Here is a 113757-nt window from a genome sequence, read left to right on the forward strand (position 1 = left end):
GGTACGTCGAGGCCCAGTGCCTGCAATGCGGCGTCCGCCTGTTGCAGGCCGAAGCGGGCCCAGGCGGCGCTTTCATCGGTGAGCAGCGCCTTGGAGAACACGGCGTACTTTTTCAGGTCGGCCAGTTGCAGGTCGAGCAGCTCGCTGGCCATCGCCAACAGGAAACCCGTGCCTTCGGGCAGGATGCGGAAGCTCGACTGCATGCGGCCCTTGACCATGCAGCGGGCGCCGAGGCTGGCCTGTGCGTCGTCGAGGTAGTTGAGATTGCAGGTCAGTTGCCCCTGAAGGAATTTGCCCGCATCAGAGCCGCGGACGGCAAGGACGCCCTCGTGGCTCAGCGGGCAGTAGAAAGCAGAATCGGCCATGGGTCATCGCGGTCGCTGTAAAGACTGGCGGCCATCATAGAACGGCGCTGGCGAAATAGGTAGGCGGGTGCTCATGTGCCGTCACAGGGTACGACCAATGCCCCTGTGCCGCGCTGCGTGGCAGGCTGTATACTGCGCGGCCATTCGAGGAGGGCCCCATGGTCGAACAAACTGAACTCAACCGCCTGTTCTGGCACAGCCGACGCGGCATGCTGGAGCTGGACGTGCTGCTGGTGCCCTTCAGCCAGGAGGTCTACGCCACCCTCAGCGAAGCCGATCGGCAACTGTACACGCGCCTGCTCGAATGCGAAGACCAAGACATGTTCGGCTGGTTCATGGAGCGCTGCGAGTCCGAAGACCCCGAGCTGCAACGCATGGTTCGCATGATTCTGGACCGTGTCCAGCCCAAGTGAAGCCTTCGAGTGTCGTTGGCAAGGCTCGCGCCTGCTGCTGACGGCCTACCTGGCGTGCCTGGCTCTGGCGCTATGCGCTGCGTGGCTCAGCGCCGCGCCAGCGTGGCTGGCCTGCCTGATCAGCCTGGCCTGTGCCACGCACGCCGGCTGGACGATCCCCCGCCATATCCTGCTCACCCATCCCGGTGCCATCACGGGTCTGCGGCGCAGCGCGCAAGGCTGGGCGGTGTTCACGGTGAGCCAGGGTTGGCAGCCGGCGCGATTGTGCCGTGACAGCCTCGCGCTGCCGCAGTTGGTGGTGGTGCGCGTGGTCCGCCGCGGGCGCTGGCTGAGTGAAAGCCAGTGCGTTGCCGCCGACGGTTTGCCTGCGGATCAGCATCGACGCTTGCGGGTCCGGCTCAGATTCGGCCGCCAACGCTGGCAGGCGGCGTGAGGGGCTAGTGTCGGCTCAGGGTCGGATCAAGCACCGTATCGCGCGCTTCGGCAAGCATCTGGGGGTAGTCGAGCGTGTAGTGCAGCCCGCGCGATTCCTTGCGCTGCATGGCTGAGCGGATCATCAGCTCGGCTACCTGAGCCAGGTTGCGCAGCTCGATGAGGTCACGGCTGACCTTGTAGTTGCTGTAGAACTCGTCGATTTCATCGAGCAGCATGCGCACCCGGTGCGCAGCCCGTTGCAAGCGCTTGCTGGTGCGCACGATGCCGACGTAATCCCACATGAAACGCCGCAGCTCGTCCCAGTTGTGGGCGATGATCACGTCTTCGTCCGAGTCGGTGACCTGGCTGGCGTCCCAGCAGGGCAGGGCGCGCGGGGTCGGAATGTGCTCAAGCTGGGCGATGATGTCCGCGGCCGCCGCGCGGCCATAGACGAAGCATTCGAGCAACGAATTGCTGGCCATGCGGTTGGCGCCATGCAGGCCGGTGAAGCTGGTTTCGCCAATGGCGTACAAACCCGGCACGTCGGTGTGGCCATGCTCGTCGACCATCACGCCGCCGCAGGTGTAGTGCGCGGCAGGCACCACCGGAATGGGCTGGCGGGTGATGTCGATGCCAAAGCCCAGGCAACGCTCGTAGACCGTGGGGAAGTGGCTCTTGATGAAGGCTGCGGGCATGTGGGTGATGTCGAGGTACACACAGTCGACGCCCAGGCGCTTCATCTCATGGTCGATGGCGCGCGCGACGATGTCTCGTGGCGCCAGCTCTTCCCGGGCATCGAAGCGCGGCATGAAGCGTTCGCCATTGGGTAGGCGCAGCAGCGCGCCTTCGCCGCGCAGCGCTTCGGTGATGAGAAAGCTCTTGGCCTGCGGGTGGTACAGGCAGGTGGGGTGGAACTGGTTGAATTCCAGGTTGGCCACCCGGCAGCCGGCGCGCCAGGCCATGGCGATGCCATCGCCGCAGGCGCCGTCGGGGTTGCTGGTGTACAGGTAGACCTTGGCCGCACCCCCCGTGGCCAGCACGGTGAAGCGCGCGCCGAAGGTGTCGACCTCGCCCGTGCTGCGGTCCAGCACGTACGCGCCCAGGCAGCGCTGGCCATTGAGGCCCAGGCGCCGCTCGGTGATCAGGTCGATGGCCACGCGCTCTTCGAGCAGTTCGATGTTCGGCCGCTGGCGCGCCTGCTCGAGGAGCGAGGTGAAAATCGCCGCACCGGTGGCATCGGCCGCATGGATGATGCGCCGGTGGCTATGACCGCCTTCGCGGGTCAGGTGGAATTCGTAGCCCCGTTCGTCGGAGCTGGCGTGCTCCTCGCGGGTGAAGGGTACGCCTTGCTCGATCAGCCACTCGATGGCCTCGCGGCTGTGCTCGACGGTGAAGCGCACGGCGTCTTCATGGCACAGGCCGCCGCCGGCATTGAGCGTGTCCTCTACGTGGGACTGAACCGTGTCGGTGTCGTCCAGTACAGCGGCCACACCGCCCTGCGCCCAGAACGTCGAACCATTGGCCAGCTCGCCCTTGCTCAACACGGCGATACGCAGTTCGCGCGGCAGATTCAGCGCCAGGCTGAGACCGGCCGCACCGCTGCCGATCACCAGGACATCATGTTGGAATTGTTGGCTCATGTCGGGACACTAGTATCTGGATGAGGTGAACGGCACAATAGTCGCGCGTAGGTGGCATTGTGAAACTATCGTGACCGAAGCCGGAGCGCCTTTATAGCAGTCCCAGGTGACTGATTTCCAACGGCGTTTGCACGCTTCGGAGGATTTCGGCGGGAACTTTCGGTGGTCGTCGGAAATCCTATGAAGGCTGCCCGCACGTCACAATTGCTGCGGCGACGCAGGGCAGCTGCTCTAACCGGGCGAAATCCTGCGTATTCGAGATTCTTAAGTCGAAGTGGTCCGTCATGCGGGCCACCTCGCTCATGCGAGCCGATAAAAGGCCGCAGGAAACTTGCTTGGAGGGGAGAACTTTTGCCTAAAGCCCGAGTCTATGTTTGCAAGCCTGAACGATGGCTTTTGCAACGCTCCTTCGAGACTACTGAGGAGTGTTCATGCTAACCCAGGAAGAGGATCAGCAGCTTGTCGAGCGCGTACAGCGCGGTGACAGGCGAGCGTTCGATCTGTTGGTGCTGAAGTATCAGCACAAGATTCTCGGGTTGATCGTGCGGTTCGTCCACGACACCCACGAAGCCCAGGACGTTGCGCAGGAAGCCTTCATCAAGGCGTACCGGGCGCTTGGAAATTTCCGCGGTGACAGCGCCTTTTATACTTGGCTGTACCGCATCGCCATCAACACGGCGAAGAACTACCTGGTGTCCCGCGGAAGGCGGCCACCCGATAGCGATGTGAGTTCCGAGGATGCGGAATTTTACGACGGCGATCATGGCCTCAAGGATCTTGAGTCTCCAGAGCGCTCACTGTTGCGGGATGAGATCGAAGGTACCGTCCATCGGACCATCCAGCAATTGCCCGAAGATTTGCGTACGGCACTGACTTTACGCGAATTCGATGGTCTGAGTTACGAAGACATTGCGAGCGTCATGCAATGTCCTGTGGGCACCGTGCGTTCGCGAATATTCCGCGCTCGGGAGGCCATCGATAAAGCCCTGCAACCGCTGTTGCAGGACTCCTGAGACAGCGGCGACAGCCAAGAGAGGAACCGCCATGAGTCGTGAAGCTTTGCAGGAATCGCTGTCCGCAGTATTGGACAACGAAGCGGATGAACTGGAACTGCGTCGGGTGCTGAGCGCCGCTGACGAGTCCGAGACCCGCGCTACCTGGGCCCGTTACCAGGTCGCTCGTGCGGCTATGCATAAAGAGTTGCTGATGCCCAAGCTGGACATCGCCTCGGCGGTTTCTGCAGCATTGGCTGAAGAAGCGGCGCCAGCGCCGGTCAAGCAAAACGCATGGCGCAGTGTTGGCCGTCTGGCGGTTGCCGCCTCGGTCACGGTCGCGGTGCTGGCAGGCGTACGCCTGTACAACCAGGACGAGATCACTGGCGCCGAGCTGGCTTCCCAGCAGCCAGTGCAGCAAAACCTGAGCGCACCGCAAGTCCAAGGCCCGGCAGTACTGGCCGGCTACAGCGAAAGTAGCGAACAGCCGACCGGCCCAATGGCCAACGGCGTTCTGCAAAATCAGGCCGGTTGGGACAAGCGTATGCCAGGTTACCTGCGCCAGCACGCCCAGGAATCGGCGTTGAAGGGCGGTGAAACCGCGCTGCCTTACGCTCGCGCTGCCAGCATGGACGACGCCAAGTAGGGAGAAGCATGCGCGCGCTAGCCTTCCTGCCGCTTTTGGTCGGCAGCTGCGTCGCGGTGCCAGTCCTGGCGGCCAACTCCTCGCCCCAGGCGAGCGAATGGTTGGCCAGGCTGGCGCAGGCCGAACGGCAACAGAGTTATCACGGATCGTTCATCTACGAACGAAACGGCAGCTTTTCTTCCCACGATATCTGGCACCGTGTGGCCGACGGCTCAGTCACTGAGCGCTTGTCGCGTCTGGACGGTGATGTGCAGGAAATCGTGCGTGTCAACGGCAAGGTGCAGTGTGCGACCGGCGACCTCAGTTCGGAGGTGGACGGCTCGGGCAGCACCGCGCCGCGCGTGCTCGACCCCCTCAAGCTGATGAGCTGGTACGACCTGAGCGTTGCCGGCAAATCCCGCGTGGCCGGCCGTGAGGCGGTGTCGGTGAGCCTTTCCCCGCGCGACCAGCATCGGTATGGCTTCGATCTGGATCTCGACAAGGAAACAGGGTTGCCACTGCGCTCCTTGATGATCAACGACAAAGGCCAGTTGCTCGAACGCTTTCAGGTCATTCGCCTGGATACGCATCGGCCGCTGGGCGTGGGAGATCTGAAAGGAGGCGCCGCCTGCAAGCCGTTCAAGTCCGCGCCTGTCTCAGCACCTGCGGCTGTGGTGGGGTGGCGGTCAGACTGGCTGCCGGCCGGGTTCGAGCTGGTCAGCAGTGCCATCCATCGTGATGGCCAAGGTGGTCAGTCGCTGAGCACCTTGATGTATGACGACGGGCTGGCGCGGTTCTCGGTTTTTCTTGAGCCCACTGCGTCAGTCGATGGCAATGACATCCGCACGCAGCTCGGGCCTACCGCCGCCGTGTCGCGCCACCTGGTGACCGCCAACGGGCCGATCATGGTCACCGTGGTGGGTGAGATTCCGCTGGGCACGGCCGAGCGCGTGGCGTTGTCGATGCGCCTTCACGAGGCTCAGGCCCGTCAGTGAGCGCCTGTTTTACACCCCCCGCGGCACATAATTGAAATGAAATTAACGCATTGTCATTTGCATTCCCCGGGTAAATTTTCTATAGGTCTGTCTTCTTGAAGTCTGGCTTGCCCTGCGTCTGCGGGAGCCCTACTGCTAATTACGCTCGTTGTGACGGGAGTCGTATGTCGATACCACGCTTGAAACCCTATTTGTCGATGTTTGCCGCCGTGCTGATGCTCGGGCAGGTGCTCGTGGCCCAGGCCCAGGAAGCACTGCCGGACTTCACCACGCTGGTCGAGCAGGCTTCGCCCGCTGTCGTGAACATCAGTACCAAGCAAAAGCTGCCAGACCGCCGTGTGGCTGCTGGGCAAATGCCCGACCTGGAAGGCTTGCCGCCGATGTTCCGCGAGTTTTTCGAGCGTAGCTTGCCGCAGCAGCCGCGCTCGCCCCGTGGCGATCGGCAGCGTGAAGCGCAGTCGCTGGGCTCGGGCTTCATCATTTCGCCTGATGGCTACGTGCTGACCAACAACCATGTGGTAGCCGATGCCGACGAGATCATCGTGCGCCTGTCCGATCGCAGCGAGCTGCAAGCCAAGCTGGTGGGCACCGATCCCCGCACCGACGTGGCACTGCTGAAAGTCGAAGGCAAGGACTTGCCCATCGTCAAACTGGGTGATTCCGAGAAGCTCAAGGTCGGTGAGTGGGTGTTGGCCATCGGTTCTCCGTTCGGCTTCGACCATTCGGTCACCAAAGGTATCGTCAGCGCCAAGGGTCGCACCTTGCCCAACGACAGCTACGTGCCGTTCATCCAGACCGATGTGGCCATCAACCCGGGCAACTCCGGCGGCCCGCTGTTCAACATGAACGGCGAAGTGGTGGGTATCAACTCACAGATCTTCACCCGCTCCGGTGGCTTCATGGGCTTGTCGTTCGCCATTCCGATCGATGTGGCACTGGATGTGTCCAATCAGCTGAAGAAAGACGGCAAGGTCACTCGCGGTTGGTTGGGTGTGGTGATCCAGGAGGTCAACAAGGACCTGGCTGAATCGTTCGGCCTCGACAAGCCTGCAGGTGCCTTGGTGGCTCAGGTGCTCGATGACGGTCCGGCGGCCAAAGGTGGCTTGCAGGTCGGTGACGTGATCCTGAGCATGAACGGCCAGCCCATCATCATGTCCGCAGACCTGCCGCACCTGATCGGCGGCATGAAAGACGGCGACAAGGCCAAGCTGGAGATCATTCGCAACGGCAAGCGGCAGACGCTCGACATCGCGGTTGGCGCACTGCCGGACGAAGACGCCGACATCGGCGCTGGCGGCAAGAAAGAGGGCGCCGAGCGCAGCAGCAACCGTCTGGGCGTTTCGGTGGCCGAGCTGACTGCCGAGCAGAAGAAGACGCTTGAGCTCAAGGGCGGCGTGATGATCAAGGAAGTGCAGGAAGGTCCGGCCTCGTTGATCGGCCTGCGTCCAGGTGACGTCATCAGCCACCTGAACAACCAGGCGATTCTGTCGACCAAGCAGTTCACTGACATCGCCAAGGACCTGCCGAAGAATCGTTCGGTGTCCATGCGCGTGCTGCGTCAGGGCCGTGCCAGCTTCATTACCTTCAAACTGGATCAGTGATCCAGCCGTGACCGGAAAGGGGCAGCGCAAGCTGCCCTTTTCTTATCGCCACAAGGGCCGCGACGCTGCGCTGTGCGGTCCCCGCGGCCACCGTGCGGCCGGGGGGCTGTACAGATCGGGTTACCGGTTAACTGATCGGGAATCTCCCATAACCCTGCGGCTTGGGGTACAATTCCCGGCTATTTTTGGCGGGCGTCCGGCTCGCAGCCTTTTCGAGTGTTGACCTGTGAGTGATTTGAGTCATATCCGCAATTTCTCCATCATCGCCCACATCGACCATGGCAAGTCGACGCTGGCCGACCGTTTCATCCAGCTCTGCGGTGGTCTCACCGCACGCGAAATGGAAGCCCAGGTGCTTGATTCCATGGACCTCGAGCGCGAGCGCGGGATCACCATCAAAGCCCACAGCGTCACGCTTCACTACAAGGCGCAAGACGGCAAGACCTACCAGCTGAATTTCATCGACACCCCCGGCCATGTTGACTTCACCTATGAAGTCAGCCGCTCGTTGGCGGCCTGCGAAGGCGCCTTGCTGGTGGTCGATGCCGGGCAGGGCGTCGAAGCCCAGTCCGTGGCCAACTGCTATACCGCCATCGAGCAGGGCTTGGAAGTCATGCCCGTGCTGAACAAGATGGACCTGCCCCAGGCCGACCCCGATCGTGTGAAGGACGAGATCGAAAAGATCATCGGCATTGATGCGACCGACGCCGTGGCCTGCAGTGCCAAGAGCGGTATGGGCGTTGACGAGGTGCTCGAGCGTCTGGTCCAGATCATCCCGCCACCGGTGGGTGAAATCGACGCACCGCTGCAGGCGCTGATCATCGACTCGTGGTTCGACAACTACCTGGGCGTGGTGTCGCTGGTCCGTGTTCGTCAGGGCCGGGTCAAGAAGGGCGACAAGATTCTGGTCAAATCCACCGGCAAGGTGCACCTGGTCGACAGCGTCGGTGTGTTTTCCCCAAAACACACCCAGACCGCTGACCTCAAGGCCGGTGAGGTGGGCTTCATCATCGGCAGCATCAAGGACATTCATGGCGCGCCGGTCGGTGACACCCTGACCCTGTCCACCACGCCCGATGTCGAAGTGCTTTCAGGCTTCAAGAAGATCCAGCCGCAGGTGTACGCGGGCCTGTTCCCGGTCAGCTCCGATGACTTCGAAGACTTCCGCGACGCGCTGCAGAAGCTCACCCTGAACGACTCATCCTTGCAGTACATGCCGGAAAGCTCCGACGCCCTGGGCTTCGGCTTCCGTTGCGGCTTCCTGGGCATGCTGCACATGGAAATCATCCAGGAGCGCCTTGAGCGCGAGTATGACCTGGACCTGATCACCACCGCGCCGAGCGTGATCTACGAGCTGGAATTGAAGACCGGTGAAACCATCATCGTCGACAACCCGTCCAAGCTTCCGGACGTATCGTCCATCGTCGACTTCCGCGAACCGATCGTCACGGCCACCATCCTCGTGCCGCAAGAACACCTGGGTAACGTCATTACCCTGTGCATCGAGAAGCGTGGCGTGCAGCGTGACATGCAGTTCCTCGGCAGCCAGGTGCAGGTGCGCTATGAACTGCCAATGAACGAAGTGGTGCTCGACTTCTTCGACCGTCTGAAGTCGACCAGCCGCGGCTATGCCTCGCTGGACTACCATTTCGATCGTTACCAGTCGGCCAACCTGGTTCGCCTGGACGTGTTGATCAACGGTGACAAGGTCGATGCCCTGGCATTGATCGTCCACCGCGACAACGCGGCCTACAAAGGCCGTGCGTTGACCGAAAAAATGAAGGAGCTGATCCCGCGACAGATGTTCGATGTGGCGATCCAGGCAGCCATCGGCGGCCAGATCATCGCGCGGACGACCGTCAAGGCGCTCAGAAAGAACGTGCTGGCCAAGTGTTACGGCGGCGACGTCAGCCGTAAGAAAAAGCTGCTCGAAAAGCAGAAGGCCGGTAAAAAACGCATGAAACAGGTCGGCAACGTGGAAATTCCACAAGAAGCCTTCCTCGCCGTGCTCAGGTTGGATAGCTAGGTCCTATGTCGCTAAATTTCCCGCTGTTGCTCGTTCTTGCCGTAGCCGTGTGTGGTCTGCTCGGGCTTATCGACCTGCTGTTCCTGGCGCCACGCCGGCGTGCGGCGATTGCTACCTATCGGGGCAGCGTCAGCCAGCCCGAGCCGGCGGTGGTCGAGCGCCTGGATAAGGAACCGCTGCTGGTCGAGTACGGCAAGTCGTTCTTCCCGGTGCTGTTCATCGTGCTGGTGCTGCGCTCGTTTCTGGTCGAGCCGTTCCAGATTCCGTCAGGTTCGATGAAGCCAACGCTGGAAGTGGGTGACTTCATTCTGGTGAACAAGTTTTCCTACGGCATTCGCCTGCCGGTGATCGACAAGAAGGTCATCGAAGTGGGCGATCCGAAGCGCGGCGATGTGATGGTGTTCCGTTATCCGAGCGATCCGAACGTCAACTACATCAAGCGTGTCGTGGGCTTGCCGGGCGATCAGATCCGTTACACCAACGACAAGCGCCTGTTCGTCAATGGCCAGGCCATTGCCGAACAACTGGTCGGTACCGAGCCCGGAAGCCTGGGCAGTGGCGAGCTGTACAAGGAAAAACTCGGCGAAGCCGAGCACCTGATCCGCAAGCAGATGAGCCGCTACCGCATGCCGCCCGACCAGCAATGGACGGTGCCTGCCGGGCACTACTTCATGATGGGCGATAACCGCGACAACTCGAACGACAGCCGCTTCTGGGATGACCCGAACATTCCCCAAGAGCTGCACGGCATGGTTCCGGACCGCAACATCGTCGGCAAGGCGTTCGCGGTCTGGATGAGCTGGCCCGAGCCCAAGCTCAGCCACTTCCCCAACCTGTCTCGGGTTGGCCTGATTCACTGATTCACGTAGCTATCGATCCACTGCGGCGCTGTCGATCCGACAGCGCCGAATGCATTTCTGACATAGGCTGTGTTCTCCAGGATCAGAGAAATGCCATCGCATTCAGGCGGTGGCCACAGCACGACAGTCTTCAGGACCTTGATTTGAACAACGCGTTGAACAACCTTCCGGTGGCGCCATGAGCGCGCCCCTCGACCGCCTGGAGCGCAAGCTCGGCTACACGTTCCGTGACCAGGAACAGATGCTCCTGGCCCTGTCTCACCGCAGTTACGCCGGGCGCAACAATGAACGCCTGGAATTTCTCGGTGACTCCATCCTCAATTTTGTTGCCGCCGAAGCCCTGTTCGAGCGCTTCCCGCAAGCGCGCGAAGGCCAGTTGTCGCGGCTGCGCGCGCGCTTGGTCAAGGGTGAGACGCTCGCGCGCCTGGCGCGTGGCTTTGACCTGGGCGACTACTTGCGCCTGGGGTCGGGCGAGCTGAAAAGCGGTGGTTTTCGCCGTGAATCGATCCTCGCCGATGCGCTTGAAGCACTGATCGGCGCCATCTACCTCGACTCCGACATGCAGACCGTGCGCGAGCGCATTCTGGCCTGGCTGGCCGGTGAGTTCGAGAGCCTGACCCTGGTCGATACCAACAAAGACCCCAAGACACGCCTACAGGAATTCCTGCAGTCGCGCGCCTGTGATCTGCCGCGTTACGAAGTGGTCGACATCCAGGGCGAACCTCACTGCCGCACCTTCTTCGTCGAATGCGAAGTGGCGCTGCTGAACAACAAGAGCCGTGGTCAGGGCGTGAGCCGGCGTATCGCCGAGCAGGTCGCGGCAGCCTCGGCGCTGATCGCCTTGGGCGTGGAGAATGGCAATGACTGAGAACACCCCAACCCGTTGCGGCTATGTCGCCATCGTTGGCCGGCCGAACGTGGGCAAGTCGACCTTGCTCAACCACATCCTCGGCCAGAAGCTTGCGATCACGTCGCGCAAGCCGCAGACCACTCGGCACAACATGCTTGGCATCAAGACCGAGGGTGACGTGCAAGCGGTCTACGTCGACACCCCCGGCATGCACAAAGCCAACGACAAGGCGCTCAACCGCTACATGAATCGCACGGCGTCGGCAGCGTTGAAAGACGTCGATGTGGTGATCTTCGTGGTCGACCGCACCCGCTGGACCGACGAGGACCAACTGGTGCTCGAGCGTGTGCAATACGTCACAGGCCCCCTGATCCTGGCGGTGAACAAGACCGACCGGATGGACGAGAAGGGTGACCTGATTCCGCACCTGCAATGGCTGCAGACGCAACTGCCCAATGCCGAGATCGTGCCGATCTCGGCCCAGCAGGGGCACAATCTAGCGTCGCTGGAAGCCTTGATCGCCAAGCATCTGCCAGAAGGCGATCACTTCTTCCCCGAAGACCAGATCACTGACCGCAGCAGCCGCTTCCTCGCCGCCGAACTGGTGCGCGAGAAGATCATGCGCCAGCTCGGTGCCGAACTGCCTTACCAGATCACCGTCGAGATCGAGGAGTTCAAGCAGCAGGGCCATGTGCTGCACATTCATGCGCTGATCCTGGTGGAGCGTGATGGCCAGAAGAAGATCATCATCGGCGACAAGGGCGAGCGCATCAAACGCATCGGCTCCGACGCGCGCAAGGACATGGAACAGCTGTTCGATGCCAAGGTGATGCTCAACCTCTGGGTCAAGGTCAAAGGTGGTTGGTCCGACGATGAGCGCGCCCTGCGCTCGCTGGGCTACGGCGACTTGTAATCTTCCCTGAAACGGCCCGGACCTCCCGGGCCGTTCGCTTTGCAGGCCCTTTCCATGGACCATCCCGTCGGCCAGCCGGCCTATGTGTTGCACAGCCGTGCCTACAAGGAAACCAGCGCCCTGGTGGACCTGTTTACCCCGCAGGGCCTGGTGCGAGCGGTGCTACGCCGCGCGCGCGGCAAGGGCGGCAGCGCAATGCGCTCGTTCGTGCTGCTGGAGGTCGAATTGCGTGGGCGGGGCGAGCTGAAGAACGTCAACCGCCTGGAAACCGTAGGCGTGGCGGCCTGGTTGCACGGCGATGCGCTGTTCAGCGGCCTGTACCTCAATGAACTGCTCATGCGCCTGCTACCTGCCGAGGCGCCGCACCCAGCCCTGTTCGAGCACTACCGCCTGACCTTGCAGGCGCTGGCGCAAGGTCGCCCTCTGGAGCCGCTGTTGCGCGCGTTCGAATGGCGCCTGCTCGACGAGCTGGGCTATGCCTTTTCCCTGACCCACGACCTCAACGAGCAACCCATCATCGCCGAGGGCCAGTACCGCTTGCGCGTCGACGCCGGTCTTGAGCGTGTCGAATTGCCCCAACCCGGCCTGTTCAGTGGCGTGCAGTTGCACGCGCTGGCCGAGGCTGACTGGGAGGCGCCGGGCGCGCCGCTTGCCGCCAAGCGCCTGATGCGCCAGGCCTTGGCCGTACACCTGGGCAGCAAGCCTCTGGTCAGTCGGGAATTGTTTCGCAAGCGCTGATCCCATCGTATGCTGTGCGGCTCAACCTTCAGGAGAGCCTTCCGTGACTCACAGCAACCGCATGCTTCTGGGCGTCAACATCGATCACGTGGCTACCCTGCGCCAGGCGCGCGGCACCCGTTACCCCGACCCGGTCAAGGCAGCGCTGGATGCCGAAGAGGCGGGCGCCGATGGCATCACCGTGCACCTGCGTGAAGACCGTCGGCACATCCAAGAGCGCGACGTGTTGCTGCTCAAGGACGTCCTGCAGACCCGCATGAACTTCGAGATGGGCGTCACTGAAGAGATGATGGCGTTCGCCGAGCGTATTCGTCCGGCGCACATCTGCCTGGTACCGGAGACCCGTCAGGAGCTCACCACCGAAGGTGGCCTCGACGTGGCGGGGCAAGAGGTGCGGATCAAGGCCGCGGTCGAGCGTCTGGCCAGCACCGGCGCCGAGGTGTCGCTGTTCATCGACGCTGACCTGCGCCAGATCGAAGCGGCCCACCGCGTCGGCGCCCCGGCCATCGAGCTGCACACCGGTCGCTACGCCGATGCGCAAACACCCGCCGAGATGGCTGAAGAGCTCCAGCGCATTGCCGATGGCGTCGCCCTTGGGGTGGGCCTGGGGTTGGTCGTCAACGCCGGGCACGGCCTGCATTATCACAATGTCGAAGCCATCGCCGCCATCAAGGGTATCAACGAGTTGAACATCGGCCATGCCTTGGTCGCCCATGCTCTGTTCGTCGGCTTCAAGCAGGCCGTTGCCGAAATGAAGGCATTGATCCTCGCGGCATCGCGCTAAGCGACACGCCCCCTGCGCTCAGGGCTCGGCGGCTACACCGGGCCGGCAGGTCGAGCGCACCCAGCAAGTGTGCTTGGCACGCGCCGCACCTCTGGCCCATGGGCGCGCTTGAGCAGTGCACCTCAGGCGCGAAATGCGCGGATGAACACGCCCACTGCACTGCGCACGTGGGCCTCGGCCTCATCCCCGCCCAACGGCGGTGCGCAGCCCAGTAGCAGTCGGTAGTCCGGCGCGCCTTTGACCAGGCAGAAAAAGTGCTCGGCGGCACGCGGTGCATCCTCCACCTTCAGCCAGCCCCGCGCATCGAGCTTGTCGAGCAGCAAGGCCATGCCCGCCAGCACGTGCTGCGGCCCTGCCTCGTAGAAGTACTCGGCAAATCCCGGGTCCTGCGTGCCGACGGCCATGATCAGGCGGGTGAGTTGCACCGATTCGGGGTCCGTGATCAGGGCGTGGAATCTGCGCGCGATGTCCAGCAGAACGTCTTCGAGCTCGGCCCCTTCAGGTAACTCAAACACCAGATCGGGCAATTGCGCATGACACGTGGCCATCACCGCCGCGCCAAACAACGTCTGCTTGTCGGTGAAGTGGCTGTAGACCGTAAGCTTTGAAACACCTGCCGCCGCAGCGACCGCATCCATGCTGGTGTTGGCGTAACCGAGGCTGAGAAACAGCTGCTTGGCGGCTTGCAGAATCGCCTCGCGCTTGATCAGGTCCTTGGGCCGTCCCGGGCCGATGGGGGAGTCGTTATGCATGGGGTTCCGTGTCAGAAGGGGTGGGCCATTCGCTTGAGTGGGCGTGCATCTTATCGGGTTGGGGGCGGTAAGACTGCAGGCACCGTGCACTAATCAGAATGATTTCTGTGTGACGCAGACTTCCCGCTCAGGGTTCCCTGATTTACTATACCGACCAGTATAAATATTCGATTCACTGCGCAGAAGGTCCCCTCTCCATGACAATGCGTCACGCATTGCGGCTCGTGTTGCCCTTGGCCGCCCCCCTGCTTCTGATCGGCTGTGGCGAGGACGCGGCCGTCGTGTCGGCGCCGCGTCCGGCGCTGGTGGTCCAGCCGCAGGCGACAGGCGCCAGCGCTGCCAGTTATCCGGGTGAGGTGCGGGCACGCCTGGAGCCGCAGCTGGCGTTTCGCATGCCTGGCAAGGTCAGCAAGCGCCTGGTCGAAGAGGGCGAGCGGGTCAAGGCCAACCAGCCACTGGCCGAGCTCGATCCGCAGGATGTGCGCCTGCAGGTGCAGGCCAGCCGCGCCCAACTGGCCGCAGCCCAGGCCAACCTGGCGCTGGTCACCGCCGAACGGGAACGTGCGCAGAAGCTCCTCGATCGGCAGATGGTCAGCCACTCGCTGTACGACAACGCGCAAAACCTCTACCACGCGGGTCAGGCCCGCTTGAACCAGGCCAGGGCCGAGCTCGAAGTGGCCGGTAACCAGGTCGAATACGCGGTGTTGCGTGCCCCGCAAGACGGCGTGGTGGCCAAGCGTCTGGTTGAAGTGGGGCAGGTGGTTGCCGCTGGCCAGACCGTGTTCAGCCTGGCGGTAGACGGCGAGCGTGAGGTGCAGATCGGGTTGCCGGAGCAGCAGTTCGCCCAGGTCGCTGTCGGCCAGCCGGTGACGGTCGAGCTGTGGTCCCATCCAGGCCAGCGCTATGAGGGGCGCATCCGCGAGCTGTCACCTTCGGCCGACCCTCATTCCAGAACCTTCGCGGCGCGCATCGCCTTTACCGGCCGTGACACGCCGGCGCAGCTTGGCCAAAGTGCGCAGGTGTTCCTGGCGCCGGCCACGCAGACCACGCTGTCCCTTCCGCTGTCGGCGCTGAACGCCGAGGCCGGGCAGCGTTACGTGTGGCGGGTGAACAGCGACAGCCGTCTGCAGCGTGTCGATGTCCGCGTAGGCCCTTATGGCAGTGATCGTGTGCCGGTGCTCGAAGGAATAGCGGCCACAGACTGGATCGTTGCAGCAGGTGGCCATGTGCTGCGTGACGGCCAGCAGGTGCGCCCGGTCGATCGCAGCAATCGCACCGTCAAACTGGCGACCAAGGAGTAGGTCTGCATGTCGTTCAATCTGTCTGCCTGGGCGCTGCGCAATCGCCAGATCGTGTTGTTTCTGATGTTGTTGCTGGCGCTGGTCGGGGCGTTGTCCTACACCAAGCTGGGGCAAAGCGAAGACCCGCCGTTCACCTTCAAGGCCATGGTCATCCGCACGTTGTGGCCGGGGGCCACCGCTGAAGAGGTGTCGCGCCAGGTCACCGAGCGCATCGAGAAGAAACTCATGGAGACCGGCGAATACGAGAAGCTGGTGTCCTACTCGCGCCCAGGCGAGTCGATGGTCACCTTCATTGCCCGCGACTCGCTGCACTCCGAAGACATCCCCGAGCTGTGGTATCAGATCCGCAAGAAGATCGCCGATATCCGCCACACCCTGCCGCCCGAGGCGCAGGGCCCGTTCTTCAACGACGAATTCGGCACCACCTTCGGCAATATCTACGCGCTCACCGGCCAAGGCTTCGACTATGCCGTGCTCAAGGACTACGCCGACCGCATTCAGGTGCAACTGCAGCGGGTCAAGGACGTCGGCAAGGTCGAGCTGCTCGGCGTGCAGGATGAGAAAATCTGGATCGAGCTGTCCAACGTCAAACTGGCCACCCTTGGCGTGCCGCTGGCCGCGGTGCAGCAAGCCTTGCAAGAGCAGAACGCGCTGAGCGCCGCCGGTTTCTTCGAGACGGCCAGCGAGCGTCTGCAGCTGCGCGTCAGCGGGCGCTTCGACAGCGTCGAGCAGATTCGCCAGCTCCCGATCCGCGTCGCTGACCGCACCCTGCGCATCGAAGACATCGCCGAGGTTCGGCGCGGCTTCAACGACCCGCCGGAGCCGCGCATGCGCTTCATGGGCGAAGACGCCATCGGCCTGGCGGTGTCCATGAAGGACGGCGGCGATATTCTGGTGCTGGGCAAGGCACTGGAGGCTGAGTTCGCACGCCTGAGCCAAGCGCTGCCGGCCGGCATGCAGCTGCGCAAGGTGTCCGACCAGCCGGCCGCGGTCAAGGCCGGTGTGGGGGAGTTCATCACGGTGCTGGCCGAGGCCTTGGTCATCGTGCTGCTGGTGAGCTTTTTCTCGCTTGGCCTGCGCACGGGGCTGGTGGTGGCCTTGACCATTCCGCTGGTACTGGCGATGACCTTTGCCAGCATGCATTGGCTCGGCATCGGCCTGCACAAGATTTCCCTCGGTGCGCTGGTGCTGGCGCTGGGGCTGCTGGTGGACGACGCGATCATTGCCGTGGAAATGATGGCGATCAAGATGGAGCAGGGCCTGGACCGGGTCAAAGCCGCCAGCTTCGCCTGGACCAGCACGGCCTTCCCGATGCTCACCGGCACGTTGATCACGGCCGCGGGCTTTCTGCCGATTGCCACCGCCGCCTCCAGTACCGGCGAATACACCCGCTCGATCTTCCAGGTAGTGACGCTGGCGCTGCTGGCCTCCTGGGTTGCGGCGGTGCTGTTCGTGCCCTACCTGGGTGACCGGCTGCTGCCGGACCTTGCCAAGCGCCATGCCGCGGGCCTGCACGAGGGCCGCGCCGACCCCTACGCCACGCCGTTTTATCAGCGGGTGCGCCGCGTGGTGGCCTGGTGCATGCACCGGCGCAAAACGGTAATCGTGCTGACCGCCGCCGCGTTCGTCGGCAGCATCGTATTGTTCCGCTTCGTGCCGCAGCAGTTCTTCCCGGCCTCGGCACGGCCGGAGCTGATGGTCGATATCAAGCTGGCCGAAGGCGCTTCGCTGCGCAATACCACCGAGCAGGTCGAGCGCCTGGAAGCGTTGCTCAAACACCAACCGGGCATCGACAACTACGTGGCCTATGTGGGCACCGGTTCGCCGCGCTTCTACCTGCCGCTCGACCAGCAGTTGCCCGCCAACAGTTTTGCGCAGTTCGTGGTGTTGGCCCACTCGCTGGAGGACCGTGAGGTGTTGCGCAGCTGGTTGATCGAGACCCTTACCGAGCAGTTCCCGGACCTGCGCTCGCGGGTCACGCGTTTGGAGAACGGCCCGCCCGTGGGTTATCCGGTGCAGTTCCGCGTCACCGGTGAGCACATCGAGCAGGTCCGTGCGCTGGCTCGGCAGGTGGCGGCCAAGGTCCGCCAGAACCCGCATCTGGTCAATGTACACCTGGACTGGGAGGAGCCGAGCAAGGCGGTGTTCCTGCAGATCGATCAGGACCGCGCCCGCGCGTTGGGCGTGAGCACTGCGCAGCTCTCGCGCTTTCTGCACAACACCCTGGCCGGCGGCACCGTCAGCCAGTACCGCGAAGACAACGAGCTGATCGAAATCCAATGGCGCGGCACGTCCCAGGAGCGTGCAGACCTCAGCCATCTGGGCAGCCTGGCGATACCCACCGAGCACGGCGCCAGCGTTGCCCTGGCCCAGGTGGCGACCCTGGAGTACGGCTTTGAAGAGGGCATCATCTGGCACCGCGAGCGCTTGCCCACGGTAACCGTGCGCGCCGACATCTACGACAAGGAGCAGCCGGCGACCCTGGTGCATCAGATTCTGCCGGGGTTGGAATCGATCCGCGCGCAGTTGCCCGACGGTTACCTGCTGGAGGTCGGCGGCACGCTGGAGGATTCCGAGCGTGGCCAGGCCTCGGTGAATGCCGGTATGCCGCTGTTCATCGTGGTGGTGCTGACCTTGCTGATGCTGCAACTGCGCAGCTTCTCGCGCACCGTGATGGTGTTCCTCACGGCCCCCTTGGGGCTGATCGGCGTCACCCTGTTCCTGCTGATCTTCGGCCAGCCATTCGGCTTCGTGGCGATGCTCGGCACCATTGCCTTGGCGGGGATGATCATGCGCAACTCGGTGATTCTGGTCGACCAGATCGAGCAGGACATCGCCGCCGGGCTGGACCGCTGGCAGGCGATCATCGAAGCCACGGTGCGGCGCTTGCGGCCCATCGTGCTGACAGCGCTGGCGGCCGTACTGGCGATGATTCCGCTGTCACGCAGCGTGTTCTACGGGCCGATGGCGGTGGCCATCATGGGCGGGCTGATCGTGGCGACGGCGCTGACCCTGCTGTTTCTGCCGGCGCTGTATGCGGCATGGTTCCGGGTCAGGAAAAGTTAGAACAACAGGCGGGGGCGCCAGGTGCGGCCCCCGCGGTCGGCGTCAGAGCGCGCCGAAGACTTTCTTGGCCAGGCTGGTGGCGGCCTGGGCCGGGTTCTGGCGGAGGCTCTGCTCTTGCTTGGCGATCATCTCGAACAGGCCATCCAGGGCCTTTTCGGTCACATAGTTCTCGATGCTGGCGCTCTTGGCGTCGACCACGCCGAGCGCCATGGCTTGCCCTGCGAAGTTGTTGTACTGCTTGGCCAGGCCGACCTGGTCGGTGGCTTGCTTGACGATGGGCATGAACTTGGCGCGAATCTGCTCGCGGCTGGTCTTGTCGAGGTAGTGCGTGGCCGATTCCTGACCGCCGCTGAGAATGCCTTTGGCGTCGGCCACGGTCATCTTCTTCACCGCATCGACCAGAATCGCCTGGGCCTGCGGCACGGCGGCTTCAGCAGCCTTGTTCATGCTGGCTTCCAGGGCGTCGACCTGCTCGCCTTTACCGAACATCTTCATGGCCTTGGCCGCCTTGCCCAGCTTGCCCGGCAGCTCGATGCGCACATCTGGGTTGTTGTTGAAGCCGCCCGGGGTGCCGAGTTGCTTCACGGCGATCTGCGCACCTTGGGTCAGGGCATCTTTGAGGCCGCCGGAGGCATCACTCTGGCTCAGGTCGCCGAGTGACAGGGCCAGCGCGCTGGCCGAGAGCAGCAGGCCGGCGCACAGGGTGGTCAAGCGCAGGGAGGAACGGATCATGAAAGCGTCCTTGTAGAGCGAAATGGAAAGCCTCAGCGGGCTGGGTCGAGCTTGATGCGCAGCGGCTGCGCGTCATGGCCATCGAGGTTCACGGCCTGCTGAGTGGTGTTTATGAACAGCAATTGACCGTCCAGTTCGATGCGCGCCCTGACCGCGTAGCGGTGGCCTGGTTGGATCTGGGTCGGGTCGTAGCTGAGCTGGAACGGCAGTGGCACATTGCCCTTGACCGGCCCGGCCTGTCGGGCAAGGGTGATGGCCGGTGCGTCCGCGCGCGAGATGTCCTGCAGCTCGACGTTCAACGTCGCCGCAGGCGGCAGGGCGATACGTTGCAGGTAGAAGACTTCGCCAGCCAGGCTGGCGCGATCGGGCGGGGTGGGGGTGGAGCAGGCTGCGAGCAGCAGGGCTGAGCACAGCGCGAGGGTCTTTTTCATGTCGTCTCCGAGCGTCCTGGGGCTGGCTTGAGGCCAACCCAGGGACTGTAACGGATCACGACAGGGGTGGCATCACTTCAGTGCATTACCACCGTGGATGCCATCGACCGGGCCATCGGACCCATTACCGCCGTGGAGACCCTCGGCAGGTGCGTGGGACAGGTCGATGCAGTGGGTAGGGGGTTGCGGCAGGTTACCGCCGTGGAGACCCTCGGCAGGTACGTGGGACAGGTCGATGCAGGGGGTAGGGGGTTGCGGCAGGTTACCGCCATGAAGGCCCTCGACAGTTTCGCGCTGAATGGGATCGACCTCGATGGCCACGCGCTGCCCGGCAGCGGGTTGGACGAAGGGGGGCATTTGCGAGTTGACGGCCAGCAGTTGGCCTGCGAGCTCGATGCGTGCAAGCAATGCATAGGTGTTGCGTTCGTTCAAGTGGCCAGCGTCGTAGGTCAGCGTCAGCGCCAGCGCGTGTGGTGCTGTGGCGCAGAGGACACGCGATTGTGCCAGCGTCACGGCCTGGGTATCGAGCCGGCTGACGTCCTGCAGGGCGACGCTCACCGTGATGCCAGCGGGCAGGCTCAATGCCTGGCTCGAAACGATATCGACGACGAGTGTGTTCAGTCGTTGCAACGAGCAGGTGTAGATTTCAGCGTTGGGGGTGTCGTGGGTCATGGGACGTCCTCGCTCGAAAGCCCAAAGAGGGGCAACAGTGCCGGGCTTTCGGAGTCCGGAATCTAGCGGCAGCGCAGATTGACTCACAGCAGGAAGCCCTTACCCAAGACGCCAGGAGGCCGAGGGTGCGGGCCTCTCTGCGCCCACGTGCGTCCGATGCGCCTACCGGCGCCGGAGCGGCAGGCGGGCGGCCTCGACCATCAGGTGATCACCGCTGTGCTCAAGGTTTCCCGGTGCAGTGCCACCTGCCGAATCGACAGGCGCAGCTCCGCAGACAACACACGCTTGGCCACCGCCTCGCTGAGCTCGCTCAGGCGCTCGTGGTAGCTGAGCTTGCCACCCGCATCGGCGTACAGCACACCCTGCTCGACCAGGGTCTGGATGAAATGCCGGAACAGCGTCTTGTCGAAGAACTCGGGTGCGTTCAGGCCGTGCAGAATCGACAGCCGCTGCGCCATCATCACGCACAGCGATTCCAGCTCCTCGGCACTCAACGCGTGCTGGCCACTGTTGAGCAGCAGGGAAGTGGCCATGTAGAAGCGCTGCAAGGTCTGGGTGATGGCGCGCGCCAGCAAGGTCAGCAGGACAAAGGGCTGCGAGCTGGGTGCCGGGCGAATGTACATGCCGTCTTCGCAGCGCAACAGGCCTTGCTCCACCAGCGCCGCCAGCCATTGATCGATGACCTCGGGCAGCTGCTCCGGCGTCCAGCGCAGGAACAGCTCGGTTTGCAGATACGGATAGAGCGCCCGGACGAACTGGCCAATCTGTGCGCGGCTGATGCGTGAACTGCTGAGGAAGAAACTGGCCAGCAGGGCAGGCAAGGCGAAAATGTGCAGCACATTGTTGCGGTAGTAGGTCATCAGTACCGCATTGGCTTCATCCAGGTAGAGGATGCGGCCCATGGCGTCGCTTTGTTCGGCCAGCAGCTGCATGTCCTTGACGTGGCTGATCAGCGCCAGGGCGTCACCCTCGGGCAGCGTCGAGTGGTCGGAGTAGGGCACTTGGCGCAGCAGCGACAGGTACAGGTCGAGCACACGGGTCAAGGCGTCTTGGTCCAGCGCGTGACGGCTGCTGGAGAGCAGGGCCAATGCGACCAGGTTGACCGGGTTGACCGCCGCGGCTTCGTTGAGGTGGCGCGCCACGGTGTTGCCCAGCTGACGCGTGGCCGCGCTGAGCCAGCTGGGGCGAAACTCAGGGGCGTACGGCTGATCGCGCCAGCCCGGCTGCTGCTGATCGAGAAAGCTGCCGAGGTGGATCGGCTCGCCAAAGTTGACATAGACCTTGCCGAAGCGCTGCCGCAGGGCGCCGAACACTTTGAAAATATCGAAAACAGACTCTTTCTTCTTGCTCGCGCCGCGCAGTTCGCCGAGGTAGGTACGGCCTTCGAGCACCCGCTCGTAGCCGATATACACCGGTACGAACGCGATGGGTGTGCGCGATGAGCGCAGGAAACTGCGCAGCGTGATGGCCAGCATGCCAGTGCGCGGTCGCAGCATGCGCCCGGTGCGCGAACGTCCGCCTTCGACGAAGTATTCGACGGGAAACCCCTTGCTGAACAGGGTGTGCATGTATTCGTCGAATACGGCGGTGTACAGCGGGTTGTCCTTGAACGTGCGACGCATGAAAAACGCCCCGCCCCGGCGCAGCAGGCCACCGACTACGGGCATGTTGAGGTTGATGCCAGCGGCGACATGCGGCGGCGTCAGGCCATTGCGGAACAGCAGATAGGACAGCAGCAGGTAGTCGATGTGGCTGCGGTGGCACGGCACGTACACCACTTCATGGTCGGGCGCGATGGCCTGGACCTGTTCGATGTGATTGACCTTGATGCCGTCGTAGATCTTGTGCCAGAACCAGCTCAGCACCACTTCGAGAAAACGGATCACGGTATAGGTGTAGTCCGAGGCGATCTCGTTGCCATAACGCAACGCCAGGGCTTCGGCCTTTTCGTAGGCGATGTGCTGGCGCTCGGCCTCGTCGCGGATCGCCTGACGCACCATCGGACCATGCACCAGGCCCTTGACCAAGGTGCGCCGGTGCGAAACGTCCGGGCCGATGACCGCACTCTTCAGATTGCGAAAATGCACGCGCATCAAGCGCTGGGCCATGCGCACCGTGCGCTCGTGCCCCTTGTTGTGCTGGACCAGCTCGCGCAGATGAATCGGCGCCGAGAACTGCACGCGGGTCTTGCGCCCCAGGATCAGCACGGTCAGCAACCGGCGCAGCCTGCCAGTGACGGCCCAGCTGTCGGCGAACAGCAGCTTCCACGGGCTCGATTCGCTCTCTGGCGACTGCCCCCAGAACACGCTCACCGGAATGATCTGCGCGTCTTCTTCGGCATGCTTGCCGAGCACCGTGACCAGACGCTCGAGGGTCGGCGGTGCGCCGCGTTTGTCGTGGCGGCCGAGCCAGTCGGGGTCGGGCGTGAGGTAGAAGAAGGCGGCCGGTTCCTGCAACGGACCGACCGTGACCGGCAGCACCGGTCGCGGCAGCCCGGCCTTGGTGCATTCGTGGTCGAGCACTGCCAGGTCGGTCAGCGCCGGCGAGGGCAGGGCGTAGAACACCGGCCGGCTGCGGTCCAGGTTCAGGGTGGTCGAGGATTGATTGATGGTTTCGGAACGCACCCACAGGTACAGGACGCGGCGCAGGGCGCTGAAGATCAAGCGGCGCAGGGGGGAACGTGTCATTGGCGGCAGGCCCTGGGGTAAAGAGTTCGGGTCAAGGTGCAAGCCATTAGTCTGCTGCCTGGGCATAAGTTCAGCCAAGTCGATGCTGGGCGGTTTTTGCGCATCAAATTTTCTTCTTTGACTATCAGAGATCCGGCCTGCCACTTGCAGGTATTTTCTTCACGCTTGGCGGTACAGACGATTGCGGCTGTAGGCCAACGCGCTATTCACAATAAAAAGCGGAGTAGTTCAGATGTCGTCTCGTGAGACTGGGAATGTCAAATGGTTCAACGATGCCAAAGGCTTTGGCTTCATTCAGCGCGAAGGCAGTGCCGACGTGTTCGTCCACTACCGCGCGATCCGCGGTGAAGGACACCGTTCGCTGAGCGAAGGGCAACGGGTGGAATACGCCTTGGTGGAAGGTCAAAAAGGCTTTCAGGCCGAGGACGTGGTGGGCCTCTAAGCGCCTTGCTTGACGTGCCGGGCTGAAGACCTGCGCAGTCTTCGGCCCGAGCCCGCTGCGCCGGCCTTCAGGCCGTACGCCAGGTGATTTCCTCTTCGCCGTCCGTGCTCACGCGGATCCAGCGGTCGGCATCTTCCTCACCATCTTCCTCGGCCCAGCTGCCCGGTGCGCAGCGCACTTCGACGCCCAGCGCGGCAAATGCAGCCCGCGCGCAGGCGATGTCATCTTCCCACGGGGTCTGATCACTTTCTAACAGCAGGCTGTTCCATTTTCCTACAGCCTTGGGTATCCAAGTGACTGGGATGTTACCCGCCTGGCATTTCCAGGTCTGGCCGCGTTGCTGCCACGGGCTGCAGGCCCCGATGGCCTGTTGCAGCCAGTCAGTGATCTGTGGGTGGCCGACGTCGGCGTCCTTGAGGTAGATCTCGATATCAGGTTGGCGCATGGGAGGGGCTCCGGGTGTGCTCAGGCTTGGCGCACGAAATAGTCATAGCGCATGGAAACCGTGACCTCGAATGGCGCGGTCTGTTCGATCACACGTGTACGGCGTTTGGCGCTGGCGCGCCAGCCGTGCGGGGTCATGGCCAGCAGGTCGGCGCGGGCCTTGGGCTCGGCCAGGCTCAGGCGCCATTGCAGAATTTCACTGTGGGCGTGGGTCATGCCTTCAGGCACCAGCGCCAGGTGTTTGTCGTCGGCGTAGGGCCGTACCTCGTCGTACAGCGCCTGGCGCAGTTCCATCAGGTGGCCCTCGGTCGGGCCGACGCGCATCAGGCCGCCGCCCGGGCTGAGCAGGCGCTTGGCTTCGCTCCAGTCCAGCGGGCTGAACACGCTGGCGATGAACTGGCAGCTGGCGTCGCTCAGCGGCACACGCGCCATGCTGGCGACCATCCAGGTCAGGCGCGGGTCACGCCGGCAGGCGCGTTTGACCGCCTCGCGGGAAATATCCAGCGCAAAACCCTGGGCTGTCGGCAGTGCCTGACCGATGCGGGCGGTGTAATAACCCTCGCCGCAGCCGATGTCGAGCCAGGTGCCTGGCGCGCGTTCGGCGGCCAGTTGCGCCAGGCGCTCGGCCACCGGGGCGTAATGCCCGGCGTCGAGGAAATCGCGGCGCGCCTGGACCATGGCCTGGTTGTCGCCGGGGTCGCGGCTGTTCTTGTGCTGTACCGGCAGCAGGTTCAGGTAACCCTGGCGGGCGCGGTCGAAACGGTGCCCGGCGGGGCACACGACGCCGTTGTCGAGCTGGCTCAGCGAGCCTTGGCAGAGCGGGCAGGTGAGCATCAGGCGAGCAACCGCACCAGCGTCTGGTAGTAGATCTCGGTCAGCAGGTCGAGGTCGCTGGCCAGGATGCGTTCATCCACCTGGTGGATGGTGGCGTTGACCGGGCCGAGCTCTACCACCTGGGTGCCCATGGTGGCGATGAAACGCCCGTCGGAGGTGCCACCGCTGGTCGAAGGCTGGGTTTGGCGGTCGGTGACCTGCTTGATGCTGGCGGCCACTGCATCGAGCAGTTCGCCAGGTTCGGTGAGGAACGGCATACCCGACAGCGCCCAGTCGATCGACCAGTCCAGTTGATGGCGGTCAAGGATTTCCGCGACGCGCTTTTGCAGGCCTTCAACCGTCGATTCGGTCGAGAAACGGAAGTTGAACAGCGCCGTCAGGTCGCCTGGGATGACGTTGGTAGCGCCAGTGCCGGCAGTGAGGTTGGAGATCTGGAAGCTGGTCGGCGGGAAGAACGCGTTGCCCTCGTCCCAATGCTCGGCAGCGAGTTCAGCCAGAGCCGGGGCCGCCAGGTGGATCGGGTTGCGCGCCAGGTGCGGATAGGCCACATGGCCTTGTTTGCCGCGCACCGTGAGCTGGGCGCCCAGTGAGCCGCGACGACCATTCTTGACGACGTCGCCCAGCAGGTGGGTGCTCGACGGCTCGCCGACGATGCACCAGTCCAGCCGTTCATTACGGGCTTTCAGGCGTTCGACCACCGCTTTGGTGCCGTGGTGGGCCGGGCCTTCTTCGTCGCTGGTGATGAGAAATGCCACCTTGCCGCGGTGGTTGGGGTAGTCGTGCACGAAGCGCTCGCTGGCCACCACCATCGAGGCCAGGCTGCCCTTCATGTCCGCAGCGCCACGGCCGCAGAGCATGCCGTCGGCATCGATCAGCGCGTTGAACGGCTCGTGCTGCCACTGCTGCACCGGGCCGGTCGGGACCACGTCGGTGTGGCCGGCGAAGCACAGCACCGGACCGTCCTGGGTGCCGTGGGTGGCCCAGAAATTGTCGACGTCTTCGATGCGCATCGGCTCGAGGGCAAAGCCCACTGCGCCCAGACGGTTCATCATCTGCGCCTGGCAATCGGCGTCGACCGGGGTGACCGAAGGGCGGCGGATCAGGTCGCACGCCAGTTGAAGGGTAGGTGAGCGCTCGGCTGAGGCCGTCATGAAGAACTCCGGGCAGGGCAAGGGCGAAATCGAGGGGGCGTTATCTTATAGCAATATGTAACGCCTTGCCGGCCCTTTGCAGGGCCGGCTCGCCCTTTCACTGGGCGGGCGCCTCGACAGAAACCTCGCCCGGCTTGGGCAGCGACGACAGCAGCGCCATGATCAGCGCGGCCAGGTAGGGCAGCGATTGCACCAGCAGCATCGCCACCCAGAAGCGCATGTCAGAGCTCGGCAGGCCCTGCACCAGGTAGATACCGCCGGCTGCGCCCCACAACAGCAGCATGATGAACACCTCTTCCCGCGCTTCGGACAAGGCCTTGAACACGCCATGGCTGTCGGCGTGCTTGGGCGTGCGGATGAACGGCATGCTACTGGTGAAGAAGCCGTACAGCACCGCCTTGGCGATGGTGTGTGACAACGCCAGCCCCGCCAACGCAGCGGCGCAGGCATCACGCAGATCGACGCCCACCGTGCGGCGGTAGAGGAACACGATCTTGCCAACCTTGAAGAAGAACAGCGCCAGGGGTGGGATGGCGAAGATCATCAGCGGTGGGTCGACCCGGTGCGGGACGATGATCATCGCCGCCGACCAGAGCAATGCACCCACGGTGAAGAAGATGTTCATGCCATCGGCCACCCAGGGCAGCCAGCCTGCGAGGAAGTGGTAGCGCTGGCCGCGGGTCAACTCGCTGCCCTTGCCGCGCAGCAAGGCGCTGGCGTGGTGCTTGATGATCTGGATGGCGCCATAGGCCCAGCGGAAGCGCTGTTTCTTGAAGTCGATGAAGGTGTCGGGCATCAGGCCCTTGCCATAGCTGTTGTGCGCGTAGGCGGCTGACAGACCTTTCTCGAACACCCGCAGGCCCAGTTCGGCGTCTTCACAAATGCACCAGTCGGCCCAGCCCAGTTCGTCGAGCACCGCGCGGCGGGTCATGGTCATGGTGCCGTGCTGGATGATCGCGTCACGGTCGTTGCGGGTCACCATGCCAATGTGGAAGAAGCCTTTGTATTCGCTGTAGCAGAGCTTTTTGAAGGCGCTTTCATGCTGGTCGCGGTAGTCCTGCGGCGACTGCACCACGGCAATCTTCGGGTCGGCAAAATGCGGCACCATGTGCTTGAGCCAGTTGCGATCGACGCAGTAGTCCGAGTCGATCACCGCAATCACCTCGGCGTCCGGGGCGGTGAGCGGCAGCAGGTAGTTCAGTGCCCCGCCCTTGAAGCCCGCCAGGGGCGCGACGTGGAAGAAGCGAAAGCGCTCGCCCAAGGCCTCGCAATGGGCCTTGAGCGGCTCCCACACGGCCGGGTCCTTGGTGTTGTTGTCGATCACCAGTACTTCAAAATCGGGGTAGTCCAGCGCGGCGAGGGCGTCGAGGGTCTGCTTGACCATTTCCGGCGGCTCGTTGTAGCAGGGCACGTGCACCGAGACCTTGGGCCGGTAGTGCGAATCGCCTTCGACCGGCATGAATTCACGTCGCCGCTTGTGCGTCCACACCGCTTCAGCCAGTTCATGGGCTTCGGTGAGCAACACGATGAACACGCCCAGCGCGCCGAGCGCCAGCAGCACCCCCACCGACAGGCTGAACCAGGTGCTGTACTGCTGGCTGTAATCGTAGGCGATCCACACCAGCACCGAGCCGCACAGGAAGGTGATGAAGGTCAGGAAAGTTCGCCCGCGCTGGCGCAGCGAGGAGCCGTCGATCAGCAGCACCGCCAGGGCGATCATCGCCAGCACCACCGAGGCCACCGCCAGCGCCCGCCACTGTGGAATCGCCACCACCGGCCCTTCGAAATTGAATTTCTGCTGGCGCGCGGCGTTGAATACGCCCCAGTAAGCGCCCACCGAACCTTCGTCGCTGGCCTTCCACGGCTGGTCGTAGGCCTCGATGACGAAGTAGTTGTAGCCTTGGCGATTGAGGGTATTGACCAGCGTACGCAGGTAGATCGCCTGGTCGGCCTGTGTGGCATCGGCGCCACCGCGCATGCGGCCATTGCTCGGCCAGCCCACCTCCGACAACAGCAAGGGTTTGCGCGGGAACTGCAGCTTCAAGTCACGGGCCCGGTCGAGGACGAAGGTGGTCGAGTCCTGCATCGGGATGAATTCCCAGTACGGCAGGATGTGCGCGGCGATCAGATCGACGTGCTTGGCCAGCTCCGGGTGGGCTTTCCAGATGTGCCACTGCTCGCTGGTGGTGACCGGCACCTTGACCGCTGCACGCACGCGATCAAGGTACTGGATCAACGCCTCGGGCGTGACTTCCTCACGGAACAGCGCTTCGTTGCCGACCACCACGCGCACCACGCTGCGCGTGGTGTTGGCCAGTTCGATGGCGGTGGCGATTTCGCGCTCGTTGCGCTCCAGGTCCGTGCTGATCCAGATGCCTACGGTCACCCGCAAGCCCAGGTCTTCGGCCAGGCGCGGGATGTCGGCCTGCGTGCCCTCGACGGTGTAGATGCGGATGCTGTCGGTGAGCTTGCTCATCTGCTCCAGGTCCTGGCGCATCTCCTCGTCGGTCGGGTATTGCCCGCGCTGCGGGCTTTCCCCAAGGCGAAACGGCGAATAGGAGAAGCCAGAGATCTGTTCAGGCCAGGCAGGGGCCGACACCGGGCGATTGATCAGTGCCCAGAAACCAGTGAACAGCGCGGCGATAGCCAGGACCACCACCAGGTTGAGGCCAAATTTGCGTGAAGACATAGGGATGCGTCGGTTCCATTGAAGCGGGGCCGGGTGAACGGCTGTTTGGGCAAAGGGGCTGACAGTCGCAGGGCTCGTGTTGAAGACGAGCCGTAATCCCGCTTCGTTGTCGTCCATTTCTGATTGTTCAGAAAGCATTAAAGCAGGGTTCTGTCCGTCTTTCCTAACCGGATAGGCCAGACGGTGCACGCAGCGGGTGCCGGCCAGCCCCCGTGTGGCCTATACTGCGCGCCGTTTTTTCGGAGGTGAGCCATGAGCACAGAAGATCCACGCTTCGCCGGCGTTGCCCGCCTGTACGGCGACGAGGGGCTGCAGCGCCTGCGCCAGGCCCATGTCGGCGTGGTCGGTATCGGCGGCGTAGGGTCGTGGGTGGCCGAAGCCCTGGCGCGCAGTGGCGTCGGCGAAATCAGTCTGTTCGATCTGGACGATGTCTGTGTGAGCAACACCAACCGCCAGGCTCACGCGCTGCAAGGGCAGATCGGTCGTGCAAAGGTCGACGTCACCGCCGAACGGCTGCGCGCGATCAATCCGGCCTGCCAGGTGCACGCGGTGGCGGACTTCGTCACCCGCGACAGCATGGCCGAGTACATCACCGAGCAGCTCGATTGCGTGGTCGACTGCATTGACAGCGTGATGGCCAAGGCGGCGCTGATCGCCTGGTGCCGTCGGCGCAAGATCGCAGTGGTCACCACAGGCGGGGCGGGCGGGCAGATCGATCCGACGCAGATCCAGATCGCCGACCTTAACAAGACCTTCAATGACCCCTTGGCCTCGCGGGTGCGCTCCACCTTGCGCCGCGACTACAACTTCTCGCGCAATGTCAGCCGCAACTACGGTGTGCCGTGCGTGTTTTCCAGCGAGCAACTGCGCTACCCCAAAGGGGACGGCAGCATCTGTCTGCAGAAGAGCTTCGTTGGCGAGGGGGTGCGCCTGGACTGCTCCGGTGGGTTTGGCGCGGTGATGATGGTCACGGCCACCTTTGGCATGGTGGCGGCGAGCAAGGCGGTGGAGAAACTGGTGGCTGGCGCGCGGCGGCCGGCCGAGCGAGTGGCGCAGGTTGCAGACGTATAGGCGTCTAGGCGCAGCCGTTTCGGCGGACCGATCAGCCGCGATGGTCGGCGCAGCCGGCCCAATGGCCCTACCGCGAACCACCCAGGGCCAATGCGCTTGCTGGAGACCGAGGCGGTGCTTGGATGAGGGCCGCGTTGCGGCCCATCGCGACTGAAGTCGCTCCCGTTTTTTTGTAGGACGGCTGCTTGCACGAGCTTGAAATGACCGCTGGTCGACAGCAAAGCCTAAGCCCCTAGGCTCCAACATTCACTCCCACAGATGGGGCGCAGCTCAACGGCAGGCAGCGCTGCGCCACGGGCTGCGCCGTCAGCCCTCGCTCAGCAACTGCGCCATTCGCAGCAGTACCGCATGCAACCCGTTGCTGCGCGACGGCGACAGCTGTCGCTCCAGGCCCAGCCGCGTGAACCAGTCCCGCAGATCCAGCGCAGCCAATGCGCTGCCGTCCAGGCCTTGCACCCGCACCAGCAACAATGCCAGCAAGCCGCGCAACAGGCGGGCATCGCTGCTGGCCTGGAACTGCCACTGCGCACCGTTGCGCTGCACCACCAACCAGACCTGGCTTTCACAGCCATGCACGCGGTTGGCCTCGGTTTTCTCGGCCTGCGCCAGGGGCACCAGGCGATCGCCCCATTGCATCAACAGGCGCGCCCGCTGTTCCCAGCCTTGTGCAGCGGCGAAGCTGTCCAGCGCTGCTTGCGCATCGGTCGGCAAGCTCATCGCAACAGCTCCAGCCCTTGATCCAGCGCGTCGAAGAAACGCTGCAGGTCGTCGCTGTCGTTGTACAGCGCCAGCGACACACGGATCGCACCGTTCAGCCCCAGGCTGTTCATCAATGGCATGGCGCAGTGGTGCCCGGCGCGCACGGCGATGCCTTGCTCGGTCAGGACATGGGCGATGTCGGCATTGTGCACGCCCTCGACCACGAAGCTGGCAAGTGCAGCTTGCGGGGCACCCAGCACACGAATGCCCCGACGCTCGTTCAGGCCCTGCAGCAAGCGCTCGTGCAGACGCGCTTCGTGCAGCGCCACGGCGGCGCTGTCCAGCCCGACCAGGTAATCCAGCGTGGCGCCCAGGCCGATCACCCCGGCAATCGGCGGCGTGCCGGCCTCCAGCCCCAGCGGTGCATGACGAAAACTGGCCTGCTGGTACTCGGCCAGGTGCACCATCTCGCCGCCAAATTGCCAGTGCCGCACATGCGCCAGCGCCTGGGCGCGGCCGTACAGCACGCCGACGCCATCGGGGCCATACAGCTTGTGGCTCGACAGTACATAGAAGTCGCAACCCAGTTGCTGCAGGTCCGGCCGGCCATGCACCACGCCCTGGGCCCCGTCGACCACCGTCAGCGCGCCCTGTGCGCGGGCATGGGCCAGCAATGGTCCCAAGGGCTGCCAGGTGCCGAGCACGTTGGACAACTGGCTGACTGCGACCAGTCGCGTGCGCGGGCCGATCAACTGCAGGGCGGCATCGACATCGATCTGGCCCTGTTCAGTGATCGGCAGGATCACCAGTGTCAGGCCTCGGCGTTTGGCCAGTTGCTGCCAGGGCAAGAGATTGGCGTGGTGTTCCAAGGCGCTGACGGCGATCTCGTCGCCCGCCTGAAAGCCATGCTCCAGCCCATAGGCCAGCAGGTTCAAGGCCGAGGTGGCGCCATGGGTGAAGACGATCTGCTGCGCGCTGGCGGCGTTGAGCCAGGCCGCCAGCGCGTCGCGCGTACGCTCGAACGCTTCGGTGGCCAAGGCCCCTGGCAGGTGCTGGGCACGGTGTACGTTAGCCGCACCCTGGCTGTAATAGCTCAGCAGCGCGTCGAGCAGGGCCTGGGGTTTCTGGCTGGTGGCGGCGCTGTCCAGGTAGGTCTGGCGCTGGCCTTGAAGGGTGGCGAGGGCCGGAAAATCGGCGCGCCAGGGGGAGGGTTGCAACATGATCGCGAGGCCTGAAAAGAAAACGGGTCTGGCATTACGCCAGACCCGAGCTTATCACTTCAAACCCGCGGGTTCTCAGTTGTGCGCGTGCAGCGCCTCGTTCAGCTCGATGGCCGACTTGTGGCTCTTGCACTCGACCGCGCCGGTGACCGAGTTGCGACGGAACAGCAGATCAGCCTGGCCGGCCAGGTCACGGGCCTTGACCTCCTTGACCAGCTGGTTCTGCTCATCGAGCAACTGCACCTTGGTGCCGGCGGTGATGTACAGGCCCGCTTCGACGATGCTGCGATCGCCCAGCGGGATGCCGATGCCGGCGTTGGCGCCGATCAGGCAGCCTTCACCCACGGTGATGATGATGTTGCCGCCGCCCGACAACGTGCCCATGGTCGAGCAACCGCCGCCCAGGTCCGAGCCCTTGCCGACGAACACGCCGGCCGAAACGCGGCCTTCGATCATGCCTGGGCCTTCGGTGCCGGCGTTAAAGTTGACGAAGCCCTCGTGCATGATCGTGGTGCCTTCGCCGATGTAAGCGCCCAGGCGCACACGGGCGGTGTCGGCGATACGCACACCGCTCGGCACCACGTAGTCGGTCATTTTCGGGAATTTATCGACCGAGAACACCTCCAGCAGCTCGCCCTTCAGGCGCGCTTCGAGCTGACGCTCGGCCAGCTCGCCCAGGTCGATCACGCCCTGGCTGGTCCAGGCCACGTTCGGCAGCAGCGGGAAGATGCCGGCCAGCGAAACGCCGTGCGGCTTGACCAGGCGGTGCGAGAGCAGGTGCAGCTTCAGGTAGGCCTCAGGGGTGGAGCTCAGCGCGCCGTCTTCGGCCAGCAGGGTCGCGACCAGCGGCTTGTGGCTTTCTGCCAGACGGGTGAGCAGGGCGCCTTGCACGGCGTCGAGCGGCTTGACCGCTTCGGCCAGTTGCGCGGCCTGGCCGGTGCTGAACGTGATCGCCTGGTTACCACCTTGGTAACCGAGGATCGGCGCGATGGCGGCGATCAGCTCGGCGCTGGGGTTGACCAGGGGTTGCGCGTAGAAGACTTCCAGCCAGTTTTCCTGACGGTTCTGGGTGCCGACACCAAAGGCCAGGCTGAACAGGGTAGTGGACATGCAGTTACCTCATGCGAAAAAGGGGTGGAGGGCGGCGGTCAGGCCAGCGCGGCGGCGTAGGTATCAGGCTTGAAACCCACCAGGGTGCGGTCACCCAGGTCAAGCACCGGACGCTTGATCATCGAGGGTTGCGCAAGCATCAGGTCGACGGCCTTGGCCTGATCCAGGTCGGCCTTGCTGGCCTCGTCGAGCTTGCGGAAGGTGGTACCGGCGCGATTGAGCAGCACCTGCCAGCCGTGCTCGTCGCACCAGCGGGTCAGGCGTTCGCGGTCGATGCCTTGGGTTTTGTAGTCGTGGAACTGGTAGTCGAGCGACTGTTGTTCCAGCCAGCTGCGCGCCTTTTTCATGGTGTCGCAAGCTTTGATGCCGTAAAGGGTGTACGCCATTGAATGCTGAGGGCAGTGCCGGCTGGGCCAGCGCCTTCCCACGATCTCCGGGAAAAAAATAGATGGGCGATTATGCGGCAACGGGTCGTTTAGCGCCACGGCTGCGGCGTTTCTGCCAAGGCCGCAGGGTGATCCAGAGGCGCGCTGTGCGGCCGACGCCCAAAGCGCCGTGGCGTAGCGACCGTCGCGCGCAAACAAGCCAGGTTGACGCGCTTGTCGGTGGCTCGGGCCAACGACGGTCAAGGTTTCCTCGGGCCTGCACCGCCGGTGCCGCGCACGGCCAGCAACACGTGACGCCCAAAGCCTTCGCTCGATTGCGCCGCCCGACACCGGCAGACGCAACGAACGGAACTCTGCCCCCGCCGCTGGCCTCCATGTCGCAGACCCGCGCTACGACCTTGGTGCAGCGTGCAAGCCGTTGCGCTGCCCGTACACCGATGGTTTGGCCACCCTTCAACACCCAGCGAACCCGTCCACCCCCCAGCCCAAGGAACCCCGCCCCATGCAGTCCGCCTACACCGTCCTCATCCTGCTGACGCTGGTGAGCCTGTCGAAACTGCTCGGACGCATGATCCCGCTGCCGGTCCCGCTGCCTTTGCTGCAGATCGCAGCGGGCGCGTTGCTGGCCTGGCCCACCCTGGGGCTGCATGTGGCGCTGGACCCCGAGCTGTTTCTGTTCCTGTTCCTGCCGCCGTTGCTGTTCGCCGATGGCTGGCGCATGCCCAAGCGCGAGCTGTGGCGCTTGCGCGGGCCGGTGGTGGGCCTGGCGGTAGGCCTGGTGCTGTTCACCGTGGTCGGCGCCGGCTACTTCATCCACTGGCTGTTGCCGAGCATTGCGCTGCCCGTGGCCTTCGCCCTGGCGGCGGTGCTGTCGCCGACCGACGCCGTGGCGGTCTCGGCCATCACCCAGGACCGCCTGCCCCGGCCCCTGATGCACATGCTCCAGGGCGAGGCGCTGATGAATGACGCCTCGGGCCTGGTCACGTTCAAGTTCGCCCTTGCCGCCGCCATCACCGGGGTCTTCTCGCTGGCCGAGGCCAGCGTCACCTTCGTGCTGGTCGCGCTCGGCGGCTTGGCCGTGGGCGTGGCGTTGAGCTGGCTGGTGGGACGGCTGCGGGCCTGGATGATCGCCCAGGGCTGGGATGATCCGGCCACCCACGTGGTGTTCATGCTGCTGCTGCCCTTCGCTGCTTACGTGCTGGCGGAGCGCCTGGGCGCGTCTGGCATTCTCTCGGCAGTGGCCGCCGGCATGATGCAGAGCTGGCTTGACCTGCTGCCGCGCCAGACCAGCACCCGGTTGCTCAATCGCAGCGTCTGGTCGTTGCTCGAATTTGCCTTCAACGGCCTGATCTTCCTCCTGCTGGGCCTGCAGTTGCCCGACATCGTCAAGGCGGTTGCCAGCCATGAGACGTCGCTGTGGCCGACCCTGGCCTACCGCTGTCTGGACGTACTGGCGATCTTCGTGGTGCTGGTGGTACTGCGGTTCATCTGGGTGCAGAGCGTCTGGCGGGCGATTGGCGCATGGCGGCGCTGGCGTGGCAAGTCGGCGTTGGTGATGGTGCCCAGCGCACGTTCGTGCTGGCTGCTGACATTGGGCGGAGTGCGCGGCGCGGTGACCCTGGCGGGCGTGATGTCGGTGCCGTTGCTGATCGGTGTCGGCCAGGCATTTCCAGAACGCGACCTGCTGATCTTCATCGCCGCCGGAGTGATCTTGCTGTCACTGGTCTGCGCCTGCGTGACCTTGCCCCTGTTGCTGCGCGGTGTCGACAAAAGCCCGGATGAGCGCCTGCATCAGGAAGTCCAGGACGCCTGGCGGCGCACCGCAGAAGCGGCCATTCACGCGCTGGAAGGAGAGGAAGTGGTCGACGCTGCCGCCCCGCAGGACGCCACCCAGGCGACCCTGGCCACCGAACTCAAGGCGCGCTTGATGGCCGAGTACCGCGCCGAGCTGGACCGTTACGAGGACACTGCTGAAGCCCGCGCGGTCGCGCAGCAGATGGACGCTCTGGAGCGCCGTTTGCGCCTGCACGCCCTGCGTGCCCAGCGCCTGGAGCTGTACCGGCTGCTGCGCCAGCGCGAGATCGGCGACGAGGTGGTGCGTCAGGTGCTGGGTGAGCTGGATATGAGCGAGGCCAACCTCGGCCCGATCAAGTAAGGCTGCAGTGTGGATTCGGTACTTCGCGGCAACCGGCTGCAGTCATCAGGCCGCCTGCACGCCCCGCGACAGTGTGGGATCTGTCAGGCGACTCGGGCCTGACAGACGATGCGTTGCGGGCGGCGGTCGGTTCAGCGCTGGGATCGACCCGCAAGGGCTGCACGCCAGCCCAATCGATCAACGGTCTGCTGCACGGCAGCCCAATCAATCGACGGTCTGCTGCACGGCGATCCAATCAATCAGCGGCCCGCTTGGCGGTGCTGTTCCAGAAAGCGGCGAATGCGCTCGGCCGCTTCGATGCACTCGGGAAGCGGCGCAACCAGCGCCATGCGCACCCGGCCGGCACCCGGATTGATGCCGTCTACCTCGCGTGACAGGTACGAGCCCGGCACCACGGTGACGTGCTCGGTGACGAACAGGTCGCGGGTGAAGTCGGCATCGCAACCCGGCACCTTGGCCCACAGGTAGAAGCTGCCATCGGGGCGCTGCACGTCCATCACCGGCTGAAGAATCGCCAGCACCGCATCGTATTTGGCGCGGTACTGATCCCGGTTGGCACGCACGTGCGCCTCGTCCTGCCAGGCGGCGATGCTGGCCAGTTGGGTCTGCACGGGCATGGCGCAGCCGTGGTAGGTGCGGTACAGCAGAAACGGCTTGATGATCTCGGCATCGCCCGCCACGAACCCCGAGCGCAGCCCCGGCAGGTTGGAACGCTTGGACAGGCTGTGGAACACCACGCAGCGCTTGAAATCGCGACGGCCGAGTTCCGCGCAGGCGGTGAGCAGGCCCGGTGGAGGCGCGTCTTCGTCGAAGTAGAGTTCGCTGTAGCACTCGTCCGAGGCAATCACGAAGTCATGCTCGTCCGCCAGGGCGATCAGCTTTTTCAGGGTGTCGAGCGGCACCAGGGCGCCGGTGGGGTTGCCGGGTGAGCAAAGGAAGAGGATCTGGCAGCGCTGCCAGGTCTCGGCCGGCACCGCGTCGAAGTCCGGGTTGAAGCCGTTGTCTTCCAGGCACGGCAGGTAGTGCGGGGTGGCCCCGGCCAGCAAGGCGGCGCCTTCGTAGATCTGGTAGAACGGATTCGGGCTGACCACCAGGCCGTCGGTGTGACGGTCCACCACCGCCTGGGTGAAGGCGAACAGCGCTTCACGGGTGCCATTGACCGGCAGGATGTGCTGATCGGCCTTCAACCAGCCCGCTGGCACCTTGAAGCGACGCTCGCACCACTGGCCGATGGCCTCACGCAGGGCCGGCAGGCCGAGGGTGCTGGGGTACACCGCCAGCTTGTCGAGGTTGTCGGTCAGGGCCTGGGCGACGAACGCCGGCGAGGTGTGCTTGGGCTCGCCGATCGACAGGGCGATGGCGCGCCGGTCAGCAGCCGGCGTGACGCTGCCCAGCAGGGCGCGCAGTTTCTCGAAGGGGTAGGGCTGCAATTGGGTCAAGGCAGGATTCATCGGCGCAAGGTCTCGGCAAAGGTCTCGGCAATCGTTAGATGTTCAGGCGTGTCGGGCTGGCATCGGCAGCCTGACCGACCTGCAACTGTTCGATGATGGCTTCCTGCAAGCGCAGGCACAGTTGCGGGTCGGACAGCGGCTGGTTGTTAGCGTCGGTGACGAAGAACACGTCCTCGACGCGCTCGCCCAGGGTGGCAATCTTGGCGTTCTGCAGCGACAGGTCGAACTTGAGAAAAATCCGCCCCAACCGGGCCAGCAGGCCAGGGCGGTCAGGGGCGGTGATCTCGAGAATCGTCACCGGGCGCTGGGCGTCATTGTGGATGGTCACCTGCGGGGCAAAGGTGAAGTGCTTGAGCTGGCGCGGTACCCGGCGCTGAATGATGGTCGGGTAGTCTTCCGGGTGGCGCAGCGCGTCGGTCAGGCCGTCACGAATCTGCCGCACGCGCTCGGGATTGTCGCCAATCGAGCCGCCGTCGTTGTCCAGTACGATGTAGGTGTCGAGGGTGAACTGGCTGCTCGAGGTGATGATCCGCGCATCATGGATGTTCAGGTTGAGCTGGGCCATGGCCGCCACGGTCACGGCGAAGAAGTCGTGCTGGTCGGGGGCATAGATGAAGATCTGCGTGCCGCCCTCGAATTCGCGCTGCGTGGTTTCCTTGATCAGCACCAGTGGGCCGCCGTCGGCCGGTTGCTGAAGAATGGCGTCGGTGTGCCAGGCGACGTCTGCTGCGGTATGGCGCAGGAAATAGTCATCGCCCAGCTGCGACCACAACTGCTCGACGTCGTCGGAATCGGTGCCCTCGCGGATCAGCGTGTCCAGGGCCGAGACTTGCGTTTGGCGAATCAGCTCTTCGCGGTCCAGCGGGTTTTCCAGGCCGCGGCGCAAGGCCCGTTTGGTTTCGCTGTAGAGCTGGCGCAGCAAGCTTGCCCGCCAGGAGTTCCACAAGCTGGGATTGGTCGCGTTGATATCGGCCACGGTCAGCACGTACAGGTAATCCAGGCGGGTTTCGTCACCCACCAGCAAGGCGAAATCGTGAATGACCTGCGGGTCGGAGAGGTCCTTGCGCTGCGCGGTGGTGGACATCATCAGGTGGTTCTGCACCAGCCAGACGATCAGCCGGGTGTCCCAGGTCGGCAGGTGGTGGCGCTCGCCAAAGGCCTGCGCGTCGATTGCGCCCAGATCGGAATGGTCGCCCTGCCGGCCCTTGCCGATGTCGTGGTACAACCCGGCCAGGTAGATCAGCTCAGGCTTGGGCAGGCGGCCCATGAGCTTGCTGGCCAGCGGGAATTTTTCCGACACCGGCGTGTAGCGCAGCTTGCGCAGGTGCTTGATGAGGTTGAGCGTGTGCGCATCGACGGTATAGATGTGGAACAGGTCATGCTGCATCTGCCCCACGATGAAACCGAACTCGGGCAGGTAGCGGCCGAGAATGCCATAGCGGTTCATGCGCCGCAGGTTGCGGTGGATGCCGACCTCGCACTTGAACAGCTCGATGAACAGGCTGGTGTTGCGTAGATCGCTGCGGAAACTGTCGTCGATCAGGTGGCGGTGCTCGCGCAGCAGGCGCACGGTGTCGGCGCGCACGCCCTTGATCTCCGGGTGCTGGGCCATGAGCACGAAGATCTCCAGCATGGCGAACGGCGTGCGCTTGAAGATGTCGGCGTGGACCGCCTCGATATACCCGTCGTGCAGACGAAAGCGCGAGTTGAGCGGTTGCGTGGTGCCGCTGTCCTCGTCGGCGAGAATCACTTCCTCGAAGTGCTGGATGATCAGGTCGCAGAGCTGGCTGATGCTCATCACCACCCGATAGTACTGCTGCATGAACTGCTCGATGGCACGCTTGGGGTTCTCGTCGGTGTAGCCGAGCAGGGCCGCAACGCTGCGCTGATGATCGAACAGCAAGCGGTCTTCGGCACGCCCGGCAAGCATGTGCAGGGCGTAGCGCACTTTCCACAGGAACGCCTGGGACGAGGCCAGTACAGCGTTCTCGCTTTCCAGCAGGAAGCCTTCGCCTGCCAGGGCGTGAAGGTTGAGCGTTCCGTACTGGCGGCGGGCGACCCACAGCACGGTCTGGATGTCGCGCAGCCCACCCGGCGACCCCTTGACGTTGGGCTCGAGGTTGTATTCGGTGTCGTTGTACTTGTGATGGCGTGCCTGCAGCTCGCCACGCTTGGCCAGGAAGAACGCCTTGCTGGGCCACAGGTGCTCGGTGCTGGTGGCCTCGAGCATGCGCCGGCGCAGCGCCTCGGGGCCGGCAATGGTGCGGCTTTCCATGAGGTTGGTGATGATCGTCAGGTCAGCGCGGGCCTGTTCGGCACACTCCTCGACGCTGCGCACGCTTTGCCCGACTTCCAGGCCGATGTCCCAGAGCAGAGTGAGCAAGCGCTCGATCGATTCACGGTACTGCTCGTGCAGGGCGCCGCCGAGCAGGATCAGCAGGTCGATGTCCGAGTGCGGGTGCAGTTCGCCACGCCCGTAGCCGCCGACGGCGACCAGGGCGATGTTGGCGTCGTCGCCCCACTCGAACTGGTTCCAGGCCTGTTGCAGGATGTTATCGACCAGCCAGGCGCGATCCTCGATCAGCCGGCGGATGTCACGGCCTTCGCGAAAACGCTTGTCCAGCACCTCGCTGGCCTGGCGGATGGCTTTCTTGAAGGCGGCGATGGGGCTCGCCTTGAGCGCCAGTTCCGCCTGGAACTGGCCGCGGTCGAACAGCTCTGGGTCCACCTGGGGCATCGGGTCGCTTTCCTGTGCTATTGAAGGCCTGGCGGTGCTCAGGCGGAGGTGCGGGCGATGGTGTCGTCCTTGCGCAAGGTGAAGATCTCGTAGCCGGTCGCGGTCACCACCAGGGTGTGTTCCCACTGCGCCGAGAGCTTGCGGTCCTTGGTGATCGCCGTCCAGCCGTCGCCCAGTACCTTGGTGTCGGCCTTGCCCTGGTTGATCATCGGCTCGATGGTGAAGGTCATGCCTTCCTTGAGTTCCATGCCGGTGCCCGCCTTGCCGTAGTGGACGATCTGCGGCTCTTCATGGAATACCTTGCCGATGCCATGGCCACAGAAGTCGCGGACCACCGAGAAGCCATTTTTCTCGGCATGCTTCTGGATCACTTCGCCGATGTCGCCTAGGCGGCAGCCCGGCTTGACCAGCTCGATGGCCTTGTACAGGCACTCCTGGGTGACCTGTGACAGGCGTTCGGCCCATGTCGGGACGGTGCCGACGTGGAACATGCGGCTGGTGTCGCCGTGGTAGCCGTTCTTGATCACGGTGACGTCGATGTTCAGCGTGTCACCGTTCTTCAGTGGCTTGTCATTGGGGATGCCATGGCACACCACGTGGTTGATCGACGTGCAGATCGACTTGGGGAAGCCTTTGTAATTGAGCGGTGCCGGGATCGCCTGTTGCTCATTGACGATGTAATCGTGGCAAAGGCGGTTCAGCTCTTCGGTGGAGACACCGGGCTTGACGTGCGGCTCGATCATTTCCAGGACGTCGGCGGCCAGGCGGCCGGCGATGCGCATCATCTCGATGTCTTCTGCGGTCTTGATGGTTACGGTCATTACAGGCTCTCTACGGCGCAGGCTAGGCGCGGGAAACGGAAAACGCGAAATTCTACCAGAGCCTCGGCGCGGTGGCCGGGCAATCGGTGAAACGACGGGTCGGCAGGCGTCATTCTGGGCTCAATGCACAGGCGCTGCAAAAAAGCCTGACGGACGCGTCAGGTCGCAGTTCCGTTTCAGGCGGCTCTGTGGTATAACATGCGCCGCTTTCGGGGACCCCCGGAAGTACTAACCCACACACGTGTCGACACGATGGCCTGGGTGCCCCGAATCCACTGGATTCGCGGGTTGGTCATTGGGATGCGTGGAGGCCCAACCCGACTTACCAAGGAACTATCATGTCCCAAGTCAACATGCGCGATATGCTGAAGGCCGGTGTGCACTTCGGTCACCAGACCCGTTACTGGAACCCGAAAATGGGCAAGTACATTTTCGGTGCGCGCAACAAGATCCACATCATCAACCTGGAAAAAACCCTGCCGATGTTCAACGACGCCCTGGCGTTCGTCGAGCGCCTGTCCCAGGGCAAGAACAAGATCATGTTCGTCGGCACCAAGCGTTCCGCCGGCAAGCTGGTCGCCGAGCAAGCAGCTCGTTGCGGTTCGCCCTACGTTGATCACCGCTGGTTGGGCGGCATGCTGACCAACTACAAAACCATCCGCGCCTCGATCAAGCGCCTGCGCGACCTGGAAACTCAGGCCGAAGACGGCACGTTCACCAAGCTGACCAAGAAAGAAGCGCTGATGCGTTCGCGCGATCTTGAAAAGCTGGACCGCAGCCTGGGTGGTATCAAGGACATGGGCGGTCTGCCTGACGCACTGTTCGTCATCGACGTTGATCACGAGCGCATCGCGATCACCGAAGCCAACAAGCTGGGTATCCCAGTTATCGGCATCGTCGATACCAACAGCAGCCCTGAAGGTGTTGACTACATCATTCCAGGTAACGATGACGCCATCCGCGCCATCGAGCTGTACATGACTTCGATGGCCGACGCTGTCATCCGTGGCCGCAACCATGTTGCTGGCGGCACCGAAGTCTTTGCTGAAGAATCGGCTGCACCTGCTGCTGAGTAAGTGACGCCTGGCGTCTGACTTGGCACGCAAAAAGGGGGCTCTGCCCCCTTTTTGCCACCTTGAAATCCTGCTGTCAGCAACAGCCTCCCATCATGGGAATGCCGAGCCGGCAGAGGATTAGCAGAATTGAACGCCCGTGACGAACGGGTGGAATGGTTGAAAAACTTTCCAAGAGGATTTTGAAATGGCAGCAATTACTGCAGCGTTGGTCAAAGAACTGCGCGAGCGTACCGGCGAAGGCATGATGGATTGCAAGAAAGCCCTGGAAAAGGCTGACGGCGACATCGAAAAAGCCATTGATGACATGCGTGCTTCCGGCGCTATCAAGGCCGCCAAGAAAGCCGGCAACGTCGCTGCCGAAGGCGCTATCGCCGTGAAGACCGACGGCAAGGTCGCGGTCCTGCTGGAAGTCAACTCGCAGACCGACTTCCTCGCGCTGCAAGACGACTTCAAGAACTTTGTCGCTGAGAGCCTCGAAGAAGCCTTCGCTAAAGAGCTGACCGACGCCGCGCCGCTGATCGCTTCGCGCGAAGCAGCCCGTGAAGCGCTGGTTGCCAAGGTTGGCGAAAACGTCAACATCCGTCGCCTGGTGCGCGTTGAAGGTGACGTTGTTGGCGCCTACCTGCACGGCAACAAGATCGGCGTTGCCGTCGTTCTGAAAGGCGGTGACGCGGAGCTGGCGAAGAACATCGCCATGCACGTTGCGGCGTCGAACCCCGAGTTCCTGGATTCGTCGGAAATCTCCGCCGAGGCCATCGAGCGCGAAAAAGCGGTCTTCCTGCAGCTCAATGCCGACAAGATCGCCGGCAAGCCGGAGAACATCGTCGAGAACATGATCAACGGCCGTATCACCAAGTTCAAAGCCGAAGCCACGCTCAAAGAGCAGGCGTTCGTCATGAACCCGGAAATCAAGGTCGGCGAGCTGGCCAAGAAAGCCGGTGCTGAAATCGTTTCCTTCACCTACTTCAAGGTTGGCGAAGGCATCGAGAAGCCAGTCGACAACTTCGCTGAAGAAGTTGCCGCACAGCTGGCTGCTGCCAAGCAGTAAGACAGACTCGTCTGTCGCCCCAAAGAGGCTGCCCGCTCACGCGCGCAGCCTCTTTGTCAAAGCGGGCAGGGGTTTATCCAACTCCGCCACGCTGGCGCCGAAACGGTGCCACGCTACAGTAAGCAGGCTGGCAACAGCCCGCACGAATTCTATAGAACGCCGCAGGAGAGACACGCAATGGCTCAGCAGGTGAGTGGTCGCCAACCTCGCTATAAACGCATTTTGCTCAAACTTAGCGGCGAGGCCCTGATGGGCTCCGAAGACTTCGGCATCGACCCGAAGGTGCTTGATCGCATGGCGCTGGAAGTCGGCCAGCTGGTGGGTATCGGTGTTCAGGTCGGCCTGGTGATTGGCGGCGGCAACCTGTTCCGCGGTGCGGCCCTGAGCGCCGCCGGCATGGACCGGGTTACCGGTGACCACATGGGCATGCTCGCCACGGTCATGAATGCCCTGGCCATGCGCGATGCCCTGGAGCGCTCCAACATCACCGCGCTGGTCATGTCGGCCATTTCCATGACCGGTGTCACTGATCACTACGACCGCCGAAAAGCAATTCGTCACCTGCAATCCGGGGATGTGGTAATTTTCTCCGCCGGTACCGGCAACCCGTTCTTCACCACCGATTCCGCAGCCTGCCTGCGTGGCATCGAAGTCGATGCAGATGTGGTGCTGAAGGCGACCAAGGTCGACGGTGTGTACACCGCTGACCCGTTCAAGGATCCGCATGCCGAGAAGTTCGATTACCTCACTTACGACGAAGTGCTGGATCGCAAGCTCGGGGTGATGGACCTGACCGCAATCTGTCTGTGCCGCGACCACAAGATGCCATTGCGCGTATTCAACATGAACAAGCCTGGCTCCCTGCTCAACATCGTAGTAGGTGGCGCTGAAGGCACCTTGATCGAGGAAGGCCAAGCATGATCAACGAAATCAAGAAAGATACCCAAGAGCGCATGACCAAGTCCCTGGAGTCTCTCCAGCATGCGTTCAGCCGCATCCGTACCGGCCAGGCGCACCCCAGCGTCCTGGAAGGCGTGATGGTGCCGTACTACGGCGCTGACACCCCGATCAAGCAAGTGGCCAACATCACCGTGAAGGATTCGCGCACCCTGCAGGTCGTTGCCTTCGAGCGCAACATGCTCGGCGCGGTGGACAAGGCCATCGGCAGTGCCGGTCTGAACCTGAATCCGACCAACCTGGGCGAGCTGCTGCTGATCACCATGCCTGCCCTGACCGAAGAAACCCGCAAGGGCTTCACCAAGCAGGCGCGTGATGCCGCGGAAGATGGCCGAGTGGCCGTGCGCAACATCCGTCGTGATGCCATGAGTCAGTTGAAAGACCTGGTCAAAGAGAAGGAAATCAGCGAAGACGAAGAGCGTCGCGCTGCTGACGAGATCCAGAAACTGACCGACAAGTTCGTCGCCGAGATCGAAGTTGCTGTGAAGGCCAAGGAAAAGGACCTGATGGCTGTTTAAGGCCGAGGCTCTTCATGGAAAAGACCAAGCTGGCGGCACCGGGAACGGTGCCGCGTCACGTTGCGATCATCATGGACGGCAATAATCGCTGGGCCAAGAAGCGCCTGCTGCCTGGCGTTGCCGGGCACAAGGCGGGCGTCGATGCGGTACGTGCAGTGATCGAAGTCTGCGCCAAGGCCGGGGTCGAAGTGTTGACCCTGTTCGCCTTCTCCAGTGAAAACTGGCAGCGCCCGGCTGATGAAGTCGGTGCCTTGATGGAGCTGTTCTTCTCGGCGTTGCGTCGCGAAGCCCGGCGACTCAACGAGAACAAGATCAGCCTGCGCATCATCGGCGATCGCTCGCGCTTTCATCCCGAATTACAGGCCGCCATGCGCGAAGCCGAAGCGCTGACCGCAGGCAATACCCAGTTCATTCTGCAAGTGGCTGCCAATTATGGCGGCCAGTGGGACATCGCCCAGGCGGCCCAGCGCCTGGCGCGGGAAGTCCAGGCGGGGCACTTGCGGCCCGACGATATCACCCCTGGGTTGCTGCAAACCTGTCTCTCTACCGGCGACCAGCCATTGCCCGACCTGTGCATTCGCACCGGCGGCGAGCACCGCATCAGCAATTTCCTGCTGTGGCAGCTGGCGTACGCCGAGTTGTACTTCTCCGACCTCTTCTGGCCGGACTTCAAACACGAGGCCATGCGCACTGCGCTGGCCGATTTCGCCTCGCGCCAGCGCCGCTTCGGGAAGACCAGCGAGCAGGTAGAGGCTGGAGCCCGTGCTTAATGCTTAAACAACGCATCATGACTGCATTGATACTGCTGCCTGTGGCCCTGTGCGGCTTTTTCCTGCTGGAGGGCGCGGCTTTCGCGTTGTTCATCGGCCTGGTGGTGACGGTGGGCGCCTGGGAGTGGGCGCGTCTGGCCGGTCTGCTGGCTCAGCCATTGCGCCTGGCCTATGCGGCGGTCGTGGCGGGGGCATTGATGGTGCTCTACCTCATGCAGGACCTTGCGCCCTGGGTGCTGGGCGCGTCGGTCATCTGGTGGGCGCTGGCGACCTGGTTGGTGCTGACCTATCCGCGCAGCAGCGAATTGTGGGCCAGTGCGGCCTGCCGCTTGCTGATCGGTCTGCTGGTGCTGTTGCCTGCCTGGCAGGGCCTGCTGCTGCTCAAGCACTGGCCAGAGGGCAATGGCTTGATTCTGGTGGTGATGGTGCTGGTCTGGGCCGCTGACATCGGTGCGTACTTCTCGGGTCGAGCCTTCGGCAAGCGCAAGCTGGCCCCGCACGTCAGCCCGGGCAAGAGCTGGGAAGGTGTCTATGGCGGCCTGGTGGTCAGCCTGCTGATCACCCTGGCAGTGGCGCTGTACCGTGACTGGAGCATCGCCAGCCTGCTGCTCGGTCTGCTTGGCGCTGCGGTCGTGGTGATGGCCTCGGTGATAGGTGATCTCACCGAAAGCATGTTCAAGCGCCGCGAAGGGATCAAGGACAGCAGCAACTTGCTGCCTGGACACGGTGGTGTGCTCGATCGCATCGACAGCCTGACGGCTGCCATCCCGGTGTTTGCCGTCCTGCTCTGGGTGGCTGAATGGGGTGTGATGTGAGTCGCCCACAGCAGATTACCGTGCTGGGTGCGACGGGCTCGATCGGCCTCAGCACGCTGGATGTGATCGCTCGCCATCCCGAGCAGTACCAGGTGTTCGGCCTCAGCGGTCATTCGCGGCTCGATGAGCTACTGGCGCTGTGCCTGCGTCACCGTCCGGCCTATGCCGCGGCGCCCAGCGCGCAAGCGGCGGCCCAGTTGCGCGCTGGCCTGCAGGCGGCCGGTTGCGCGACCGAGGTGCTCGAAGGCGAAGCGGGCCTGGCGCAGATCGCCAGTGCGCCTGAAGTGCACGCGGTGATGGCGGCGATCGTTGGCGCGGCGGGTCTCAAACCGACCCTGGCGGCCGTGGAGGCGGGCAAGAAGGTCTTGCTGGCCAACAAGGAAGCACTGGTGATGTCCGGTGCCTTGTTCATGGACGCCGTGCGCCGCAGTGGTGCAGTGCTGCTACCGATCGACAGCGAGCACAATGCGATTTTTCAGTGCCTGCCCAGTGACTATGCCCGCGGTCTCGGGGCGGTCGGTGTGCGGCGCATTCTGTTGACCGCCTCGGGCGGGCCGTTTCGCGAAACGCCGATCGAACAGTTGGCCGAGGTGACCCCGGCCCAGGCCTGCGCTCATCCCAACTGGTCGATGGGGCGCAAGATTTCTGTCGACTCGGCCAGCATGATGAACAAGGGTCTTGAGCTGATCGAGGCGTGCTGGTTGTTCGATGCCGCGCCGGCCAAGGTCGAGGTTGTGGTGCACCCGCAGAGCGTGATTCATTCCCTGGTGGATTACATCGACGGGTCGGTGCTTGCTCAGCTGGGCAATCCCGACATGCGCACGCCGATTGCCCATGCATTGGCTTGGCCGCAGCGGATCGACTCCGGGGTGGCGCCGTTGGACCTGTTTGCCATCGCCCGTCTGGACTTCCAGGCCCCTGACGAGCAACGCTTCCCGTGCCTGCGTATTGCGCGCGCCGCGGCTGAAGCAGGACGAAGCGCCCCGGCGGTGCTCAATGCCGCCAATGAAGTGGCCGTCGATGCCTTCCTGGCCGGCCGTATTCGCTTCCCCGATATCGCGCGTATGATCGAACAGGTGCTGGATCAGGAGCCTGTGGTGGCGCTCGCATCGCTCGACGCGGTGTTCGCCGTGGATCAGCGTGCCCGGGCACTGGCCCAGCAATGGTTGGCTCGCCATGCCCACTAATCCGATCGCTCTGCCCTGAACCTCTCTCGGAGACGACTATGTCTGCGCTTTACATGATTGTCGGCACGTTGGTGGCGCTCGGTGTGCTGGTCACCTTCCACGAGTTTGGCCATTTCTGGGTGGCGCGCCGCTGCGGCGTGAAAGTGTTGCGGTTTTCGGTAGGTTTCGGCACGCCACTGCTGCGCTGGCATGACCGCCAGGGTACCGAGTTCGTGGTGGCGGCGATTCCGCTGGGCGGCTACGTGAAGATGCTCGATGAGCGCGAAGGCGATGTGCCCGCGAGCATGGCCGAGCAATCCTTCAACCGCAAACCGGTGCTCAAGCGCATTGCGATCGTGGCAGCGGGCCCGATTGCCAACTTCCTGCTCGCGATTGTGTTCTTCTGGTGCGTGGCCATGCTCGGCAGCCAGCAGATCAGACCGGTCATCGGCACTGTCGAGCCCGGCAGCCTGGCAGCCCATGCAGGGCTGAACGTTGGCGAGGAAATCGTCTCCATCGATGGCAAACCGACCAACGGTTGGTCGGCCGTCAATCTGCAGCTGGTCAGGCGCTTGGGCGAAAGCGGCACGCTGCGTGTCGGGGTGCGCAACGAAGGCGCGAGCGTCGAGCAAACCCGCGAGATCAAGCTGGAGCAATGGCTCAAGGGCGCCGAAGAGCCAGACCCCATCCAGTCGCTTGGCTTGCGGCCGTGGCGTCCGGCCCTGGTGCCAGTGCTGGCCGAGCTCGACCCCAAGGGTCCGGCAGCTGCCGCAGGCTTGAAGACCGGCGATCGGTTGGTCGCGCTCGATGGCGTCTCCCTCAACGATTGGCAACAGGTCGTGGAGGCCGTGCGTAGCCGGGCCGACACCCGCGTCCAACTGCGTGTCGAACGCGACGGCGCACTCATCGAACTGCCGGTTGCCTTGGCGCACAAGGGCGAGGGTGCTGCCGCCGGCGGCTATCTGGGCGCCGGGGTGAAGGGTGGCGAATGGCCGGCGAGCATGCTGCGCGAGGTGCGCTACGGCCCGCTGGAGGGGCTGTCCGAAGGGCTTGCTCGCACCTGGAACATGAGCGTGCTGACCCTCGAATCGTTGAAGAAAATGTTGTTCGGGGAGCTCTCGGTAAAAAACTTGAGCGGACCGATAACCATTGCTAAAGTGGCGGGCGCTTCGGCCCAGTCCGGTTTGGGAGACTTCCTTAACTTCCTCGCCTACCTGAGCATAAGCCTAGGGGTTCTGAACCTGCTGCCCATCCCGGTACTGGATGGGGGGCATTTGCTGTTCTACCTGATCGAATGGGTGCGCGGTCGCCCACTGCCGGATCGGGTGCAAGGTTGGGGGGTCCAGATCGGTATCAGTTTGGTCATTGGCGTCATGCTGCTCGCCTTGATCAACGATCTGGGTCGACTTTAACGCTCAAGCTCAATTGCGAACCTGCCGCCTCGTTGTGGCGGGTTGTTTATTGCCAGTTGGAATAAAAGGACTTCATGAAACGTCTGCTGCTAACCACGGTGCTCACTGCACTGATGATCACTGAAGTTCACGCCGAGTCCTTCACCATCTCCGATATCCGTGTCAACGGCCTGCAGCGGGTTTCCGCCGGCAGCGTGTTTGGCGCGTTGCCACTCAATGTCGGAGATCAGGCTGATGACCGGCGTCTGGTCGATTCCACGCGCTCGCTGTTCAAGACGGGCTTCTTCCAGGACATCGAACTGAATCGCGACGGCAATGTCCTGATCATCAACGTGGTCGAGCGCCCGTCGGTCTCGAGCATCGAGATCGAAGGCAACAAGGCCATCAGCACCGAAGACCTGATGAAAGGCCTGAAGCAATCGGGCCTGGCCGAGGGCGAGATCTTCCAGCGCGCCACGCTGGAAGGTGTGCGTAACGAGCTGCAACGCCAGTACGTTGCCCAGGGCCGCTATTCGGCCGTGGTCGATGCCGAGGTGGTGCCCGAGCCGCGCAACCGTGTCGGCCTGAAGATCAAGATCAACGAAGGCACCGTTGCCGCCATTCAGCACATCAACGTGGTGGGCAACACCGTCTTCGACGATGACGAGCTGAACGGCCTGTTCGAGCTCAAGACCAGCAACTGGCTGTCGTTCTTCAAGAACGACGACAAGTACGCCCGCGAAAAACTCTCCGGTGACCTCGAGCGTCTGCGCTCTTACTACCTGGACCGCGGCTACATCAACATGGACATCGCCTCGACCCAGGTGTCCATCACGCCAGACAAGAAACACGTCTATATCACCGTCAACATCAACGAAGGCGAGAAGTACACCGTTCGTGATGTGAAGCTTTCCGGCGATTTGAAAGTCCCTGAAGACCAGATCAAGTCGCTGCTGCTGGTGCAGCCTGGCCAGGTGTTCTCGCGCAAGGTCATGACCGGCACCTCCGAGCTGATCACCCGTCGCCTGGGCAACGAAGGCTACACCTTCGCCAACGTCAACGGCGTGCCGCAGCCGCACGACGAAGACCACACCGTCGACATCATGTTCGTCGTCGACCCGGGCAAGCGTGCCTATGTCAACCGCATCAACTACCGCGGCAACACCAAGACCGAAGACGACGTGCTGCGCCGTGAAATGCGCCAGATGGAAGGTGGCTGGGCGTCGACCTACCTGATTGACCAGTCCAAGACCCGTCTTGAGCGTCTGGGCTTCTTCAAGGACGTCAATGTCGAGACCCCGCCAGTGCCAGGCACTGACGACCAGGTCGATGTCAACTACGCGGTCGAAGAGCAAGCCTCCGGTTCGATCACCGCCAGCGTCGGTTTCGCTCAAAGCGCCGGCCTGATCCTGGGCGGTGCCATCAGCCAGACCAACTTCCTCGGTACCGGTAACAAGGTCTCGGTCGGTCTGACCCGCTCGGAATACCAGACCCGCTACAACTTCGGCTTCGTGAACCCCTACTTCACGCCCGACGGCGTGAGCCTGGGCTACAACGCGTTCTACCGCAGCACCAACTACGATGACCTCGATGTCGACGTGGCAAGCTATGCGGTCGACAGCCTGGGTGCCGGCATCAGCCTGGGTTACCCGATCAGCGAGACCTCGCGCCTGACCTACGGTTTGACCGTGCAGCAGGATGAAATCAAGACGGGTCGTTACACCGTTGATGAGATCTTCGATTTCCTGGACAAGGAAGGTAAGGATTTCACTAACTTCAAGGCTTCGGTGGGCTGGTCTGAATCGACCTTGAACAAAGGCGTACTGGCCACCCGTGGTCACTCGCAGAGCCTGACCCTGGAAAGCACCATTCCGGGCAGCGACCTGTCGTTCTACAAGATCGACTACCGTGGCCAGTTGTTCAAACCTCTGACGCCTGACTACACCTTGCGCCTGCACACCGAACTGGGTTATGGCGACGGTTTCGGCGGGACCTCCGGTCTGCCGTTCTACGAGAACTACTACGCCGGTGGCTTCAACTCGGTGCGTGGCTTCAAAGACAGCAGCCTTGGGCCGCGTAGTACGCCAAGCAGGGACCCAAATGATGGCGGCAGGCCTGGCACTATCAGAGACCCAGACCAAGATCCGTTGCCGTTCGGCGGCAACCTCCTGGTGCAAGGCGGCGTAGAGCTGATGTTCCCGCTGCCCTTCGTCAAGGATCAGCGCTCGCTGCGCACATCGGTCTTCTGGGACGTGGGTAACGTCTTCAACACCGACTGCAAGTCGAAAAGGACTGAGGAAGGCAAGAAAGTCGATTGCGCCGAACTCGGCTTCTCCGACATGGCCAGCTCCGTCGGCCTGGGCGTCACCTGGGTCACCGCGCTCGGTCCGCTGAGCTTCAGCCTGGCGATGCCGATCAAGAAACCTGACGATGCCGACACCCAAGTGTTCCAATTCTCTCTGGGCCAGACCTTCTAAGGTCGGCCCCTGCTCAACGACAACGGTTTATTCAGGAGTGCATCGTGCGTAAGTTGACCCAACTGGCCTTCGTGGCTGCGGCGCTGGTCGCCACCCCGGCTTTCGCCGAAATGAAGATCGCCGTTCTGAACTACCAGATGGCACTGCTCGAATCCGACGCCGCCAAGAAGTATGCCGTTGACACCGAGAAGAAATTTGGCCCGCAGTTCAACAAGCTCAAGAGCCTGGAAAGCAGCGCCAAAGGCATTCAGGACCGCCTGATCAAAGGTGGCGACAAGATGGCTGCCCCTGAGCGCGAGCGCCTGGAGCTCGAGTTCAAGCAAAAGGCCCGTGACTTCCAGTTCCAGTCCAAGGAACTGAACGAAGCCAAAGCCGTCGCCGACCGCGATCTGCTCAAGGTCCTGCGGCCGAAGATGGAAAATGCCATGCAGGAAGTCATCAAGAAAGGTGGCTTTGATCTGGTGCTCGAGCGTGGCGCGGTCATCGATGTCAAACCGCAGTACGACATCACCCGCCAAGTCATCGAGCGCATGAACCAAGCGCGTTGATATGACCCAGACCCTCACGCTCGGCCAGCTGGCCGAAGCGCTGGGAGCCACCTTGAAGGGCTCCGATGCGCTGCCAATCACCGGGCTTGCCACCTTGCAGGAGGCAGGCCCGGAGCAGTTGAGCTTCCTGGCCAACCCGCAGTACCGCAAGTACCTGGACACTACCCAGGCGGGCGCGGTATTGCTCAAGGCTGCGGATGCGCAAGCGTTTTCCGGCAACGCGCTGATCGTTCCTGATCCGTACCTGGCCTACGCGCGCATTTCCCACTTCTTCGATCCAAAGCCCAAGGCTGTGGCGGGTATCCATCCCAGCGCCGTGGTAGCTGACGATGCCCAAGTGGATGCGGCGGCGAGCGTGGGACCGTTTGCGGTGATCGAAAGCGGCGCGCGTATCGCAGCAGGCGTGACCATCGGTGCGCATTGCTTCATCGGTGCGCGTTGCGTGATCGGTGAAGACGGCTGGCTGGCGCCACGGGTGACCCTCTACCACGATGTCACCATTGGCAAGCGTGTGGTCATTCAGTCCGGTGCCGTGATTGGCGGCGAAGGCTTTGGCTTTGCGAACGAGAAGGGCGTTTGGCGCAAAATTGCGCAGATTGGCGGCGTTACCCTGGGCGATGATGTGGAAATCGGCGTCAATACCGCGATCGATCGCGGTGCGTTGTCCGATACCCGTATCGACGAGGGTGCCAAGCTCGACAACCAGATCCAGATCGCCCACAACGTTCATGTCGGTGCACACACCGCCATGGCCGCCTGTGTCGGCATTTCCGGCAGTACTCGCATCGGCAAACATTGCACCATTGCCGGTGGCGTGGGGATGGTCGGGCACATCGATGTCTGCGACAACGTGTTCGTCTCGGGCATGACCATGGTCACCCGTTCGATCACCGAGCCAGGCGGCTATTCGTCGGGTACGGCCATGCAGCCTTTGGCCGATTGGCGCAAGAGTGCCGCGCGAATTCGTCAGCTCGATGACATGGCCAAGCGCTTGCAACAGCTGGAAAAACGTGTCGATACCGTGACCTCAGAGAGTCAGCCGGCATCAGAGGGCTGACAGCAATTTCCTGGCAAGCGTGATTCGTCGCGAGCTGGCTCCTCTTTGGATGGCAAAAGGAGCGTGTGGTCAGCGCCTACGCTCCCTATTCTTATTACAGGCTTCCCCCCGAAATGATGGACATCAACGAGATTCGCGAATACCTGCCTCACCGCTACCCGTTCCTGCTGGTGGATCGGGTGACGGATCTGGACTACGAGGCCCAGAGCATTCGTGCCTACAAGAATGTCAGCATCAACGAGCCGTTCTTCAATGGCCATTTCCCGGCGCACCCCATCATGCCGGGCGTGCTGATCATCGAAGCCATGGCCCAGGCCGCAGGCATCCTCGGATTCAAGATGCTCGACGCCAAACCGGCTGACGGCACCCTGTATTATTTCGTGGGCTCCGACAAGCTGCGTTTCCGTCAGCCGGTCCTGCCGGGTGACCAGCTTGTCCTGGAAGCAACCTTCCTCAGCCGCAAGAGCATGATCTGGAAGTTCGAGTGCCGCGCGCTGGTGGACGGCAAGCCGGTATGCTCGGCGCAAATTACCTGCGCGGAACGCTCCCTGTGAATTCAATCGATCCTCGGGCCATCATCGATCCGTCGGCCAGGTTGGCCGACGGTGTCGAAGTGGGCCCGTGGTCGATCGTTGGCCCCGACGTCGAAATCGGGGAGGGCACTGTCATCGGCCCGCATGTTGTGCTCAAAGGCCCGACCCGCATCGGCAAGCACAACCGCATCTACCAGTTTTCCTCGATCGGTGAAGACACCCCGGACCTCAAGTACCGAGGCGAACCCACGCGTCTGGTGATCGGCGATCACAATGTCATCCGCGAAGGCGTGACCATTCACCGCGGGACCATCCAGGACCGCGCGGAAACCACGGTGGGTGATCACAACCTGATCATGGCCTATGCCCATATCGGGCATGACAGCGTGATCGGCAGCCACTGCATTCTGGTCAACAACACGGCGCTGGCCGGCCATGTGCACGTGGGCGACTGGGCGATCCTCTCCGGTTTCACCTTGGTCCACCAGTACTGCCACATTGGTGCACACGCTTTTTCCGGCATGGGTACGGCCATCGGCAAGGACGTTCCAGCGTTCGTCACGGTGTTCGGCAGCCCCGCCGAGGCGCGCAGCATGAACTTCGAAGGCATGCGCCGTCGGGGCTTCAGCGACGAGGTGATCCACTCACTGCGCCGTGCCTACAAGACCGTCTACCGCCAGGGGCTCACCGTCGAGCACGCGGTGGCCGAGCTGGCCGAACTGGCCGGCAAGCACCCTGAGGTCGAGTTGTTCCGCCAGTCGATCGTGACCTCTGCCCGCGGCATTACCCGCTGACATGGCCCAGCTTTGTGTAGCGCTGGTGGCCGGAGAGGCCAGCGGCGACATTCTCGGTTCGGGCCTGATGCGCGCGCTCAAGCTGCGTCACCCGGACATCCGCTTCATCGGTGTCGGCGGGCCCTTGATGGAAGCCGAGGGCATGCAGTCGTACTTCCCCATGGAGCGCCTTGCAGTCATGGGCCTGGTCGAAGTGCTGGGCCGTCTGCGCGAGCTGCTCAAGCGTCGAAAAGACCTGATTCAGACACTGATCAGCGAAAAGCCTGACGTTTTCATCGGCATCGACGCGCCCGATTTTACCCTCAACATCGAACTGACCCTGCGCCAGACCGGGATCAAGACGGTGCATTACGTCAGCCCGTCCGTCTGGGCCTGGCGGCAAAAACGCGTATTGAAGATCCGTCAGGGCTGCGACCTGATGCTCACTCTGCTGCCGTTCGAGGCCAGGTTCTATGAAGAGCAAGGCGTGCCGGTGCGGTTCGTCGGTCATCCCTTGGCCGACACCATTCCCTTGCAGGCCGATCGCGACGCTGCGCGGCAGGCGCTAGGCCTGGGCAGCGAGCCGGTGGTTGCGCTGATGCCGGGCAGTCGCGGTGGTGAAGTGGGGCGCCTGGGCGCGTTGTTCCTGGACGCTGCCCAGCGCCTGCGCGAGCAGCTGCCGGGTGTGCGCTTTGTGCTGCCGTGTGCCAATGCAACGCGTCGCGCGCAGATCGAGCACATGCTCGAAGGCCGCGACCTGCCGCTTACCCTGCTCGATGGCCAGTCCCACCAAGCCTTGGCGGCCTGCGACGCGGTGCTGATCGCCTCGGGCACGGCCACCCTGGAAGCGCTGCTGTACAAGCGGCCGATGGTGGTGGCCTACCGCTTGGCGCCTTTGACCTACTGGATTCTCAAGCGCATGGTCAAGAGCCCCTACGTGTCGCTGCCCAACTTGCTGGCCCAGCGCATGCTGGTGCCCGAGCTGCTGCAGGAGGCGGCCACCAGCCAGGCGTTGGCGCACACCTTGGCGCCACTGGTGCGCGACGGCTCGGCACAGACCGAGCCCTTTGACCAGATTCACCGAACCCTGCGCCGCGATGCCTCGAACCAGGCGGCAGAGGCCGTGCTGGCGCTGCTGGAGCCGCGCTGATGCAACTGGGCCTGGATTTCACCTTGGTCGAAGAACTGGTCGCCGGCGTCGATGAAGTGGGCCGTGGCCCGCTGTGCGGTGACGTGGTCACTGCGGCGGTGATCCTCGATCCACGGCGTCCGATTCTGGGCCTGAACGACTCGAAGAAGCTCACTCGGGCCCGCCGCGAGGCGCTGTTCGACGAGATCTGCGAAAAAGCCCTGAGTTTCTGCATCGCCCGGGCCGAGGTCGAGGAAATCGACCGGCTGAATATCCTCCACGCCACCTTGCTGGCCATGAAGCGGGCGGTCGAAGGCCTGCATGTCACGCCGAAACTGGCGTTGATCGATGGCAACCGCTGCCCTGTGCTAGCCGTGCCGGCAGCGCCGGTCATCAAGGGTGACGGCAAGGTGCCGGCCATCGCGGCCGCCTCGATCCTGGCCAAGGTCACCCGTGACCGCGAGATGAGCAGCCTTGAAGGTCTTTATCCCGGTTACGGGATCGGCGCACACAAGGGGTATCCGACCCCGGTACACCTCGAAGCCCTTGCCCGCCTGGGGCCAACCCCCATTCATCGGCGCTCCTTCGCGCCAGTGCGAATGGCCTACGAGCGCCACACAAGCGTCCACCACACGCTGCTGTGACGGCCGCCCGCAACACGACCGCGTAGCGCCACGCTCGTCTCCCGGAACGGCATCCGCTTGACCATTACGGTACAATCGCGCCCCTCGTTTCACACTGTCACAGGATCATCAATGCCGGTTTCCTTCGTTCACCTGCGCGTGCATTCCGAATTCTCCCTGGTCGATGGCCTGGTGCGGGTCAAGCCGCTGGCCAAGGCGCTGGGCGCGATGAACATGCCGGCAGTGGCGATTACCGACCAAAGCAACATGTGTTCGCTGGTCAAGTTCTACAAAGCGGCCATGGGCGCTGGGATCAAGCCGATCTGCGGCGCCGACCTGTGGCTGGCTGGCAGCGAGGCGGACGCTCCGCTGTCGCGTATCTGTCTTCTGGCAATGGACCCGCAGGGTTACCGCAACCTCACCGAGTTGTTGTCGCGCGGCTGGCTCGAAGGCCAGCGCAATGGCCTGGTGATCATCCAGCGGGACTGGATCCCGCCCGCCAGCGGCGGCCTGATCGCCCTTTCGGCGGCGCGCGAGGGGGACATCGGCATGGCCCTGCTGGCCGGTCGCGAGCAGGATGCGCAAGCGCTGCTGCAAGACTGGCAGCAGATGTTCCCGGAGCGTTTCTACGTTGAGCTGCAGCGCACCGGTCGTCCTGGCGATGAAGAGTATGTGCATGCGGCCGTGGCCCTGGCCGATCGCCTGGGAGCGCCCCTGGTGGCCACCAACGATGTTCGCTTTCTCAAGCAGACCGACTTCGACGCCCACGAAACGCGCGTGTGTATCGGTGAAGGCTGGACCCTCGATGATCCGCGGCGCCCGCGCCTGTACAGCGACCAGCAATACCTGAAAAGCCCGGAGGAAATGGCCGAGCTGTTCAGCGACCTGCCCGATGCCCTGGCCAATACCGTCGAGATCGCCAAACGCTGCAACATTCAGGTGCAGCTGGGCAAAGCGTTCCTGCCGGATTTTCCGACGCCCAACGGCATGGGTATCGATGATTACCTGCGTCATGTGTCCCATGAAGGTCTCGAAGAGCGCCTGGCGGTACTCTGGCCCAAGGACACCACGCCCAACTATGAAGAAAAGCGCCAGGTCTACCTCGACCGCCTGAAGTTCGAGCTGGACATCATCATCCAGATGGGCTTCCCCGGTTACTTCCTGATCGTCATGGACTTCATCAAGTGGGCCAAGAACAACGGTGTGCCGGTCGGTCCGGGCCGGGGTTCGGGTGCCGGTTCGCTGGTCGCCTATGTGCTGAAGATCACCGACCTCGACCCGCTGGCCTATGACCTGCTGTTCGAGCGCTTCCTCAACCCCGAACGGGTGTCGATGCCCGACTTCGACGTCGACTTCTGCATGGACGGGCGTGACCGGGTGATCGAGTACGTGGCCGACGCCTACGGGCGCAACGCGGTCAGCCAGATCATCACCTTCGGCACCATGGCGGCCAAAGCCGTCGTGCGCGACGTGGCGCGGGTGCAGGGCAAGTCTTATGGCCTGGCCGATCGCCTGTCGAAGATGATTCCCTTCGAAGTGGGCATGACGCTGGAGAAGGCCCACGAGCAGGAAGAAATCCTGCGCGATTTCCTCAAGGCCGATGAAGAAGCCCGGGAAATCTGGGACATGGCGCTCAAGCTCGAAGGGGTCTGCCGAGGGACCGGCAAGCACGCCGGTGGCGTGGTGATCGCGCCGACCAAGCTCACGGACTTCTCGCCCGTGGCCTGCGATGAAGAGGGCGGCGGCCTGGTCACCCAGTTCGACAAGGACGACGTCGAGGCTGCCGGCCTGGTCAAGTTCGACTTCCTCGGCCTGCGCACCCTGACCATCATCAAATGGGCGATGGAGACCATCAACCGCGAGCAGGCCAAGCTCGATAAGCCTGACCTGAACATCGACTTCATCCCGCTGGACGATCGCAAGACTTTCGAGCTGCTGCAGAAAGCGGAAACCACCGCGGTGTTCCAGCTTGAATCGCGCGGCATGAAGGAGCTGATCAAGAAGCTCAAGCCCGACTGCCTGGAAGACCTCATCGCACTGGTGGCGCTGTTCCGTCCGGGCCCGCTGCAATCGGGCATGGTCGATGACTTCATCAACCGCAAGCACGGTCGCGCCGAGCTCGCCTATCCGCATCCCGATTACCAGTACGATGGCCTGCAGCCGGTGCTGGCGCCGACCTACGGCATCATTCTGTACCAGGAACAGGTGATGCAGATTGCCCAGGTCATGGCCGGCTACACCCTCGGTGAGGCCGACATGCTGCGCCGCGCCATGGGTAAGAAGAAGCCTGAGGAGATGGCCAAGCAGCGCGGTGGTTTCGTCGATGGCTGTGCGAAGAACGGCATCGATGCAAACCTGGCGGGCAACATCTTCGACCTGGTAGAGAAATTTGCCGGTTACGGCTTCAACAAATCCCACTCGGCGGCCTATGGGTTGGTGTCGTACCAGACCGCCTGGCTCAAGACGCACTACCCGGCACCGTTCATGGCCGCGGTGCTCTCCGCCGATATGCACAACACCGACAAGGTGGTGGTGCTGATCGAAGAAGTGCGCAGCATGAAGCTGCGCCTGGATGCCCCGGATGTGAACAGCTCCGAGTTCAAGTTCACGGTCAATGACGACGGCCGCATCGTCTACGGCCTGGGTGCGATCAAGGGCGTGGGCGAGGGGCCGGTCGAGGCCATCGTCGAAGCCCGTGCGGCCGGCGGTGCGTTCAAGGACCTGTTCGATTTCTGTAAGCGCGTCGACCTCAAGCGCATCAACAAGCGCACCCTCGATGCGCTGATCCGCAGTGGCGCACTGGACCGTCTCGGTCCGCACTTTCATGACGAGATCAAGGCGTATCACGCCAGCATCGACAGCAACCGCGCGGTGCTGTTGTCTGCCCTGGAAGAGGCGGTCAAATCAGCCGAGCAGATTGCCCGCACCGAAGAAAGCGGACACGTCGACCTGTTCGGCGGTCTGTTCGTGGAGCAGGATGCAGACCTCTACGCCAATCACCGCAAGGTCCGCGAGCTGACGCTCAAGGAGCGTCTGCGGGGGGAAAAAGATACCTTGGGCCTGTACCTGACCGGCCACCCGATCGACGAATACGAGAGCGAGATTCGCCGCTTCGCCCGGCAGCGCATCATCGACCTGAAGCCGTCGCGCGAAGTGCAGACAGTGGCTGGGATGATCATTGCCCTGCGGGTGATGAAGAACAAGAAGGGCGACAAGATGGGGTTCGTCACCCTCGATGACCGCTCCGGACGCATCGAGGCCTCGTTGTTCGCCGACGCCTTCATGGCCGCCCAGGCCCTGCTGCAAACCGACGCCATGGTGGTGATCGAAGGGGAGGTCAGTAACGATGACTTTTCCGGTGGCCTGCGCCTGCGCGTCAAGCAGGTGATGACCATGGAGGATGCGCGTACCCGGCTTGCCGAAAGCCTGCGCCTCAAACTCAGCTGTGAAGCGCTCAAAGGCGACCGCCTGAGCTGGCTCGGCGAGTTGATCACCCGTCACCGCGGCGGCTGCCCGATCACGCTGGAGTACACCGGCAGCGATGCCAAGGCCATGTTGCAGTTCGGCGAACAGTGGCGCATCGACCCGGCGGACGGTCTGATCCAGGCCCTGCGTGACCAGTTCGGACGTGAGAACGTCTTTTTGCAATATCGTTGAACCGATCCCATTTTAAACTCGACCTCAATGCGCCTGATCCCGTAAGGTATGGCGCCAAACGGATCAACCGGCCGGCCGCCTGGCCGTAGACCCAAGACGGATGCTTATGAACCCGAATTTCCTTGATTTCGAACAGCCGATTGCCGACCTGCAAGCCAAGATCGAAGGCCTGCGCCTGGTTGGCAACGACAATTCGCTGAACATCAGCGATGAAATTGCCCGTCTGGAAGACAAGAGCAACAGCCTCACCGAAAGCATCTTCGGTAATCTCACCAGCTGGCAGATCGCCCGTCTGGCGCGCCACCCGCGCCGGCCATACACCCTCGACTACCTCGAGCACATCTTCACCGAATTCGAAGAGTTGCACGGCGATCGTCACTTCTCCGACGACGCTGCCATCGTCGGCGGTACCGCGCGCCTGAATGGCAAGCCGGTGATGGTCATCGGCCACCAGAAAGGCCGTGAAGTGCGTGAGAAGGTCCGCCGCAACTTCGGCATGCCGCGCCCTGAGGGCTACCGCAAGGCGTGCCGCCTGATGGAAATGGCCGAGCGCTTCAAGATGCCGATCCTGACCTTCATCGACACCCCGGGCGCCTACCCAGGCATCGATGCCGAAGAGCGCAACCAGAGCGAAGCGATCGCCTGGAACCTGCGCGTCATGGCGCGCCTGAAAACGCCAATCATTGCCACCGTGATCGGTGAGGGTGGTTCTGGCGGTGCACTGGCCATCGGCGTGTGCGACCAGCTCAACATGCTGCAGTACTCCACCTATTCGGTGATCTCGCCCGAAGGCTGCGCGTCCATCCTGTGGAAGACCGCCGAGAAGGCCGCCGATGCCGCGGAAGCCATGGGCATCACCGCCGAGCGCTTGAAGAGCCTCAACATCGTTGACAAGGTGATCGGCGAGCCACTGGGCGGCGCCCACCGTAACCCGGTGAAAATGGCCGAAAGCGTGCGTGAGCATCTGGTCGAGCAACTCGACCAACTGGCCACGCTGGACCACGACGCACTGCTCAATCGCCGCTACGAGCGTCTGATGAGCTACGGTCTGTAATACCCCTCAATGAGCCTGGGCCAGCCGGCGCAACCGTGCGTCGTGGCCCAGGAGCAGAGCCCCATGCCTGATCCCTCGCAACTGTTGCGTCCCTGGTCGAATGCCCGTCGCTGGCATGTCGCCTTCTCGGGTGGACTCGACTCCACTGTGCTTCTGCACCTTCTGCATGCCTATGCGCAACGCCATGAGGCGCCGCCGTTGTGTGCCGTGCATGTCCACCATGGCCTGCAAGCGGTTGCCAACACGTGGCCGGCGCACTGCCAGCAGGTGTGCGACCAGCTGGGCGTCGAACTGCGCGTGGTCGAGGTCGAGGTCGAAGCGGGAGCCAGCCTTGAGCAGGCTGCGCGCACTGCGCGGTATCGAGCGTTCGCAGCCGTGCTTGAACCAGGTGATCTGTTGTTCACCGGCCAGCACCTCGATGATCAGGCCGAGACAGTGCTGTTTCGTCTGCTCAGGGGCGCTGGGCTGCGTGGGCTCACTGGTATGCCTCAGGTACGGCCTCTGGGCCGCGGGCAGTTGGTGCGCCCTTTGCTCGGCCATCGCCGTGAGCAATTGCAGGGCTACGCCATGCACCACGGCCTGGACTGGATTGAAGATCCCTCCAATACCGATACCCGCTTCGCCCGCAACTACCTACGCGCCGAGGTCGTGCCCGCGCTGCGCCAGCGCTGGCCACAGGCGCAGCAGAACCTGGTGCGCAGCGCAGCGCACCTGAGCGAGGCGCAGGGCTTGCTCGACGAGCTGGCGCGCGATGACCTGCAGGCAACAGCCACGCAGCATGCGTATGCCTGGGCGGGGGTCGATTCGCTGAGCCTGGCGGCGCTCACCGCGCTATCGCCAGCCCGCCAGCGCAATGCGCTGCAATACTGGCTCGCGCCACGTACCCGCTTGCCCGACACCCGGCACTGGGCTGGCTGGGAAACGCTGCGGGATGCGGCAGTCGATGCGCAACCGGTCTGGCGGCTGACCGACGGCGAGCTGCAGCGCAGCCAGGGGCGCCTCTGGTGGCTGAGTGGTACTTGGCTGCAGGCGCCTGCAGGTGGCATCGTCTGGCCTGATCCGGGTGCCGCACTGGTATTGCCAGGTAACGGCGTACTGGCGCCGTTGCCGGAGCAGCACATTGCCGGGCTGCGCGTTGCGTATCGTCAGGGAGGGGAGGTGCTCGATGTGCCGGGTCGCGGGCGGCGTGACCTCAAGCGGTTGTTGAATGAGCTGAAGGTGCCGCATTTCCTGCGTCAGCGCCTGCCGCTGGTCTGGCAGGGCGAGCGATTGCTCGGCGTCGCCAATCTGCCAGACCTCGGCACGGCGTCGCTGCGGGTTACCTGGACACCATCAAACAGCGCGCAAGGTTTGAGCTGATGTGGACATTCCGGTAGACTACCCTCCCTTCTTGATACAACTTCTGCGGCTTCCTCGAAAACGCAGCAGTTGCCGATTACCAAGCAGTTTTTTGCTGGGCTGAATTTCTGAAAATGACAAGCGAGCTCCTTGCTGGGATTACCCGGTTTGTACAGACGCGGCAGTTTTTCGAGATGCACTGTGATTGACGCAGGTGATCGGGGGCTTCGGCCTTCCTTCGCTTTCTCCGGCGGCGCTGGCCGCTTTAACGCAGACTTCTAGGGTTTTTCATGACGCGCTACATATTCGTCACGGGCGGTGTTGTTTCTTCATTGGGGAAAGGCATTGCCTCGGCTTCCCTGGCGGCCATCCTGGAAGCGCGGGGGCTCAAGGTCACCATGCTCAAGCTGGACCCGTACATCAACGTCGATCCGGGCACCATGAGCCCGTTCCAGCACGGTGAGGTATTCGTCACCCACGACGGCGCCGAGACAGACCTCGACCTGGGTCACTACGAGCGGTTCATCCGCACCACCATGACCCAGAACAACAACTTCACCACGGGCCGTGTCTACGAACACGTGCTGCGCAAAGAGCGCCGTGGTGACTACCTGGGTGCCACCATCCAGGTCATTCCGCACATCACCGACGAGATCAAGCGCCGCATCATCAAGGGTGCAGGCGATGCTGACGTGGCCTTGGTCGAGATCGGCGGCACGGTCGGCGACATCGAATCGCAACCGTTCCTCGAAGCGATTCGCCAACTGCGTTTCGAGGTCGGCGCCAAGCGCGCGATGCTGATGCACCTGACCCTCGTGCCGTATATCGCCACTGCTGGCGAGACCAAGACCAAGCCCACCCAGCATTCGGTCAAGGAGCTGCGCTCCATTGGCCTGCAGCCCGACGTGCTGGTGTGCCGCTCCGATCATCCGATCGACAACTCGTCGCGTCGCAAGATCGCCCAGTTCACCAACGTGGAAGAGCGTGCGGTGATCGCGCTGGAAGACGCCGACACCATCTACAAGATCCCCGGCATCCTGCATGCCCAGGGTCTGGATGACTTCGTTACCGAGCGTTTCGGCCTGCAATGCGAAAGCGCCGATCTGTCCGAGTGGGACCAGGTGGTCGACGCCAAGCTCAACCCCGAGCATGAAGTCACCATCGCCATGGTCGGCAAGTACATGGAACTGCTTGATGCCTACAAGTCGCTGATCGAAGCGATGAGCCATGCCGGTATCCAGAACCGCACCAAGGTCACCCTGCGCTACATCGATTCCGAAGACATCGAGAATCAGGGCACCAGCCTGCTCGAAGGCGCCGATGCCATCCTGGTGCCGGGCGGCTTCGGTCTGCGCGGCGTGGAAGGCAAGATCCAGGCCGTTCAATACGCCCGTGAGAACAAGGTGCCGTACCTCGGCATCTGCCTGGGCATGCAAGTGGCAGTCATCGAGTTCGCCCGTAACGTCATGGGCTGGACCGATGCCAACTCCACCGAGTTCGATCGCAACAGCGGCCACCCGGTGGTCGGCCTGATCACCGAGTGGTCGGACAATACCGGCGCCGTCGAAACCCGCACCGAAACCTCCGACCTGGGCGGCACCATGCGTCTGGGCGCGCAGGAATGCCAGCTGGTCGGCAGCTCCAAGGTGCATGACTGCTACGGTCAGGACGTGATCGTCGAACGTCACCGTCACCGCTACGAAGTCAACAACACCCTGCTGCCGCAGATGGTCGATGCCGGCCTGATGATTTCCGGTCGCTCCGGTGACGGCGCGCTGGTGGAAGTGGTCGAGTCCAAGGATCACCCATGGTTCGTCGCTTGCCAGTTCCACCCGGAGTTCACCTCCACCCCGCGTGACGGCCACCCGCTGTTCAGCGGTTTCGTCAAAGCGGCCCTCGTGCAGAAGCAGAAGGCCTGAGTGGCGTCAGCGTCGCCCGTTCATCGCCCAGGCGGTGGGTGGGCGGCGCAAGCACGATGTTTCATACGTCGCTGCTGCCCTTCAGCCTACGCACGCTGAAAAGTTTTCCGACGGTAGAGGCCGCATCCTGCTGGTTTCTCCGGTAAAGTACCGCCCGTTCGTTCCCTGACCCCCGCAGTCAGTGGCTGTCAGGCCTTGCGTTCACACGCCTGCCTGGCCAACGGCCGATTTCCCTCGTTGCGTTGTTTTCGTCAATTCCGGAGTGCTTACAACAATGGCAAAGATCGTCGACATCAAAGGTCGTGAAGTTCTCGATTCTCGTGGCAACCCCACCGTGGAAGCCGACGTACTGCTCGACAACGGCATCATCGGCAGCGCCTGCGCGCCGTCCGGTGCTTCCACCGGCTCGCGTGAAGCGCTCGAGCTGCGTGATGGCGACAAGAGCCGTTACCTGGGCAAGGGTGTATTGAAGGCCGTGGGCAACATCAATGGCCCGATCCGTGACTTGCTGCTGGGCAAGGATCCTTCCGACCAGAAAGCCCTCGACCGCGCCATGATCGAGCTGGACGGCACTGAGAACAAGGCGTCCCTGGGTGCCAATGCCATCCTCGCCGTGTCCCTGGCCGCTGCCAAGGCTGCGGCCCAGGACCAGGACCTGCCGTTGTACGCGCACATCGCCAACCTCAACGGCACCCCAGGTCAGTACTCCATGCCCGTGCCGATGATGAACATCATCAACGGCGGCGAGCATGCCGATAACAACGTCGACATCCAGGAGTTCATGGTGCAGCCGGTTGGCGCCAAGACGTTCTCCGAGGGTCTGCGCATGGGCACCGAAATCTTCCATCACCTCAAAGCTGTGCTCAAGGCGCGTGGCCTGAACACCGCCGTGGGTGACGAGGGTGGTTTCGCGCCTAACCTGGCCTCCAACGAAGACGCCCTCAGCGCAATCTCCGAAGCAGTGAAAAATGCCGGCTACACGCTGGGTACCGACGTGACCCTGGCACTGGACTGCGCAGCCTCCGAGTTCTACGAGGATGGCAGGTACACTCTGTCGGGCGAAGGCAAGTCGTTCGACGCCGAAGGCTTCGCCGACTACCTCAAGGGCCTGACCGAGCGCTTCCCGATCATCTCCATCGAAGACGGTCTGGACGAATCCGACTGGGCGGGCTGGAAAATCCTTACCGACAAGATTGGCGAGAAGGTGCAACTGGTCGGTGACGACCTGTTCGTGACCAACACCAAGATCCTCAAGGAAGGCATCGACAAGGGCATCGGTAACTCGATCCTGATCAAGTTCAACCAGATCGGCACCCTGACCGAAACCCTGGAAGCCATTCAAATGGCCAAGGCGGCCGGCTACACCGCGGTGATTTCGCACCGTTCCGGTGAAACCGAAGACTCCACCATCGCGGACCTGGCCGTCGGTACCGCAGCAGGCCAGATCAAGACCGGCTCGCTGTGCCGCTCCGATCGCGTCTCCAAGTACAACCAGCTGCTGCGCATCGAAGAGCAACTGGGTGCCAAGGCTGTATACAAAGGTCGTGACGAGTTTCGCGGCTGAGCAAGAGATGGTAAAAAGACGGCAACCGGAGGTGTCTGACGGTTCTCACTGAACCTTTCTGACGCTCACACGGGTTTCTGTCGACGAAGCCTGGCCTTGGCCAGGCTTCGTGCTATATGAGGCATGCGTCCGCAGCCTTTCACACCCTGGATACCTTGATGCGCAGTCCTTATTGGTTGTTCCTCGTTCTGCTTCTGCTGCTCGCTGGCCTGCAGTACCGTCTGTGGGTGGGTAACGGCAGCCTGGCGCAAGTGGCCGAACTCAAGCAGCAAATCGACGACCAGCACGCCGAGAACGTGCGTTTGCTGGAGCGCAATCGCGTGCTCGATGCCGAGGTTCTGGAGTTGAAGAAGGGTATGGAGACCGTGGAAGAACGGGCGCGTCATGAGTTGGGGATGGTCAAGGAAGGCGAAACCCTTTACCAGCTGCCGCAGAAATGACCTTGCCTGCCTTCTGGGCGGTGCTGCCTGCTGCGGGCGTTGGCGCGCGCATGGCCGCCGACCGCCCTAAACAGTATTTGCCGCTGGGCGGCAAGACCCTTATCGAACACGCCCTCGACTGTTTTCTCGGTCATCCCCAGCTCAAGGGGATGGTTGTCAGCCTCGCCGAAGACGATCCGTTCTGGCCCAGCCTGGACTGTGCGCACGACCCACGCATTCAACGCGCGCCAGGTGGGCGGGAGCGCGCCGACTCGGTGCTCAATGCCTTGCTGTTGCTGCATGCCCAAGGCGCTGCGGACGATGACTGGGTGCTGGTGCACGACGCTGCCCGACCCAACCTCGCCCGCGCTGACCTCGACAAGTTGTTGAGCGAGCTGGCTGACGACCCGGTCGGCGGCCTGCTGGCGATTCCAGCCAAGGACACCCTCAAGCGCGCCGGCGCCGACGGCCGTGTTGCAGCGACCGTTGACCGCAGCACCATCTGGCTGGCCTACACCCCGCAGATGTTTCGTTTGGGCGCCTTGCATCGGGCGTTGGCCGAATGCCAGGTCTCGGAAGTGGCGGTTACGGACGAGGCGTCGGCCATGGAGTGGTCCGGCCAGGCGCCGCGCCTGATCGAGGGCCGCGGTGACAACATCAAGGTCACCCGCCCCGAAGACCTCGAATGGCTGCGCCAGCGCTGGTCGAGCCGCCGCTGAAGGGCCAGGGCTCACGCCTGGCAATACTCCGGCCGCTTGGCCAGTTCTTCCTTGAGGTAGTCCACCAGCCGCCGCACCTTGGGCGACAAGTGCCGCTGCTGCGGGTACAGCGCCCACACTGCGGTATTGGGCGGCTGATGGGCCTCGAGCAGCGACACCAAAGCGCCGCTGCGCAGGTGTTCGAGTACGTAGTAGTCCGGCAACTGGCCTAACCCCATCCCTTGCAGGGCGGCATCCAGCACGGCCTGGCCGCTGTTGCAGCGCCAGTTGCCCTGCACCCGCTGGCTCAGCTCGCGGCCATCCTGTTGCAGGCTCCAGATATCCGAACTGCCTATCAGGCAGTTGTGCCGGGCCAGCTCCGAGAGGCTATGCGGCCGGCCATAGCGTTCGAGGTAGGCGGGGGAGGCGCAGACGTACATGCGTCGCGGCGCCAGCCGGCTGGCCACCAAGCGCGAGTCTTGCAGGCGACCCAGGCGAATGGCCAGGTCCATGCCTTCGTGCAGCAGGTCCAGGTTGCTGTTGCTCAGCTCTACTTCCAGACGCAACTGGGGGTAGAGCGCCATGAAGCGGGTCACCAGCGGCACGATGAAGCGCTCGCCATACGCCACCGCGCAGGTCATGCGCAGCAGGCCCTTGGGTTCACTGGCCAGATCGCCCATGGCCCGCAGCGCTTCTTCGCGGCCGTCCTGCAGGCGCTGGCAATGATGCAGAAAAGTCTGACCGGCCTCGCTCAGCGTGACGCGTCGGGTGCTGCGGTACAGCAGACGGGTCTGCAGGCGTTCTTCGAGCCGCGCGATCTGCCGGCTGATATGTGACAAGGAAACCCCCAGGCGTTCGGCCGCAGCGGTGAACTGACCGTGCTCGGCCACGGCCACGAACTCATCGATGCCTTCCCAGCGGCTACTCATGGATTATCCCTGTACAGCAAGAATGTTTTGACCTTGGCCGGATTATTCATCAAAAGAAGGTGAATTACACTCAGCGGCTGCTTGCCTATTTCCTAGAGGAGACCGTTGATGATCAAGTCCCGTGCCGCCGTTGCCTTCGAGGCCAAGAAACCGCTGGAAATCGTCGAAGTCGACGTTGCCATGCCCAAGGCCGGTGAAGTGTTGCTGCGCGTTGTCGCCAGCGGCGTCTGCCACACCGACGCCTACACCCTGTCGGGCGCGGATCCGGAAGGCATTTTCCCCTCCATCCTCGGGCATGAAGGCGGTGCCATCGTCGAAGCGATTGGCGAAGGCGTTACCTCGGTTGCCGTTGGCGATCATGTGATCCCGCTGTACACCCCGGAATGCGGCCAGTGCAAATTCTGCCGCTCGGGCAAGACCAACCTGTGCCAGGCCATTCGTGCCACCCAAGGCAAGGGTCTGATGCCCGATGGCACCACGCGTTTTTCCTACAAAGGCCAACAGCTGTTCCACTACATGGGGACCTCGACGTTCTCTGAATACACCGTGCTGCCGGAAATTTCCGTCGCCAAGATTCAGAAAGACGCACCGTTGGAAAAGGTCTGTCTGCTGGGCTGCGGCGTCACCACCGGCATTGGCGCCGTGCTCAACACCGCCAAGGTCCAGCCGGGTGACACCGTGGCTGTGTTCGGTCTGGGCGGCATCGGCCTGTCGGCGATCATCGGCGCTGTGAAGGCCAAGGCCTCGCGCATCATTGCCGTCGACATCAACCCGGCCAAATTCGAGATCGCCAAGCAGCTTGGCGCTACCGAGTGCATCAACCCGAAGGAATACGACCGTCCGATCCAGGACGTCATCGTCGACCTGACCGATGGCGGCGTGGACTTCTCCTTCGAGTGCATCGGCAACGTGCAGCTGATGCGCGCCGCGCTCGAGTGCTGCCACAAGGGTTGGGGCGAGTCGGTGATCATCGGCGTTGCCGGTGCCGGCCAGGAAATCGCTACCCGTCCGTTCCAGCTGGTGACCGGGCGCGTCTGGCGCGGTTCGGCCTTTGGCGGCGTGCGTGGGCGCAGCGAGCTGCCCAGCTACGTCGAGATGTCCCAGCAGGGCGAAATCCCGCTGGATACTTTCATTACCCACACCATGGGGCTGGAAGACATCAACAAGGCCTTCGACCTGATGCACGAAGGTAAGAGCATCCGTAGCGTGATCCACTTCTGAGGTCCGTCATGAGCCTGGAAAACATCTCCTGTCAGAAAAGTTTCGGCGGCTGGCACAAACGCTACCGGCACACTTCCAAGGTGCTGGGCTGCGACATGGTGTTCGCCGTGTACCTGCCGCCACAGGCCGAGCAGGGTGAGAAGCTGCCGGTGCTGTACTGGCTGAGCGGCCTGACCTGCACCGACGAGAACTTCATGCACAAGGCCGGCGCACAGCGCCTGGCGGCCGAGCTGGGGTTGATCATCGTTGCTCCCGATACCAGCCCGCGTGGCGATCAGGTGCCGGGTGATCCGGACAACGCCTGGGACTTCGGCAAGGGCGCCGGTTTCTACGTCAATGCCACCGAGCAGCCGTGGGCGCAGCATTACCGCATGCACGATTATGTGGTCGACGAGCTGCCTGCGCTGATCGAGGCGCACTTCCCGGCCTCCGGGCAGCGCAGCATCAGCGGTCATTCGATGGGCGGCCACGGCGCGCTGGTGTGCGCCTTGCGCAACCCAGGGCGCTACCAGTCGGTGTCGGCGTTCTCGCCGATCAGCAACCCCATGGACTGCCCGTGGGGCGAGAAGGCGCTGTCGCGCTACCTGGGCGAAGACCGCGCGCGCTGGCGCGCGTGGGATGCCAGCGTGCTGCTCGGCGAGACCCCGGCCGGGCAGTGCCCACCGCTGTTGGTCGATCAGGGGGATCGCGACGACTTTCTGGAAAACCAGCTCAAGCCCCATGCGCTGGAGCAGGCGGCGCGCAAAGGTGGCCATGCGCTGACCCTGCGCCTGCAACCGGGTTATGACCACAGCTACTTCTTCATCGCCAGCTTCATCGATGAGCACCTGCGCCATCACGCCATGGCCCTGGGCCGCGTCTGACGTCGCGCGCGGGCAGTCGCCCACCCCTGCGGTAAAGCAGGTAGAATCACGCCCTGATTTTATCGGGGCGTTTTTCTATGCGTATTGGCCATGGCTACGATGTGCACCGCTTCACCGACGGCGACTTCATCACCCTGGGTGGCGTGCGAATTGCGCATTGCTACGGTTTGTTGGCTCATTCTGATGGCGATGTGGTGCTGCACGCGCTGAGCGATGCGTTGCTCGGTGCTGCCGCGCTGGGCGATATCGGCAAACATTTTCCGGACACCGACCCGCAGTTCAAGGGCGCCGACAGCCGCGTATTGCTGCGCCATGTCGTCGGCATCGTCCAGGCCAAGGGCTGGAAGGTCGGTAACGTCGACGCCACCATCGTGGCGCAGGCGCCGAAGATGGCGCCGCACATCGAGCTGATGCGCCACTGCATCGCCCACGACCTGCAGGTCCAGCTCGATCAGGTCAACGTCAAGGCCACTACCACGGAAAAGCTCGGTTTCACCGGGCGTGAGGAGGGCATCGCGGTTCACGCGGTCGCCTTGTTGCTGCCGGTATGAACGAACAGCAACTGCTCGGTCCGGTCGCCGCCGGCCCTGCGCTGGGCAGCGCCGTGCTCAAGGCCGTGGCCGAAGATTTCCAAGTCGATGAGGTGCTGGATATTCCGCTCTCGGGCCAAGGTGAGCACCTTTGGTTGTGGGTGGAAAAGCGCGACCTCAATACCGAAGAGGCAGCGCGCCGGTTGGCCCGCGCCGCAGGCGTTCCGGCGCGTTCGATCAGCTACGCCGGCCTGAAGGATCGCCAGGCCCTGACCCGCCAGTGGTTCAGCCTGCACCTGCCGGGCAAGGCCGATCCTGATCTGTCCCGTGCCGAAGACGACACGCTGCGCATCCTCAAGCAGGCCCGTCACCAGCGCAAGCTGCAGCGTGGCGCGCACGCCGCCAATGGCTTCACCCTGCGCCTGACCCAGCTCAAGGCCGATCACGCCGCACTCGATGCGCGCCTGGAACAGCTCAAGGTCCGGGGCGTACCGAACTACTTCGGTACCCAGCGCTTCGGCTTTGAGGGTGGCAATGTGTATGGCGCGCTGGAGTGGGCGGCTCGTCAAGCCTTGCCTGAGCAGCGCAACGTACGCTCGCGCCTGCTTTCGGCGGCGCGCAGTTACGTGTTCAACCAGGTAGTGGCCGCGCGCGTGGCCGATGGCAGCTGGCAGCGCGCTCAGGTCGGTGACCTGCTGGCCTTCACTGACAGCCGCAGCTTCTTCGTCGCGGGCGAGGCCGAATGCGTCGATCCGCGGCTGGCAGAACTCGATCTGCACCCCACCGGCCCGCTGTGGGGCGAGGGCGCGACCCCTGCCAGCGGAACACCGGGCGCTTTGGAGGCCAGCATCGGTGCTGCTCACGCGGCGCTCTGTGAGTGGCTGGCAAAGGCGGGCATGGATCACGAACGGCGCATCCTGCGGCTCCCTATCGGGCGCTTGACGTGGCATTATCCCGAGCCTGATATCCTGCAACTGGAATTCGTCCTGCCGGCCGGATGCTTCGCTACCGTGGTGGTGCGTGAGCTCGTTGATCTGGTGCCGGCAGGGCAGACGGACAGCCCATGCGTATTCTGATTTCAAACGACGACGGTGTGACCGCACCCGGCCTGGCCGCGCTGCATGCGGCGCTGGCCGACTATGCCGAGTGCGCGGTCATCGCGCCGGAGCAAGACAAGAGCGGTGCGGGCAGCTCGCTGACCCTCGACCGGCCGCTGCACCCGCAGCGCCTGGCCAACGGCTTCATCAGCCTGAATGGCACGCCCACAGACTGTGTGCACCTGGGGCTCAATGGCCTGCTCGCCCAAGCCCCCGACATGGTGGTCGCGGGGATCAACCTGGGCGCCAACCTGGGTGATGACGTGCTCTATTCCGGCACGGTCGCGGCAGCCTTGGAAGGGCGTTTCCTCGGCGGGACGTCGCTGGCGTTTTCGCTGGTCTCGCGCCTGCCTGACAACCTGCCGGCCGCTGCGCACATTGCCCGTCGTCTGGTCGAGGCTCAGGCCCGCCTGACCCTGCCACCGCGCACCGTGCTCAATGTGAACATCCCCAACCTGCCTCTGGAACATATCCGCGGTATCCGTCTCACCCGCCTGGGCCACCGCGCCCGCGCCGCCGCGCCGACCAAGGTGGTCAACCCGCGCGGCAAGGAAGGCTACTGGATCGCCGTGGCCGGAGATGCCGAAGACGGTGGGCCCGGCACTGACTTCCATGCCGTGATGCAGGGCTATGTATCCATTACTCCGTTGCAGCTCGATCGCACGTTCAGCGATGCCTTCGAGCTGTTCGACGGCTGGCTGGAGGGCGTGCTCTGATGCGCGAGCCGGATGACTTGATGCGAAATGGCATTGGCATGACCTCTCAGCGTACCCGGGAGCGCCTGATTCAGCGCTTGAGCGAGGAGGGCATCAGTAACCCCAGGGTGCTCGGAGTCATTCGTGGCACGCCGCGTCATCTGTTCGTCGATGAAGCGTTGGCTCATCGCGCCTATGAAGACACGGCCCTGCCGATTGGCCACAACCAGACCATTTCCCAGCCCTTCATCGTCGCGCACATGAGCGAAGTCCTGTTGCAGGCGGGGCCGCTGGACAAGGTGATGGAAATCGGTACTGGCTCGGGCTACCAGACTGCAGTGCTCGCGCAACTGGTCGAGCGGGTGTTTTCCGTCGAGCGCATCAAGAGCCTGCAGGATCGCGCCAAGGAGCGTCTGATCGAGCTGAACCTGCGCAATGTGGTGTTCCGCTGGGGCGACGGCTGTGAAGGCTGGCCAGCCTTGGCGCCCTACAACGGCATCATCGTCACCGCGGTGGCTGCCGAAGTGCCCCAAGCGCTGCTCGATCAATTGGCGCCGGGTGGTCGCCTGGTGATTCCGGTAGGCCCTGCAGGTGATGTTCAGCAGTTGATGCTGATCGTGCGCGAGGAAAACGGCTTTTCCCGAACGGTACTGGGCGCGGTGCGTTTCGTACCGCTGCTCAATGGGTCGATCAACTGAGTTCGACGCAGGAAAATTTACACCTTTGGCGAATTCTCGCCGGAGCGTTGTGTCTATGTGGCGTGTGCCTGCCAGACTGCGGTCTAAGGCGCCCTCTGTTTCACCGCTGGGAGAGCGGGGGTCAGGGGTATCGAGATCCGGGCAGTGCATCTGTCTTGGGCACATTCATTTTGGCAGCATGAGGGGAGCGGCGGGTGGTTCACACAATCATGCGGCAGCGCAAGGAACGAGCGGCATTCAAAATTCTGGTGATTGCGCTGGCCATGGGGACGTTGCTTGCCGGTTGTTCAAGTACCCGGTCCAACAATGCGGGCGTGGTCGATCGCAACGCTGCAGCTGCCAAACGTACGCCTGTCACCTCCGGCCAATATGTGGTCAAGCCGGGTGACACGTTGTTCTCCATCGCCTTCCGTTATGGCTGGGACTACAAGGAACTGGCTGCGCGCAACGGCATCGCGGCGCCGTATACGATCCGTCCCGGCCAAGCCATCCGCTTCGCCAGTGGCTCGGGCAATACCACCGTCGTCTCCAGCCCGTCTTCGTCGAGCAAGACCACGGTAACCCGACGCCCGGTGGGGAGTTCCGTCGCCACGCCGGTGGTCACCAAAACCGTGTCTACCCCTTCATCCAGCACCACCACCACGGTCACCCAGGTACCCGCCGCCGAGCGCACCGCAGGCGGCTGGATGTGGCCATCCAATGGCGTGGTAATCGGTAAATTTGCTTCAAACGGTAGTTTGAATAAAGGCATTGATATCGCAGGGGATTTGGGACAGCCTGTTTTCGCTGCGTCCAATGGTTCAGTGGTCTACGCCGGTAGTGGTCTGAGAGGCTACGGCGAGTTGATCATCATCAAGCACAGCGATACGTATGTCAGCGCTTATGGTCATAATCGCAGGCTTTTGGTTCGGGAAGGGCAGCAAGTCAAGGCAGGGCAGACGATTGCTGAAATGGGTTCCACGGGTACTGATCGAGTCAAGCTGCACTTTGAAATCCGCCGACAGGGTAAGCCCGTAGATCCGCTACAGTTCCTGCCACGCCGTTGAGTTGTAACACCCGGCCTGTTCCTTTTATGTAAGGGGGCAGGCTCCAGTGATACCAGGGATGTAGGTGTCGCTAGAGTCTGAGTTCGAACTCAGCAAAGGACTACAACAATGGCTCTCAGTAAAGAAGTGCCGAGGTTTGACATCGACGATGACGTGCTCCTTATGGAAACCGGCATTGTTTTGGAAACGGATGTGGTGTCAGACGAACCTGCTGTATCTCCGGTTCGAACCAAATCGAAGTCCAGTGCTTCGCTCAAGCAACACAAGTACATCGATTACAGCCGGGCGCTCGACGCTACCCAGTTGTATCTGAACGAAATCGGTTTCTCGCCACTGCTCTCTCCCGAAGAAGAAGTCCATTTCGCACGTCTTTCCCAGAAAGGCGACCCCGCAGGCCGCAAGCGCATGATCGAGAGCAACCTGCGCCTCGTCGTGAAAATCGCCCGCCGCTATGTGAACCGTGGTCTCTCGCTCCTCGACCTCATTGAAGAAGGCAACCTGGGCCTGATCCGAGCGGTCGAAAAGTTCGACCCTGAGCGCGGCTTCCGTTTCTCCACCTATGCCACGTGGTGGATTCGCCAGACCATCGAACGGGCGATCATGAACCAGACGCGTACCATTCGCCTGCCGATTCATGTGGTCAAAGAGCTCAACGTGTACTTGCGCGCTGCCCGCGAGCTGACGCAGAAACTGGATCACGAACCCTCAGCCGAGGAAATCGCCACGCTGCTGGAAAAACCAGTCGCGGAGGTGAAGCGCATGCTGGGCCTCAATGAGCGTGTGTCTTCGGTAGACGTGTCTCTGGGGCCTGACTCGGACAAGACGCTCCTCGATACGCTCACCGATGACCGTCCCACCGATCCCTGCGACCTCTTGCAGGACGATGACCTGTCGCGCAGCATTGATCAGTGGCTGGGCGAGCTGACCGAGAAACAGCGAGAAGTGGTGATCCGTCGTTTTGGCCTGCGTGGCCATGAGAGCAGCACGCTGGAGGATGTAGGGCTTGAAATCGGTCTGACCCGTGAGCGAGTGCGGCAGATTCAGGTCGAGGGCCTCAAGCGCCTGCGCGAAATCCTTGAAAAGAACGGCCTGTCCAGCGAGTCGCTGTTCCAGTAGCGTTCGCGGCAACGCCCAAGCCCCGAAAACTCGGGGCTTTTTTTCGACCTGAAAAACGACCGCGCCGCCAGCGGTGTAGCGCCGCGTGTAAGTGTTTTCTCACTCGCGCTGTAAGTAAACGCTGTAGGCGGGAGTAAATGGTTGTCGATTTCAGTCGCGGATTTTTCGCAAGTCACTGAAAATAATCATTTTTTTAGATTTGTAAAAACGTTTCGCTCGTAGTGTTTTGAGAGACAGTGCAGTTGTTCTCTCACAGGGAAGCGTTACTATCTGAACTGTGCCTACGGACAGGCACAGGCCCTCAAGGATGCGGGCTCAGGACATCGCATGACGCGATTCATCAATGAAGATGTGCAGGACAGCAGGGACAAATGGAGAAAAATGTGGGCGGGTCAAACCGCCCCTTTTTTTGTCCGCAAAAAACAGAAAAGGCCCTTGCGGGCCTTTTTCGTATGCGATCGACGGTCAGCGCTGCAGGTCGGCGATCTTGCCGGTCTGGCCATCGAATTGCGCTGCATCGGGCAGCGCGTCTTTCTTCTCGGTGATATTGGGCCAGACTTCTGCCAGCTCGGCGTTCAACTCGATGAAGTTTTCCATACCTGCTGGAATCTCGTCTTCGGAGAAGATGGCCTGGGCCGGGCATTCCGGTTCGCACAACGCGCAGTCAATGCACTCGTCCGGATGAATGACCAGAAAATTCGGGCCTTCGTAGAAGCAGTCCACCGGACAGACTTCTACGCAGTCGGTGTACTTGCACTTGATGCAGTTGTCGGTGACGACGAAGGACATTTCTAATTTTCTCCTCAGGCGACGGCAGCATGCCCGTCCATTCAGGGCTGCACGGCTTACGAACTGGGCTGCAGGCCAGGCTAATAACCTGCAGCACTCGCAAACCGCGCCGGATTCTACCAGCTTGCGCGTCGTGGCGTTATAACAGGTTTTTTAGTTGATATAGCATTTCGATAGCTTGACGCGGTGTGGTGTTGTCCAGGTCCAGCTTGCCCAGCTTCTCGATGGCCGGGTGTGGCAGGCTCGCGAACAGATCGCTCTGGTGCGGGGCCTGTGGCTGATGCTGGGTCGACACGGTAGGGGCGTGCTGCGGCAGGCTTGCGGTTTCCAGCCTGCCCAGGTGTTCACGCGCACGCTGGATAACCGGCGTGGGCACGCCTGCCAGTTGCGCCACCGCCAGGCCATAGCTCTGGCTGGCAGGACCCGGCAGGACATGGTGCAGAAATACGATGCGGTCGTTGTGTTCGGTCGCGTTGAGGTGGACGTTGGCGACCAGGGGCTCGCTGTCGGGCAACACCGTCAGTTCGAAATAGTGCGTGGCGAACAAGGTATATGCGCGCAACTGGGCGAGACGCTCGGCGGCGGCCCAGGCCAGCGACAGACCGTCGAAGGTGCTGGTGCCGCGGCCTACCTCGTCCATCAGCACCAGGCTGCGCTCGGTGGCGTTGTGCAGGATGTTGGCGGTTTCGCTCATCTCGACCATGAAGGTCGAGCGCCCCCCGGCGAGGTCATCGCTGGAACCAATGCGGGTGAAGATCCGGTCGACCAGCGACAGCTCACAACCCACTGCAGGCACGAAACTGCCGATGTGCGCCATCAGCACGATCAGTGCAGTCTGGCGCATGTAGGTCGATTTACCGCCCATGTTGGGGCCGGTGATGATCAACATGCGCGTGCTGTCGTCCAGCCGCAGGTCGTTGGCCACGAACGGCGTGCTCAGCACTTGCTCCACCACCGGGTGACGGCCCTGATCGATGCGCAGGCAGGGCTCGTCGACGAAGGTCGGGCAGTTCAGGTCAAGGGTCAGCGCTCGCTCGGCGAGGTTGCTCAGCACATCGACTTCGGCCAGGGCAGCGGCGCTGTCTTGTAGCGGCGCCAAATGCTCGATGAGGGTTTCGAGCAGCGCGTCATAGAGTAGTTTTTCACGGGCCAGCGCGCGGCTTCTGGCGGACAGCGCCTTGTCCTCGAACGCCTTGAGTTCAGGCGTGATGAAGCGCTCTGCACCTTTGAGGGTCTGGCGGCGGATGTAGTCGCCTGGGGCTTGTTCGGCCTGTTTGCTCGGCAACTCGATGAAATAGCCGTGTACGCGGTTGTAGCCGACTTTGAGGTTGGCAAGGCCGGTGCGGGCTTTCTCGCGCGCTTCGAGGTCGATGAGAAACTGGCCCGCGTTCTCACTGATTGCCAGCAGCTCGTCCAGCTCGCCGTCATAGCCCGCTTTGAGTACGCCGCCGTCACGGATGACCGCGGGCGGATTGTCGATGATGGCCCGTTCCAACAGGCTGGCCAGTTCCGGGTAGGTACCGGCAATGGCTGCCAATCGGGCCAGGTGCGGTGCTTCCAGTTCCGACAACGCGTTCTGCAGCTCGGGCAGGGCGCCCAGGGCATCACGCAGCCGCGCCAGGTCTCGTGGACGGGCATTGCGCAAGCCGATCCGCGCGAGGATCCGCTCGATATCACCAATGTCCTTGAGCTGGGGCTGCAGCTTTTCGAAGCGGAAACCGTCGAGCAGGCAGCGGATCGAATCCTGACGCGCCTTGAGCACCTTGAGGTCACGCAGCGGCCGGTTCAGCCAGCGCGCCAGCAAACGGCTGGCCATGGCGGTCTGGCAGCGGTCGATGACCGACTGCAAGGTGTTTTCGCGCCCACCTGCCAGGTTGACGTCCAGTTCCAGGTTGCGGCGGCTGGCACCGTCGAGAATGACCGTGTCGTCCAGGCGCTCATGGCGCAGGCTGCGCAGGTGCGGCAAGGCCGTGCGCTGGGTTTCCTTGGCGTAGGTGAGCAGGCAGCCGGCAGCGCCGATCGCCAGGGTCAGCTTGTCGCAGCCAAAGCCTTTCAGGTCTTTGGTTGCGAACTGCTGGCACAGGCTCTTGCGCGCGGAGTCACGATCGAAGTCCCAGGGCGCGCGCCGGCGGGCGCCGCGGCGCTTTTCCGCTGGCAGGCCAGACGGCCAGTCATCAGGGAAGAGCAGTTCAACCGGGTTGATGCGCTCGAGCTCGGCGAGCAGGTTTTCCCAGCCCTTGATCTCCTGGACCGTGAAATTGCCGCTGGTGATGTCCAGTACCGCCAGGCCGAACAGGCGCTCGTCGCCCAGCAGGGCTGCGATGAGGTTGTCTCGGCGCTCATCGAGCAGCGCCTCGTCACTTACCGTGCCTGGCGTGATGATCCGCACGACCTGGCGCTCGACCGGCCCTTTGCTGGTGGCCGGGTCACCGATCTGTTCGCAGATCACCACCGATTCGCCAAGCTTGACCAGCTTGGCCAGGTAACCTTCGGCCGAGTGGTAAGGAATGCCGCACATGGGGATCGACTGCCCCGCCGACTGGCCACGCGCGGTGAGCGTGATATCCAGCAACTTGGCCGCTTTCTTCGCATCTTCGTAGAAGATTTCGTAGAAATCGCCCATTCGATAGAACATCAACTGGTCCGGATGCTGATTTTTCAGCCTCCAGTACTGTTGCATCATGGGAGTGTGTGCGGCGAGGTCGGACATTACGGGGCCTTACAGCGGTGATTCGATGGACGATTTTGAAACGCGCGAATGTTACAGGCTTTTTAGCCATGTTGCAGAAACCCGCAGGCAATCGGTGCGAGTGCAACCAAGCGTATCGAGCCATTGTCTGACCGGCAGGGAGTGCTAGGGTAATGCGACCCCTGCAAGGAGCTTTGACATGGACCCCATCACGTTGCTCAGCACCCGTCTGGGCCACCACCTGCAGCGCCTGAATGCCCAGGTCTCTACGGCGGAGTCCTGTACCGGCGGTGGCATTGCCGAGGCCATCACCCGCATACCCGGCAGTTCGGCCTGGTTCGAAGCCGGTTTCGTGACGTATTCGAACGCACAGAAAACCCGGCAGTTGGGCGTTGCGCCGCACTTGTTCGAGCAGGTCGGGGCAGTCAGTCAGGCCGTGGTCGAGGCCATGGTCCGCGGCGCTCAGGCGGCCAGTGGAGCGCGGTTTGCGGTCGCGGTGAGCGGCGTCGCGGGTCCTGGTGGCGGCTCGCCCGAAAAGCCCGTGGGCACGGTATGGCTGGCCTGGGCCGATGGCGCCCGCCTTTGCACTGAACGGCATGTGTTCGAGGGCGACCGCGAGGCGGTTCGCCAGCAGACCGTAAAAGCTGCCCTGGCAGGCCTGTTACAGCTTGGCACCGAGTAAATCGTACACAGGGGTTTGCGGAAACGCTTCCCTGTGGAATAATACTGGCTACTTATACAGTACACGGCCATCAGGGCCTGTCGATCACGTGAGGATTTCAATGGACGACAACAAGAAGCGCGCCTTGGCTGCGGCCCTGGGGCAAATCGAACGTCAATTCGGTAAGGGTGCAGTGATGCGCATGGGCGACCATGAACGTCAGCGCATTCCAGCCATTTCTACCGGCTCGCTGGGCCTGGACATTGCGCTGGGCATCGGCGGCCTGCCTAAAGGTCGTATCGTCGAGATCTATGGCCCGGAGTCTTCGGGTAAAACCACGCTGACGCTGTCGGTCATCGCCGAAGCGCAAAAAGCCGGCGCGACCTGCGCATTCGTCGACGCCGAGCATGCTCTCGATCCCGAATACGCGGGCAAGCTGGGCGTCAACGTCGATGACCTGCTGGTCTCCCAGCCAGATACCGGCGAGCAAGCACTGGAAATCACCGACATGCTGGTGCGTTCCAACGCGGTCGACGTGATCATCGTCGACTCCGTGGCGGCGCTGGTACCCAAGGCCGAGATCGAAGGTGAAATGGGCGACATGCACGTGGGCCTGCAGGCTCGCTTGATGTCCCAGGCGCTGCGCAAGATCACCGGTAACATCAAGAACGCCAACTGCCTGGTGATCTTCATCAACCAGATCCGCATGAAAATCGGCGTCATGTTCGGTAGCCCGGAAACCACCACGGGCGGTAACGCGTTGAAGTTCTACGCCTCCGTGCGTTTGGACATCCGGCGTACCGGTGCGGTCAAGGAAGGTGACGAAGTCGTTGGTAGTGAAACGCGCGTCAAGATCGTCAAGAACAAGGTGGCGCCCCCGTTCCGTCAGGCTGAATTCCAGATCCTTTACGGCAAGGGCATCTACCGCAACGGTGAAATCATCGACCTGGGCGTCGCGCATGGTTTCGTAGAGAAGTCCGGTGCCTGGTACAGCTACCAAGGCAACAAGATCGGCCAAGGCAAGGCCAACTCGGCCAAGTACTTGGCGGAGAACCCGGCAATTGGTGCAGAGATCGAGAAATCGATTCGCGACAAGTTGCTGAACCTTGATGCCGTCGCTGCTGCAGCCGCCGCTGCCGCTCAGGCTGAAGCCGCGACCAGCACCAGTGATGCCGCTGACGTCGACGCAAGCTAATAGCCTGCGCCATGTCTGTCGTACTTGACACGTCTGTTGCCGTCCGGCGCACCGCCATGGACTTGCTCGCTCGTCGCGAGCATGGCCGAGTAGAGCTGACACGCAAGCTCCGCCAGCGGGGCGCGCCTGACGAGTTGATCGAGCCTGCGCTCGATCGGCTCGCGCAGGAGGGGCTGCTGAGCGAGGCGCGCTATCTCGAAAGCTTCATTCGATACCGCTCCAACTCAGGTTACGGCCCGGCGCGTATTCGGGAAGAGCTGGGGCAGCGCGGGCTCGACCGTCATGACGTTGAGCAGGCATTGCGTGAGTGTGGTGTGGACTGGGCCGAGAAACTGCGCGATGTGTGGCAGCGAAAATTCGCTGGAATGCCTCCTGAAGATGCCCGTGCCCGTGGCAAACACACACGCTTTCTCGCCTATCGAGGCTATTCCATGGAGATGATCGGCCGCTTGCTTAGCGGCCGGGATCTTGAAGACTGACAGTCAGTCGGTCTTCATGCCTTCCTGGGTGCGCTGGCCATTGGAAGGCGCCACTGGCAAGGCCCAATTCTCTTCGCGATTGATAAAATCGATCAGCCCACGCAGGCGACCTTGGTCTCGCCCTGAGAAGCCGAAGGTCAGGCGTGTGAGCTGACTGTAGTCATCCGTTTCGTGGCCAATGCTGCTGTCGGGGCTTTGGCAATACTTGCCTGTCACACACAGATCAGCAAAGGCTTCCTGAAGTTCGTTCAGCGCTTGCTCGCTCAAGGGATGGCGCATGCGTATCAGGAAGTCTTGCTGCAACCAGCGGCTTGAATGGTAGTTGGCATAGAAACGGTTGATCTCATCGACCGCTTCTTGAGCGTCATACACCAGGCGCATCAGGTTGAGGTCGTTGGGCAGGATGTAGCGGTTCTCTTGCAACTGCCGGCTGATGAAGTCCAGGCATTCCTGCCAGAACGTACCACCGGGCGAGTCCAGCAACACGACCGGCACCAGTGGGCTTTTGCCGGTCTGAATCAATGTCAGGACTTCCAGCGCTTCATCCAGGGTGCCGAAACCGCCAGGACAGAGCACCAGGGCATCGGCTTCTTTTACGAAGAACAGTTTACGAATGAAGAAGAAGTGGAAGGGCAGAAGCTTGTCCGTGCCATCCACGGTGGCATTGGCATGTTGCTCGAAGGGTAGGGTGATGTTGAAGCCCAGGCTGTGATCACTGCCAGCGCCCTCATGGGCGGCTGCCATGATGCCGCCGCCGGCGCCGGTGATCACCATCAGATCAGAGTTCGCCAGCGCCGAGCCCAACTCGCGGGCCAGGCCGTACATGGGGTGTTCGAGCGGTGTGCGAGCGGAGCCGAAGACCGTGACTTTGCGTCGTCCCTGGTAACGCTGCAGGGTGCGAAAGGCATTGTCCAGCTCACGCAGGGTCTGCAAGGTGATTTTCGCGTTCCAGCGGTCACGATCATCATGGGCCATGCGCAGCACGGTCAGCATCATGTCGCGGTAGAGGGGCAGGTTCGGGCTATCAGGGGCAACCCGTTGCAGTTGCGCTTCGAGATCGCTCACATCGATGCCATGGTCTTGAAAATGGCTGAACAGATGATCATTGGGCTGATAGGGCATTCAACGTCTCCTTGTGCAACAGGCAGCCTGCGGACGTTGGAAACTTACGGGTCGGCGCGCTGATTGCCAAGCCGCCATCGCGTTACTTGATCGGATAGGGCCTGGGCAGTGCGGCAGGCCCCAGGCCGAACCAGGCACGTTGCTGATGAATGGGCTCTGTCAACGTCAAATCCAGACCCGCAGCGGCAAGCGCGTTGGCCTGACCGCATACGGTACACGCCGCTGGCGGGCAGCGGCGCATGGCAGGGCTGCCGATTAACCTTACTTCAGCTTGATACGGCAGCTGGCGGCGTCGAAAGCCTGATCGCCGATCTGGCGGTTGGTCTTGTATTCGGTGAAGCGATAGACCATCACCGCGCCACGGGCCATCAGCTGACGATAGCCGCCATTCTGGCAGACACTCTCGCCCAGTTGATCACGCACCTGCTCAGGGCTGGTGGCCATCTGGCGGGCCTGGCCTTCGCGCACGCTGAGGTGGTTGATCAGGGCCTTGCCTTCGACGGTATAACCTTGGTCGAGAATGTCTTCATTGATGGCGCGAGGGGTGCCGACGCTGCTTTCCTTGGCGACTTTCTGCAGCATCTGGTTCAACTCGTAGTCCTGTTTGGACGCGGCCTGGGCTGCCAAGGGCAGGACAAGCAAGACGCTCAGTGTCGGAACGATAAAACGCAGCATGGATCTCTCCTGATTCGATAACTGGCGGTTGGACCCGCGCTGTACGGTGGCGTTCCCTGATGCTCGGAACCGTCCCAAGTGGCACCAGCGGGTGCAATCGGCCGAGTATAAGGTGCGAGCCGGCCAGCCCGCACGGCAAAACAGCCTGCCTCTGGTAAACTGCCGAGCCTGCCGTCCACCGAGTTGCAACCGTGTTGGTTTCCCGTCTTCAATTGCTTCAGTTGTCATGAGCCATGCCGTCGCGCGCCTTCGCGCCGAGCGCCTGGCTCGCAGCATCAAACCCTTTGTCGCCCGTGGCTCGCGCGCCGTACGCTGCGCCGATTGTCGGGTCATTGCCAGCCATTGCCTGTGCGCACTCAAACCCAGGGTCGATGCCCAGTCAGGCATGTGCCTGATCATGCACGACACAGAGCCGTTGAAGCCCACCAATACCGGCTGGCTGATTGCCGACCTGGTAGAAGACACCCAGGCCTTCGGCTGGCAGCGCACTGAGGTGGATGCAGCCTTGCTGGCGTTGCTGGAGCACCCGCAGTGGCAGCCTTACATCGTGTTTCCAGGGGAATTCGTCGCCAGCGAGCGCGTGGTGCATCGCGTCGCACCGGCGCCGGGCAAGCGTCCACTGTTCATCCTGCTCGATGCCACCTGGACCGAGGCCCGCAAGATGTTTCGCAAGAGCCCTTACCTGGACCGCTTCCCGGTCTTGAGTCTGCAGGCCGAGCAGATGTCACGCTATCGACTGCGGCGCTCCAAGCGCGATGATCATTTCTGCACCGCAGAAGTGGCAGCGATGTGCCTGGACCTGGCAGGTGACACGCAGGCGTCGCAGGCGCTGGATGCGTATCTGGATGTATTCAGCCTGCATTACCTGAGCGCCAAGCGGCATTTGCCGTTGGACCTGCACGATGAGGCGCATCAGCGGTTGCAGGCCTTTGTGTAGTGTCCGACGCTGTCGTGCAACAGATTCCCGGTGCGCGGCTGGGCAATTGGCTTGACCACCCGCACCGTGCTGGGCATCCTTGGCGCCGTTTCTGGCGGCGCGAGGCTCAGGAATCCACGGCCCGCTGACTGTCTTTTCCACGGCGAATCCGCCCCACGCCTTGAGTTGCCTGCCAGGCGAAGCGATTCATCCTCTGCATGCCTGGCACAGAACAGGATCAACCGATCGATGGCCACCTACGAAATCCTGATAGCCGATGACCACCCGCTGTTCCGCAGCGCCTTGCGCCAGGCCGTGACCCTGGGGCTTGGCCAGGGCGTACGCCTGGTCGAGGTGGCGACCATCGCCGAACTGGAAGTGCGTCTGGCAGAAAAATCCGACTGGGACCTGGTCCTGCTCGATCTGAACATGCCGGGGGCCTACGGATTTTCCGGTCTGGTGCTGCTGCGTGGGCAGTACCCGCAGATCCCTGTGGTAATGGTCTCGGCGCAGGAAGAGGCAGCGGTGGTGGTCAAGTCGCGCGAGTTTGGTGCCAGTGGCTTCATTCCCAAATCCAGCCCGCTGGAGACGCTGCAGGATGCCGTGCAGAAAGTGCTCGATGGCGAGGTCTGGTGGCCGCCCCAGGCATTCGAGAAGGTCGATGTATCGGCCGAGGCCAAGGCCGCCAGTGAGGGCCTCGCCAGCCTCACACCCCAGCAGTTCCGGGTGCTGACGATGGTCTGCGAAGGGTTGCTGAACAAGCAGATCGCTTATGAGTTGAGTGTGTCCGAGGCCACCATCAAGGCCCACGTGACCGCTATTTTCCGCAAGCTGGGCGTGCGCACCCGCACCCAGGCGGCGTTGCTGCTGCAGCAACTGGAGTCGGTGGCCGGCAACTGACGGCGGCCGTTTTTCGTTCGCCCGTCTGCGGGCCCCTCATCCTTGTGAAGTCACTGACATGTCGCCATTCAAAGGCCAGACCGGCCTCAAACGTATTTTCAATGCTGCCACCTATTCCCTCGATGGCCTGACTGCAGCTTTCAAAGGCGAAGCGGCGTTTCGCCAGTTGGTCCTGCTCAACGTCATCCTGATTCCATTGGCCTGCTGGCTGTCGGTCAGCCGGGCCGAGCGGGCGATCCTGATTGCCGTGTGCCTGCTCGCGTTGGTTGTCGAGCTGCTCAATTCGGCGATAGAGGCGGCCATCGACCGCATTTCACTGGACCGCCACCCGCTGTCAAAGAACGCCAAGGACATGGGCAGCGCCGCGCAGTTGGTGGCGTTGACCACCATTGCGTTGGTGTGGGCGGTGATCCTTCTATAGGGCTCAGGCAATCGTCGGCAGCACGATCTCGTCGCTGCGGCGCATGCCATGGGTGAAGCGGCGGCACAGTTCGAGAAACTCGCGCATGGCCGAGGTCTGGTATTTCTGCTTGTGCCAGATGAAGTAGAACTGGCGCATCAGGTCGAGCTCGGGCGTTTCCAGCGCGACCAGGCTGCCGCGGCGGAAGGCATCGCGTAGCGCGAGCCGCGAGATGCAACCGATACCCAGGCCGGATTCCACCGCACGTTTGATCGCCTCGGTATGTTCCAGCTCCAGACGCACATTCAGACCCGCACGGTGATGGCGCATGGCCTGGTCGAAGGTCAGGCGCGTGCCAGAGCCTTGTTCACGAAGGATCCACGCTTCCCGCGCCAAGGCCTCGATCGTTGCGCAGCCTTGCTGGGCCAGCGGGTGCTGCGGCGCGCAGAACACCACCAGTTCGTCTTCAACCCAAGGCTGCACCTCCAGGTCAGGATGGTTGCAATCGCCTTCTATCAGGCCTAGATCAATTTCGTGGTGCGCCACCTGTTGCACGATGTGCGCAGTGTTCTGCACGTGCAGCTTCACCTGGCTTTCCGGGTACTGCTGCATGAACGTGCCGATCAGCAGCGTTGCCAGGTAGTTGCCGATGGTCAGGGTAGCGCCCAGCGACAGCGAGCCAAAGCCCGACTTGCCTTGCAGCAGGTCTTCGATTTCCCTGGCCTGGTCGAGCAGGGCAACGGCTTGCGGCAGCAGCTGCTGGCCCAGGGCATTGAGTGACAAGCGCTTGCCTGAACGGTCGAACAGCTGGCAGCTGGACTGACGCTCCAGTTCAGTGATGGAAGTGCTCGCCGCAGATTGCGACAAGGCCAATACGCTCGCGGCCCGCGAGACACTTTGCTGTTGGGCCACGGCGACGAAGACTTGAAGTTGACGGAGTGTGAATCGCATATCGATATAACCGATAACATATATCTTGATAATCCAGTTAACAGATATTCTCGCTGCCCCTACACTATCGCGCAACTGCGTGCCTGGTCCGCGCTGCGTCTTTTTTCAGGAGCCCCACTCGATGAGCAACATGAACCACGAACGTGTCCTCAGTGTTCACCACTGGAACGACACCCTGTTCAGCTTCAAGTGCACCCGTGATCCGGGCCTGCGCTTCGAGAACGGTCAGTTCGTGATGATCGGCCTGCAACAGCCTAACGGCCGTCCGCTCATGCGCGCCTACTCCATCGCCTCGCCGAACTGGGAAGAGCATCTGGAGTTCTTCAGCATCAAGGTGCCTGATGGCCCGCTGACCTCCCAGCTGCAGCACCTCAAGGAAGGCGACGAGGTCATCATCAGCAAGAAACCCACTGGCACCCTGGTGCTCGACGACCTCAACCCCGGCAAGCACCTCTACCTGCTCAGCACCGGCACCGGCCTGGCGCCGTTCATGAGCGTGATCCAGGACCCGGAAACCTACGAGCGTTTCGAGAAGGTGATCCTGATTCACGGCGTTCGCTATGTGAACGAGGTGGCGTACCGCGAGTTCATCACCGAGCACCTGCCGCAGAACGAGTTCTTCGGCGATGCGGTGCGTGAAAAGCTCATCTACTACCCCACCGTGACCCGTGAGCCTTTCGAGAACCAGGGCCGTCTGACCGACCTGATGCGCAGCGGCAAGCTGTTCACCGACATCGGCCTGCCGCCGATCAACCCGCAGGATGACCGCGCCATGATCTGCGGCAGCCCAAGCATGCTCGACGAAACCAGCCAGGTGCTCGACAGCTTCGGCCTGAAAATCTCGGCACGCATGCGCGAGCCAGGTGACTACCTGATCGAACGCGCCTTCGTCGAAAAGTAATTTCCAGCGCGCACAAAAAACGCAGGCCAGGCCTGCGTTTTTTTATGGGCGCCGTTTCAGGGGTCCGGGCTGACTTCGATGACCCTGATGCGCTGGGGCGTCGGGTACTGCCAGCGCACCTGCACATCCCAGAATTTCACGCCATAAACGCGTTCAGCCGGCGGTACCTGGTAAGCCGGCCGCGGATCTTGCGCCAGGCATTGTTCGATCAACGCAACCAAAGGCTCGCCGAGGCGTTCGCCATGAGCGTGCGCCTGCTGCAACGCTTGCTCGGACCAGGCCACCGCAATCGCGGTGGGCGCGGCGCTGGCCATGTCGTTCACCGCGCTGGGCACGCTGTCGGCATAGGGGACGTAGGGCTTGATATCGAGGACCGGTGTGCCGTCGAGCAAATCGATGCCCGACAGCAGCAGGCGGCCAGGCTCCACACCGTCAAGGCGCACCACCGATTGACCGATCCCGTTGGGGCGGTGGGTGGCGCGGGTGGCGAACACCCCCATGCTCTTGTTGCCGCCCAGCCGCGGCGGGCGGACCTTCAGGCGCGGCGTATTTTCCAGTGCCTGATGGAACAGGAACAGCAGCCACACATGGCTGACCTGCTCAAGCCCGGCTACCGCCTCACCGGTGTCGAACGGCGGCAATAGCTCCAGTACGCCACGGGCAGCCGGTGCCAGATGGGGCTGGCGGGGTATGGCGAACTTTTCCTTGAAGCAGGAACGCATGATGCCGACGGGCGTGACGCAATGCTGCATGTCAGCCGCGCACTCGGTGCGTCAGACCCTTGAGGAAGTTGCGCAGCAGCTGATCGCCACAGGGGCGGTAGTTGTCGTGGCCGACCTTGCGGAACAGCGCGCTGAGCTCGGGCTTGGAGACCGGAAAGTTGACGGCCTTGAGAATGGCATGCAGGTCGTCTTCTTTCAGCTCGAACGCCACCCGCAGTTTTTTCAGAATGGTGTTGTTGGTCACCGGCAGCTCGACCGGCTGCGCGGGCCGACTGTCGTCGCGGCCGCGGCGATGGGTCACCAGACCATCGAGAAAATGCGCCATCACAGGCTGCGGGCAGAGGATGAAACCCGGCTCCTCTTCCTTTTTCACGTAATGGGCGATATCGGCAGGGGATACCTGCAGACCGGACAGCGCGATGATCTCAGCGATCTTCGCGTCGTTGGCCTTGATGAGGTAGCGCAGGCTGCGCAGAACATCATTGTGGTTCATTGTTGCAAGGTCCTGTCAGGGGCCGCTCGTGACGGCAATTTGATCCGTTGTGCAGGGCTGATGCTTACCTAGCCTCAGAACCGTTCGCTGCTGGCCACATAGCGCCATTGGCCGGCTGGCAGCTTACCCATGGACACGCCGCCCAGACGAATGCGGCGCATGCCCAGCACCTCCAGGCGCAACGCGGCGCACAGCTCTGAGATCAGCCCGGGGTAGGGGTTCTTCACCACCAGGCGCAGGTGTGTTTCGTTCTGCCAACTGGCCTTGGCCTTGGGCAGCTCGCGGTCGTTGCGGGTGATGCCACGGGCCAGGCGCTCGAAGGCCTGGGCAGACGCTTCGCCGCGCACTTCGATGATGTATTCCTGTTCCAGCTTGCGCAGGTCGGCTTCGATCTTGCGGCTGGCCCGCCAGTCTTGGGTGAAGACCTGCATGCCGGTGGCACGCGGCTCCAGCGGGGCCACACAGCTCAAGCGGTTGAAATGCCCATGCAGCGGCCTTACGCCTTCGCTGTGGGCTTCGCTCAGGGTGCTCAGGCTGAGCGTGGCGCGGCCTTGCTCGGCGTCGACGCCGGCCGGTTGATGCAGCAGCAGCGTCACCGGCTCCAAGGCATCGGCACGCGCGCCGGGCAACAACTCGACACGCTGCCCAGTGACTTTGAACTGGGGTTGCTCCACCACCACACCATCGACGGCGACCCAGCCACCTTCGATGTACAGCTCGGCCTCGCGGCGGGAGCAACCAAGCTGCTCGATCAGGTGTTTGGACAGGCGGGTAGGTTCAGACATGGGCAGGCATTCGCAAGACGGAAAGACCGCCATTGTACCTGCCTGAACCCGTGCCGGGCTGTGAATCTGCCGGATTTGTCCTGCCTGGAAAAGCTCGCCGCAGGCTTACTCCGGCGCCGTCTCGCGCAGGCGCAGGTGCAGCAGGGGATAAGGTTGGCCCAAACCATCGGTCGCCGAACGCCCGTTTATTTCAAAGCCCTGGTGCTGATAGAAGGCCAGTGCCTGCGGGTTCTGCTCGTTCACATCCAGGCGCGTTGCCCCCAGCACGCGCACGGCATGGCTGAGCAAACGCTTGCCCACGCCCTTGCCGCGATAGTCATCGGCGACAAACAGCATGTGCACGTCGCCGTTCGCGACCCCGGCAAAGCCGCAGATGCGACCGTCCTGGTCCTGGCAACCGACCAGCGTGACGGCTTGCAGGTATTGCCCAAGCAGCTTGTCCCGCAGCAGCACCCGGTAGTGCTCAGGCAGGAAATCGTGGGTTGCGCGTACCGACGACTCCCACACCCGGATCAACTCAGGGTGGTCGCTGGCCGCAGGCGTCATCAAGGTCACGTTCATGTGTATGGAGGCCTCATCGAAGGTGGGTGGCTGACACTCAAGGCCGGCATGCGCAAAAACTACGCATAAAAAAGCCCTGCGCGAAGGCAGGGCATTCTACTGGCACCGGTTCAGATGGGCTCGGCCCACATGTCATATTCGTCGGCATCGACCACGCGGCATCGCACGGTGTCGCCAGGCTTGAAGCCGTGATTGCCGTCGATGAACACGCTGCCGTCGATTTCCGGGGCGTCGAAGAAGCTACGGCCCACCGAGCCTTGTTCTTCCACTTCGTCGATCAGCACGTCGATTTCCTTGCCGATGCGCAGTTGCAGGCGCGCGGTGCTGATGGCCTGCTGATGGGCCATGAAGCGGTCCCAGCGGTCTTGCTTGATGTCGTCCGGGACCTCGTCCAGGCCCAGGTCATTGGCCGGCGCGCCTTCGACCGGGGAGTACTGGAAGCAGCCCACACGGTCGAGCTGCGCTTCGCTCAGCCAGTTGAGCAGGTACTGGAAATCTTCCTCGGTCTCGCCAGGGAAGCCGACGATGAAGGTGGAGCGGATCACCAGTTCCGGACACTGCTCGCGCCAGTGCTTGATGCGCGCCAGGGTGCGGTCTTCGAAGGCCGGGCGCTTCATGGACTTCAGCACTTTAGGGCTGGCGTGCTGGAAAGGGATGTCCAGGTACGGCAGGATCTTGCCGGCCGCCATCAACGGGATCACGTCATCGACGTTCGGGTAGGGGTACACGTAATGCAGCCGCACCCAGGCGCCCAGGCTGCTCAGCGCTTCGCACAGCTCCAGCATGCGCGTCTTGACCGGGCGACCGTTCCAGAAGTCGGTCTTGTATTTCACATCGACGCCATAGGCGCTGGTGTCCTGGGAGATCACCAGGATCTCCTTGACGCCGGCCTTGACCAGGCGCTCGGCCTCGCTCAGGACCTCGCCCACCGGGCGGCTGACCAGCTTGCCGCGCATCGACGGGATGATGCAGAAGCTGCAGCTGTGGTTGCAGCCTTCGGAAATCTTCAGGTACGCGTAGTGGCGTGGGGTCAGCTTGACGCCTTGTGGCGGCACCAGGTCGATCAGCGGGTTGTGGTCGGTGCGCGGCGGCACCACTTGGTGCACGGCATTGACCACCTGCTCGTACTGCTGCGGGCCGGTCACCGAGAGCACGCTGGGGTGCACGTCACGGATGCTGCCTTCCTCGACACCCATGCAACCGGTGACGATGACCTTGCCGTTTTCCTTGATCGCTTCGCCAATCACTTCCAGCGACTCAGCCTTGGCGCTGTCGATGAAACCGCAGGTGTTGACCACCACCACATCGGCGTCTTCGTAGGTGGGCACGACTTCGTACCCCTCCATACGCAGCTGGGTCAGGATGCGCTCGGAGTCGACGAGTGCCTTGGGGCACCCCAGTGAGACGAAACCGACCTTCGGCGGGGTGGGCGCGGGCGTGGTGGACATGACTAACCTCGGTATTGAAGGGCGCAGCCCCGCTGAGCGCGAGGCAAACCTGACGGGCGCTTGGGCGCCTCTGGTCAAAAAGTGCGCAATTCTAGCGGCAGCGTCGGGCCTTGACCAGTAAAAATGCGCACCAGCCGACCGCCTGACGTCCGCTGTTCGGGGCGCTTGTCCGAGCGCGCTTTTGCCAGCCTGTGACTGACCGCCGTGCGTGGCCTTGCGCATGCGCCACAGCAGAAAATCCGACGGCGCTGCGCTATGCTTCGCGGCGTTCTGCCAGGAGCCTTGGGCCCACGGTAGCAGCGCGGTCCGGGCGCGTGGCGCCCGGTGCTATTTCTATCGGCCTGTCGGGCCGAATGCGGGAGTGGTCGATGGTTCAGGCAAGCAGTCATGCCGCAGGCGGGCAGGGGGCAAAGCGGTCGCTGGGCCTGCTGGTCGCCGCTGTCGGGGTGGTCTATGGCGATATCGGCACCAGCCCGTTGTATACGCTCAAGGAAGTCTTCACCGGCGGCTATGGCGTGCCGGTCAACCATGACGGTGTGCTGGGCATTCTCTCGCTGATCCTCTGGTCATTGCTGTGGGTGGTGTCGTTCAAATACGTGATGTTCATCCTGCGCGCCGACAACCAGGGCGAAGGCGGGACCATGGCCCTGACTGCCCTGGCGCGGCGGGCGGCGGCGCCGTATCCGCTGTTGCGCAAGGTCATCATTGGCTGCGGCTTGATCGGCGCATCGTTGTTCTATGGCGACAGCATGATCACCCCGGCCGTCTCGGTGTTGTCGGCCGTCGAAGGCATGGGGCTGGCCTTCGAGGGCATCGACCACTGGGTGGTGCCGATTTCGCTGGTGGTGCTGGTGGCGCTGTTCGTGGTGCAGAAGCACGGTACCGAGAAGATCGGCAAGCTGTTCGGCCCGGTGATGGTGACCTGGTTCCTGGTCTTGGCGACGCTCGGCCTGTACGGCATCCAGCAAAGCCCGGAAGTGCTCAAGGCGTTCAATCCTGCTTGGGCGGTACGCTTTTTCGTCGTACACCCAGGCATCGGCGTGGCGGTGTTGGGCGCGGTGGTGCTGGCATTGACCGGTGCCGAGGCGCTGTATGCCGACATGGGCCATTTCGGTCGCAAGCCAATTGCCCGCGCCTGGTTCGCCCTGGTGCTGCCGGCGCTGGTGCTCAACTATTTCGGCCAGGGCGCCTTGCTGTTGAACAACCCCGACGCTGCGCGCAACCCGTTCTTCCTGCTGGCGCCAGGCTGGGCGTTGCTGCCGCTGGTGGGCCTGGCCACGCTGTCGACGGTGATTGCGTCGCAAGCCGTGATTTCCGGGGCCTTCTCGTTGACGCGCCAAGCCATCCAGCTGGGCTATATCCCGCGCATGCACATCCAGCACACCTCCAGCGATGAGCAGGGGCAGATCTACATCAGTGCGGTGAACTGGGCCTTGATGGTGGGTGTGGTGCTGCTGGTGATCGGTTTTGAATCCTCCAGTGCCCTGGCAGCGGCGTACGGGGTGGCCGTGACCGGAACCATGCTGATGACCACGATCCTGGTCGCCGTGGTGATGCTGCTGCTGTGGAAGTGGCCACCGTTGCTGGCAGTGCCGATCCTGCTGGGCTTCTTGCTGGTCGATGGGCTGTTCTTCGCCGCCAACCTGCCCAAGGTGCTGCAAGGTGGCGCTTTCCCGGTGCTGGCCGCGATTGTGCTGTTCACCCTCATGAGTACCTGGAAGCGCGGCAAGCAGATTCTGGTCGAGCGGATCGATGAAGCCGCTTTGCCGTTGCCGATCTTCATTGCCAGTATCGGCGTGCAGCCGCCGCACCGCGTCGAAGGCACGGCAGTGTTTCTGACCGCCCGCCCCGATGCCGTTCCGCATGCGCTGTTGCACAATTTGCTGCACAACCAGGTGCTGCATCGCCAAGTGGTGCTGTTGACCGTGGTCAGCGAAGACCGGCCGCGGGTGCCGGCGCAGGAGCGTTTCGAGGTCGAGGACTACGGCGACGGATTCTTCCGGGTGCTGCTGCACTTCGGCTTCATGGACGAGCCGGATGTACCGCAAGCGCTGACCTTGTGTACGCTGGACACGCTGGACTTCACGCCCATGCGCACCACCTACTTCCTCAGCCGCGAAACGGTGATCGCATCACGCCTGGAAGGCATGATGCGCTGGCGCAGCAACCTGTTCGCTTTCATGCTGAAGAATGCCAACGGCAACCTGCGGTTTTTCAACCTGCCGCTGAACCGGGTGATCGAGCTGGGAACCCAGGTCGAGATCTGATCGGGCAGGGCCGGTGCAGCGTGTCTGTGCACCGGCCCTGAGCGCCGTCTTTATTGCTGTTGTTGCTGCGCTGCGGCGGCTTTGCCCTGGCGCGCCTCGATCTCCTTGATCAGGCGCTTGGCCAGTGCCGGGTAGTTTTCGTCGAAGTGATGACCGCCAGGCAGTTTCACCCGCTCACCGACTGCAGTGCTTTCGGTGCAACCGCTTTCGTCGGCCTCTTCCATCCCGTAGATGCACACCACTTTTGCCGCAGGCATCTTGGCCATTTCAGGCCCGGTCGGTGCCTCCTGGCCTTCCTTGCCCAGCCAGCCTTCGACTTCGATCTCGAAGCTGCCGCTGCGGGCGAAGGCCAGCAGGATCACCGCGTCGATACGCTGCTGATCTTCCGGCGAGAGCCGATTGAAGGTAGCAGGCAGCACGTCTGCGCCAAACGAGTAACCGGTCAGCACGAAGCGTTTGGTACCCCATTTCTGCCGGTAGTGATGCATCAGTTCCGAGAGGTCGGCAGCGCTCTGCTCTGGGGTCTTGTGCTGCCAGTAGTAGCGCAGCGTATCGATGCCCACCACGGGGTAGCCCAGTTTGGCCATCTCGCCGGCGACATCGCGGTCCAGGTCACGCCAGCCACCGTCACCCGAGAGGAACAGGGTCACCGTATCGGTGGCCTGACCTGCTGGCACTTCGACCACCGGAATGTTCAGCGAGGAGCCATCGCGCCCGACCAGCACCTGGGTGAGTTGCGACTTGAGCACCTGAGGCAGATGGATGTCGTAGTCGCTAATGCTGGTCTCGGCGTTGGGCTGGTCACGCACGAAGCCTGCGCTGGCGTCATCCGGGTTGTCGTTCCAGGCCACGTTCCAGTGGCCGTGGGCGGCGGTTTTGGGCAGGGGCGAGGTGCAGCTGGGTTGTTCCAGCTTGAAGTCGACGGAAATGGCCCGGGCCTTGTCATCACCTTGTGCCGCCAGCCAGCGCCAGGCCTGTGCCGCGCCCGGACCGATGCCGGCAACCACCGTCGGCGTGGCGCCAAGTTGGGCGATGGCCTGGTCCATGAGCTGCTGCTGCACCGCGCAGTCATCGGTGGGCAACAGCACTTGCACCAGCTGCGCTTCGCCAGCCTGGCTGAGGTCCAGCAGTTGCTTGTCGGTCAGTGCCTGGCCTTTGGGCACACCGATGGCCACATGAGCCTTGGCTTGTACGCCAGGTGTGGCGCGCGCCAGGCTGGTGCCGCCCGGAAGGCTCAGGTGTTCCACGCGGGCCTCGGGCGCAGGCCGGGTCCACAGCCAGAAGGCCAGGCTGGCGGCCGCAGCGGCGACGGCCAGCGCGATCAGCAGGTACAACCAATAGCGTCGGATCATCAACGTTTCACCAATCCAGTCAGGCCGCCCGCAATCAGGGCGGCGGTATCAGCCAGTGCTACCAGCGGGTCGAGCCCGGCCGGCACAGCCATGTAGCGAGGTTCCCAGTCGGGCTGGAACTTGTCCTTGAAGCGCCGCAGGCCCTGGAAGTTGTAAAGCTGTTCGCCGCGCTGGAACACCAACGAGCCCAAACGCTGGGTCAGCGGTGCGCCGCGCCGTGGCTGCAACCCCGACAGCGGCACCATGCCCAAGCTGAAACGGCCGTAGTCATGGCTTTTGTAGTGCAGAATCAGGCCGACCATCATGAATTCCATGGTCAGCTTCGGCGCCTCGGGGTGGGCGCGCATCAGATCCAGGCTGGCCAGCTCATTGCTGTGGGTTTCCAGCAGGTTGGCGAAGGCCACCGGGCGTCCCTGGAAACGGATCAGCGCGATGCGAAAGTGCTTGAGGTAGTCGACGCTGAAGCGGCCCAGCGAAAAGCCTTTCTCGCGCACGTTCTTGCCGTTGAGCCAGGCATCGGAGATGACCTTGAGCTCCTCCATCGGCGCCTGTCCTGGCTCGTGCACTTCCAGGCTCAGGCCGTCTCGGCCGCCCCGGTTCCACGTGTAGCGCAGGTCCTTCATCTCCTTGCCTTTGGCCTCCAGGTCGAAGCGGCGCAAATCGACTCGCGCCTCTTCGCCCAGCTTGATCGCGGTCAGGCCGATGTCCATGTAGAACGGCAGGTTCTCGGCGCGCACTTGATAGAAGACCGGGCGGGCGTGATGCAGGTCGCAGAGGTCACGGAACTGCCAGATCATCTCGGCACGTTCCTGGGCCGGGCCGATCGGGTCATACAGCGCCACCAGGCTGCGCCCACGGCGGGCGTACATGAGGAAGGCATTGTCGTCCGGGTGGAACAGCAGCGCTTTATCGCCGGTCAGGGCCAGCCCGCCATCGGGCTGATCGGAGGCAAGCAGAATGCGCGTGGCGCGTTGCAGCTCCTCTTCATCGGGCAAATGGATGACTGGCCGTGCGGTGCGCAGCAGCCAGGTCAGCGCCACGAACACCAGCAGCACTGCGCTGCCCATGGCGGCGCGCAGGGCGCGAGGTGCGTTGGCATCCAGGGTGAACTGCCACCACAGTTGGTGATTGTAGGGCACGTCCTGATAGGCGAACAGCAGCAGCCAGATCGAGGCACCGACAGCGCAGACGCTGGCCACCAGATACACCGGCGAGAAGGGCAGCTCCAGCAGACGGCTGGGGCGGTAGAACGAACGGCGGAACAGCGCCAGCAGCGCCGCGGTGAATACCAGAATGCTGGCCTCTTCCCAGTCGAAGCCTTTGAGCAGCGAGAGGATCGCGCCCACCAACAACAGCACGGTGGTCAAGAGCCAGGCTGCCGACAGGCGCCGGCGCAGCCCTTGGGCAAGCAACAGGCACAGCACGCCGATCAGGCTGGCACCGAAGTGCGAGGCATCGATCAGCCGGTGCGGGACCAGAAAGCCCATGTGTTCGAGGCGTGTGTCGATTTCCGGTGTCGCGCCAGAGAACAGCAGCACCACCCCGGAAAGAAACACCAGAATCGCCAGCACCGGCGCAGCCAGACCCGAGGCCGCGCGCAGCGCATGCTGGGCGAACAGCAGGCGCCGCGCCTCGTTGATCAGCAGCGCCACGCAGGCCAGCAGCAGGGGCAGCACCACATAGATCAGGCGGTACAGCAGCAGGGCAGCGGCCAAAGGCGCCGCGCCGAGCTGGTCGGCGAAGGCCGCCAGCAAGATGGCCTCGAACACCCCGACACCGCCCGGTACATGGCTGAGCACACCCGCGGCCAGGGCCAGCAGGTAGACCATCAAGAAAGCGCCGAAAGGCGGGGCTTCAGGCAGCAGCAGATAGAGCACGGTGGCCGCAGCGGCGACATCCAGCGCGGTGATCAGCAGTTGCAGCGCAGTCAGCTTGCCGCTAGGCAGTCGCAGGGTGCGCCGGCCTAGCCGCACCAGCAGATTATCCGGGCGTGGTTGCTCGGCCAGCCGCCGCCGGTACAACCCTGCCACCAGCAGTGCAGTCAGCAGCAATACGCCGGTGGCGATGCTGCCCAGCAGCATGGGTGTCAAACCCAGGGCGAGCGAGGCGGACTGCAAGTCGCTCAAGGTGGCCAATGCGGCCAGTGGCGGCAGCGCACACCCCAACGACAGGCTGGCAAACACGGTCATGCGCGCGACTTCCGCCGCCCCCAGGCCATGACGCGCATATAACCGGTAGCGCACCGAACCGCCCGAGAGCATCGACAGGCCAATCGCGTTACCAATGGCAAAAGCGCTGAGCCCGCCCATGACCAGTGTGCGCGCGGGCAGTTGAGTGCCTGCGTAGCGGCAGGCCGACCACTCGTAACCCAGCAGCACTGCGAAACCGACAACGGTGGCGGCGAAGGCACCGATCAGCGCGTTGGCCGGCACACTGAGCATGGCGTCATGCAGGGCATAGATGTCCAGTTCACTCAGCAGGTGTCGGCAGGCAATCAGCGCCATGGCAAACAAGGCCAGGGTGATGGCCAGACCTAGCGGTTGACGGTAGGTGCTCAAGCGCTCGAGCCACGGCAGACGTTGGGCAGCCGCAGGCAACGCTGCGGTCAGCGGGGTGTGCGATTCGGGAGTGGGGGCAGTCATGGATAGCCTCGTGCAGGCAGCGCGAGTGAAGAGCGAGGAGCGGCCAAGTGGAAGTCCCTATGAAAAAGTATCCAGATATTACTCCGGCCATTGGCCGGGAGCGTTAAAGATAGTTCATTCACAGGTATCGGCAGGCGGCTTCAAAACGCGAGGCAGACGGGTGTCGACGAAAACAGGCCACAACGAAAAGCCCCGCACTGTCTTGCGACAGGCGGGGCTTGTTCTGACGAATATGGTTGCGGGAGCCGGATTTGAACCGACGACCTTCGGGTTATGAGCCCGACGAGCTACCAGACTGCTCCATCCCGCGTCAGAGGTGCGCATTCTACAGATTCAATTGGGTGTGTCAAATCTTTTAACGCGTATGCGGCTATTACACCGTTGTGGGCTACTCGGTCGCCCCCACAACGAAAAAAGGCCACTGCGTTAACAGTGGCCTTCTTCTTGAAGCTGGTTGCGGGAGCCGGATTTGAACCGACGACCTTCGGGTTATGAGCCCGACGAGCTACCAGACTGCTCCATCCCGCGTCTGTGGGGCGCATTCTACAGCCCTGCGAGTTGATGGCAAGCACTAATTCATTGATTCACAAGAAATTTTTTCTGAGACAACAAAAAAGGCCACTGGGTTAGCAGTGGCCTTCTTTTTAAAGCTGGTTGCGGGAGCCGGATTTGAACCGACGACCTTCGGGTTATGAGCCCGACGAGCTACCAGACTGCTCCATCCCGCGTCTGTGGAGTTGGATTCTACGGATATTCTTCCAGGTGTCAAGACATTTCCCCAGAAAAGTCTTTCCCTCTCAGAGCTTTAGCGACATTGAGGGTGCGATCCTGCCGACCGTCAGCCTCGGCTAGCAGGGCGCTGGTTGGTCAATCACCCCATGCGCTATGATCTGTATGAATTTACAGTGTCGGTTGTCAGCCATGTCAGTGCGCAAGATCATTCATGTCGATTGTGACTGCTTTTATGCAGCCATCGAAATGCGTGACGACCCCAGTCTGGCAGGTCGGCCAATGGCGGTGGGCGGCTCGGCGGATCGGCGCGGTGTCATTGCCACGTGCAACTACGAGGCCCGTGCCTATGGCGTGCGTTCGGCCATGTCTTCACGCCATGCGCACCAACTGTGCCCCGATCTGCTGATCGTCAAGCCACGTTTCGAGGCCTACCGCGAGGCATCCCGGGAAATTCAGCAGATCTTTCGCGACTACACCGACCTGATCGAGCCGCTGTCGCTCGATGAGGCCTACCTGGATGTGAGCGACAGCCAATGGTTCGCTGGCAGCGCCACGCGAATCGCCGAAGACATTCGCAGGCGCGTCGCCAGAAGCTTGCGCATCACTGTCTCGGCGGGTGTCGCGCCCAACAAGTTCCTGGCCAAGATCGCCAGCGACTGGCGCAAGCCCAATGGCTTGTTCGTCATTACCCCGGCGGAGGTCGAAGCCTTCGTTTGCGCGTTGCCCGTGGCTAGGTTGCACGGTGTGGGCAAGGTCACCGCCGACAAGCTCAGCCGCCTGGGCATCGTGACCTGCGAGGATTTGCGCGCCTGGGCGCGCCTGGCGCTGGTGCGCGAATTCGGCAGCTTCGGCGAACGGCTCTGGGGCTTGGCCCGGGGCATCGACGAGCGCATCGTGCAGGCTGACAGCCGGCGTCAGTCCGTCAGTGTGGAGAACACCTACGACACCGATCTACCCGACCTCGACAGCTGTCTGCAGCGCCTGCCTGAACTGCTGGCCACGCTCACCGAACGTATCGCACGGATGGACAGCAGCTATAAGCCCGGCAAGCCGTTCGTCAAGGTCAAGTTTCACGATTTCAGCCAGACCACCCTTGAGCAGGCAGGTGCGGGGCGCGATTTGCACAGCTATCAGCAACTGCTGAGCCAGGCCTTTGCGCGCGGCGCCAAACCGGTGCGCCTGCTCGGGGTAGGGGTGAGGTTGCTGGATCTGCGCGGTGCCCATGAACAGCTGGAGCTGTTCACGGAGTCGCACGAAGGGTAACGCCTGAACGATTATTGGGCGCCGGGATCGGCGACCAGGCGGCCAGTCTGCTTGGCCAGGGCGCGAACCAGCTCGCTTTGCAGTTCAGGGTCGTTGCGGGTGAGCTCGATCAGGCTCTGCTCAAGCTCGCTCGCTTCTTCCTCCAGGCCCAGCTCGGACAGGCGCTTGACGCGGTGCACCCATTGGCCGACATCGTCGTCTTCAAGGTCATCGAAAATCAGCTGGTGAGCTTCGAGCAGCTTGCCGCGCAGGTTGCTGCCCAGTAACAGGCTGGCATCGCCACGCACGCCGTTGTCTTCATCGAGTACTTGCAGGTGCAGGGTGCCGATGTGCTTCAGGTTCTGCTCCGAGAACGGGCTGTCGAGCAGGTTCAGGCGCAGGATACCGCCCCGGTCAGTGGTCAATTCGTGATTGACCTTGCCCGCCTTGACCTCGACCAGGCGCTCGCTCCAGGGCAGGCTGGTGAACTCCTCGCGCCGCTCCTTCTGCACTTCGCTGATGCCTGCCAGGTTCTGCTGCGCGCGGCCGTTGGACTGCACGTTCATGAACGGGTTGAGCCCGGCGATGCCGTATTCCAACCAGTCATGGGTGACACTGTCTGGCAAGTGGCCGAAAGTGATCAGGTTGACCACATTGGCACCTGCACCGGCGACCACCGCTACCGCTCCGAGGGGTATCTCGTAGATTTCCCGCCAGGGCTGGTAAGGGGTGTAGCGGTCGTAGTGGCGAGTCACCTCGAACTCCGTAACCTCGAAACGCTTCTGCTCGGTAATGCGCACGCGCCGTTGCGGCAACTCCATCACTTTGGGGTCGCCCACATCGATGTGCAGGTTGTGCTCGAGCAGTTTGCGCTCGACACGGTCTTCATGGTCACTGCGTTGCGACATCTGATTGGCACAGCCGCCGAGCAGCAGGGCGCCGCTGAGCGCGGCGCCCCCCAAGGTAAAGGTACTTCGCTTGAACATGGTCACCCAGGCGTTGGCTATCAGCGGCGGACTCGCGCTTGCAGGAAGGTCAGCACCTCATTGATCGCCAGCGGTTGGGCGTCCTGTTCGGTGCGGTGCTTGTACTCCAGATTGCCCTCGGCGAGCGAACGGTCGCTGATGACGATGCGGTGCGGGATGCCGATCAGCTCCATGTCGGCAAACTTGTTGCCGGGGCTGGTCTTCTTGTCACGGTCGTCGAGCAGCACTTCGAAGCCTGCAGCTGTCAGCTCGGCATACAGCCTGTCAGTGGCTTCACGAACCGCCTCGGTTTCATAGCGCAGCGGCACCAAGGCGATCTGGAACGGGGCCAGGGCGTCGTTCCAGATGATGCCTTTGTCGTCATGGCTCTGCTCGATGGCTGCCGCTACGACGCGCGACACGCCAATACCGTAGCAGCCCATCGACAGCATGACCGGTTTGCCGTTTTCACCCAGCACCTGACACTTGAGCGCTTCGCTGTACTTGGTACCGAGCTGGAAGATATGGCCCACTTCGATGCCGCGCTTGATGACCAGGGTGCCCTGGCCGTCCGGGCTCGGATCGCCGGCGACTACATTACGCAGGTCGGCGACTTGTGGAACGGGCAGGTCGCGCTCCCAGTTGACGCCGAAGTAGTGCTTGTCATCGATGTTCGCGCCCACGCCGAAGTCGCTCATCAAGGCGACCGAACGGTCGATGATGCACTCCAGCGGCAGGTTCAGCGGGCCGAGCGAACCTGCGCCTGCGCCAATGGCGGTGCGCAGGTCATCTTCGGTGGCCATGACCAGTGGCTCGGCAACCTGCTCGAGCTTGACGGCCTTGATCTCGTTCAGCTCGTGGTCGCCGCGCACGATCAGCGCGATCAGCTTGCCTTCTTCGGCGCCGCGCACGATCAGGGTCTTGACGGTCTTCTCGATCGGCACGCCGTGCTGCTCGACCAGTTGAGCGATGGTCTTGGCATGTGGCGTGTCGACCAGGCGCAGCGCTTCGGTTGGCGCAGGACGCACGGTTTCGCGCGGGATGGCTTCGGCCTTCTCGATATTGGCGGCGTAGTCGGAGCTGTCGCTGAAGATCACATCGTCTTCGCCCGAAGAGGCCAGCACGTGGAACTCATGGGAGTAGCTCCCACCGATCGAGCCGGTGTCGGCCTGCACGGGGCGGAAATCCAGGCCCAGGCGGGTGAACACATTGGTGTAGGCCTGGTGCATGCGGTCGTAGGTGTCTTGCAGCGACGTTTGATCTGCATGGAAGGAATAGGCGTCCTTCATGATGAATTCGCGGCCGCGCATCAGGCCAAACCGCGGACGGATTTCGTCACGGAACTTGGTCTGGATCTGGTACAGGTTCAGCGGCAGTTGCTTGTAGCTGGACAGCTCATTGCGCGCCAGGTCGGTGATGACCTCTTCGTGGGTCGGGCCGACGCAGAACTCGCGGTTGTGACGGTCCCTGATGCGCAGCAGCTCAGGGCCGTACTGTTCCCAGCGGCCGGATTCCTGCCACAGCTCGGCAGGCTGCACGCTAGGCATCAGCACTTCCAGAGCGCCGGCGGCGTTCATTTCCTCGCGGACCACGTTCTCGACCTTGCGCATGACCCGCAGGCCCATGGGCAGCCAGGTGTACAGGCCGGAGGCCAGCTTGCGGATCATGCCGGCACGCAGCATGAGCTGGTGGCTGATGACGACCGCGTCGGCAGGGGTTTCTTTTTGAGTGGCGAGCAAGAATTGACTGGTGCGCATGGGGAGCCGTGTCGATTGCCTGAGTGTTTGAAATGACCCGCATTGTACGGGCGGGGAGGGAAGGCGTACAGGATGCCCCACAGGCCCTGTGTTGTCAGCCATCAAAAGCCAGCCAAGAAAAAGCCCGGCAGATGCCGGGCCTTCTCGGGTGCAGAGCATTGCAAGCCAGGGCTTACAGGATGCTCAGCGGGTACTCGACGATCAGGCGCAGTTCGTCGATCGAAGCCGAACCGTAGTAAACGCCATCGGAGGAGCGGTAGGTGGCCTGGCGGACACGGAAGCTCAGGTCCTTGGCCGGGCCCTGCTGCAGGACGTATTTGACGTCGATGTCGCGTTCCCATTCCTTGCCGCTGTTGGTGCCTTCAACGTGGGCGTCATAACCGCGGATGTAACGGGTCATGAAGGTCAGACCAGGTACGCCGTACTCGGCCAGGTTCAGGTCGTAGCGAGCCTGCCAGGATTTTTCGTTCTCGGCGTTGAAGTCCGAACGGGCCACGGAGTTGGCCAGGAAGATCGAGCCGCCGCCGTCTACGCCGTAGGCGTAGTCGCCATCACCGGTTACACGCTGGTGCGCCAGGGTGAAGGTGTGTGCGCCAATTTTGTACGCACCGGACAGGCTGTAGGCGGTGTTGTCGAGCTTGTCACCGTCAAAGGCTCTGACTTCGTTCGAGCCGTCGCCCTTGGTGTTGTAGACGTTGAAGTCGAACACCAGGCCTTGGTTGTCGGAAATCGGCAGTGCCCAGTTCACGTTGCCGTACCACTTGCGCCAGTAGTCTTCGACATTGGAGTGGTAGACGCTGGCAGACAGGCCGTCGGTGATGGCGTAGGTACCGCCGATGACGTCAGCTTCTTTCAGGTTGAGGCTGTCGTGGCCAGTGCGGTTCTGGGCGTTCAGGCCGGTGAAACGACCTGCTTGCAGGGTCAGACCCTTGATTTCGTTGCTGGTGATCAGCGCGCCTTCAGCGACTTCTGGCAGCAAGCGGCTGTCATCGGTAGCGAAGACAGGCATTGCGGTGAACTGGTTGCCGACTTTCAGTACGGTGTCGGAAACGCGGAACTTGATTGCAGCGCCGCCTTCGGAGAACTCATCCTGCGAACGGCCATCAGAGCCGCTCGGGAACATGCCGGTGCCTGCACGACCCTTGCCGCTGTCGAGCTTCAGGCCAAGCATGCCGATGGCGTCGACGCCGACACCCACGGTGCCTTGGGTGAAGCCGGATTCGTAAGTACCGACGAAGCCCAGGCCGGTTTCTTCCACGCGGCTTTTGCCACTTTCGTTATTGCGGAAGTCGCGGCTGAAATACAGCATGCGAGTCTTGACGTTGAGCTTGCTGTCTTCGATGAAACCTTTGGATTCGTCTTGCGAAGAGGCGATTGCCAGCTGCGAGGTCCCTGCCGCAACGGCCAGGGCGATCATGCTCCACTTCATCACGCGCATCGTGATTTGCTCCTTTGGTTTTAGGAAGAGTACCGCTGCGCCCGGTTTTTTAGTTATTGGGGCAGCTCTTTCTTGTTATGTCGGCGTGGAGGTATAGCACGCCAACTTGTACTTTGCGATACAGCGAAATCAACCTGTTCAGCCGTGACTTGTATCGAGTAGAAACAACTGTTTCAGGTTATGCATCGACCGCTTTCCAGTGCTGCCCGACAACGTTTTGTTCGAGTCCACCGAAGGTTGAATCGAGCGCAAACACGGCCAGGCACATTGGTGTTTCAAGAATCTCTCAGTGCCACCTGCTGTCTAAGGGGTGGCGCCCGAGCTTGCTGGAAGCGAATGCAACAAGCGTGCTCATTTTCACATTCTCTTGATGTTTTTTTCACATCCGAGCTGTGCAAGGGCTGGGAGGGCCGTGTTTTCAAGGGTTTTCCAGGGGGTTGGTATACCGGATTGTCGTGTTTCGGCCAGTGTCAACACCTTGAGGGAAGTCAATGTGTTACCGGTGCTTGTTGAGGTTGAGTAGTTTATGCAGCTCTGCCTGTACTTGATTCTCATTAGCGGCGCCGCGTTGGTGCGAAAAGTAGCGACTGTTACCCTTATCGGTGCATGAAGCGTTTCGGCTGCCCGCTTTTGGGGCGCGGGTGGGGCTTGGCGGCTGTGATCATGTGTTGATTCGCCAGCCACGGTATCCTCCCAGCCGTTACGTAGCCCTTACGGCCATTGGTTAAGGAGAGTGTCTGTGTTTGTCCTGGATTCGCGTTTGCAACAGGATTCGATCGAGTTGGGCCATCTTGAGTTGTGCAGTGTGCTGCTCAGCAAGGATGCCAACTACCCGTGGTTCATCCTGGTGCCGCGTCGGCCAGAGGTGAGTGAGCTGTTCGACCTGGATGAGGCCGACCAGCATCAGTTGTGGCAGGAGACCACCCAGTTGGCCCAGGCCCTGAAATCCGCCTACGGCGCTGCCAAGATGAACGTCGCCACATTGGGCAATGTGGTAAGCCAGCTGCACATGCATGTGATTGTGCGCAAGCGTGACGACGCCGCCTGGCCTGCACCGGTATGGGGGCGTGTGCCTGCCATCGAGTATGCCGCCGAGCAGGTGCAGGCTACGCGTGCACGCCTCAAGGACCTGCTGGGCAAGGATTTCACCGAGGTTCGCAATGACGCTTGAGAATCAGGTCATCGAGCTGGAAACCCGTCAGGCCTTTCAGGACGACAACCTGCAGACGCTGAACCAGGTGGTGTTCGAGCAGGCACGGAAGATCGAACGCTTGCAGCAACAGATGCAACATCTGCTCAAGCGTTATGACGATCTGGTGGGGCAGATGGGTGTCGAAGGCGACGAAGCGCCGCCGCCGCATTATTGAGCGCAGTGGCGACTGAGCGCCGTGGGCGATGCGCGGCGCGGTATCGAGCCAGGCATCGCCCACGGCGCTTGGGGGTCAGCGCCGATTGATGGCGATCACGTCTTCGGCTTGCAGGCCTTTGTCGCGGTGCATGACCGAGAACTCCACGCGTTGCCCTTCGACCAGGACGCGATGGCCTTCGCCACGAATGGCGCGGAAGTGCACGAAGATGTCGTCGCCAGAGTCGCGCGAGATGAAGCCGAAGCCTTTGGAGGTGTTGAACCACTTGACCGTGCCGGTATCGCGACCGTTGTCTTCGGTGGCAGGGGTCTGGCCGCTGCTGTAGGCCTTGCGCGGCTTGCGCACGAATCCGACGGCCAGGTGCACGGCAACGGCCAGGGTGGCGCAGAGCAGGGCGGGCACATTGCCCAGTTCGGGGCGAGCCAGCAATGTCACGGTTTGCAGGATGACGGCCAGCACCAGCAGCGTGCTGGCAAGGCGTTGCAGGTGTTGCCGCGCCCCGCGATAGTACATCGGGAACACAGGGGCCAGCAGCAGGTTGAGCAGGCCGAGCAGAACCAGGTAACCGGCTTTATAGGCTTCAGGTTGTTGCAGGAACGGTAGGGTTTCAGTTCTGAGGCTTGGGATCGAGGCAAGCAGCAGTGCTGCAACGCCCGTCACCAGATGGACGATCTTGAACATGGGGTGGGCTCACATTGATAAGGTCAATCACAGGAAGAGCTGGTAGCGCGGTGCGCAGGGATATAGGCGCGATCACATGGCAGTCCAGCCTATGCACCCGGCATTGACAATCCGCACGGGTGGCACGCTGCCTATTTAACCGTAAAGACGCCGGCTTCTCAAACCATAGGGTGCGGCGATTGGCGCAAGGTCGGGAACCCGACAGGCGTCGGCAAGTCTTGATACAGTATTGGCTTGATCATCAAGCGTTCTGCAAAAGGGGAGATCCATGGCAATTGATATCGGTATTAATGAAGACGATCGCAAGGCCATCGTCGATGGCCTGTCGCGGCTGCTGTCGGACACCTATGTGCTGTACCTGAAAACCCACAATTTTCACTGGAACGTGACCGGCCCTGCGTTCCGCACCCTGCACCTGATGTTCGAGGAGCAGTACAACGAGCTGGCGCTGGCGGTCGATGCCATTGCCGAACGTATTCGTGCCCTGGGCTTCCCGGCGCCTGGCTCGTACGCCTTCTATGCCCGCCACTCCTCGATCAGCGAAGAAGAAGGCGTGCCTTCGGCCGACGAGATGATTCGTCAGTTGGTGCAAGGCCAGGAGGCGGTGACGCGTACGGCGCGCAGCGTGTTCCCCGAGGTCGAGAAGGTCAGCGACGAGCCGACCGCTGACCTGCTGACCCAGCGCATGCAAGTCCATGAAAAAACCGCATGGATGCTGCGCGCCCTGCTCGAAGGCAAATAGGCCTTCGTCAGGTCGACGCGTGACAGGCGTCTTCAAGTGCCCGGCCTGAGTGATCAGGCCGGGCACTTTCGTATCGGGCGCAAATACTTCCCGCTGCATCCTCTGAAAGCTTCGAGGCCTGATTGGCCAACGCCCGCGGCTTGAGGCGGGTTTCTCGAGTGAGGAGGTAAGCGATGGAGGCAAGGGCGGTGATACCCCGGCAGGCGGCACTACAGCGGGGCTGGCCAGGCAAGCAATGCATCGACCCGTTCGCGATGGACTTCGACATGCAGCGTGCGTGTCCGGTGTCGCGCTCGGTCCGGCTCAATGGGTTCTCGACGTGTCTGAGGCTTGAGCGGGTGTATTGGCACATTCTCGACCGGATCGCCGACGCCAATCGATGTTCGGTCAGTGCAGTGTTGTCTTATCTGGATCGTGAAGTGCATTTGCGCCATGGTGGCGTCAGAAACTTCAGTGGGTTGGTCAGGGTGGTTTGCGTCGCCTGGCTGCTGGACCCGCCAGACGTGCAGTGAACAGGAAGCTGCACGGCACTCTTTAACCCTATATAATCCGCGTTTTTGGCTGCTCCGGCAGTCAGCGTTGTGGTTGATGAGAAACGTCGATGCCCCTTTATGACTATCAATGCGCCGCCTGCAACCATCAGTTGGAGGCGCTGCAGAAAATCAGTGCAGCGCCACTGACCGATTGCCCGGCTTGCCAGGCGCCTGAACTGAAGAAGCAGTTGTCCGTGCCGGGGTTCCGCCTCGGCGGTGCCGGTTGGTACGAGACCGATTTCAAGACCGGCGCCAAGAAGAACCTGGCCAGCGGCGACACGTCCGACTGAGTTGAATTGCAGTGACAAGGTCTTGCAGTATGGGCCTCGAGCCAGCAAGACCCACCGAATACACGATCACGAGAAGCGAAACCACCATCATGATGCGCAGCCACTATTGCGGCCAACTGAACGAGAGCCTGGACGGCCAGGAAGTCACCCTTTGCGGCTGGGTCCATCGTCGCCGCGACCACGGCGGGGTGATCTTCCTCGATATCCGTGACCGCGAGGGCCTGGCCCAGGTCGTCTTCGATCCCGATCGCGCCGACACCTTCGCCGCCGCCGATCGCGTGCGCAGCGAGTATGTCGTGCAGATCACCGGCAAGGTCCGCCTGCGGCCGGCCGGTGCCGTCAACGCCAACATGACCTCCGGCGCCATCGAGGTGCTGGGTTATGAACTGACGGTGCTGAACGAAGCCGAAACGCCGCCATTCCCGCTCAACGAATTCTCTGACGTAGGCGAAGAAACCCGCCTGCGCTACCGCTTCATCGACCTGCGCCGTCCGGAAATGGCCGACAAGCTGCGTCTGCGTTCGCGCATCACCAGCAGCATCCGCCGCTTCCTCGATGACAACGGTTTCCTTGATGTCGAGACGCCGATCCTCACCCGCGCCACGCCAGAGGGCGCTCGTGATTACCTGGTGCCCAGCCGCACCCACGCCGGCAGCTTCTTCGCCTTGCCGCAATCGCCGCAGCTGTTCAAGCAGTTGCTCATGGTCGCGGGCTTTGACCGCTACTACCAGATTGCCAAGTGCTTCCGCGACGAAGACCTGCGCGCCGACCGCCAGCCGGAATTCACCCAGATCGACATCGAGACCAGCTTCCTCGATGAAGCCGAGATCATGGGCCTGACCGAGAGCATGATCCGCAAGCTGTTCAAGGAAGTGCTCGATCTGGAGTTCGGTGACTTCCCGCACATGACCTTCGAAGAAGCCATGCGCCGTTATGGCTCCGACAAACCAGACCTGCGCAACCCGCTGGAACTGGTCGACGTTGCCGATCAGCTCAAGGACGTGGACTTCAAGGTCTTCAGCGGCCCGGCCAACGATCCCAAGTGCCGCGTCACCGCGCTGCGTCTGCCGGGCGGCGCCAGCATGCCGCGCAGCCGCATTGACGAGTACACCAAGTTCGTCGGCATCTATGGTGCCCGGGGTCTGGCGTACATCAAGGTCAACGAGCGCGCCAAGGGCGTCGAAGGCCTGCAGTCGCCGATCGTCAAGAACATCCCGGAAGCCAACCTCAATGTGATCCTGGATCGCGTGGGCGCGGTAGACGGCGACATCGTCTTCTTCGGTGCCGACAAGTTCAAAGTGGTCAGCGAAGCGCTGGGCGCCTTGCGTATTCGTCTGGGTCACGACTTCGAGCTGCTGACCTGCGAGTGGGCACCGATGTGGGTCGTCGACTTCCCGATGTTCGAGGAAAACGAAGACGGCAGCTTCAGCGCACTGCACCACCCCTTCACCGCGCCCAAGTGCTCGCCTGAAGAGCTGGAGGCCAATCCGGCTACCGCACTGTCGCGTGCCTATGACATGGTGCTCAACGGCACCGAGCTGGGTGGCGGTTCGATCCGTATTCACCGCAAGGAAATGCAGCAGGCCGTGTTCCGCCTGCTGGGTATCGAGGCGGCCGAGCAGGAAGAGAAGTTCGGCTTCCTCCTCGATGCGCTCAAGTTCGGTGCACCGCCCCATGGCGGTCTGGCCTTCGGCCTCGATCGCCTGGTGATGCTGATGACCGGCGCCCAGTCGATTCGCGAAGTGATCGCCTTCCCGAAAACCCAGAGCGCGGCGTGCGTCATGACCCAAGCGCCGGGGCTGGTGGATGCCAAGGCGCTGCGCGAACTGCACATCCGCCTGCGCGAACAGACCAAAGTCGAGTAAGCGCAGCACCGGGGGTGCTACCTGAAATGGGTGCACTCCCGTACAACCTGCAGGTTTCCCGTTCCGCCCCGTTCAGGGGCGGGGCTGTTTCTGTTTCAAGGATTTGGAGTCGTTATGGCTGGTCATTCCAAGTGGGCGAACATCAAGCACCGCAAAGAGCGCCAGGATGCCAAGAGAGGCAAGGTATTCACCAAGTGGATCCGTGAGCTGACCGTCGCTGCCAAGCAAGGCGGCGGCGATCCGGCCTCCAACCCGCGTCTGCGTCTGGCCCTGGACAAGGCGCTGGGTGCCAACATGAGCCGGGACATCATCGATCGCGCCGTGGCGCGTGGCGCTGGCACCAATGAAAGCGACAATGTCGAAGAGCTGAGCTACGAGGGCTATGGCCCGGGCGGTGTGGCGATCCTGGTCGAGGCCATGACCGACAACCGCAATCGCACGGCTGCAGCGGTTCGTCATGCGTTTTCCAAGTGCGGCGGCAACCTGGGCACCGACGGGTCGGTGGCCTATCTGTTCGAGCGCAAGGGCCAGATCAGCTTCGCTTCAGGCGTGGATGAAGATTCGCTGATGGAAGCCGCGATGGAAGCGGATGCTGACGATGTGGTTGCCAACGACGACGGCTCGTTCGATGTGTTTGCCTCGTTCAACAGCTTCTACGCCGTGCGTACGGCGTTGGATGAAGCCGGCTTCAAGGCTGCCGACGCAGAGATCGTGATGCTCCCCACGACCAGTGCCGAACTGGATCAGGACGGTGCCGAGAAAGTATTGAAATTGATCGACATGCTGGAAGATCTCGACGACGTTCAAAACGTCTACTCCAACGCGCAGATCTCCGATGAGGTCATGGAGCAGTTGGGTTGACGTCCACAGGCGGGTGGGCAGCGCACTGCACCTCATGCGCTGCCCGCCCGCCGCATTTAGCGACATTCAGGATGCACCGGCGCGCTCAAGCGCCTTTTTTGGTTTACAGGCGTTATGACACTGATTCTTGGGATAGACCCCGGCTCGCGCATCACCGGCTACGGCGTGGTGCTGCAAACGGCCCGCGGTTGCGACTATGTGGCATCAGGTTGCATTCGCACGGGGGCGGGCGAGTTGCCCGAGCGCCTGCAGATTGTCTTTCGCGGGGTGGCAGAGGTCATTCGCCTGCATGGGCCGGTCACGATGGGCATCGAGCGGGTGTTCATGGCCCGCAACCCGGACTCTGCACTCAAGCTCGGCCAGGCCCGCGGCGCGGCCATCGTGGCGGCCGCCGAGGCCGGTCTGGAGGTGGCTGAGTACAGCCCCACTCAGATCAAGCAAGCGGTAGCCGGAACCGGGGGCGCCAGCAAGGAGCAGGTCCAGTTGATGGTCATGCACTTGCTCAAACTGACTCAAAAACCGCAAATCGACGCCTCCGACGCCCTGGCCATTGCCCTGTGCCATGCCCATACCCGGTCCAGCCTGGTTCCCCACGGTCTGGGCGCTGCACGCCGTCGCGGCGGTCGCTTGCGGCTCTAGAGGCTTCATGCGCTGATACATGTTTTTGGACCTGGGGAGCACTTGCCTCAGGCATTTGCTGATAGGGTGAGGCGGTCGCGAGGCCCCCTCCACGATTAAAGGAACGACACGTGATTGGACGTTTGCGCGGCACCTTGGCGGAAAAACAGCCGCCGCATCTGATTATCGACGTCAACGGCGTTGGCTACGAGCTGGAGGTGCCGATGACCACGCTCTATCGGCTGCCCAAGCTCGGCGAAACGGTCACGCTGCACACTCATCAGGTGGTGCGTGAAGATGCCCACCTGCTGTATGGCTTTTTTGAGAAGCGTGAACGCGAGCTGTTCCGTGAGCTGATCCGCCTGAACGGCGTTGGGCCCAAGCTGGCGCTGGCCTTGATGTCCGGGCTTGAGGTGGACGAACTGGTGCGCTGCGTGCAGGCTCAGGACGCCTCCGTGCTGGTGCGCGTGCCGGGCGTTGGCAAGAAAACCGCCGAGCGTCTGCTGGTCGAGCTCAAGGATCGCTTCAAGGCCTGGGAAACGTCCCCGGCCATGTTTGCTCTGGTCTCCGATGGCCCGCTGCCGCTGGCCGCAGACTCCAGTGCCGAAGCCGATGCCGTGAGCGCGCTGGTGTCACTGGGCTACAAGCCGCAAGAGGCGAGCAAAGCCATCGGCGCCATCAAAGACAAGTCCGGGCTGAGCAGTGAAGAGCTGATCCGCCGCAGCCTCAAAGGGATGATCGTCAAGTGATCGAAGCCGACCGACTGATCGCTGCCAGTGGTCGCGACCGCGAAGAGGTCCAGGACCGGGCCATTCGGCCGCTCAGCCTGGATGACTACATTGGCCAGCCGGTAGTGCGCGACCAGATGGGGCTGTTCATCCAGGCCGCCCGTGGTCGTAACGAATCGCTCGACCACACGCTGATCTTCGGCCCCCCGGGCCTGGGCAAGACCACACTGGCGAACATCATCGCCAATGAAATGGGCGTATCGGTCAAGAGTACCTCTGGGCCGATCCTCGAGCGCCCAGGTGATCTCGCAGCGATGCTGACCAACCTTGAACCCCATGACGTGTTGTTCATTGATGAAATCCACCGGCTGCCGCCTGTCGTGGAGGAAGTGCTGTACCCGGCCATGGAAGATTTCCAGCTCGACATCATGATCGGCGAAGGCCCAGCGGCACGCTCCATCAAGCTCGATCTGCCGCCGTTCACCCTGGTGGGCGCAACGACCCGTGCCGGCATGCTGACCAACCCCCTGCGCGACCGCTTCGGGATCGTCCAGCGTCTGGAGTTCTACAGCAACAAGGATCTGAGCACGATCGTCACGCGTTCGGCGGGCATTCTCGGCCTGCCCATCGAGCCGGAGGGTGCGTTTGAAATCGCTCGTCGAGCCCGTGGTACACCGCGTATCGCCAACCGATTGCTGCGCCGCGTGCGGGACTTCGCCCAGGTACGAGGTAAAGGGCATATCACCAAGACCATCGCGGACATGGCGCTGAACCTGCTGGATGTCGATGAACGCGGTTTCGATCACTCCGACCGGCGGCTGTTGCTGACCATGATCGAGAAATTCGACGGCGGTCCGGTCGGGGTCGACAATTTGGCCGCGGCTATCAGCGAGGAGCGTCACACCATCGAAGATGTGCTCGAGCCCTACCTGATCCAGCAAGGCTACATCATGCGCACGCCCAGAGGGCGGGTAGTCACACGGCACGCCTATCTGCACTTCGGATTGAACATTCCTGGGCGGTTCACGGAAGGGGGAGAATTTTCCGATCCGGTCGACGAATAGTCGATCAAAAGCGCTTTTGCGTGGTCCTACCGCTGGCAGTCGACGACTGGACCAAGCGTTTGATGATCCGTGAAAAAACAGTTGTCCTGCCGGATTGGCAAGCCGAGGAGTAAGCACTAGAGTATGCGCGCGCAAAATGAGCTGGAACCGTTCGCACATCGCTGTCGCGTCTACTACGAAGATACAGACGCCGGCGGGGTGGTCTACTACGTCAACTACCTCAAGTTCATGGAGCGTGCGCGCACGGAGCGGCTGCGTCATCTTGGATTTTCTCAGGTACAACTGGCACAACAAGATCTTCTGTTCGTCGTCCATTCAAGCGAGGCCCGTTACCTGGCGCCGGCGCGACTGGACGATGAACTGCGGGTAACCGCGCACGTGCGCGAGCTCAATCGGGCCAGTCTGCGCTTCGTCCAGCAGGTCTGGCGCGAGCGTGATCAGACGTTGCTCTGTGAAGGGCAGTTTCTGATCGCAGCCGTGCGTGCAGACACATTCAAACCCCGGGCTATTCCTTCAGAGCTGCGTAACGCCTTCCTGGCGGACAGCCCGGGTAATCAATCGAACGCAGGAGAATAAGCGTGGAAGCAAACGTCGTCGACCATACCTCCATGTGGAGCCTGGTCGCCAATGCCAGTATCGTGGTTCAGCTGGTCATGCTGATCCTCGTAGCCGCCTCGGTGACCTCGTGGATCATGATCTTTCAGCGCAGCACCATGCTGCGCGCCGGTCGTCGTGCGCTGGACGCTTTCGAGGAGCGGTTCTGGTCAGGTATCGATCTGTCCAAGCTGTATCGTCAGGCGGGCAGCAACCCGGATCCTGACTCGGGTGTCGAGCAGGTGTTCCGCGCCGGCTTCAAGGAATTCTCACGTCTGCGTCAGCAGCCGGGTGTCGATCCTGATGCAGTGATGGAAGGCGTCGGTCGCGCCATGCGCGTCGCCATCTCCCGTGAGGAAGAAAAGCTCGAGCAGAGCCTGCCCTTCCTCGCCACGGTGGGTTCCACCAGCCCCTACATCGGCTTGTTCGGTACCGTGTGGGGCATCATGAACTCGTTCCGTGGTCTGGCCAGCGCCCAGCAGGCGACCCTCGCCACCGTGGCACCGGGCATCGCCGAGGCCTTGATCGCAACGGCGATCGGCCTGTTCGCGGCAATCCCGGCAGTTATCGCGTACAACCGATTCGCCGCGCGCAGTGAAACCCTGATCGGCCGTTACTACACGTTCGCCGATGAGTTCCAGGCCATTCTGCACCGCAAAGTGCACACCAGCGAAGAGTGATCAGGTAGAAACCCATGGCCCGAGTTCGCCAGAAACGCAAGCCGGTCGCCGAGATGAACGTGGTGCCTTACATCGACGTGATGTTGGTGCTGCTGGTCATCTTCATGGTGACTGCCCCCATGCTCAATCAGGGCGTGAAGGTCGACCTGCCGAAGGTGTCCAGTGAGGCGTTGCCTCAGGACAACAACGTGCAGATCCTCACCATTTCGATCAAAGCCGACAAAACCTACTTCTGGAACCTTGGCAGCGAGGTCGACACCGACAAGCAGATGGACAAGGCCATGACGTTGCCGGACATGACCAACGCCGTGACCAAGATCATCGCTGCCGGTCGTGACCAGGGCAAGCAGACCCAGGTGTTCATCCGTGGCGACAAGACCGTGGATTACGGCGCGGTAATGGGCGCCATGGGCGGGTTGCAGAAAGCCGGTGTCGGTAACGTTGGCCTGATCACCGAGGCGCCCTGATGCAGCAGCGAGAGCCCTCCGCCTCGGAAAGCTACTTCTGGCCCAGTGTCTGGGCGGTCGGCCTGCATGTGCTGGTGTTCGGCATGCTGTTCGTCAGTTTTGCGATGACGCCGGAACTGCCGCCGTCCAAGCCCATCGTTCAGGCTACGCTGTATCAGCTCAAGTCCAAGAGCCAGGCGACCACCCAGACCAACCAGAAGATTGCAGGTGAGGCCAAGAAGACCGCTTCACGCCAGACCGAAGTCGAACAGCTCGAACAGAAAAAGGTCGAGCAGGAGGCTGTGAAGGCCGCGGAACAAAAGAAAGCCGATGCTGATCAAAAAGCCGAGGCGGCCCGCGAGGCTGCTGAAGCCAAGAAAGCAGATGAGGCTGCAAAGGCGGCCGAGGCGAAAAAAACCGCCGAAGCCAAGAAGGCGGACGAGGCCAAGAAGGCGGACGAGGCCAAGAAAGCCGAAGCGTCGAAAAAGGCCGCCGAAAAACAGCAGGCCGACATCGCCAAGAAAAAGGCTGAAGAAGAAGCGAAGAAAAAAGCTGAAGAAGAGGCCAAGAAAGAGGCCGCTGAAGAGGCGAAGAAGAAATCAGCGGAGGATGCCAAAAAGCAGGCCGCTGAAGACGCCAAGAAAAAAGCAGCCGAGGACGCCAAGAAGAAAGCGGCAGCCGAGGATGCGAAGAAGAAGGCAGCTGAAGAGGCCAAGAAGAAGGCCGCTGCAGACGCTCAGAAGAAGAAAGCCCAGGATGCAGCACGCAAGGCGGCGGAAGACAAGAAAGCCCAGGCCCTGGCCGAGCTGTTGTCCGATACCACCGAGCGTCAGCAAGCGCTGGCGGATGAGCAGGGTGACCAGGTGGCCGGTGATTTCGACGACCTGATTCGAGTGCGCGCCGCAGAAGGTTGGGCACGACCACCGTCTGCCCGCAAGGGTATGACCGTCGTCCTGCAGATCAACATGCTGCCGGACGGTACCGTGACTGGCGTGAAGGTGCTCAAGTCCAGTGGCGACGGGCCGTTCGACAGTTCGGCAGTGGCGGCAGTCAAGAACATTGGTCGTTTGACCGAAATGCAAGGCTTGAAGCCGAACGAGTTCAACCCGTATCGGTCATTCAAGATGACATTTACTCCTGAGGATCTTGCGTTGTGATTAAACGTCTGAAAGGACTGCTGGTCTTGCTCTGCTGTGTGGCAGGCATGGCAGTGGCAGATGAAAAGAACATCCTGGTCACCAGCGGTAGCGACCGGGCCACGCCTATCGCCGTCGTGCCATTCGGTCTGCAAGGCGGCAGTGTGTTGCCTGAGGACATGGCCGAGATCATCGGTAATGACCTGCGTAACTCGGGTTACTACTCGCCAATTCCGCGTCAGAACATGATCAGCCAGCCGAGCCAGGCCAGCGAAGTC

Annotated in this window: 105 protein-coding genes, 3 tRNA genes and 2 pseudogenes (2 of these 110 cut by a window edge); 71 read left to right on the forward strand and 39 right to left on the reverse strand. The window is 62.6% G+C overall.

Annotated features, from left to right (window positions below; translation table 11 throughout):
* Nucleotides 1-365 carry the 5' portion of a CAF17-like 4Fe-4S cluster assembly/insertion protein YgfZ gene (ygfZ, locus tag SJI00_RS00240; RefSeq protein ID WP_322459776.1) on the reverse strand. 577 nt of this gene lie to the left of the window's left edge, so only the first 365 of its 942 coding nucleotides appear in the window; it begins with the start codon at nt 363-365; its stop codon lies beyond the left edge, outside the window.
* Between the two features lie 158 nt (nt 366-523).
* Between ygfZ and SJI00_RS00245 the strand changes: the two genes are divergently transcribed.
* Entirely contained in the window at nt 524-778 is a 255-nt protein-coding gene (locus SJI00_RS00245) for an FAD assembly factor SdhE (protein ID WP_322459777.1), read from the forward strand.
* On the forward strand, nt 762-1211 hold the full coding sequence (locus SJI00_RS00250; protein ID WP_322459778.1) for a protein YgfX: 450 nt from the start codon (nt 762-764) through the stop codon (nt 1209-1211). Before SJI00_RS00245 ends, SJI00_RS00250 begins: the two co-directional genes overlap by 17 nt.
* A gap of 4 nt (nt 1212-1215) precedes the next feature.
* On the opposite strand, the gene nadB is transcribed toward SJI00_RS00250, so the two are convergent.
* Nucleotides 1216-2832: an L-aspartate oxidase gene (nadB, locus tag SJI00_RS00255; RefSeq protein WP_322459779.1), complete on the reverse strand. Its 1617-nt coding sequence runs from the start codon at nt 2830-2832 to the stop codon at nt 1216-1218.
* A gap of 431 nt (nt 2833-3263) precedes the next feature.
* Here nadB and rpoE point away from each other — a divergent pair, with 431 nt between their 5' ends.
* The 10 genes from rpoE (at nt 3264) to pdxJ (ending at nt 13216) form a co-directional block, all read left to right on the forward strand.
* Complete coding sequence (gene rpoE / locus SJI00_RS00260) at nt 3264-3845, forward strand: RNA polymerase sigma factor RpoE/AlgU (protein ID WP_312933718.1); 582 nt, start codon at nt 3264-3266, stop codon at nt 3843-3845.
* 31 nt (nt 3846-3876) lie between these two features.
* Nucleotides 3877-4470, forward strand: coding sequence for an RseA family anti-sigma factor (locus tag SJI00_RS00265; protein ID WP_322459780.1), 594 nt, complete (start codon nt 3877-3879; stop codon nt 4468-4470).
* An 8-nt stretch (nt 4471-4478) separates the two neighbouring features.
* Entirely contained in the window at nt 4479-5444 is a 966-nt protein-coding gene (locus SJI00_RS00270; RefSeq protein WP_322459781.1) for a MucB/RseB C-terminal domain-containing protein, read from the forward strand.
* 164 nt (nt 5445-5608) lie between these two features.
* Nucleotides 5609-7045, forward strand: coding sequence for a DegQ family serine endoprotease (locus tag SJI00_RS00275; RefSeq protein ID WP_322459782.1), 1437 nt, complete (start codon nt 5609-5611; stop codon nt 7043-7045).
* Between the two features lie 226 nt (nt 7046-7271).
* Complete coding sequence (gene lepA / locus SJI00_RS00280) at nt 7272-9071, forward strand: translation elongation factor 4 (protein WP_322459783.1); 1800 nt, start codon at nt 7272-7274, stop codon at nt 9069-9071.
* Between the two features lie 5 nt (nt 9072-9076).
* Nucleotides 9077-9931 (forward strand): signal peptidase I, encoded by an 855-nt coding sequence (gene lepB / locus SJI00_RS00285; protein ID WP_322459784.1) that lies wholly within the window; start codon nt 9077-9079, stop codon nt 9929-9931.
* A gap of 178 nt (nt 9932-10109) precedes the next feature.
* Nucleotides 10110-10799, forward strand: a complete 690-nt coding sequence (gene rnc, locus SJI00_RS00290) for a ribonuclease III (protein WP_312933728.1) — start codon at nt 10110-10112, stop codon at nt 10797-10799.
* Nucleotides 10792-11694, forward strand: coding sequence for a GTPase Era (era, locus tag SJI00_RS00295; RefSeq protein ID WP_322459785.1), 903 nt, complete (start codon nt 10792-10794; stop codon nt 11692-11694). The genes rnc and era overlap by 8 nt, the downstream gene beginning before the upstream one ends.
* Nucleotides 11695-11748: 54 nt before the next feature.
* A complete protein-coding gene (gene recO / locus SJI00_RS00300) occupies nt 11749-12432 on the forward strand; it encodes a DNA repair protein RecO (RefSeq protein ID WP_322459786.1) in 684 nt (227 codons plus the stop codon).
* 61 nt (nt 12433-12493) lie between these two features.
* Nucleotides 12494-13216: a pyridoxine 5'-phosphate synthase gene (pdxJ, locus tag SJI00_RS00305; protein WP_416220987.1), complete on the forward strand. Its 723-nt coding sequence runs from the start codon at nt 12494-12496 to the stop codon at nt 13214-13216.
* Nucleotides 13217-13338: 122 nt separating this feature from the next.
* Here the strand turns inward: pdxJ and SJI00_RS00310 are convergent, their stop codons facing one another.
* Complete coding sequence (locus tag SJI00_RS00310; RefSeq protein WP_322459788.1) at nt 13339-13968, reverse strand: TetR/AcrR family transcriptional regulator; 630 nt, start codon at nt 13966-13968, stop codon at nt 13339-13341.
* 203 nt (nt 13969-14171) lie between these two features.
* Here SJI00_RS00310 and SJI00_RS00315 point away from each other — a divergent pair, with 203 nt between their 5' ends.
* Both SJI00_RS00315 and SJI00_RS00320 read left to right on the forward strand, forming a co-directional pair.
* Nucleotides 14172-15269 carry an efflux RND transporter periplasmic adaptor subunit gene (locus SJI00_RS00315; protein WP_322460443.1) on the forward strand — a complete coding sequence of 366 codons (1098 nt, stop codon included), beginning with the start codon at nt 14172-14174 and terminating at the stop codon, nt 15267-15269.
* Nucleotides 15270-15275: 6 nt separating this feature from the next.
* Nucleotides 15276-18335 carry an efflux RND transporter permease subunit gene (locus SJI00_RS00320; RefSeq protein WP_322459789.1) on the forward strand — a complete coding sequence of 1020 codons (3060 nt, stop codon included), beginning with the start codon at nt 15276-15278 and terminating at the stop codon, nt 18333-18335.
* A gap of 42 nt (nt 18336-18377) precedes the next feature.
* Here SJI00_RS00320 and SJI00_RS00325 read toward each other — a convergent pair whose 3' ends face one another.
* The 4 genes from SJI00_RS00325 to plsB form a co-directional block, all read right to left on the reverse strand.
* Nucleotides 18378-19067, reverse strand: coding sequence for a DUF4197 domain-containing protein (locus SJI00_RS00325; protein WP_322459790.1), 690 nt, complete (start codon nt 19065-19067; stop codon nt 18378-18380).
* A gap of 32 nt (nt 19068-19099) precedes the next feature.
* Nucleotides 19100-19498 carry a YbaY family lipoprotein gene (locus tag SJI00_RS00330; RefSeq protein ID WP_322459791.1) on the reverse strand — a complete coding sequence of 133 codons (399 nt, stop codon included), beginning with the start codon at nt 19496-19498 and terminating at the stop codon, nt 19100-19102.
* A 72-nt stretch (nt 19499-19570) separates the two neighbouring features.
* Nucleotides 19571-20170: a YbaY family lipoprotein gene (locus SJI00_RS00335; protein WP_322459792.1), complete on the reverse strand. Its 600-nt coding sequence runs from the start codon at nt 20168-20170 to the stop codon at nt 19571-19573.
* 200 nt (nt 20171-20370) lie between these two features.
* Nucleotides 20371-22857, reverse strand: a complete 2487-nt coding sequence (gene plsB, locus SJI00_RS00340) for a glycerol-3-phosphate 1-O-acyltransferase PlsB (RefSeq protein WP_322459793.1) — start codon at nt 22855-22857, stop codon at nt 20371-20373.
* Between the two features lie 232 nt (nt 22858-23089).
* Between plsB and SJI00_RS00345 the strand changes: the two genes are divergently transcribed.
* On the forward strand, nt 23090-23299 hold the full coding sequence (locus tag SJI00_RS00345) for a cold-shock protein (RefSeq protein WP_322459794.1): 210 nt from the start codon (nt 23090-23092) through the stop codon (nt 23297-23299).
* A gap of 67 nt (nt 23300-23366) precedes the next feature.
* On the opposite strand, the gene SJI00_RS00350 is transcribed toward SJI00_RS00345, so the two are convergent.
* The 4 genes from SJI00_RS00350 to SJI00_RS00365 form a co-directional block, all read right to left on the reverse strand.
* Nucleotides 23367-23744 carry a hypothetical protein gene (locus SJI00_RS00350; RefSeq protein WP_322459795.1) on the reverse strand — a complete coding sequence of 126 codons (378 nt, stop codon included), beginning with the start codon at nt 23742-23744 and terminating at the stop codon, nt 23367-23369.
* 20 nt (nt 23745-23764) lie between these two features.
* Nucleotides 23765-24577, reverse strand: coding sequence for a putative RNA methyltransferase (locus tag SJI00_RS00355; protein WP_322459796.1), 813 nt, complete (start codon nt 24575-24577; stop codon nt 23765-23767).
* Nucleotides 24577-25728: a succinyl-diaminopimelate desuccinylase gene (gene dapE, locus SJI00_RS00360; protein ID WP_322459797.1), complete on the reverse strand. Its 1152-nt coding sequence runs from the start codon at nt 25726-25728 to the stop codon at nt 24577-24579. The genes SJI00_RS00355 and dapE overlap by 1 nt, the downstream gene beginning before the upstream one ends.
* Before the next feature lie 97 nt (nt 25729-25825).
* The gene (locus tag SJI00_RS00365; RefSeq protein WP_322459798.1) at nt 25826-28417 is read right to left on the reverse strand and encodes a glycosyltransferase; all 2592 of its coding nucleotides are present in this window, start codon (nt 28415-28417) and stop codon (nt 25826-25828) included.
* Nucleotides 28418-28669: 252 nt separating this feature from the next.
* Between SJI00_RS00365 and tcdA the strand changes: the two genes are divergently transcribed.
* Complete coding sequence (gene tcdA / locus SJI00_RS00370) at nt 28670-29488, forward strand: tRNA cyclic N6-threonylcarbamoyladenosine(37) synthase TcdA (protein WP_322459799.1); 819 nt, start codon at nt 28670-28672, stop codon at nt 29486-29488.
* Nucleotides 29489-29794: 306 nt separating this feature from the next.
* On the opposite strand, the gene SJI00_RS00375 is transcribed toward tcdA, so the two are convergent.
* The 4 genes from SJI00_RS00375 to SJI00_RS00390 all read right to left on the reverse strand — a co-directional run bounded on the left by SJI00_RS00375 (nt 29795) and on the right by SJI00_RS00390 (nt 32903).
* Nucleotides 29795-30205: a SufE family protein gene (locus SJI00_RS00375; protein WP_322459800.1), complete on the reverse strand. Its 411-nt coding sequence runs from the start codon at nt 30203-30205 to the stop codon at nt 29795-29797.
* Nucleotides 30202-31407 (reverse strand): aminotransferase class V-fold PLP-dependent enzyme, encoded by a 1206-nt coding sequence (locus SJI00_RS00380; protein ID WP_322459801.1) that lies wholly within the window; start codon nt 31405-31407, stop codon nt 30202-30204. Before SJI00_RS00380 ends, SJI00_RS00375 begins: the two co-directional genes overlap by 4 nt.
* A gap of 75 nt (nt 31408-31482) precedes the next feature.
* Nucleotides 31483-32517 (reverse strand): 2,3,4,5-tetrahydropyridine-2,6-dicarboxylate N-succinyltransferase, encoded by a 1035-nt coding sequence (gene dapD, locus SJI00_RS00385; protein WP_322459802.1) that lies wholly within the window; start codon nt 32515-32517, stop codon nt 31483-31485.
* Between the two features lie 38 nt (nt 32518-32555).
* Nucleotides 32556-32903: an ArsC family reductase gene (locus SJI00_RS00390; protein ID WP_322459803.1), complete on the reverse strand. Its 348-nt coding sequence runs from the start codon at nt 32901-32903 to the stop codon at nt 32556-32558.
* 502 nt (nt 32904-33405) lie between these two features.
* On the opposite strand from SJI00_RS00390, the gene SJI00_RS00395 reads away from it, so the two are divergent.
* Nucleotides 33406-35058, forward strand: coding sequence for a Na+/H+ antiporter (locus SJI00_RS00395; protein ID WP_322459804.1), 1653 nt, complete (start codon nt 33406-33408; stop codon nt 35056-35058).
* 239 nt (nt 35059-35297) lie between these two features.
* Here SJI00_RS00395 and dapC read toward each other — a convergent pair whose 3' ends face one another.
* The 3 genes from dapC to map are packed head-to-tail and all read right to left on the reverse strand — an operon-like array spanning nt 35298 to nt 40067.
* A complete protein-coding gene (gene dapC / locus SJI00_RS00400; protein WP_322459805.1) occupies nt 35298-36509 on the reverse strand; it encodes a succinyldiaminopimelate transaminase in 1212 nt (403 codons plus the stop codon).
* Nucleotides 36510-36543: 34 nt separating this feature from the next.
* A complete protein-coding gene (locus tag SJI00_RS00405; protein ID WP_322459806.1) occupies nt 36544-39246 on the reverse strand; it encodes a [protein-PII] uridylyltransferase in 2703 nt (900 codons plus the stop codon).
* A 38-nt stretch (nt 39247-39284) separates the two neighbouring features.
* On the reverse strand, nt 39285-40067 hold the full coding sequence (gene map / locus SJI00_RS00410) for a type I methionyl aminopeptidase (RefSeq protein ID WP_322459807.1): 783 nt from the start codon (nt 40065-40067) through the stop codon (nt 39285-39287).
* Nucleotides 40068-40405: 338 nt separating this feature from the next.
* Between map and rpsB the strand changes: the two genes are divergently transcribed.
* From rpsB to ispD, 22 genes are all read left to right on the forward strand, one after another.
* Entirely contained in the window at nt 40406-41143 is a 738-nt protein-coding gene (gene rpsB / locus SJI00_RS00415) for a 30S ribosomal protein S2 (protein WP_322459808.1), read from the forward strand.
* A gap of 184 nt (nt 41144-41327) precedes the next feature.
* Nucleotides 41328-42191: a translation elongation factor Ts gene (gene tsf, locus SJI00_RS00420; protein ID WP_322459809.1), complete on the forward strand. Its 864-nt coding sequence runs from the start codon at nt 41328-41330 to the stop codon at nt 42189-42191.
* 177 nt (nt 42192-42368) lie between these two features.
* Nucleotides 42369-43112, forward strand: a complete 744-nt coding sequence (gene pyrH, locus SJI00_RS00425; RefSeq protein ID WP_312933780.1) for a UMP kinase — start codon at nt 42369-42371, stop codon at nt 43110-43112.
* Nucleotides 43109-43666 (forward strand): ribosome recycling factor, encoded by a 558-nt coding sequence (gene frr, locus SJI00_RS00430; RefSeq protein ID WP_322459810.1) that lies wholly within the window; start codon nt 43109-43111, stop codon nt 43664-43666. The genes pyrH and frr overlap by 4 nt, the downstream gene beginning before the upstream one ends.
* A gap of 14 nt (nt 43667-43680) precedes the next feature.
* Nucleotides 43681-44436: a polyprenyl diphosphate synthase gene (gene uppS / locus SJI00_RS00435; protein WP_322459811.1), complete on the forward strand. Its 756-nt coding sequence runs from the start codon at nt 43681-43683 to the stop codon at nt 44434-44436.
* On the forward strand, nt 44436-45251 hold the full coding sequence (locus SJI00_RS00440; RefSeq protein ID WP_322459812.1) for a phosphatidate cytidylyltransferase: 816 nt from the start codon (nt 44436-44438) through the stop codon (nt 45249-45251). Before uppS ends, SJI00_RS00440 begins: the two co-directional genes overlap by 1 nt.
* Nucleotides 45248-46438 carry a 1-deoxy-D-xylulose-5-phosphate reductoisomerase gene (ispC, locus tag SJI00_RS00445; RefSeq protein ID WP_322459813.1) on the forward strand — a complete coding sequence of 397 codons (1191 nt, stop codon included), beginning with the start codon at nt 45248-45250 and terminating at the stop codon, nt 46436-46438. Before SJI00_RS00440 ends, ispC begins: the two co-directional genes overlap by 4 nt.
* A gap of 38 nt (nt 46439-46476) precedes the next feature.
* The gene (rseP, locus tag SJI00_RS00450) at nt 46477-47829 is read left to right on the forward strand and encodes an RIP metalloprotease RseP (protein WP_322459814.1); all 1353 of its coding nucleotides are present in this window, start codon (nt 46477-46479) and stop codon (nt 47827-47829) included.
* Nucleotides 47830-47903: 74 nt separating this feature from the next.
* The gene (gene bamA, locus SJI00_RS00455; RefSeq protein WP_322459815.1) at nt 47904-50285 is read left to right on the forward strand and encodes an outer membrane protein assembly factor BamA; all 2382 of its coding nucleotides are present in this window, start codon (nt 47904-47906) and stop codon (nt 50283-50285) included.
* A 44-nt stretch (nt 50286-50329) separates the two neighbouring features.
* The gene (locus tag SJI00_RS00460; RefSeq protein ID WP_312936386.1) at nt 50330-50833 is read left to right on the forward strand and encodes an OmpH/Skp family outer membrane protein; all 504 of its coding nucleotides are present in this window, start codon (nt 50330-50332) and stop codon (nt 50831-50833) included.
* A gap of 1 nt (nt 50834) precedes the next feature.
* Nucleotides 50835-51890: a UDP-3-O-(3-hydroxymyristoyl)glucosamine N-acyltransferase gene (gene lpxD / locus SJI00_RS00465; RefSeq protein WP_322459816.1), complete on the forward strand. Its 1056-nt coding sequence runs from the start codon at nt 50835-50837 to the stop codon at nt 51888-51890.
* Between the two features lie 113 nt (nt 51891-52003).
* Nucleotides 52004-52444, forward strand: a complete 441-nt coding sequence (fabZ, locus tag SJI00_RS00470; RefSeq protein ID WP_028696812.1) for a 3-hydroxyacyl-ACP dehydratase FabZ — start codon at nt 52004-52006, stop codon at nt 52442-52444.
* Nucleotides 52441-53217: an acyl-ACP--UDP-N-acetylglucosamine O-acyltransferase gene (lpxA, locus tag SJI00_RS00475; protein ID WP_322459817.1), complete on the forward strand. Its 777-nt coding sequence runs from the start codon at nt 52441-52443 to the stop codon at nt 53215-53217. Before fabZ ends, lpxA begins: the two co-directional genes overlap by 4 nt.
* A 1-nt stretch (nt 53218) precedes the next feature.
* Nucleotides 53219-54346, forward strand: coding sequence for a lipid-A-disaccharide synthase (lpxB, locus tag SJI00_RS00480; RefSeq protein WP_322459818.1), 1128 nt, complete (start codon nt 53219-53221; stop codon nt 54344-54346).
* The gene (rnhB, locus tag SJI00_RS00485; RefSeq protein WP_322459819.1) at nt 54346-54969 is read left to right on the forward strand and encodes a ribonuclease HII; all 624 of its coding nucleotides are present in this window, start codon (nt 54346-54348) and stop codon (nt 54967-54969) included. Before lpxB ends, rnhB begins: the two co-directional genes overlap by 1 nt.
* A gap of 111 nt (nt 54970-55080) precedes the next feature.
* Nucleotides 55081-58605, forward strand: coding sequence for a DNA polymerase III subunit alpha (dnaE, locus tag SJI00_RS00490; RefSeq protein WP_322459820.1), 3525 nt, complete (start codon nt 55081-55083; stop codon nt 58603-58605).
* Nucleotides 58606-58711: 106 nt separating this feature from the next.
* On the forward strand, nt 58712-59659 hold the full coding sequence (accA, locus tag SJI00_RS00495) for an acetyl-CoA carboxylase carboxyl transferase subunit alpha (protein WP_312936392.1): 948 nt from the start codon (nt 58712-58714) through the stop codon (nt 59657-59659).
* Between the two features lie 63 nt (nt 59660-59722).
* Nucleotides 59723-61018 carry a tRNA lysidine(34) synthetase TilS gene (gene tilS, locus SJI00_RS00500; protein ID WP_322459821.1) on the forward strand — a complete coding sequence of 432 codons (1296 nt, stop codon included), beginning with the start codon at nt 59723-59725 and terminating at the stop codon, nt 61016-61018.
* A 269-nt stretch (nt 61019-61287) separates the two neighbouring features.
* A complete protein-coding gene (gene pyrG / locus SJI00_RS00505) occupies nt 61288-62916 on the forward strand; it encodes a CTP synthase (RefSeq protein ID WP_322459822.1) in 1629 nt (542 codons plus the stop codon).
* A gap of 274 nt (nt 62917-63190) precedes the next feature.
* Nucleotides 63191-64480: a phosphopyruvate hydratase gene (gene eno / locus SJI00_RS00510; protein WP_322459823.1), complete on the forward strand. Its 1290-nt coding sequence runs from the start codon at nt 63191-63193 to the stop codon at nt 64478-64480.
* Between the two features lie 158 nt (nt 64481-64638).
* A complete protein-coding gene (ftsB, locus tag SJI00_RS00515; protein WP_312934464.1) occupies nt 64639-64920 on the forward strand; it encodes a cell division protein FtsB in 282 nt (93 codons plus the stop codon).
* Nucleotides 64917-65618, forward strand: coding sequence for a 2-C-methyl-D-erythritol 4-phosphate cytidylyltransferase (gene ispD / locus SJI00_RS00520; protein WP_322459824.1), 702 nt, complete (start codon nt 64917-64919; stop codon nt 65616-65618). The genes ftsB and ispD overlap by 4 nt, the downstream gene beginning before the upstream one ends.
* An 11-nt stretch (nt 65619-65629) precedes the next feature.
* On the opposite strand, the gene SJI00_RS00525 is transcribed toward ispD, so the two are convergent.
* Nucleotides 65630-66526, reverse strand: a complete 897-nt coding sequence (locus SJI00_RS00525) for a LysR family transcriptional regulator (RefSeq protein ID WP_322459825.1) — start codon at nt 66524-66526, stop codon at nt 65630-65632.
* A gap of 108 nt (nt 66527-66634) precedes the next feature.
* Here SJI00_RS00525 and SJI00_RS00530 point away from each other — a divergent pair, with 108 nt between their 5' ends.
* The 8 genes from SJI00_RS00530 to rpoS all read left to right on the forward strand — a co-directional run bounded on the left by SJI00_RS00530 (nt 66635) and on the right by rpoS (nt 73792).
* Nucleotides 66635-67747, forward strand: coding sequence for an S-(hydroxymethyl)glutathione dehydrogenase/class III alcohol dehydrogenase (locus tag SJI00_RS00530; protein ID WP_322459826.1), 1113 nt, complete (start codon nt 66635-66637; stop codon nt 67745-67747).
* 8 nt (nt 67748-67755) lie between these two features.
* Complete coding sequence (gene fghA / locus SJI00_RS00535) at nt 67756-68610, forward strand: S-formylglutathione hydrolase (RefSeq protein WP_322459827.1); 855 nt, start codon at nt 67756-67758, stop codon at nt 68608-68610.
* A gap of 77 nt (nt 68611-68687) precedes the next feature.
* Nucleotides 68688-69161, forward strand: coding sequence for a 2-C-methyl-D-erythritol 2,4-cyclodiphosphate synthase (gene ispF / locus SJI00_RS00540; RefSeq protein ID WP_322459828.1), 474 nt, complete (start codon nt 68688-68690; stop codon nt 69159-69161).
* The gene (gene truD, locus SJI00_RS00545) at nt 69158-70216 is read left to right on the forward strand and encodes a tRNA pseudouridine(13) synthase TruD (protein WP_322459829.1); all 1059 of its coding nucleotides are present in this window, start codon (nt 69158-69160) and stop codon (nt 70214-70216) included. The genes ispF and truD overlap by 4 nt, the downstream gene beginning before the upstream one ends.
* Nucleotides 70204-70953 (forward strand): 5'/3'-nucleotidase SurE, encoded by a 750-nt coding sequence (surE, locus tag SJI00_RS00550; RefSeq protein WP_322459830.1) that lies wholly within the window; start codon nt 70204-70206, stop codon nt 70951-70953. Before truD ends, surE begins: the two co-directional genes overlap by 13 nt.
* A gap of 38 nt (nt 70954-70991) precedes the next feature.
* Nucleotides 70992-71630, forward strand: coding sequence for a protein-L-isoaspartate(D-aspartate) O-methyltransferase (locus tag SJI00_RS00555; protein ID WP_322459831.1), 639 nt, complete (start codon nt 70992-70994; stop codon nt 71628-71630).
* A gap of 194 nt (nt 71631-71824) precedes the next feature.
* Nucleotides 71825-72676, forward strand: coding sequence for a peptidoglycan DD-metalloendopeptidase family protein (locus SJI00_RS00560; protein WP_322459832.1), 852 nt, complete (start codon nt 71825-71827; stop codon nt 72674-72676).
* Nucleotides 72677-72784: 108 nt separating this feature from the next.
* Nucleotides 72785-73792 (forward strand): RNA polymerase sigma factor RpoS, encoded by a 1008-nt coding sequence (gene rpoS, locus SJI00_RS00565; RefSeq protein ID WP_312934473.1) that lies wholly within the window; start codon nt 72785-72787, stop codon nt 73790-73792.
* A gap of 465 nt (nt 73793-74257) precedes the next feature.
* On the opposite strand, the gene fdxA is transcribed toward rpoS, so the two are convergent.
* Together fdxA and mutS are read right to left on the reverse strand one after the other, a co-directional pair.
* Complete coding sequence (gene fdxA, locus SJI00_RS00570) at nt 74258-74581, reverse strand: ferredoxin FdxA (RefSeq protein WP_322459833.1); 324 nt, start codon at nt 74579-74581, stop codon at nt 74258-74260.
* A gap of 139 nt (nt 74582-74720) precedes the next feature.
* Nucleotides 74721-77291 carry a DNA mismatch repair protein MutS gene (gene mutS, locus SJI00_RS00575; protein ID WP_322459834.1) on the reverse strand — a complete coding sequence of 857 codons (2571 nt, stop codon included), beginning with the start codon at nt 77289-77291 and terminating at the stop codon, nt 74721-74723.
* Between the two features lie 178 nt (nt 77292-77469).
* Here mutS and SJI00_RS00580 point away from each other — a divergent pair, with 178 nt between their 5' ends.
* The 3 genes from SJI00_RS00580 to recX all read left to right on the forward strand — a co-directional run bounded on the left by SJI00_RS00580 (nt 77470) and on the right by recX (nt 79605).
* A complete protein-coding gene (locus SJI00_RS00580) occupies nt 77470-77952 on the forward strand; it encodes a CinA family protein (protein WP_322459835.1) in 483 nt (160 codons plus the stop codon).
* A gap of 100 nt (nt 77953-78052) precedes the next feature.
* Nucleotides 78053-79126 carry a recombinase RecA gene (gene recA, locus SJI00_RS00585; RefSeq protein WP_322459836.1) on the forward strand — a complete coding sequence of 358 codons (1074 nt, stop codon included), beginning with the start codon at nt 78053-78055 and terminating at the stop codon, nt 79124-79126.
* 11 nt (nt 79127-79137) lie between these two features.
* Nucleotides 79138-79605: a recombination regulator RecX gene (recX, locus tag SJI00_RS00590; RefSeq protein WP_322459837.1), complete on the forward strand. Its 468-nt coding sequence runs from the start codon at nt 79138-79140 to the stop codon at nt 79603-79605.
* Nucleotides 79606-79608: 3 nt separating this feature from the next.
* On the opposite strand, the gene SJI00_RS00595 is transcribed toward recX, so the two are convergent.
* Both SJI00_RS00595 and SJI00_RS00600 read right to left on the reverse strand, forming a co-directional pair.
* The gene (locus SJI00_RS00595; protein ID WP_322459838.1) at nt 79609-80727 is read right to left on the reverse strand and encodes an LOG family protein; all 1119 of its coding nucleotides are present in this window, start codon (nt 80725-80727) and stop codon (nt 79609-79611) included.
* 261 nt (nt 80728-80988) lie between these two features.
* Complete coding sequence (locus SJI00_RS00600; protein ID WP_322459839.1) at nt 80989-81402, reverse strand: quorum-sensing-regulated virulence factor family protein; 414 nt, start codon at nt 81400-81402, stop codon at nt 80989-80991.
* 226 nt (nt 81403-81628) lie between these two features.
* On the opposite strand from SJI00_RS00600, the gene SJI00_RS00605 reads away from it, so the two are divergent.
* From SJI00_RS00605 to SJI00_RS00615, 3 genes are all read left to right on the forward strand, one after another.
* Entirely contained in the window at nt 81629-82339 is a 711-nt protein-coding gene (locus SJI00_RS00605; protein WP_322459840.1) for a tRNA-uridine aminocarboxypropyltransferase, read from the forward strand.
* Between the two features lie 228 nt (nt 82340-82567).
* A complete protein-coding gene (gene erdR / locus SJI00_RS00610; RefSeq protein WP_322459841.1) occupies nt 82568-83218 on the forward strand; it encodes a response regulator transcription factor ErdR in 651 nt (216 codons plus the stop codon).
* Nucleotides 83219-83276: 58 nt separating this feature from the next.
* Entirely contained in the window at nt 83277-83639 is a 363-nt protein-coding gene (locus SJI00_RS00615; protein WP_322459842.1) for a diacylglycerol kinase, read from the forward strand.
* 3 nt (nt 83640-83642) lie between these two features.
* Here SJI00_RS00615 and SJI00_RS00620 read toward each other — a convergent pair whose 3' ends face one another.
* Complete coding sequence (locus SJI00_RS00620) at nt 83643-84569, reverse strand: LysR family transcriptional regulator (protein WP_322459843.1); 927 nt, start codon at nt 84567-84569, stop codon at nt 83643-83645.
* Nucleotides 84570-84690: 121 nt separating this feature from the next.
* Between SJI00_RS00620 and fpr the strand changes: the two genes are divergently transcribed.
* Nucleotides 84691-85470 (forward strand): ferredoxin-NADP reductase, encoded by a 780-nt coding sequence (fpr, locus tag SJI00_RS00625; RefSeq protein ID WP_312934485.1) that lies wholly within the window; start codon nt 84691-84693, stop codon nt 85468-85470.
* A 56-nt stretch (nt 85471-85526) separates the two neighbouring features.
* Here the strand turns inward: fpr and tsaA are convergent, their stop codons facing one another.
* From tsaA to rimO, 5 genes are all read right to left on the reverse strand, one after another.
* Nucleotides 85527-86222: a tRNA (N6-threonylcarbamoyladenosine(37)-N6)-methyltransferase TrmO gene (gene tsaA, locus SJI00_RS00630; protein WP_322459844.1), complete on the reverse strand. Its 696-nt coding sequence runs from the start codon at nt 86220-86222 to the stop codon at nt 85527-85529.
* A gap of 1 nt (nt 86223) precedes the next feature.
* The gene (locus SJI00_RS00635) at nt 86224-86685 is read right to left on the reverse strand and encodes a YehS family protein (protein ID WP_322459845.1); all 462 of its coding nucleotides are present in this window, start codon (nt 86683-86685) and stop codon (nt 86224-86226) included.
* A 74-nt stretch (nt 86686-86759) separates the two neighbouring features.
* Complete coding sequence (locus tag SJI00_RS00640; RefSeq protein WP_322459846.1) at nt 86760-87470, reverse strand: rRNA pseudouridine synthase; 711 nt, start codon at nt 87468-87470, stop codon at nt 86760-86762.
* 105 nt (nt 87471-87575) lie between these two features.
* The gene (locus SJI00_RS00645) at nt 87576-88031 is read right to left on the reverse strand and encodes a GNAT family N-acetyltransferase (RefSeq protein ID WP_416220981.1); all 456 of its coding nucleotides are present in this window, start codon (nt 88029-88031) and stop codon (nt 87576-87578) included.
* Between the two features lie 110 nt (nt 88032-88141).
* Nucleotides 88142-89479, reverse strand: coding sequence for a 30S ribosomal protein S12 methylthiotransferase RimO (rimO, locus tag SJI00_RS00650; protein WP_322459847.1), 1338 nt, complete (start codon nt 89477-89479; stop codon nt 88142-88144).
* 368 nt (nt 89480-89847) lie between these two features.
* Between rimO and SJI00_RS00655 the strand changes: the two genes are divergently transcribed.
* The gene (locus SJI00_RS00655) at nt 89848-91746 is read left to right on the forward strand and encodes a potassium transporter Kup (protein WP_322459848.1); all 1899 of its coding nucleotides are present in this window, start codon (nt 89848-89850) and stop codon (nt 91744-91746) included.
* 50 nt (nt 91747-91796) lie between these two features.
* On the opposite strand, the gene SJI00_RS00660 is transcribed toward SJI00_RS00655, so the two are convergent.
* The 5 genes from SJI00_RS00660 to SJI00_RS00680 all read right to left on the reverse strand — a co-directional run bounded on the left by SJI00_RS00660 (nt 91797) and on the right by SJI00_RS00680 (nt 96468).
* On the reverse strand, nt 91797-93098 hold the full coding sequence (locus SJI00_RS00660) for a virulence factor family protein (RefSeq protein ID WP_322459849.1): 1302 nt from the start codon (nt 93096-93098) through the stop codon (nt 91797-91799).
* Complete coding sequence (gene mprF / locus SJI00_RS00665) at nt 93098-95740, reverse strand: bifunctional lysylphosphatidylglycerol flippase/synthetase MprF (protein WP_322459850.1); 2643 nt, start codon at nt 95738-95740, stop codon at nt 93098-93100. Before mprF ends, SJI00_RS00660 begins: the two co-directional genes overlap by 1 nt.
* Before the next feature lie 233 nt (nt 95741-95973).
* Nucleotides 95974-96050 (reverse strand) — tRNA-Met (locus SJI00_RS00670).
* Between the two features lie 141 nt (nt 96051-96191).
* Nucleotides 96192-96268, reverse strand: a tRNA-Met gene (locus SJI00_RS00675).
* A gap of 123 nt (nt 96269-96391) precedes the next feature.
* Nucleotides 96392-96468, reverse strand: a tRNA-Met gene (locus SJI00_RS00680).
* 199 nt (nt 96469-96667) lie between these two features.
* On the opposite strand from SJI00_RS00680, the gene dinB reads away from it, so the two are divergent.
* A complete protein-coding gene (gene dinB / locus SJI00_RS00685; protein WP_322460445.1) occupies nt 96668-97735 on the forward strand; it encodes a DNA polymerase IV in 1068 nt (355 codons plus the stop codon).
* An 11-nt stretch (nt 97736-97746) separates the two neighbouring features.
* On the opposite strand, the gene SJI00_RS00690 is transcribed toward dinB, so the two are convergent.
* The 3 genes from SJI00_RS00690 to SJI00_RS00700 form a co-directional block, all read right to left on the reverse strand.
* On the reverse strand, nt 97747-98700 hold the full coding sequence (locus SJI00_RS00690) for a hypothetical protein (RefSeq protein WP_322459851.1): 954 nt from the start codon (nt 98698-98700) through the stop codon (nt 97747-97749).
* A 20-nt stretch (nt 98701-98720) separates the two neighbouring features.
* Nucleotides 98721-100436 carry a proline--tRNA ligase gene (locus SJI00_RS00695; protein WP_322459852.1) on the reverse strand — a complete coding sequence of 572 codons (1716 nt, stop codon included), beginning with the start codon at nt 100434-100436 and terminating at the stop codon, nt 98721-98723.
* A 172-nt stretch (nt 100437-100608) separates the two neighbouring features.
* Nucleotides 100609-101874 (reverse strand): OprD family porin, encoded by a 1266-nt coding sequence (locus SJI00_RS00700; protein WP_322459853.1) that lies wholly within the window; start codon nt 101872-101874, stop codon nt 100609-100611.
* A gap of 739 nt (nt 101875-102613) precedes the next feature.
* On the opposite strand from SJI00_RS00700, the gene SJI00_RS00705 reads away from it, so the two are divergent.
* Entirely contained in the window at nt 102614-103045 is a 432-nt protein-coding gene (locus SJI00_RS00705) for an HIT domain-containing protein (RefSeq protein WP_322459854.1), read from the forward strand.
* Nucleotides 103035-103241, forward strand: a complete 207-nt coding sequence (locus tag SJI00_RS00710; RefSeq protein ID WP_322459855.1) for a SlyX family protein — start codon at nt 103035-103037, stop codon at nt 103239-103241. The genes SJI00_RS00705 and SJI00_RS00710 overlap by 11 nt, the downstream gene beginning before the upstream one ends.
* A gap of 75 nt (nt 103242-103316) precedes the next feature.
* Here SJI00_RS00710 and SJI00_RS22470 read toward each other — a convergent pair.
* Nucleotides 103317-103526: pseudogene (locus SJI00_RS22470) on the reverse strand (cold shock domain-containing protein); the annotation flags it as partial.
* A gap of 81 nt (nt 103527-103607) precedes the next feature.
* Nucleotides 103608-103922 (reverse strand): annotated as a pseudogene (locus SJI00_RS22475) (cold shock domain-containing protein membrane protein); the annotation flags it as partial.
* 268 nt (nt 103923-104190) lie between these two features.
* On the opposite strand from SJI00_RS22475, the gene SJI00_RS00720 reads away from it, so the two are divergent.
* The 13 genes from SJI00_RS00720 to tolB all read left to right on the forward strand — a co-directional run.
* Nucleotides 104191-104664 carry a Dps family protein gene (locus SJI00_RS00720; protein WP_322459857.1) on the forward strand — a complete coding sequence of 158 codons (474 nt, stop codon included), beginning with the start codon at nt 104191-104193 and terminating at the stop codon, nt 104662-104664.
* 173 nt (nt 104665-104837) lie between these two features.
* Entirely contained in the window at nt 104838-105176 is a 339-nt protein-coding gene (locus SJI00_RS00725) for a ribbon-helix-helix domain-containing protein (protein WP_322459858.1), read from the forward strand.
* 89 nt (nt 105177-105265) lie between these two features.
* A complete protein-coding gene (locus tag SJI00_RS00730; protein WP_312935317.1) occupies nt 105266-105487 on the forward strand; it encodes an FmdB family zinc ribbon protein in 222 nt (73 codons plus the stop codon).
* A gap of 89 nt (nt 105488-105576) precedes the next feature.
* Complete coding sequence (aspS, locus tag SJI00_RS00735; protein ID WP_322460446.1) at nt 105577-107352, forward strand: aspartate--tRNA ligase; 1776 nt, start codon at nt 105577-105579, stop codon at nt 107350-107352.
* A 114-nt stretch (nt 107353-107466) separates the two neighbouring features.
* On the forward strand, nt 107467-108213 hold the full coding sequence (locus SJI00_RS00740) for a YebC/PmpR family DNA-binding transcriptional regulator (RefSeq protein ID WP_322459859.1): 747 nt from the start codon (nt 107467-107469) through the stop codon (nt 108211-108213).
* A gap of 114 nt (nt 108214-108327) precedes the next feature.
* Nucleotides 108328-108852: a crossover junction endodeoxyribonuclease RuvC gene (gene ruvC / locus SJI00_RS00745; RefSeq protein ID WP_322459860.1), complete on the forward strand. Its 525-nt coding sequence runs from the start codon at nt 108328-108330 to the stop codon at nt 108850-108852.
* Nucleotides 108853-108962: 110 nt separating this feature from the next.
* Complete coding sequence (ruvA, locus tag SJI00_RS00750; protein WP_322459861.1) at nt 108963-109580, forward strand: Holliday junction branch migration protein RuvA; 618 nt, start codon at nt 108963-108965, stop codon at nt 109578-109580.
* Nucleotides 109577-110623, forward strand: a complete 1047-nt coding sequence (gene ruvB, locus SJI00_RS00755) for a Holliday junction branch migration DNA helicase RuvB (RefSeq protein ID WP_322459862.1) — start codon at nt 109577-109579, stop codon at nt 110621-110623. The genes ruvA and ruvB overlap by 4 nt, the downstream gene beginning before the upstream one ends.
* A 123-nt stretch (nt 110624-110746) precedes the next feature.
* Nucleotides 110747-111199: a tol-pal system-associated acyl-CoA thioesterase gene (ybgC, locus tag SJI00_RS00760; protein ID WP_322459863.1), complete on the forward strand. Its 453-nt coding sequence runs from the start codon at nt 110747-110749 to the stop codon at nt 111197-111199.
* Nucleotides 111200-111201: 2 nt separating this feature from the next.
* Entirely contained in the window at nt 111202-111897 is a 696-nt protein-coding gene (gene tolQ / locus SJI00_RS00765; protein WP_312935303.1) for a protein TolQ, read from the forward strand.
* Nucleotides 111898-111911: 14 nt separating this feature from the next.
* On the forward strand, nt 111912-112364 hold the full coding sequence (tolR, locus tag SJI00_RS00770) for a protein TolR (RefSeq protein WP_322459864.1): 453 nt from the start codon (nt 111912-111914) through the stop codon (nt 112362-112364).
* Entirely contained in the window at nt 112364-113500 is a 1137-nt protein-coding gene (gene tolA / locus SJI00_RS00775) for a cell envelope integrity protein TolA (protein WP_322459865.1), read from the forward strand. The genes tolR and tolA overlap by 1 nt, the downstream gene beginning before the upstream one ends.
* Before the next feature lie 47 nt (nt 113501-113547).
* On the forward strand, nt 113548-113757 hold the 5' portion of the coding sequence (tolB, locus tag SJI00_RS00780) for a Tol-Pal system beta propeller repeat protein TolB (RefSeq protein ID WP_322460447.1). It continues 1041 nt past the right edge of the window; the window shows 210 of its 1251 coding nt (coding positions 1-210); it begins with the start codon at nt 113548-113550; its stop codon lies beyond the right edge, outside the window.

The sequence above is a fragment of the Pseudomonas gebzensis genome, from assembly GCF_034427815.1.
In the GTDB taxonomy this organism is placed as follows: Bacteria; Pseudomonadota; Gammaproteobacteria; order Pseudomonadales; family Pseudomonadaceae; genus Aquipseudomonas.

Bases quoted from the DNA above. Each gene is read 5' to 3' on its own strand.
- SJI00_RS00245 (WP_322459777.1), top strand. From the start codon at position 524: ATGGTCGAACAAACTGAACTCAACCGCCTGTTCTGGCACAGCCGACGC.
- nadB (WP_322459779.1), bottom strand. From the start codon at position 2,832: ATGAGCCAACAATTCCAACATGATGTCCTGGTGATCGGCAGCGGTGCG.
- rpoE (WP_312933718.1), top strand. From the start codon at position 3,264: ATGCTAACCCAGGAAGAGGATCAGCAGCTTGTCGAGCGCGTACAGCGC.
- SJI00_RS00265 (WP_322459780.1), top strand. From the start codon at position 3,877: ATGAGTCGTGAAGCTTTGCAGGAATCGCTGTCCGCAGTATTGGACAAC.
- SJI00_RS00270 (WP_322459781.1), top strand. From the start codon at position 4,479: ATGCGCGCGCTAGCCTTCCTGCCGCTTTTGGTCGGCAGCTGCGTCGCG.
- SJI00_RS00275 (WP_322459782.1), top strand. From the start codon at position 5,609: ATGTCGATACCACGCTTGAAACCCTATTTGTCGATGTTTGCCGCCGTG.
- lepB (WP_322459784.1), top strand. From the start codon at position 9,077: ATGTCGCTAAATTTCCCGCTGTTGCTCGTTCTTGCCGTAGCCGTGTGT.
- rnc (WP_312933728.1), top strand. From the start codon at position 10,110: ATGAGCGCGCCCCTCGACCGCCTGGAGCGCAAGCTCGGCTACACGTTC.
- era (WP_322459785.1), top strand. From the start codon at position 10,792: ATGACTGAGAACACCCCAACCCGTTGCGGCTATGTCGCCATCGTTGGC.
- recO (WP_322459786.1), top strand. From the start codon at position 11,749: ATGGACCATCCCGTCGGCCAGCCGGCCTATGTGTTGCACAGCCGTGCC.
- pdxJ (WP_416220987.1), top strand. From the start codon at position 12,494: ATGCTTCTGGGCGTCAACATCGATCACGTGGCTACCCTGCGCCAGGCG.
- SJI00_RS00310 (WP_322459788.1), bottom strand. From the start codon at position 13,968: ATGCATAACGACTCCCCCATCGGCCCGGGACGGCCCAAGGACCTGATC.
- SJI00_RS00315 (WP_322460443.1), top strand. From the start codon at position 14,172: ATGCGTCACGCATTGCGGCTCGTGTTGCCCTTGGCCGCCCCCCTGCTT.
- SJI00_RS00320 (WP_322459789.1), top strand. From the start codon at position 15,276: ATGTCGTTCAATCTGTCTGCCTGGGCGCTGCGCAATCGCCAGATCGTG.
- SJI00_RS00325 (WP_322459790.1), bottom strand. From the start codon at position 19,067: ATGATCCGTTCCTCCCTGCGCTTGACCACCCTGTGCGCCGGCCTGCTG.
- SJI00_RS00330 (WP_322459791.1), bottom strand. From the start codon at position 19,498: ATGAAAAAGACCCTCGCGCTGTGCTCAGCCCTGCTGCTCGCAGCCTGC.
- SJI00_RS00335 (WP_322459792.1), bottom strand. From the start codon at position 20,170: ATGACCCACGACACCCCCAACGCTGAAATCTACACCTGCTCGTTGCAA.
- plsB (WP_322459793.1), bottom strand. From the start codon at position 22,857: ATGACACGTTCCCCCCTGCGCCGCTTGATCTTCAGCGCCCTGCGCCGC.
- SJI00_RS00345 (WP_322459794.1), top strand. From the start codon at position 23,090: ATGTCGTCTCGTGAGACTGGGAATGTCAAATGGTTCAACGATGCCAAA.
- SJI00_RS00350 (WP_322459795.1), bottom strand. From the start codon at position 23,744: ATGCGCCAACCTGATATCGAGATCTACCTCAAGGACGCCGACGTCGGC.
- SJI00_RS00355 (WP_322459796.1), bottom strand. From the start codon at position 24,577: ATGCTCACCTGCCCGCTCTGCCAAGGCTCGCTGAGCCAGCTCGACAAC.
- dapE (WP_322459797.1), bottom strand. From the start codon at position 25,728: ATGACGGCCTCAGCCGAGCGCTCACCTACCCTTCAACTGGCGTGCGAC.
- SJI00_RS00365 (WP_322459798.1), bottom strand. From the start codon at position 28,417: ATGTCTTCACGCAAATTTGGCCTCAACCTGGTGGTGGTCCTGGCTATC.
- tcdA (WP_322459799.1), top strand. From the start codon at position 28,670: ATGAGCACAGAAGATCCACGCTTCGCCGGCGTTGCCCGCCTGTACGGC.
- SJI00_RS00375 (WP_322459800.1), bottom strand. From the start codon at position 30,205: ATGAGCTTGCCGACCGATGCGCAAGCAGCGCTGGACAGCTTCGCCGCT.
- SJI00_RS00380 (WP_322459801.1), bottom strand. From the start codon at position 31,407: ATGTTGCAACCCTCCCCCTGGCGCGCCGATTTTCCGGCCCTCGCCACC.
- dapD (WP_322459802.1), bottom strand. From the start codon at position 32,517: ATGTCCACTACCCTGTTCAGCCTGGCCTTTGGTGTCGGCACCCAGAAC.
- SJI00_RS00390 (WP_322459803.1), bottom strand. From the start codon at position 32,903: ATGGCGTACACCCTTTACGGCATCAAAGCTTGCGACACCATGAAAAAG.
- SJI00_RS00395 (WP_322459804.1), top strand. From the start codon at position 33,406: ATGCAGTCCGCCTACACCGTCCTCATCCTGCTGACGCTGGTGAGCCTG.
- dapC (WP_322459805.1), bottom strand. From the start codon at position 36,509: ATGAATCCTGCCTTGACCCAATTGCAGCCCTACCCCTTCGAGAAACTG.
- SJI00_RS00405 (WP_322459806.1), bottom strand. From the start codon at position 39,246: ATGCCCCAGGTGGACCCAGAGCTGTTCGACCGCGGCCAGTTCCAGGCG.
- map (WP_322459807.1), bottom strand. From the start codon at position 40,067: ATGACCGTAACCATCAAGACCGCAGAAGACATCGAGATGATGCGCATC.
- rpsB (WP_322459808.1), top strand. From the start codon at position 40,406: ATGTCCCAAGTCAACATGCGCGATATGCTGAAGGCCGGTGTGCACTTC.
- tsf (WP_322459809.1), top strand. From the start codon at position 41,328: ATGGCAGCAATTACTGCAGCGTTGGTCAAAGAACTGCGCGAGCGTACC.
- pyrH (WP_312933780.1), top strand. From the start codon at position 42,369: ATGGCTCAGCAGGTGAGTGGTCGCCAACCTCGCTATAAACGCATTTTG.
- frr (WP_322459810.1), top strand. From the start codon at position 43,109: ATGATCAACGAAATCAAGAAAGATACCCAAGAGCGCATGACCAAGTCC.
- uppS (WP_322459811.1), top strand. From the start codon at position 43,681: ATGGAAAAGACCAAGCTGGCGGCACCGGGAACGGTGCCGCGTCACGTT.
- SJI00_RS00440 (WP_322459812.1), top strand. From the start codon at position 44,436: ATGCTTAAACAACGCATCATGACTGCATTGATACTGCTGCCTGTGGCC.
- rseP (WP_322459814.1), top strand. From the start codon at position 46,477: ATGTCTGCGCTTTACATGATTGTCGGCACGTTGGTGGCGCTCGGTGTG.
- bamA (WP_322459815.1), top strand. From the start codon at position 47,904: ATGAAACGTCTGCTGCTAACCACGGTGCTCACTGCACTGATGATCACT.
- lpxD (WP_322459816.1), top strand. From the start codon at position 50,835: ATGACCCAGACCCTCACGCTCGGCCAGCTGGCCGAAGCGCTGGGAGCC.
- fabZ (WP_028696812.1), top strand. From the start codon at position 52,004: ATGATGGACATCAACGAGATTCGCGAATACCTGCCTCACCGCTACCCG.
- lpxB (WP_322459818.1), top strand. From the start codon at position 53,219: ATGGCCCAGCTTTGTGTAGCGCTGGTGGCCGGAGAGGCCAGCGGCGAC.
- rnhB (WP_322459819.1), top strand. From the start codon at position 54,346: ATGCAACTGGGCCTGGATTTCACCTTGGTCGAAGAACTGGTCGCCGGC.
- dnaE (WP_322459820.1), top strand. From the start codon at position 55,081: ATGCCGGTTTCCTTCGTTCACCTGCGCGTGCATTCCGAATTCTCCCTG.
- accA (WP_312936392.1), top strand. From the start codon at position 58,712: ATGAACCCGAATTTCCTTGATTTCGAACAGCCGATTGCCGACCTGCAA.
- tilS (WP_322459821.1), top strand. From the start codon at position 59,723: ATGCCTGATCCCTCGCAACTGTTGCGTCCCTGGTCGAATGCCCGTCGC.
- pyrG (WP_322459822.1), top strand. From the start codon at position 61,288: ATGACGCGCTACATATTCGTCACGGGCGGTGTTGTTTCTTCATTGGGG.
- eno (WP_322459823.1), top strand. From the start codon at position 63,191: ATGGCAAAGATCGTCGACATCAAAGGTCGTGAAGTTCTCGATTCTCGT.
- ftsB (WP_312934464.1), top strand. From the start codon at position 64,639: ATGCGCAGTCCTTATTGGTTGTTCCTCGTTCTGCTTCTGCTGCTCGCT.
- ispD (WP_322459824.1), top strand. From the start codon at position 64,917: ATGACCTTGCCTGCCTTCTGGGCGGTGCTGCCTGCTGCGGGCGTTGGC.
- SJI00_RS00525 (WP_322459825.1), bottom strand. From the start codon at position 66,526: ATGAGTAGCCGCTGGGAAGGCATCGATGAGTTCGTGGCCGTGGCCGAG.
- SJI00_RS00530 (WP_322459826.1), top strand. From the start codon at position 66,635: ATGATCAAGTCCCGTGCCGCCGTTGCCTTCGAGGCCAAGAAACCGCTG.
- fghA (WP_322459827.1), top strand. From the start codon at position 67,756: ATGAGCCTGGAAAACATCTCCTGTCAGAAAAGTTTCGGCGGCTGGCAC.
- ispF (WP_322459828.1), top strand. From the start codon at position 68,688: ATGCGTATTGGCCATGGCTACGATGTGCACCGCTTCACCGACGGCGAC.
- truD (WP_322459829.1), top strand. From the start codon at position 69,158: ATGAACGAACAGCAACTGCTCGGTCCGGTCGCCGCCGGCCCTGCGCTG.
- surE (WP_322459830.1), top strand. From the start codon at position 70,204: ATGCGTATTCTGATTTCAAACGACGACGGTGTGACCGCACCCGGCCTG.
- SJI00_RS00555 (WP_322459831.1), top strand. From the start codon at position 70,992: ATGACCTCTCAGCGTACCCGGGAGCGCCTGATTCAGCGCTTGAGCGAG.
- rpoS (WP_312934473.1), top strand. From the start codon at position 72,785: ATGGCTCTCAGTAAAGAAGTGCCGAGGTTTGACATCGACGATGACGTG.
- fdxA (WP_322459833.1), bottom strand. From the start codon at position 74,581: ATGTCCTTCGTCGTCACCGACAACTGCATCAAGTGCAAGTACACCGAC.
- mutS (WP_322459834.1), bottom strand. From the start codon at position 77,291: ATGTCCGACCTCGCCGCACACACTCCCATGATGCAACAGTACTGGAGG.
- SJI00_RS00580 (WP_322459835.1), top strand. From the start codon at position 77,470: ATGGACCCCATCACGTTGCTCAGCACCCGTCTGGGCCACCACCTGCAG.
- recA (WP_322459836.1), top strand. From the start codon at position 78,053: ATGGACGACAACAAGAAGCGCGCCTTGGCTGCGGCCCTGGGGCAAATC.
- recX (WP_322459837.1), top strand. From the start codon at position 79,138: ATGTCTGTCGTACTTGACACGTCTGTTGCCGTCCGGCGCACCGCCATG.
- SJI00_RS00595 (WP_322459838.1), bottom strand. From the start codon at position 80,727: ATGCCCTATCAGCCCAATGATCATCTGTTCAGCCATTTTCAAGACCAT.
- SJI00_RS00600 (WP_322459839.1), bottom strand. From the start codon at position 81,402: ATGCTGCGTTTTATCGTTCCGACACTGAGCGTCTTGCTTGTCCTGCCC.
- SJI00_RS00605 (WP_322459840.1), top strand. From the start codon at position 81,629: ATGAGCCATGCCGTCGCGCGCCTTCGCGCCGAGCGCCTGGCTCGCAGC.
- erdR (WP_322459841.1), top strand. From the start codon at position 82,568: ATGGCCACCTACGAAATCCTGATAGCCGATGACCACCCGCTGTTCCGC.
- SJI00_RS00615 (WP_322459842.1), top strand. From the start codon at position 83,277: ATGTCGCCATTCAAAGGCCAGACCGGCCTCAAACGTATTTTCAATGCT.
- SJI00_RS00620 (WP_322459843.1), bottom strand. From the start codon at position 84,569: ATGCGATTCACACTCCGTCAACTTCAAGTCTTCGTCGCCGTGGCCCAA.
- fpr (WP_312934485.1), top strand. From the start codon at position 84,691: ATGAGCAACATGAACCACGAACGTGTCCTCAGTGTTCACCACTGGAAC.
- tsaA (WP_322459844.1), bottom strand. From the start codon at position 86,222: ATGCAGCATTGCGTCACGCCCGTCGGCATCATGCGTTCCTGCTTCAAG.
- SJI00_RS00635 (WP_322459845.1), bottom strand. From the start codon at position 86,685: ATGAACCACAATGATGTTCTGCGCAGCCTGCGCTACCTCATCAAGGCC.
- SJI00_RS00640 (WP_322459846.1), bottom strand. From the start codon at position 87,470: ATGTCTGAACCTACCCGCCTGTCCAAACACCTGATCGAGCAGCTTGGT.
- SJI00_RS00645 (WP_416220981.1), bottom strand. From the start codon at position 88,031: ATGAACGTGACCTTGATGACGCCTGCGGCCAGCGACCACCCTGAGTTG.
- rimO (WP_322459847.1), bottom strand. From the start codon at position 89,479: ATGTCCACCACGCCCGCGCCCACCCCGCCGAAGGTCGGTTTCGTCTCA.
- SJI00_RS00655 (WP_322459848.1), top strand. From the start codon at position 89,848: ATGGTTCAGGCAAGCAGTCATGCCGCAGGCGGGCAGGGGGCAAAGCGG.
- SJI00_RS00660 (WP_322459849.1), bottom strand. From the start codon at position 93,098: ATGATCCGACGCTATTGGTTGTACCTGCTGATCGCGCTGGCCGTCGCC.
- mprF (WP_322459850.1), bottom strand. From the start codon at position 95,740: ATGACTGCCCCCACTCCCGAATCGCACACCCCGCTGACCGCAGCGTTG.
- SJI00_RS00690 (WP_322459851.1), bottom strand. From the start codon at position 98,700: ATGTTCAAGCGAAGTACCTTTACCTTGGGGGGCGCCGCGCTCAGCGGC.
- SJI00_RS00695 (WP_322459852.1), bottom strand. From the start codon at position 100,436: ATGCGCACCAGTCAATTCTTGCTCGCCACTCAAAAAGAAACCCCTGCC.
- SJI00_RS00700 (WP_322459853.1), bottom strand. From the start codon at position 101,874: ATGCGCGTGATGAAGTGGAGCATGATCGCCCTGGCCGTTGCGGCAGGG.
- SJI00_RS00710 (WP_322459855.1), top strand. From the start codon at position 103,035: ATGACGCTTGAGAATCAGGTCATCGAGCTGGAAACCCGTCAGGCCTTT.
- SJI00_RS00720 (WP_322459857.1), top strand. From the start codon at position 104,191: ATGGCAATTGATATCGGTATTAATGAAGACGATCGCAAGGCCATCGTC.
- SJI00_RS00725 (WP_322459858.1), top strand. From the start codon at position 104,838: ATGGAGGCAAGGGCGGTGATACCCCGGCAGGCGGCACTACAGCGGGGC.
- SJI00_RS00730 (WP_312935317.1), top strand. From the start codon at position 105,266: ATGCCCCTTTATGACTATCAATGCGCCGCCTGCAACCATCAGTTGGAG.
- aspS (WP_322460446.1), top strand. From the start codon at position 105,577: ATGATGCGCAGCCACTATTGCGGCCAACTGAACGAGAGCCTGGACGGC.
- SJI00_RS00740 (WP_322459859.1), top strand. From the start codon at position 107,467: ATGGCTGGTCATTCCAAGTGGGCGAACATCAAGCACCGCAAAGAGCGC.
- ruvC (WP_322459860.1), top strand. From the start codon at position 108,328: ATGACACTGATTCTTGGGATAGACCCCGGCTCGCGCATCACCGGCTAC.
- ybgC (WP_322459863.1), top strand. From the start codon at position 110,747: ATGCGCGCGCAAAATGAGCTGGAACCGTTCGCACATCGCTGTCGCGTC.
- tolR (WP_322459864.1), top strand. From the start codon at position 111,912: ATGGCCCGAGTTCGCCAGAAACGCAAGCCGGTCGCCGAGATGAACGTG.
- tolA (WP_322459865.1), top strand. From the start codon at position 112,364: ATGCAGCAGCGAGAGCCCTCCGCCTCGGAAAGCTACTTCTGGCCCAGT.